This is a genomic window from Streptomyces agglomeratus (assembly GCF_001746415.1).
GTDB lineage: Bacteria > Actinomycetota > Actinomycetes > Streptomycetales > Streptomycetaceae > Streptomyces > Streptomyces agglomeratus.
This window is the reverse complement of sequence record NZ_MEHJ01000001.1, coordinates 2,659,123-2,773,629: the sequence shown is the minus strand read 5'-3', so window position 1 is coordinate 2,773,629 and position 114,507 is coordinate 2,659,123. Positions and strand designations below refer to the sequence as shown.

Genomic DNA, 114,507 nt, shown 5'->3' with positions numbered 1-114,507 from the left:
AGGGGTGTGGGGGGTGGGAGGAGTGAGCCGCGTGGGGGCGGGGGCGTACGCGCCCACGGTGGCCGGCGGCAGCGTGAGCGCGGCGGCGGGGTGCGACGAGGAAGGTGACGGCGCGGGGACGAGCGCCGCCGCGCCGCCTGCGCCCGGCGCCTGCCCGGCGGTGTCCCCGGGTGACGGCCCTTCCACGGGGAGTCCGGCCTCGCGTCGTGTCACGAGACGCCGGGTCGCGCCGCTGAGGTCCTCGGTGGATCCGTCCGCGCCGGGCCGGGGCACGCGGCCGAGTTCCTCCGCGGGCGCGTCCGCCCCGCGCCGGGGCACGAGACGCCGCGTCAGCCCACCGGAGACATCCGCCCCCGCGTCGCGGCCGGTCGCGAGGACCTCGCCGCTCCGCCGCACCGCCGACTCCGGCGCCCCGCCCCGCACGGCGCCGGCCGGCGCGACCGCCGGCCGCCCCACCGGTTCGAGGACCGCGGCGCCGCCCACGGTGGCGCCGGCCGGCGGCGGTCCCGGGGGCGTGGTCAGGGGTCCGGGGCGGGCCCACGACGCCTGGGACGCCTGGGTGGCGAGGGCGGTGGTGACCGGGTGCGGGAGCCAGCCGGGCCGCGCCACGGCCGCAGCGCCCTCCAGCGCGAGGTCCGCCGCCAGGGCACCCGAAGCCGGCCGGTCCGCCGGGGACTTGGCGAGGCACCTGGCGATCAGCGCACGCAACTCCTCCGGTACGGCGGCGAGTTCGGGCTCGGCGTGCGCGATGCGGTCGGCGGCGGCGTCCTGCGGGCCCGCCGCCCACGGGATCGCCCCGGTGGCGGCGTACGCCAGGAGCAGTCCGAGGACGAAGATGTCGGACGCGGGGCCCGGCTCCCGGCCCGCCAGCTGCTCCGGGGTCAGGTAGCCCAGGCGTACGGACAGCTGCCCGCCGGGGCCCGCCTCGGCGGCCGCCGCCGCACCCAGCGCGCCGAACGCCGCCAGGCGCGGCCCGTCGGAGGCCAGCAGCACGGTGTCGGCGGCGAGGCCGTGGAGTACGGCGCCGGTGGCGTGCACCCGGGACAGCGTCTCGGCGAGCGCGGCGCCCAGGACGCGTACCGTCCGCTCCGGCAGCGGCCCGGCCAGCGCGACCGCCTCGGCGAGGGTCAGCGCCGGAACGTAGGCGGTCGCCGTCCAGAGAGCCGGGCCGTCGGAGCCGTCCGGGTGTTGGCCGGGGCCGTCAGGGGCGTCCGGGCCGCCGGGTGCGTCCGTACGGGAGCCGAGCGGGGGCTGCACCCAGCCACCGGCCAGCCGTTCGGCCGTCTGCGCCTCCGCCTGGAAGCGGCGGCGGAAGGCGGGCAGGCCGGCCAGCTCCGGCCGGGCCACCGCGACCACGGCCGTGGCGCCGTCGGGGCCGTGCGCCAGGTACTGCACGGCGCTCGCGGTCTCGCGCAGGCGCAACAGCGGGGCGTACGGCCCGATTCGGCGTGGATCGTCCTGACGCAGCGCCTCCAAGGCGCACCCCCTGTGGTAACCGTGGTCACCGTGCCGTGGCCGCTCCTCCGGTCACAGCGGCCACGTCCGGCACAACCGCCGATCTTATGCGGTGCTGTCCGGCTTCGACCAGGGCCACCTGGGCCGTTGACGCTCCCGGCCGCCCGGCGCGTACTCGTACTTCCAGCCGCGCTGGAGCCCGAGCCGCTTGCTGTACCCGGCGGGAACCCGGACGTAGGCGTGCACGGTCGGCGGCCCGCCGTCGTCGTCCGGTACGGGCACCTCGTACCACTTCGGCGGATGTCCGGTCGGCCCGACGAGGACCGGCAGCACCCGCCCGTCCAGGGGGCCGCCCACGAAGGGCGTGTTCTCGCTTCTCACCGGCCCAGTCTCGCAGGGACGGCCGTCGCGGGACGTGCGGCGCCCGCGTGCCCGCCCGGATCACCCGCCGCACACGGGTCAGAGGAGGTGCGTCGCCTCGGCGATCACGGGGATCACCCGCCGCGCCAGCACCCCGGCGGGGCCGTCGGCCGTCTCCGTCGCCAGCGCCGCGCGGGTCACGGCCGCCGTCTGGGGGTCCGTCGCCGCCGTCGCCGTGAGCAGCGCGACGAAGTGGTCGACGAGCCAGTCCCGCAGCTCATCGGCCGGCGGCTGCTTGTCCTCGTCCAGCCAGATGAGCGAGGCCGCCTCGACGGCCGTGATCCAGGTGCGGACCATCATCCGCAGCCGGGGCCCGGCCGTTCCCGCGACGCCGAGATGGGTGAGGATCTGCTCGGCCGCTGCCCGCCGCACCCCGTCGACGGTCGCGGTCGTACGGGAGGTCTCGGCGACGCTGCCGCCCTGGAGCAGCGCGCTGAACCCCGCGTCGTGCTGGTCGACGAAGGCCAGGTAGCGGTCCAGGGCCCGGATGAGCCGCCGGGTGAGCGGCCCGGTCTGCGGTTCGGCGAAGCACAGTTTCAACTCGTCGGCGGCGGAGCCGAGCGCGGCCTCGTACAACTGCTGCTTGCCGCCCGGGAAGTAGCGGTACACAAGCGGCCGGGACACCCCGGCCGCCTCCGCCACGTCGTCCAGCGAGACGTCCTCGGGCGCGCGGTGCGCGAAGAGGGACAGCGCGGCGCCGAGGAGCTGACGGCGACGCTCCTCGACACTGAGTCGGCGGTACGCGGGGGTGGCTGGGGTGGTCGCTGCCGGGGTCATGTCGGCAGCGTAGCCCCCCATTTGACCGATTACGCGAGGAGTCCCGAGCTCTTCCACAGCCGGCGGCCGACGCCCTGGAGCACGCCGATGTCGTCCAGGAAGTCCGTGAGCCGCTTGGCGCCGCTCTGCATGACCTCCGTGCGGTGGCCGCTCGCCTTCACCTGGGCGACGGCCTCCCGGCGGTCGAGGCCGACGTTCTCGTACACCTTCGGGTTGACGAAGCACGTCGAGAAGACGCGGGCGGCCTCACCGCAGCTCACCCGGGTCAGTTCGCGCTCCCAGGCCGGGGCGGTCACCATCTGGCGGCGCAGTTCCTCGCGGGCGTACCGGACGTGGCGCGCCTCCTCGACCACGTGGATGCGGGTCACGCCGCGTACGAGGGTCTGGACGCGCTCGTCCGGGAACGTCAGCCGCTGCATCCAGTCGAGGATCTCCTCGCCGAGGAGCGTCGCCGCGAACGAACCCGGCGTCGTCGAGACGGTCTTCAGGACGCGCGCGAGGTTGTGGTAGAGGCGCGGCACCGGGTACGAGGGGGCGCCGCCCTTCTGGATCATCTTGGCGAACATCATCGAGTGCCGGCACTCGTCGGCGATCTCGGTGAGCGCGTAGCGCACGTGATTGCTGGTCACGGACTTGTCGTAGATGTGCCGGACCAGCAGCTGCATGAGGATGATCTCGAACCAGATGCCGAGCGATGCGAGCGACGCGGCCTCGTGCCTGGCCAGGTCCATGCGCTGCTCCTCGGACATCTTCCGCCACAGCGGGGTGTCGTAGAGCGACACGAGCTCGGGCGGCCAGAACCACTTGCCCTCCTCGACCGGGGCGGCCCAGTCGAGTTCCGTCTCGGGGTCGAAGGAGTGCTTGGCGGACGACTCCAGCAGGCGCTCGGCGACCTGCTCACGGTCCTTGAGGAGGCCGAGTGCGTCCCTGAGTACGTCGCGTTCGGTCACTGTCGTCATGGCGGGGGCACCTCACGAGTGGTGTTCGGGGGTCCGGGGGTCGTCCCCCGGGTGGCTGCTGCCCGGCGGATACGTCTTATGAGACTGCTTGTCAGCAAGGCAGTCAATCCCCCGTGCACGACTTGTTGACCCGTCGTCTACCAACGTGTGAGTCTGCCAATTGTCCGGTGTCTCAAGGGATATGAGTCAGGGAGGCGTCAGTGTCGACGCAGGAGCTCTACACGAATGCCCCGTCGGACCCGCTCTGGCAGGTACCGGCCTCCGGTGCCGCGCGCTTCAGCTGGGAGTACGACGAAGGCCGTGCCCGCCTCCTCGCGCTGTACCAGAAGGGCAAGGACAAACAGTGGGACGGCGCCACCCGCATCGACTGGGACATCGAGGTCGACCCGTACGACCCGCTCGGCACGCCCGACGAGGCACTGAGCCTCTACGGCACGCGGCACTGGGCGAAGATGACCGAGAAGGACAAGGGCGACCTGCGCCGGCACTACTCCTCCTGGCAGTTCAGCCAGTTCCTGCACGGTGAGCAGGGCGCGATGGTGTGCGCGGCCCGGATCGTCGAGTCGGTCCCCGATCTCGACGCGAAGCTGTACTCCGCGACGCAGACCATGGACGAGGCCAGGCACGCGGAGATATACAGCCGCTTCCTCCACGAGAAGGTCGGGATGCTCTACCCGGTCAACGACAGCCTCCAGGGCCTGCTGGGCGACACCCTCCGCGACTCCCGCTGGGACATGCCGTACCTCGGCATGCAGGTCCTCATCGAGGGCCTCGCACTCGCCGCGTTCGGCATGATCCGTGACACCACGGACAAGCCGCTGCCCAAGCAGATCCTCGCGTACGTCATGCAGGACGAGGCCCGGCACGTGGCCTTCGGCCGGATGGCGCTGCGCGACTACTACAAGGAGCTGTCCGACGCCGAACTGCGCGAGCGCGAGGAGTTCGTCATCGAGGGCTGCTACCTCATGCGCGACCGGCTGCGCGGCGTGGAGGTGCTGGAGAACTTCGGCATCCCCCGGCAGGAGGCGCAGGAGCTCTCCGAGCAGTCCGAGTTCCTGCACCTCTTCCGCAAGCTCCTCTTCAGCCGCATCGTGCCGTGCGTCAAGGACATCGGGCTGTGGGGCGAGCGGTTGCAGAGGGCGTACCTCGACATGGGGGTGTTCGAGATGGGCGACTCCAGTCTGGATCTCCTCATGACCCAGGACGAGGAGATCGCGGAAGCGCTGGACCGGCAGCGCTTCGAGGCCGAGGACGCGGCGCGGGTAGCGGAGATAGAGAAGGCGATGGCCGACGGCGCGGCCTGAACGGGCGCCCGTGGCCGGGGGATCGGGCGGCGCGGGCGTGCGCGCGTACGTGAAGTAGCGTTCCCAGCATGAGCATGCCGCCGCCCCAGCAGCCCCCCAGCCCGTACGGGCCCCCGCAGCAGCCGAATCCGTACGGTGGGCAGCCGTACCCGCAGCCGCAGCAGCCGCAGTTTCCGCAGCAGCAGTCGTACCCGGGCCAGCCCCATCCGCCGCAGCAGTACCCCGGCCAGGGCGGATGGGGGCAGCCCCCGATGGGGCAGCCCGCGATGGGGCAGCCCCCGATGATGCCGCCGCCGCGCAAGAGCGGGGCCGGCAAGGTGATCGCGATCGTCGCCGCCTGCCTGGTGGGCATCGGGCTCATCGGGTTCGTCGTGCCCCGCGTTCTCGAGGCCAACGCCGTGACCACCGGTGCCGGCTTCCCGGCGGCGAAGTACAGGCTCACCGTGCCCAAGACCATGCTGGACGGCGAGTTCAAGCTGGCGCAGGACCTGTCGCAGACCAAGGGCAAGGAGGCGCTGGCCGGGACGTACGACTCGAAGATCCGCAATCCCCGGCCGGTCGTCGGCCAGTACACGTCCGGTACGCCGGCCGAGCTCGGCGTGCTGGTCATCTCGGGGATGTACGGGCAGTTCAAGGACCCCGAGAGCGCCCGCGCGAAGATGATGGCGGGCGCCGAGGAAGGTGAGGGCGCCGCTGTGGCCGTTCCGGCCAAGGACGTCACCCCGGCAGGTTCCGGCATCACGCTGACCTGCCAGGTGCTCACCTCGACGCAGAGCGGGGCCACGGTGACCATGCCGATGTGCGCCTGGGCGGACGAGAACACGGGCGCCTCGGTTGCCGTCGTCACCCCCGAGACCTCGAAGCAGGACCCCGCGTCCGTGGACCTCGAAAAGATCGCCGAGACGACACTCAAGGTGCGCGAGGAATCACGGCAGCCGATCGGCTGATCACGCCGGAGCGCCGCCGGGGGGCGGGAACGGCGTACGCAGCGTGAAGGCATCGGGCGTCGGGCCCTGTTCGCGCAGGCGCACGAGCGCCTTCTCGGCGTCCGCCACCGTCGGACGGCGGCCCGCCTCCACCCACCACAGCGCCGTCATCGCCTCCTTGACGCGCTCGAACCACTCGTTGCGGCGGCCGAGCAGTTCCCGGTGCCGCCCCTGGTACATGAAGGCGGTCAGGGCGTCGGTGTCGCGCCACACCGACATGTTCACGATCAGCCAGTCGTCCCCGAAGATCCGCAGGTCCGTCGCGTCGCCCCCGTCGCTCTGCAACCGCCACACGAACCCGTTGGCGCTGTCGGCGGCCGCGTTCACCGGGTCGAGGGCGTCCACGAAGTCCTTCAGCTCGGGCGAGTCGAGCGGGAACTTGAGGCGGGATATGTTGACTTGGGCGAGTTCGTAGGCGGGGCCGGCTGCGGGTTCGGTAGTCATGGCCCGCACCATAAAGGCGTACGAGCGGCGCACTCCGGCCGTTTCGCCGACTGAGACGGCGGCGGTTCGGCGGCGGGTCAGTCGGCCAGCGCCGCCCGCATCACCGCCCGCGCGATCGGCGCCGCGCTGCCGCCGCCGCTGATGTCCGCCCGGTCCGCCGACGCGTCCTCCACGACGACCGCCACAGCGACCGCCGGCTGGCTGTCGCCGTCCTCGTGCGCCCAGGAGATGAACCAGGCGTACGGCGTACCCGTGTTGTCGGTCCCGTGCTGCGCCGTGCCCGTCTTGCCGCCCACCCGGACGCCCGGGATCGCCGCGTTCGTGCCCGTCCCGTTCTCCACCACGTCGACCATCATCTGCTGGAGCTGGGTGGCGGTGGACGGGTTCATCGCCTGGTGCAGGGACTTCGGGCTGTACTGCGAGGCGACGTCGCCGTCCGCGTCCGTCGTCCTGTCCACCAGGTACGGGGACTTGAGCTCGCCGCCGTTGGCCACCGCGGCGGCCACCATCGCCATCTGGAGCGGTGTCGCCCTCGTGTCGTACTGGCCGATGGAGGACAGGGCGAGCTGGTCGGCGGTCATGCTGGTGTCGAAACTGCTCGCGGACACCCGGGACGGGACCCTCAGGCCGTCGTCGTTGAAACCGAACTTCTGCACCGTGTCGAGCATTCCGGCCATGCCCACCCGCACGCCCAGCTCCGCCATCACCGTGTTGCACGAGACCCGGATCGCGTACTCCAGCGACGCGTCCCGGCAGCCGCTCGCCTCGTTGGGCAGGGTGGTGCTGGTGCCGGGCAGGACGTACGGCTCCGGGGTCTTCGTCGGGGCGCCGATGTCCGTCACCACCTCGGTGTCGAGCGCCGCCGCAGCCGTCACGATCTTGAAGGTGGACCCCGGCGGGTACGTCTGCCGGATCGCCCGGTTGAGCATCGGCTGACTCGGCGAGCCGTTCAGCCGCGCCCACGCGTCCGTGACCCGCCGCCCCGTCCCGGAGATCTGCTCGGGGTCGTACGACGGGCTGCTGACCAGGGCGAGGATCTTCCCCGTCGACGGCTCGACCGCGGCGACGGCGCCCTTCCTGCCGCCCAGCCCGCTGTACGCCGCCCGCTGCACCGCGCCCCTGATCGTCGTCACGGCGTTGCCGCCCGGCTGGCGCGAGCGCGTGATCTCGTTCCACAGGGGGAGCGGGGCGAGCAGCGGGTCGGTGCCGGAGAGGACGTCGTCCTCGGCGTTCTCGACGAAGGTCGTGCCGTACGTCTGGGAGGCGTAGCCGGTGACGGGCGCGTACAACGGTCCGTGCAGATACGTTCTTTCGTACCGGAGCTGCTCGCCGCTGTCCCTGGACCCGGTGACCGGCTTCCCGTCCACGACGATGTTGCCGCGCTTCTGCTCGTAACGGCCGATCGTCTTACGCCGGTTGGCGGGATTGTCGTCAAGCGATTCCGCCTGGAAGACCTGGACGCGGGCGGCGTTCAGCAACAGCGCGACGAGCAGCAGCAGACAGAACCCGGCCGCCCGTCTGATGTAGCGGATCACTGGTCGACCTCCACGATGGGCGCGATGACGCCGGTCTCGACGTGCTCGGGCTGTGGACGGCGGGCCGAGTCGCTGACCCGCATCAGCAGCGCCACGATGATCCAGTTGGTCACGACGGACGAGCCGCCCTGCGCGAGGAACGGCATCGCCATGCCGGTCAGCGGGATCAGCCCCATGACACCGCCCGCGATCACGAAGACCTGGAGCGCGAGGATGGAGGCGAGGCCGATCGAGAGCAGCCGCCCGAACGGGTCGCGCAGCGCGAGGCCCGCCCGGTAACCGCGGGCGACGAGCAGGGCGTACAGCAGGAAGATCGCTGTGAGTCCGGACAGGCCGAGCTCCTCGCCCGCCGTCGCCAGGATGAAATCGGACTTGGCGGCGAAGCCGATGAGGACGGACTGGCCCGCGCCGAGCCCCGCGCCGAGCATGCCGCCCGCGGCGAAGGCGAAGAGCGACTGGGCGAGCTGGCCGGGGCCCTGGCCGGCGTCGATGGAGGCGAAGGGGTGCAGCCAGTCCTGGACGCGGCTGTGGACGTGCGGTTCGAGCGAGCCGACGACGAACGCGCCGACCGCCGCGAGGAGCAGGCCGACGGCGATCCAGCCGGTGCGGCCGGTCGCGACGTACAGCAGGATCACGAAGAGGCCGAAGAAGAGAAGTGAGGTGCCGAGGTCGCGTTCCAGGACCAGTACGCCGACGCTGAGCAGCCAGATCGCGACGATCGGACCGAGCACGCGGCCGGTGGGGAGCTGGAGCTTCCAGATCTTGCGGCCGGTGTAGGCGAGGGCGTTGCGGTTCGCGGCGAGGTAGGCGGCGAAGAAGACGGCGAGCAGGATCTTCGCGAACTCGCCCGGCTGGAAGGAGAAGCCGCCGACGCGGATCCAGATCTTCGCGCCGTTGATGGCGGGGAAGAAGATCGGCACCGTCATCAGGACCAGGGCGGCGGCGACCGAGAGGTAGGCGTAGCGCTGGAGGACGCGGTGGTCGCGGAGCAGGACCACGACGCCGATGAAGAGCGCCACGCCGAGGGTGGACCAGATGAGCTGGGTGGGGGCCGCCTGGTCCTTCGGCGTTTCGAGGTCCAGGCGGTAGATCAGCACCAGGCCGAGGCCGTTGAGGAGGACCGCGATGGGCAGCAGCAGCGGGTCGGCGTACGGGGCGCGGAAGCGGACCGCGAGGTGGGCGAGGAGGGCGAGGACGCCGAGGCCCGCGCCGTAGCCCGCGGCGTCGGGGGGCACTGCGCCGTTCTTGGTGAGGCCCACGTCGATGTAGCCGAACACGGCGATGAGGACGGCGCCGACGAGGAGCGAGAATTCCACGCCGCGCCGCTTGGGCAGGCGTACCTCGGGCGGGGGAGCGTCCACCGTCGTTGCGGTCATGTCAGGCAACGTAGCAAGCGAGCGGGCCGTATGTACGTATATGTCGGCTCACGCCCGAGGAGTTCGCGTGGGTGCGGCGAACCCTCCGGGCGTGAGCGGTGCGCGGTGACGGCCGGTCAGCACCAGCGCGGGGCGGCGCCGATGTTCGCGATGTAGTGCGCCGAGCCCCAGGCCCAGGTGCCGTCGGTCAGCAGGTACCAGCGGTCGTTCCCGTGCACGCTGCCGCCGCGGGTCTTGCAGAAGATGTGGACGATCGCGCCGTACGGCTTGCTGCCGATGACCCGGCTGCTGCGGGTGGGCTTGTCGCGCAGCAGCAGCCCGGACCTGGCTATGACGCGCCCCTTGTACGTGTGGGACGTCTCGGTCGGGGGCTGCACGGGTTCCGCCGCCGCCAGCGCGGGGCTCGCCGCGGTGAGTGCGGCGAGGGCGCCGGCGGCTGCGTACAGGCCGAGCCTGGGGAGCGGAGACCGGGGGAGCAGGGGCATGTTGGCTCCTGACGGGGTGAGCGGCCTTCGCCGCGGCGAAGGGCGGCGGGGGACTCCGGTCCGTGACGAACCGGTCCTCGACTCGCCCGATTCACACTAATTTCGACACTGACTGATCGCAATCCGTCACTCTGCGTGTGCCGGGCCGTCCGGGTGCGCCGGGCTCGCGCCGTCTGCCGCGTCCTGCGGCACCTCCGGCAGCCTCAGCGTCGCGACGGCCCCGCCGTCCGGCGCGTTCGCGAAGGTGAGTTCCGCGCCGATGGCCTCCGCCTGCCCCACGGCGATCGTCAGGCCCAGACCGTGCCCCTTGCCGCCGCTGTGCGGCTCGGTCCTGAACCGCTGCGGGCCGTGCCGCACGAGGTACTCGGGGAAGCCGTCGCCGTGATCGCGTACGGTCACTACAGGCCCGTCCACGGTCAGGACGACCGGCTCGCGGCCGTGCTGGTGCGCGTTGCCGATCAGATTGCCCAGGACCCGTTCCAGTCGCCGCCGGTCGGTCTCCACGCAGGCGTCCCGTACGATCCGGACCTCCGTCGGTACCCCCGGCCCCCGTCCCGGACCCCGCGCCACCCGCTCGGCGAGCGGTGCGATCCGGTGCGCCTCCGGGCTGATCTGCTCGCTGCCCGCGTCGAGCCGCGAGATCTCCAGCAGGTCCTCGGTCAGCAGCCGCATCGCCCGCACCCGGTCCTGGACGAGCTGGGTGGGCCGGCCGGGCGGCAGCAGCTCCGCAGCGGCGTGCAGACCGGTCAGCGGGGTGCGCAGTTCGTGGGCCACGTCGGCGGTGAACCGCTGCTCGCTCTGGAGCTTTCCCTGGAGGGTCGCGGCCATCGCGTCCAGGGCGCCGGCGACCGTGGCCACCTCGTCCTCGGGGCGCGAAGGGTCCTTCGTACGCGGGTCGTTGACACGCGCGTCGAGGTCGCCCGCGCTGATCCGGCGGGCCACCCCGGCGGTCTGGTGCAGGCGGCGGGTCACCCGGGTGACGGCGAAGACGCCGACGAGCAGCGTCGCGGAGATGGCGAGGAGCGACGAGCCGACGATGGCCCGGTCCAGGCCCATGATCGTGGCGACGCCCTGGCTGTAGTCGATCTCGGCGGCCATGGCGCGCCGGCCGGCCGGCGCCGCCGCCCACATCGTGGGGCGGCCGTCGTGCTCGCTGACGAGCGTCCCGTGCCGGCCGGACAGGGCGAGCTCGCGCAGCGAGCCGGGCAGTCCCTCCGGGTCGATGCCGGTGTCCGGCGGCAGCGGATCACCGGCCTCGTACGCCCGCGTCGCCTCCTCCAGTCGGGTGAGCGCCTTCTCGCGGGCCTGGTTGAGCGTCTGGTGCGTCACGGAGACGTGCACGAGCGCGCCGAGGAGTGCCGCGAGCGCGCAGCACATCACGGTGATGAAGGCCGCGGCCTTCCAGGTGAGGCGCACGGTCCAGGCGGGCAGGCGGGGCTTCACGAGTGCCTCACGGTGTACCGCCCGGCCCGGTGGGGGTGGGCGCGGACGTGGCGGGGGCGGGGTTGGGGTCGGGGGCCGTGTGGGAGTGGGTGTGGGAGGGCAGCGGCTCGCCGCCCTCCTTGTGCACCCGCAGGATCTCGTCGCGCGTGGGCAGCATGGCGTGCTGGTGACCGTCCCAGGACCAGGCCGTCCTGAACTCGTACCCCGGGAGGTTCGAAGGGGCCCGGATGATGAGGTCGCGGCCCGCGAGCGAGACCCCGATGACGGCGTCGCTGGTGCCCATGATGCGGGTCAGCCGGCCCTTCTCGGCCAGGTAGCAGCGCACCACGAGCTGGCCCTTGGGCAGGGAGACGCCGAGGATCAGTTCCGCTTTTCCGTCGCCCGTCAGGTCGCGGTAGTACGCCTTGAGCACCGGGCAGGTCTTCGGCCGTGTGTCGCACGCTTCCAGCTGCCCGGCCGTCTCCTCGTACATCCCGTCGGGCCCGCTGAGAGCGTCCGGGTGGGCCGCCTGCTCCGCCTGGGCGACGGCCACCGGCCGCACCCTGCGCACGTCGTCGCCCGGCACCCTGATCCCGCGCACCGTCTCCGTCTCGCCCTCGCCGTAGTCCACCGGAGGGATGGTGGCGGCAGGGCGGTCGGGCCACAGGCGGGTGGGGCCGACGGCGGTGGGGGTGGGCCCGGCGCTCTCCAGCTCGCCCGCGTCGGCGCAGCCGGTCAGGGCGGGCACGGCCGCCAGCACCGCGGCAGCGGTCAGCAGCAGCAGGGCCGCACGGGCCGGGCGGTGCGCGCTCAAGGCTCCCCTCCCGGCGGGCCGAGGTCGTGCGGTCGTTCCGTAGACCTTGTGTCCGTAAACCTAATGTCCGTAGACCTTATGGCTGTAAACCTTATGTACGAGAAAGCGGCTTTTCTGCTTCGCGGGGCGGCCCGGATCAGCGCTGATACGGGTTCTGCCCGGGCTGAGGTGCCTGGAGGTGGTCCCGGCCGGCGCCGCCACCCTGCGTCTGCGCGGCCTCCAGCTGCTCCGCCTGTTCCCTGCTCACCTGCTGCTGGGTGCCGCAGAAGGTGCACTGGGTCGTGTACTTCGTCGAGAACGGGAACAGGGGGACGAAGAACAGCGTGAACTTGCTGACGCGCTTCTTGAGCGTGTGCGCGGCGGGGTTGCCGCAGTGCCCGCACACGAGGGTGAGTATGGCCAGTTGGTAGAGGTAGCTCTTGGTGCCGAAAATGATCATCGATGGTCCCTCCGTGCCGTGATCAGTGCGTGCCCTGCTGTCGAGTCTGCACCAAGCGGACCGGGAAGGAGCACCGCCCCCGCCCCGCGCGGGCCGCCCCGCTCAGCGGTCCGAGTACCGCAGACGCTGGACGGCGGACGTCGCGTGGCGCCCGACGTTCTGGCGGACCTCCGCCACCAGTCCCGCCCCCACCCGCCGGTACGGCACGTCCCCCAGCCCGATCGCCGCGATCCGCTCCTCCCCCTCGTCCGGCACCCCCGCCAGCGCCTCCCGCGCCTGCGCCCGCACCGGCGGTGTCAGCGGGGTCGACAGCAGCGGGTCCGCGTCACCCGGCAGTACGAGGACCAGCGCCCGGGGGTGCCGCGCGGTCCCGGTGTAACCGACGACGGCCGCGTCACGCGTGTCCGAATGCCGCACCTTCACCCAGGACTTGGTGTCCCGGGACCGGTAGCGCGAAGCCAGCCCCTTGCACACCAGCCCCTCCACCCCCTGGCCCACCAGGGCCTCGTACCAGAGCGCCGCCTGCTCGCGGTCGGTCGTCGCCAGCACCCTCTGCACCTGCGGGCCCGCCCCCTCCAGCGCGGCGCCGAGCAGCTCCCACCGCTGGACCAGCGGCAGTTCGCGCACATCGCGCCCCGGCACGGCCAGTACGTCGAAGGCGACGTACGCCACGACCACCCCGTCCGCCACCCGCGCCGCGTGCGGCCGCATCAGCTGTGCGAAGGCGAACGCCCCGTCCGCCCACGCGCACACCTCCCCGTCCAGCACCAGCCCGGCCGGCAGCGCGCCGATCGCGGCCGTGATGTCCGGGAAGTCCCGCGCCATGTTCCGCCCGGAGCGGGACTGGAGCACGGCCCCGGCCGCGCCGTCGCGCCCGCCGCGCGCGAACGCCACGCACCGGAAACCGTCCAGCTTGACGCTGTACTGCACTCCGCCCGGCAGCCCGTCCGCCGCCGGGATCTCCGGGATCGCCCGGGGCCGCATGACGTCCACGGGCGGTACGACCGTGACCACGGCGGTCACACCCCCGGCAGCGGATGGGCGTGGTCCGGGTCGACCAGCGGGGCGAGCAGGTCGCCGTACCGCTCCAGCCGTACGCCGATGTCCGCCGCCCGGAAGACGAGCCCCGCCGGGGCCGCCCGGCCCTCCTCGACCTCGTCCCAGGTCACCGGCGCCGACACGGTCGGCTCGACCCGCGCCCGGAGGGTGTACGGGGCGGCGGTCGTCTTCGCGGCGGCGTTCTGGCTGAAGTCGACGAAGACCTTCCCGGGGCGCAGCGCCCGCGTCATCCGGTGCACGACCAGCTCCCCGAGGGCCTCCTGCGCCTCCAGTGCGAGCGCCTTCGCGTACGCGGAGACGTCCTCGGACGGCGTCGGCTCCAGCGCCGCGAGCAGATGCAGCCCCTTGGAGCCGGAGGTCTTCGCGTACGACTCGATGCCGTCCGCCGCCAGCCGCTCCCGCAGCCACAGCGCGACCTCGCAGCACTCCGCGACGCTCGCCGGAGCCCCGGGGTCGAGGTCGAGGACCAGCCGGTCGGCGATGCCCGGCTCGGGGGCGAGCCACTGCGGCGTATGGAACTCCACCACGAGGTTCGCGGCCCACATCAGCGTCGGCAGGTCCTGGATGATCACCTGCCGCGCGAGCTGGCCCTCGGAGCGCCAGACCTCCATCGTCCGCACCCAGTCGGGTGTACCCTGCGGCGGGTTCTTGGTGAAGAACAGCTGCCCGTCGGGGCCGTCCGGATAGCGCAGGAACGAGATGGGCCGGTCGCGCAGATGGGGGAGGAACGCGGGCGCGGTCGTGGCGTAGTAGTGCAGCACCTCGCCCTTGGTGGTCCCGGTGGCCGGATAGAGGACCTTGTCCAGATTGCTGAGCGCCAGGCGCCGCCCCTCCACCTCCGTGATAGGCGACATACGATGAGAATCCCACGTAATCATCAATAAATGCGTCTCAAGGGGGCGAAACGTGCGATCCATCTGGAACGGCGCCATCTCCTTCGGCCTGGTCAGCATCCCGATCAAGCTGGTCAACGCCACCGAGCACCACTCGATCTCGTTCCGCCAGATCCACACCGCCGACGGTGGCCGGATCCGCTACCGCAAGGTCTGCGAGCTCGACGGCGAGGAGATCCCGGCCACCGAGATCGGCAAGGGGTACGAGGAGCCGGGCGGCGGAATCATGCCCATCACGGACGACGACCTGGCCGCACTCCCGCTGCCCACGGCCAAGACGATCGAGATCGTCGCCTTCGTACCGGCGTCCCGGATCGACCCCCTCCAGATGGACTCGGCGTACTACCTGTCCGCGAGCGGTGCGCCCGCCGCGAAGCCGTACGTCCTGCTGCGCGAGGCGCTCAAGCGCAGCGACAAGGTGGCCATCGCCAAGTTCGCGCTGCGCGGGCGGGAGCGGCTCGGCATGCTGCGCGTCGTGGACGACGTCATCGCCATGCACGGCCTGCTCTGGCCCGACGAGGTACGCGAACCGGAGGGGGTGGCCCCGGAGGCGAAGGTGACGGTCCGCGACGCCGAACTGGACCTGGCGGACGCCCTGATGGACACCCTCGGGGACGTCGAACTCGAATCGCTGCACGACGACTACCGCGAGGCGGTCGAGGAGATGATCGCCGCCAAGGCGTCCGGCGGCGAGCTCCCGGCCGAGTCGGCTCCGGCGGCCGGCGGCGGCCAGGTGATCGACCTGATGGCGGCGCTGGAGAAGAGCGTGCGGGCGGCGAAGGAGTCGCGCGGCGAGGAGGGCGAGGAGCCCGCGGCCGAAGGGGTCGCCGAGGTCACGCAGATGGCGGGCAAGGGGAGGGGCAGGGCGGCGGGAGGCTCGGCGGACACCGGGAGGAAGCCGGCGGCGAAGAAGACCGCGGCGGAGAAGAAGACCGCGCCGGAGAAGAAGACGACCGCGGCGAAGAAGACCGCTTCGGCTGCCCGGGAACAGCGGTCGTCCGGGCAGAAGCAGTCCGCGGGGCAGAAGCAGTCACAGGCCGCCGCGGCGAAGAAGACCACCGCCAAGAAGGCAGCCCCCAGGAAGCGCACATCGGCCTGACCGCCGGTCGAATGCGCTCCGGTCCGCGACCTTCGGTCTCCGAATTCCGTTGCCCCCGCAGCCGTGTTGGCGACGTATACCGCCACTTTTCACGGTGACGTCACCGCCTCTTCCTTTCCACCGGGTCCTCTTGGAACATTCTGAGCGCTTCTGTCTCCTCACACCCCAAGAGGCCCCACACCCATGCCAGAACTCAATAGGCGCCGCTTCCTCCAGATCGCCGGCGCGACCGCCGGTTTCGCCGCCCTGTCGAGCAGCATCGACCGGGCCGCCGCGATTCCCGCCAACAGCGTCTCCGGCACGATCCAGGACGTCGACCACATCGTCGTACTGATGCAGGAGAATCGTTCCTTCGATCACTACTTCGGCGCGATGAAGGGCGTACGGGGCTTCGGAGACCCGCGCCCGGTGACGCTGCCGAGCGGCAAGTCGGTCTGGCACCAGGCGGACGGCAGCAAGAAGGTGACGCTGCCGTTCCACCCGACGGCCGACGATCTCGGCATGCAGTTCCTCCAGGGCCTCAACCACGACTGGGCCGGCGGCCACAAGGCGATCAACAAGGGCAAGTACGACCAGTGGGTGCCCGCCAAGACGCCGACGACGATGGCCTACCTCACGCGTGAGGACATCCCCTTCCACTACGCGCTCGCCGACAGGTTCACGGTCTGCGACGCGTACCACTGCTCGTTCATCGGGGCGACCGACCCGAACCGCTACTACATGTGGACGGGCTACACGGGCAACGACGGCGCCGGCGGCGGCCCGGTGCTCGGCAACGAGGAGTCGGGGTACGGCTGGACGACGTACCCCGAGCGGCTGGAGAAGGCCGGTGTCTCCTGGAAGATCTACCAGGACACCGGCGACGGTCTGGACGCGGCGGGTCACTGGGGCTGGATCAACGACGCCTACCGGGGCAACTACGGCGACAACTCGCTCCTGTACTTCAACCAGTACCGCAACGCCAAGCCCGGCGACCCGCTCTACGACAAGGCCCGTACCGGCACCAGCGTCAAGAACGGCGACGGCTACCTCGACGACCTGAAGGCCGACGTCCGGGCGGGCGAGCTGCCGCAGATCTCCTGGATCGCCGCTCCCGAGGCATTCACCGAGCACTCCAACTTCCCCTCGAACTACGGCGCCTGGTACATCGCGCAGCTGCTCGACGCGCTGACCTCCAACCCCGAGGTGTGGAGCCGCACGGCCCTGTTCATCACGTACGACGAGAACGACGGCTTCTTCGACCACGTCGTGCCGCCGTACCCGCCCGCCTCCGCCGCGCAGGGCAAGTCGACCGTCGACACCACCACCGAGCAGTACGCGGGGGGCACGTCGTACGCGGCCGGCAACTACGGCCTCGGCCCGCGCGTCCCCATGCTCGTCGTCTCCCCCTGGAGCACCGGCGGTTACGTCTGCTCCGAGGTCTTCGACCACACCTCGATCATCCGCTTCATGGAACGCCGCTTCGGCGTCAACGAACCCAACATCTCGCCGTGGCGCCGCGCCGTCTGCGGCGACCTCACCTCGGCCTTCGACTTCGCCACTCCCGACGCGCGCCCCGCCGAGCTGCCCGACGCCGCCGGGTACGAGCCGCCGGACCGCGAGCGCCACCCCGACTACCGGCCGACCCCGCCCGCCGTCGGCACCCTGCCCCGGCAGGAGCCCGGCGCGCGCCCGGCCCGCGCGCTGCCCTACGCGCCGTACGTGGACGGCGCGGTCAACACGGCCGACGGCCGGATCGCCCTCACCTTCAGCCCGGGCGCGGCGGCCGGGGCGCAGTTCTACGTCACCTCGGCGAACCGCACCGACGCGCCGTGGACGTACACCGCCGAGGCCGGCAAGAAGATCTCCGACACGTGGAACTCGGCGTACTCCAAGGGCACGCACGACCTCACCGTCCACGGCCCCAACGGCTTCCTGCGCACCTTCCGCAGCCCCGCCAAGACCGCGTGCCCCGAGGCCACCGCCCGCCACAACGCGACCACCGGAAGCCTCGACCTGACGCTGACGAACCCGGGCGCCACCACCGCCAACCTCACGGTGAGCAACGCCTACGGCGGCCAGCCGCAGACGTTCGCGGTGCGCGCGGGCGCCACGGTGACGCACACCGTGGACCTGCGTGCCACCAAGCGCTGGTACGACGTGACCGTGGTCTCCGACACCCACGCCACCTTCCTGCGCCGCTTCGCCGGCCACGTGGAGACCGGCGCCCCGGGGGTGAGCGACCCGGCGACGCGCACGGTCTGACGTGCGTCAATGCCACACGGTTTGACGGGCGACCGGATGGAGGACGGGTAGGACGGGCAGGTAGGGACGTACAAGCGGGGGGTAGGCAAGCAGGGGCAGGCCATACCCCCACGACATGTGGGGGGCACTGACCCGGCCCGGCTGTCTGCTCCCGTCCCGTTCGGCCCCGTCCCGTCTCCTCCCGACTCTGGTGGTCTGCCTGCGTGCCTGCGCCTGCAACCTGCTGGGCTACAGGCGCGGTCGGCCGGGCGGCGCTGGTGGCGGTCTTCGCCGGGGCGACGGTGGGTGCCTGCGTGCGGTGGCCGGGACCGCCGCCCGGGGCCGGTGACGCCCGCGCTGCACCTCCGGCGCCGTCGCCGGACGGGGTGAACATCCGGCGGAACCCTCGACGGACGGCCATCCCCTTACGTACCCCTCCCCTCGCCCCGCGGTGAGGGCGCACTGGGGCTGGGTCCTCACCGATCCGCGACGGCCGTTTCATGTCCGCTGCCAGCCCGCTCGGACGCCGACCCGCCGCCTGCCATGCGCCCGGCCAGCTGGACAACACAGTCGCGTACGACTGACCCCAACTCCCCTTCAGCCACGTGGGATCCGACGATGAGGCGGGACAGCTGCGGTACGGCACTCGGCCAGGCGGCCAGGCCGATGAGCGAGAGCAGCGTCACGGCGGCCTCCGGCCCCGGCGCGAGGCCCAGCCGCTCCGCGAGTGCGTCGACTTTCAGCGAGTAGCCCGCCGCGCGGTCCTGCTCGCCGACGACGTCCGGTTCCGGGTGGTGCAGTGCCTCCCACAGGAGCAGCCGCAGCAGCTCCGGGCGCTCGCGGTGGAAGTCGTACACCGAGCCCACCCACTGCGCCACGTCGTCGCCCGGTGTGCCGACGGCTTCCGTGAGCTCGTCCATGGCCGCGCCGACGGTCGCCGCGAACAGGCCGTCCTTGCTGCCGAAGTGGCCGTAGACGCGCTCCTTGTTGACCCCGGCCAGCTCCGCGATGCGGTCGACGCGGGCCCCCGCCACGCCCAGGGCGGCGAACTCCTGGCGAGCCGCTCCCAGGAGCTTCTGCCTCGTCACTGCTGTGTCTCTTGCCATGACCCCACACTACCCAACCAATCAGTTGGAACACGTTGACATCCAACTGGTTGGTTGGTTGCATGGCGGCCATGATCACCGACTCCACCGACTCGACCGACTCCACCGAGGTCACCGACTCGACCGGCACACCCTCGGCGAAGCCGCTCCCCACGACCAAGCCGTCCACGCAGGCCGCCGCGCCCCGGCCCGATGTCCAGGTCGAGGCCGCGTCATTCCGCAGAACGGTGCCCGCCCTTTGCGCGGTGGGCGTCCTGATGGTCGGTCAGCTCTACACGGTGCTCCCGGTGCTCGGCCTGCTGGCGGAGTCGTGGTCGACGACGGCCACCGCCGCGGGCTGGACCACGACCGCCTTCGGCTTCGGTTACGCCGCCGGATTCCTCTTCTGGGGTCCGCTGTCGGACCGCTTCGGACGCCGGAAGCTGATTGTCCTCGGCCTGTTCCTCACCGCGCTCACGACGGCGGCAGTGGCCGCCGCGCCCAACTTGGCAGTGGGCTGCACCATCCGCGTCGTACAAGGACTGAGTGCGGCCACCTTCGCGCCACCCGCCTTCGCCTACATCGCCGAGCGCATCGAGCCGGCCCGGCGAGTGGCGGCCATGACCTGGCTCACCAGCTCGTTCCTCTCGGCGGGTGTGCTCGGCCAGGTGTACGCACAGTCGGTGTCCGACGGGGCCGGCTGGCGAACGGTGTTCCTGACCTGCGCGGCGGCGATGGTCGGCGGCGCGCTGCTGCTGCGCGGCGTACTGGACGAGGACACCGCTTCGGCCACCCCCTCCGCGCTCGACGCCTACCGCGCGATGGGAAGACTGCTCACCAAGCCGTCCCTCGTCCTACTGCTGCTGTCCACGGTCACGCTGCTGTGCGGCTTCGTAGCCGTCTACACGGGGCTCCAGGTGGCCGGCCCGGCCCGACTGACCGGCGACCCGGACGCGATGCTGCTGTTGCGCGCCGGTTCGCTGCCCGCGATGGTGCTGGTGCCGCTGGTCACCCCGTTCCTCGTGCGGCTGCCGGCCGTACGCCGCGTGGTCGGCGCCCTGCTGCTCGCCGCCACGGTGAGCGCGGCCTCCGCGACGCTCGCGCGCGGGGGCGACCTCGGCGTCGTACTGCTGGGCGCGCTGCTGTTCGTCTTCGTCTTCGCCATCGCGGTGACGGCGCCGGCGCTGGTCGAGGCGATCGGCGCGCAGGCGGGCCCGGCGCGCGGCGCGGCGGTCGCCCTCTACACCTTCGCCCTGTTCACCGGCGCGAGCGCCGGCCCGCAACTGGCGACGGCGGCCGGCGGCTACGCCACCGTCTTCGCGGCGATCGCCGGCGTGCTGGGCGTGGGCGCACTACTGGCAGCCGCAGGCCACCACACACACCGCTGACCCACACCGCCCCCACTGGGCACGGCGACGCACAAAGCGGCCCAGGGAAGCACGCACCAAGGGGGCCCCCACGATCCCGATCGGCCTGCCTACCGCTGAGGGAGTTGGACGTCGACCGCTCGCATCACTCGTTATGGCGCGCTCCTTATGCGCGGTGCGCACACAATGCCCAGAATTGACACACGATGTGTTGTGCCGAACCTTGGGAGTGAAAGACCATGCCGACGTACGTCACGTTGCTGAACTGGACCGATCAGGGGATCCGGGCCTACAGGGACACCCCGCAGCGCGCCGAGGCGTTCGCCGCAGCGGCGCAAAAGCTCGGGGCGAAGCTCCTGAACATCTACTGGACCGTCGGTTCGTACGACCTCGTGGCCGTCGTAGAGGCACCCGACGACGAGACCGCCACGGCGATGCTCCTGCAAGTGGGCGGGCTGGGCAACGTCCGTACCACGACGCTGCGGGCCTTCGACCGGGAGGAGATGGACCGCATCATCGCCAAAGCCACGGGCTGAGGACTTCCGGACCGACAACCTGTTACGCGAGTACCAGTGACGCGCTCACGCCGGCACACTCCGAGGCTCTCGCCATGACGCGCCCCGACCTGCGCGGACGCGCCAAGACTCGTCCACGAACAGTCCAAGGAGTCCGTCACCCCACCGCTCCGAGCGGCATGCGGCCGCACATACGCGAAGACCCCGTTCTCAGCGAAGCGCTGATGGCGGGGTCTTTGGGCACTTCCTGCGAAGTGCCCCCGGCAGGATTCGAACCTGCGCACACGGCTCCGGAGGCCGTTGCTCTATCCCCTGAGCTACGGGGGCGTACCGCCGTGGTTAAGCGGCGACGGGTTGAACACTACCAGCTCCGGCCGGGTGTTCATGAACAGGTTTTGGGAGCCGGCGGTGGGTCGGTGGTGGGTCGGTCGTAGGTTCCTGAGCAGGCCGGGGCCTCCGGGGTGGTGGGGCTCGGTGGGGCGAGGGCCTCGCCGTCCCTCCTCCGGGGTGGAAGTCGGCAAAAGCCGGACGCGGTGGTGGGGGGCGACCTACTCTCGAGTTGTGCCAGGCGTGTCCGGCCGCGTGCTTGTTGTGGACGACAACAAGGTCATCCGGCAGTTGATCAGGGTCAATCTCGAGCTGGAGGGCTTCGAGGTGGTGACCGCGGCCGATGGTGCCGAGGCGCTGGACATCGTTCATCGCGTCTGCCCCGATGTCGTCACCCTGGATGTGGTCATGCCACGGCTCGACGGGCTGCGTACGGCCGCGCGGCTGCGGGACGACCCCCGGACCAGCCATCTGCCCGTCGCGATCATCAGCGCGTGCACGCAGTACGAGGTGGAGAGCGGCCTCGCCGCCGGGGTCGACGTCTTCCTCTCCAAGCCCTTCGAACCCGCCGAGCTCGTCAGGCTCGTACGGCAGTTGATGCGCCAGGCCAACCCACCGTCCGCCGACGGGCGACACGAAGTGGGGCAGGCCGAGCAGGCCGAGCAAGCCGGACCGGCCGGGCGTTCGGTCGGCTGACCTCCCGGCGACCGGCCGGAGGCCGCTGCCCGACTCGGGGAGTACGCGCTGCCCGCGACCGTTGACGTACACGCTGCCCGCCGCCCTGGTGGGGGTGCGCCGTCGGCGATCGTCGTCGGTCCGGCCCGGTGAGGGGCGTCGGCTTAATCGACGGTGAGCTTGTGGCCGGGGTGATCAGCGGTCCCTGGGGTGCCCGCATGGCGAAACCGGTTCGCGTGAGGCCCCCCCTTCTCCCATACGCTTGTGCCGTGACCCCCGCAGAGCTCTCTCGTACCGTGCTGCGCGCCGTGCGTCGCGCCGCGGACGAGGACGGGCTGCGGGCGCCGGTGCCGGAGCTCGCAGCCGTCGAGCGGCCGCGGCCCGGTGGCCGTGGTGACTACGCCACCAACGTCGCCCTCAAGCTCGCCGGCCCCGCCCGCCGGCCCGCCCGCGAGGTCGCGGAGATCCTCCGCGCGCGGCTCGTGGGGGAGGAGGCCATCGTTGCCGTCGAGGTCACCGGGCCCGGATTCCTGAACTTCACCCTCGCGCGGGACGCGCACGATTCCGTCGTACGTACCGTCCTCGCCCAGGGCCCCGCCTACGGGCACGGCAGTGCCCTCGACACCCACGTCGTCCAAGTCGGCAGCGGGCCCCTCGCCGACGCGGTCGCCCGGCTGGCCCATGCGATGGGTGCGAGCGTCGTTCGCCCGGAGGGAGAGGCGCAGGTGTACGTCCACCCCGGCCCCCGGCCGGATGTCCACCCCTCCGCCCCGTTGGGCCATCCCGCCCCCCGGTTCGGCGGCCGTCCCGCCCCCCGGCGCGACGCCCACGCCCAGCCCGCTCACACCGACCCGCTCGTCGCCCGGCTCGGGCGTGACGCCGCCGTGTGGCACCTCATCTGGCCCACCGCCACCGCCACCCCCGACGACCTCCTCGTCCAGCGAGAGACCAACCCCCTCTTCCGGGTCCGGTACGCCCACGCCCGTACCCGCGCCCTGCTCCGAAGCGCCGCCCGGCTCGGGTTCACACCGGCCGAGCCCCTCGCACCGGGCGCCGAAGTCGCACCGGCCGAGCCTCTCGCACCCCGCGCCGAAGTCGCACCCCGCGCCGAAGTCGCACCGGGCGCCGAAGTCGCACCGGGCCGGGACGAAGGACGACCAGGCGGCGAAGGCGGAGTGAGCCGTGCGGGCGCGTCGGGCGCCGGGCACGGTGAGCTGCTGCGTGCCCTCGGCGACTACCCCGCCGTCCTCGAAGCCGCAGCCCGCCACCGCGCGCCCGACCGGCTCGCGCGGCACCTGGACACGACGGCGGAGGCGTTCTTCCGCTTCCACGACACCCACCCCGTCCTGCCTCTCGGCGACGAGAAACCCTCGGTCGCCCACCGTTCCCGGCTGGCCCTCGCCGAGGCCACCGGAACGGTGCTCGCCGGCGGCCTGTCCTTGCTCGGCATCACCGCACCCGAACATCTGTGAGAGAGACAGAAGGACCATGAGCCGTTCCGCACACCCCGCCGGGCCCCGTCACGCCGATGTGTACCCCGAGGGCCACTACACCGCCCCGGCCGCCGACCTGAACCTCCTCGACGAGAAGGTCTGGGCGCGGTCCGTACGGCGCGACGACGAGGGTGTCGTGTCCGTCGGCGGCCTCGCGGTGACCCGCCTCGCCGAGGAGTTCGGCACCCCCGCCTACTTCCTCGACGAGAGCGACTTCAGGGCCCGCTGCCGCGCCTGGGCCGACGCCTTCGGGCCGGACGCCGACGTCTTCTACGCGGGCAAGGCATTCCTCTCCCGCGCCGTCGTCCGCTGGCTCCGGGAGGAAGGGCTCAACCTCGACGTCTGCTCCGGCGGGGAGCTGACCACCGCCCTCGACGCCGGTATGCCCGCGGAGCGCATCGCCTACCACGGCAACAACAAGTCGGTCGAGGAGATCGAGCGGGCCGTACGCGTCGGGGTCGGCCGGATCGTCCTCGACTCCTTCCAGGAGATCGTCCGCGTCGCCCACATCGCGCAGAGCATGGGCAAGCGCCAGCGCGTGCAGATCCGCGTGACCGTCGGCGTCGAGGCCCACACGCACGAGTTCATCGCCACCGCCCACGAGGACCAGAAGTTCGGCATCGCGCTCGCCGACGGCCAGGCCGCCGAAGCGGTACGGCGCGCCCTGCGGCTCGACGGGCTGGAGCTCATCGGCATCCACTCGCACATCGGCTCGCAGATCTTCGACATGGCCGGCTTCGAGGTCTCCGCCCGGCGCGTGGTGCAGCTGCTCGCCGAAGTACGCGACGAACACGGCGTCGAACTGCCCGAGATCGACCTCGGCGGCGGCCTCGGCATCGCGTACACCTCCGAGGACGACCCCAGCGAGCCGCACCACATCGCCAAGGCGCTCAACGAGATCGTCAGCCGGGAGTGCGAGTCCGCCGGGCTCGCCACGCCCCGCATCTCCGTCGAGCCCGGACGCGCCATCGTGGGCCCCACCGCCTTCACGCTTTACGAAGTCGGCACGATCAAGCCGCTGGAGGGGCTGCGTACGTACGTCAGTGTCGACGGCGGCATGTCGGACAACATCCGCACCGCCCTGTACGACGCCGAGTACAGCGTGGCGCTCGTCTCGCGCACCTCGGACGCCGCGCCGATGCTCGTCCGCGTCGTCGGCAAGCACTGCGAGAGCGGTGACATCGTGGTGCGGGACGCCTTCCTGCCCGCCGACCTCGCGCCCGGTGATCTCATCGCCGTGCCCGCGACCGGCGCGTACTGCCGTTCCATGGCCAGCAACTACAACCACTCGCTGCGCCCGCCGGTCGTGGCCGTGAACGACGGTGAGGCGCGGGTGATTGTCCGGCGCGAGACGGAGGAAGATCTCCTGCGTCTCGATGTCGGCTGATGAAATAGACGTCTCGCAATCTGGACCGGGGACAGAAACTCCCGTCCGGTGAGTGAGACTGGTTCACACTCAAGCAAGAAACGCTGGGCCGAATGAAAGGCGTAGGTCGAATGATGCGTACGCGTCCGCTGAAGGTGGCGCTGCTGGGCTGTGGTGTGGTCGGCTCAGAGGTGGCGCGCATCATGACGACGCACGCCGACGACCTCGCCGCCCGCATCGGGGCCCCGGTCGAACTGGCCGGGGTCGCCGTGCGCCGCCCCTCCAAGGTGCGTGAGGGCATCGACCCCTCCCTGATCACCACCGACGCGACCGCCCTGGTCAAACGGGGCGACATCGACGTCGTCATCGAGGTCATCGGCGGCATCGAGCCGGCCCGCGCCCTCATCACCACCGCGTTCGAGCACGGCGCCTCCGTCGTCTCCGCGAACAAGGCGCTGCTCGCCGAGGACGGCGCGGCCCTGCACGCCGCCGCCGAGCAGCACGGGCGTGACCTGTACTACGAGGCCGCCGTCGCCGGCGCCATTCCGCTCGTACGCCCGCTGCGCGAGTCCCTCGCCGGGGACAAGGTCAACCGGGTGCTCGGCATCGTCAACGGCACGACCAACTTCATCCTCGACAAGATGGACACGAGCGGAGCCGGTTACTCCGAAGCGCTCGACGAGGCCACCGCCCTCGGGTACGCCGAGGCCGACCCGACCGCCGACGTCGAGGGCTTCGACGCCGCCGCCAAGGCCGCCATCCTGGCCGGGATCGCCTTCCACACCCGGGTGCGGATCGGCGACGTGCACCGCGAGGGTCTGACCGAGGTCACGGCCGCCGACATCGCCTCCGCCAAGCGCATGGGCTGCACCGTCAAGCTCCTCGCCATCTGCGAGCGCGCGGCCGACGGCAAGTCCGTCACCGCCCGCGTCCACCCGGCGATGATCCCGCTCACCCACCCGCTGGCCTCGGTCCGCGAGGCGTACAACGCGGTCTTCATCGAGGCCGAGGCGGCCGGGCAGCTGATGTTCTACGGCCCGGGCGCCGGCGGCGCTCCGACCGCCTCCGCCGTCCTCGGCGACCTCGTGGCCGTCTGCCGGAACCTGGTCGCGGAGACCACCGGGCCCGGCGAGTCCGCGTACACCCAACTTCCTGTCAGCTCCATGGGGGAGGTCGTCACGCGGTACCACATCAGCCTGGATGTGGCCGACAAGCCGGGTGTTCTCGCCCAGGTCGCGACGGTCTTCGCCGAGCACGGTGTCTCCATCGACACCGTGCGCCAGCAGAGCCGGCAGGACGGAGTCGGCGAGGCATCCCTCGTCGTCGTCACCCACCGCGCGCCCGACGCCGCCCTTTCGGGGACCGTCGAGGCGCTGCGCAAGCTCGACACCGTGCGCGGTGTCGCCAGCATCATGCGTGTTGAAGGGGAGTAAGGACCCATGACCAGCATCGGCACCCACCAGTGGCGCGGCATCATCGAGGAGTACCGGGACCGTCTTCCGGTGACGCAGACGACGCCCGTCGTCACGCTCGGCGAGGGTGGCACGCCGCTCGTACTGGCGCAGGTCCTCTCCGAGCGCACCGGCTGCGAGGTGTACCTCAAGGTCGAGGGCGCCAACCCGACCGGTTCCTTCAAGGACCGCGGCATGACCATGGCGATCACCCGGGCCAAGGAGGAGGGCGCGAAGGCGGTCATCTGCGCCTCCACCGGCAACACGTCGGCCTCGGCCGCCGCCTACGCCGTACGCGCCGGAATGGTCTGCGCCGTCCTCGTGCCGCAGGGCAAGATCGCGCTCGGCAAGATGGGCCAGGCGCTCGTGCACGGCGCCAAGATCCTCCAGGTCGACGGCAACTTCGACGACTGCCTCACGCTCGCCCGCAGCCTCTCCGACAACTACCCGGTGGCGCTGGTCAATTCGGTGAACCCGGTCCGCATCGAGGGCCAGAAGACCGCCGCCTTCGAGATCGTCGACCGGCTCGGTGACGCCCCGGACATTCACGTACTTCCCGTTGGCAACGCCGGAAACATCACGGCGTACTGGCGCGGCTACCGCGAGTACGCGGCGGACAAGATCTCCACGCACAACCCCCGGATGTGGGGCTTCCAGGCATCCGGTTCGGCGCCGATCGTGCGCGGCGAGGTCGTCAAGGACCCGCACACCGTCGCCACCGCGATTCGCATCGGCAACCCCGCCTCGTGGCAGTACGCCCTGGAGGCGCGGGACGAGTCGGGCGGCTTCATCGACGAGGTGACGGACCGTGAGATCCTGCGCGCCTACCGTCTGTTGGCCTCCCAGGAGGGCGTCTTCGTCGAGCCCGCCTCGGCGGCGAGCGTCGCCGGTCTGCTCAAGGCGGCCGACGAGGGCAAGGTCGACCCCGGCCAGAAGATCGTCTGCACGGTGACCGGAAACGGCCTCAAGGACCCCGACTGGGCGGTGGCCGGAGCGCCGCAGCCCGTCACGGTGCCCGTGGACGCCGCCACGGCCGCCGAGCGCCTCGGCCTGGCGTAGAGCGCCCGGCGGGGGCCGGACGGCGACGTAAAGCCCCGTAAGGCCCCGTAAGACCAGACATAGGCGCACAGGACGGCCCGCGACACGCATCGTGCGCCTCCTGTGCGCCCTATGTCGTCACAGAACCTTCCTTCGATAGGCTGTACTGAACCCGCCCCGCCGCATATGCCGCGGTGCTGCTGCCGTCATGGCCTTTGGGTGTTCGCAGGTCCTTCAGAATGTCGGCAGTCCGCAAAATCCCGCAGTTTCACAAGGAGAGTCGTCGAGCGATGGCCGGTCCCGCGTTCCGCGCCGCCGCCGTAAGGGTGCGCGTCCCCGCCACCAGCGCAAATCTTGGTCCCGGCTTCGATGCCCTGGGCCTGTCGCTGGGGCTGTACGACGATGTCGTCGTCCGGGTCGCCGACTCCGGGCTGCACGTCGACATCGCAGGTGAGGGCGCCGAGACGCTGCCCCGCGACGAGAGTCACCTGCTCGTACGGTCGCTCCGTACCGCCTTCGACCTGCTCGGCGGACAGCCGCGCGGCCTGGAGGTCGTCTGCGCCAACCGCATCCCGCACGGCCGCGGACTCGGCTCCTCCTCCGCCGCCATCTGCGCCGGCATCGTCGCCGCGCGCGCCGTGACCATAGGCGGCGACGCGCGTCTCGACGAGGCCGCGTTGCTGGAGCTGGCGACCGAGATCGAGGGGCACCCCGACAACGTCGCCGCCTGCCTCCTCGGCGGCTTCACGCTCGCCTGGACCGACGGGGGAGCGGCCAGGGCGATCAGGATGGACCCGGCGAGTTCCGTCGTTCCGGTGGTCTTCGTGCCCGGAAAGCCGGTGCTCACCGAGACCGCTCGCGGACTGCTGCCGCGCACCGTCCCCCATGTGGACGCCGCCGCCAACGCGGGCCGCGCCGCCCTTCTCGTGGAGGCCCTGACCAGGCGCCCCGAGCTGCTGCTCGCGGCGACCGAGGACCGACTCCACCAGGACTACCGCGCCCCGGCGATGCCGGAGAGCCTGGCCCTGGTCAACCGACTGCGCGCGGACGGCGTCCCCGCGGTCATCTCCGGCGCGGGCCCCACGGTGCTCGCGCTGGTCGAGGACAGTGCGGCCGACAAGGTCGCACAGCTGGCGGGCGAGGGGTGGGCGGCCAACCGGCTGGCTCTCGACGCCGCGGGAGCGAGTGTCCTGCCCCTCGGGGCGCAGTGACACGCGATTGCCGGTGAACGAGAGGGGGAATATTTGTTGGATCCGGTAGTGTTAATCTCAAGTCTGCACCCGGCGTCCTCGTGGCGCGGTGCATCGTGTCCCCCTTAGGGACCACATTCTTCCGGGAGCCTCCCCAACTGCCTGAGCAGCCTGCCTGAGCAGTTTCGAGCACGCTCCGGAACCGGCATTGCAAGAGCCGGACCCCCAGCACGTTAATTCTTCCGCCGTATCCGGCGGACCACCGCCCCGGCCCGGTTTACCAAGACCGCAGTCGGACAGCTCAACCGGTCGCCGAGCCAGACAGGCCGACGTCCGCTCCAGGGAAGGACCCTTCGTGAGCGACACCACCGATCTGATGGGCGTGACTGCCGACAAGAATGTCGACAACACCGCGTCCGCCGCAGGTGCTGCCACTGGTAGTGCCGCACGGCGCCGCCGCTCCGGCACCGGCCTCGACGGCATGGTCCTGGCCGAGCTGCAGCAGGTCGCGTCCGGCCTCGGCATCAGGGGCACCGCGCGTATGCGCAAGAGCCAGCTGATCGAGGTCATCAAGGAAGCGCAGGCCGGCGGCTCCGCCCCGGCGAAGAGCGCCGACACGGCCGGCGCCGCCGCCGAGACCAAGCCGAAGCGCCGCGCCACCTCCAAGGCCCGTACGGGCGACGACACCGCCGCGGCCCCGGCCGCCGCGCCCGCCGCCGAGAAGGCCGTCGCGCAGCAGCAGATCGACATCCCCGGTCAGCCGGCCAGCGACGACCAGCCGGCCGGCGAGCGCCGCCGCCGCCGCGCCACCGCCCAGGCGGGCAGCCCGGAGACGGCCGTCGCCACCGAGGTGAAGGCCGAGCCCAAGACCGACGTCAAGACCGAGGCCAGAGCCGACGCGCAGCCCGAGGCCAAGGCCGAGGCAGCCGTCGACACCGCCGAAGGCCGCCGGGGTGACCGCCAGGAGCGCGGTCAGCGCGGCGACCGTCGCGAGCGCGGCCAGCGTGACCGCGGCGAGCGCGGCGAGCGCGGTGACCGTGGCGACCGCGGTGACGGCGCGCGCGGCGACCGCCAGGACCGCGGCGACCGCCGTGACCGTGGCGGCAAGGGCGACGACCAGGGCGGCCAGCGCCAGCAGCGCCAGGGCGGCCAGGGTGGCCCCCAGGGCGCCGGGCCGCAGGACGACGACGACTTCGAGGGTGGCCGCCGTGGCCGCCGCGGCCGCTACCGCGACCGCCGTGGCCGTCGTGGCCGCGAGGAGTTCGGCAGCGACGCGCCGCCGGTCTCCGACGACGACGTCCTGATCCCCGTCGCGGGCATCCTGGACATCCTCGACAACTACGCGTTCATCCGGACCTCCGGCTACCTGCCGGGCCCGAACGACGTGTACGTGTCGCTGGCCCAGGTCCGCAAGAACGGCCTGCGCAAGGGTGACCACGTCACCGGCGCCGTCCGCCAGCCCAAGGACGGCGAGCGCCGCGAGAAGTTCAACGCGCTCGTACGCCTCGACTCCGCGAACGGCATGGCGGCCGAATCCGGCCGCGGGCGCCCGGAGTTCAACAAGCTGACGCCGCTGTACCCGCAGGACCGGCTGCGCCTCGAGACCGACCCGGGCGTCCTGACGACCCGGATCATCGACCTCGTCGCGCCGATCGGCAAGGGCCAGCGCGGCCTGATCGTGGCCCCGCCGAAGACCGGTAAGACCATGATCATGCAGGCGATCGCCAACGCGATCACCGTCAACAACCCCGAGTGCCACCTGATGGTCGTCCTGGTCGACGAGCGTCCGGAAGAGGTCACCGACATGCAGCGCTCGGTGAAGGGCGAGGTCATCTCCTCGACCTTCGACCGCCCGGCCGAGGACCACACCACCGTCGCCGAGCTGGCCATCGAGCGCGCCAAGCGCCTCGTGGAGCTGGGTCACGACGTGGTCGTCCTGCTGGACTCGATCACCCGTCTGGGCCGTGCGTACAACCTCGCGGCCCCCGCCTCCGGACGCATCCTGTCCGGTGGTGTCGACTCGACCGCGCTCTACCCGCCGAAGCGCTTCTTCGGTGCGGCGCGCAACATCGAGGACGGCGGCTCGCTGACCATCCTGGCCACCGCGCTCGTCGAGACCGGCTCGCGCATGGACGAGGTGATCTTCGAGGAGTTCAAGGGCACCGGCAACATGGAGCTCAAGCTCGACCGGAAGCTCGCCGACAAGCGCATCTTCCCGGCTGTCGACGTCGACCCGTCCGGCACCCGCAAGGAGGAAATCCTCCTCAACGCGGAAGAGCTCGCCATCGTCTGGAAGCTGCGCCGGGTGCTGCACGCGCTCGACTCGCAGCAGGCGATCGAGCTGCTGCTGGACAAGATGAAGCAGACGAAGTCGAACGCCGAGTTCCTGATGCAGATCGCGAAGACGACTCCCTCGGGCAACGGCAGCGACTGACGCCGAGGCGCCCAACAGCGTCCACAGCGTCAACTGAGCCGTCCCGCCACGAAAGTGGCGGGGCGGTTTCGTCATGTCCGCCTGTCCTAAACCCGGTTACTGCGCAGGTGTTGCCAAGTTGTGTTCACTGTTTGGTCACAAGTGACTGTGGAGATAGGGGAGTCGGTCGTACGATCGTTCGGCCGCAGGTGGGGGGATCCATTTGGGGCGCCTTCATTTATCTCTGAAACAGGAGTCCCGAGTGATCTCTGGCAAGCAGGGCGGCAAACACCGCCGCCGGATACGGACAGCCGTGCCGGCGGCAGCCGCGGCGATCGCCACCGCGGTGGCCGGCGTGATGCTGATGGCCCCGGCCAACGCCGCTTCGCCGGTGCCCTCGCCCACGAGCAAGCCGGCCGTCACCTCGCCCTCCCCGGCAGAGCTGGAAGCACGCCTCGCGGGCGCGGCCAAGTCGGCCGGGCAGCCGCAGCAGCCCGAGACGTCGAGGTTCTCGTCGGGCGGCACGATCGACCCGATGGTCATCGGCGGTACGGAAACGGCCATCAGCACGGCGCCGTGGATGGCCCAGCTCTTCTACAACGACGGCCCGGACTCCTTCTTCTGCGGCGGCGCCGTCATCGCGCCGACGAAGATCCTCACCGCCGCGCACTGCGTCAAGGGCTTTGACTGGAAGGGCAAGGGCGTCGTCGTCACCGGCACCGACAAGCTGGCGACCGGCGGCACCAATTCGGGCGTGTGGCGGCAGTGGAGCCACCCGAAGTACAACGACTACACGCTCGACAACGACATCGCGGTGCTGACCCTGGCCTCCCCGGTCAAGGCCAAGCCGATCAACATCACGAAGTCGCACGACACCACGTCGTACAAGCCCGGGACGCTCGCCACGGTCTACGGCTGGGGCCGCACCACGTCCCGGAACAACGAGATCTCGGAGACGCTGCGCAAGGCGGAGCTGCCCATCAACTCCGACGCCACGTGCGCCGACTGGGAGCTCGGGGACCAGTTCGTCAAGGGCCACATGGTCTGCGCGGGCAAGCCCGCCAGCGGTCAGGACAGCGGTACGAAGAGCGCCTGCAACGGCGACTCGGGCGGCCCCCTGGTGGTCGGCGGCAAGATCGTCGGCGTGGTCTCGTGGGGCATCCAGAACTGCGTGAAGAAGGGCGCGTACAGCGTCTACGCCAAGGTCAGCTCGTACGCCGGATCCGTCGTCCCGCGCGTCGACGACGGCAACCTGACCGGTGACCACCGGTCCGACGTCATCGCCCGCACCTCCGGCGGCACGCTCTACTCGTACGCCTCCAAGGGCACCTCGTTCGCCGCGCGCGTCAACCAGGGCAACTACAGCGGCACCAACGTGATCCTCCAGACCGACCTCAACCGGGACGGCTACGAGGACCTCGTCATCCGGACCACGTCCGGGGACGTCATGTGGTCGCACTACGTGCCGTCCACCCAGCAGTGGTCCAACACGAAGATCGCGTCCGGCTGGGGCTCCAGGAAGCAGATCGTCGTCCCCGGAGACGTCACCGGCGACGCCCTGCCGGACCTGCTGTCCGTCGACTCCGCGGGCGTTCTGTGGATCTACCCCGGCAAGGGCAACGGCACGTTCTCGACCCGCGTCAAGGTCGGTACCGGCTGGAGCCAGTACAACTCGGTACGCGGCAACGGTGACTTCACCGGCGACGGCAAGGCCGACCTGATCGCCCGCAAGGGCAGCACGTCGGAGATGTTCCTCTACAAGGGCACGGCCAAGGCCGGCACCGGCGCCTTCTCCGCGCGGGTGAAGGTCCGTACGTGGAGCGACTACAACGCCTTCGACGCGGCCGGTGACGTCACCGGTGACGGCAAGGCCGACTACCTGGCCCGTACGCCCGGCGGCACGCTCTACCTCTACCCGGGCACCGGCAAGGCGTCGTCGGAGATCTTCGCCACACGCGTCAAGATCGGCACCGGCTGGCAGCAGTACAACCTCTTCGGCTGAAAACCCTGGTGAGCGGGGACTTTGGTCCCTCTCGCCCGGACGTCCCGCCAACGCCCTGTGGCCCCTGCCCCCAGCAGGGGCCACAGGGCGTTGTGCAACCCTTCACGGTGATCCGGCGTCTGACATGTGTCGTAAGTGCCGACAAACCGTGCCTGATCATCACGGCAGGGGGTTCCGGAACCAACGAGCGCTGGGGAGAGCATGGCCGAGCAGCAGAGCAGGAGCAGCCGAATACGGGGCACCGGCAGACGCCGGAAAGCACCGGAGCCCACCAGCCGCCCCAGGGCGCTCACCGTCACCGCGTGGGCCGCGGCGGGCGTGGTGCTGCTGGGCGGCACCGGACTCGGTTACGTCTACTTCCAGCTCAACGGCAATCTCAAGGGCGTCGACATCAACACCCAGCTCGGCGGCGACCGCCCCGACGACGTCGACAACGGCTCCATGGACATCCTCGTCCTCGGCTCCGACTCCCGCTCGGGCGACAACGCGAAGTACGGCGAGGACGAGGGCGGCGCCCGCTCCGACACCGCGATGGTCATGCACGTGTACGAGGGCCGGAAGAAGGCCAGCGTCGTCTCCATACCGCGCGACACCCTGATCGAGCGCCCCGCGTGCGCGTCGGACAGCGGAGGCGCGGCCGTCCCCGGCGGCAAGCACCAGATGTTCAACACGGCGTACCAGGTGGGCGGACCGGCCTGCGCGGTCAAGACCGTCGAGAAGATGTCCGGCATCCGCATGGACCACTACGTCGAGGTCGACTTCACCGGATTCAAGAAGCTCATCGACGACCTGGGCGGCGTGGAGATCACCACCAACCGGGCCATCGACGACGGCAAGAGCCACCTCCACCTCAAGCCCGGCACCCACACGCTCGACGGCGAGCAGTCGCTCGGGCTCGTACGCACCCGCAAGAGCGTCGGCGACGGCAGCGACCTCGGCCGCATCCAGCTCCAGCAGGCCTTCATGAAGGCACTGATCGACCAGGTCAAGGACGTCGGTGTCTTCACGAACCCCAAGAAGCTGTACGACCTGGCCGACAGCGCCACCAAGTCCGTCACCACCGACTCCGACCTCGCGTCGGTCAAGGAGCTGACCGGCTTCGCGGGCGGCCTCAAGGGCATCGGCGCGGGCGACATGAAGATGGTGACCCTGCCCGTGCAGTACGACCCCGCCGACCCCAACCGCGTCCTCCCGCTCCAGCGCCAGTCCCGTCAGGTCTGGGAAGCGCTGCGCCGGGACAGGCCCGTACCGGCCTCCGCGACCAAGGACTCCGCGGGCGACAAGGGCAGCGCCGGCAAGGTCGTCGCGAGCCGGTAGCGGCCGGGGAATAGTTCCGGCCCGTCCCCGGTTTTGGGAGATGCGGCCAGTGCTGGCAGACTGGTACGTCGGCCCCGGTTCACGTACGCGCAATCCGCGCGGGCGACCCGGCGCCCTCCCGAAACTAGGAGACACCTTGAAGCGCGAAATCCACCCCGAGTACGTCGAGACCCAGGTCAGCTGCACCTGTGGCGCGACGTTCACCACCCGCAGCACGATCTCCAGCGGCACCGTCCGCGCCGAGGTCTGCTCCGAGTGCCACCCGTTCTACACGGGCAAGCAGAAGATCCTCGACACCGGTGGCCGCGTGGCCCGCTTCGAGGCCCGCTTCGGCAAGGCTGCCGCCGCGAAGTAGCGAGCCATTGCGCCGGTCCTCGGCCGCTCCGTACAGGGGTGGCAAGGACCGGCGCTTTGTCGTGACGCACAGTCCGCACTTCCCACTCGTTTTTCGCTACCCAGGAGCCCGAAGATGTTCGAGGCGGTCGAGGATCTGATCGGCGAGCACGCCGATCTCGAGAAGAAGCTGGCCGATCCCTCGGTCCACGCCGACCAGGCGAACGCGCGCAGGCTGAACAAGCGCTACGCCGAGCTGACCCCGATCATCGGGACGTACCGGGCCTGGAAGCTGACCGGCGAGGACATCGTCACCGCGCGCGAATACGCCCACGACGACCCCGACTTCGCCGCCGAGCTCAAGCTGCTGGAGAAGCAGCGCGACGAGCTGACGGAGAAGCTGCGGCTGCTCCTCGTCCCGCGCGACCCCAGCGACGACAAGGACGTCATCCTCGAGGTCAAGGCGGGCGCGGGCGGCGACGAGTCGGCCCTGTTCGCCGGCGACCTGCTGCGCATGTACCTGCGGTACGCGGAGCGCGTCGGCTGGAAGACCGAGATCATCGACGCCACCGAGTCCGAGCTGGGCGGCTACAAGGACGTCCAGGTCGCGGTGAAGACCAAGGGCGGCAACGGCGCGACCGAGCCCGGCCAGGGCGTCTGGGCGCGGCTGAAGTACGAGGGCGGCGTGCACCGCGTGCAGCGCGTGCCCTCCACCGAGTCGCAGGGCCGCATCCACACCTCGGCGGCCGGCGTGCTCGTCACCCCCGAGGCCGAAGAGGTCGACGTCGAGATCCACGCCAACGATCTCCGTATCGACGTCTACCGCTCGTCGGGCCCCGGCGGCCAGTCCGTCAACACCACCGACTCCGCGGTCCGCATCACGCACCTGCCGACCGGCGTCGTCGCCTCCTGCCAGAACGAGAAGAGCCAGCTCCAGAACAAGGAGCAGGCCATGCGCATCCTGCGCTCGCGGCTGCTCGCCGCGGCCCAGGAAGCGGCCGAGCAGGAAGCCTCCGACGTACGCCGCAGCCAGGTCCGTACGGTTGACCGCTCGGAGAAGATCCGTACGTACAACTTCCCGGAAAACCGGATCTCGGACCACCGCGTGGGCTTCAAGGCGTACAACTTGGACCAGGTACTCGACGGCGACCTGGACGCGGTGATCCAGGCGTGCGTCGACGCCGACTCCGCCGCGAAGCTCGCGGCGGCCCAGGAAAGCCAGTAAGCCAGCAAAGCCAGTACGCCCCCTGCAAGTCGGAGGACCGGGATGAATCTGCTGCTCGCCGAGGTGGCTCAGGCCACCCAGCGGCTGGCCGACGCCGGCGTGCCCTCACCGCGGTTCGACGCGGAGGAGCTCGCCGCGTTCGTGCACGGCGTCAAGCGGGGAGAGCTGCACAACGTCAAGGACGCCGACTTCGACGCGCGCTACTGGGAGACGATCGCGCGCCGCGAGGCCCGCGAACCGTTGCAGCACATCACCGGGCGCGCCTTCTTCCGCTTCCTGGAGCTCCAGGTGGGCCCCGGCGTCTTCGTGCCCCGCCCCGAGACCGAATCGGTCGTCGGCTGGGCCATAGACGCCGTACGCGCCATGGACGTCGTCGAACCGCTCATCGTCGACCTGTGCACCGGCTCCGGCGCCATCGCGCTCGCCATGGCGCAGGAGGTCCCGCGCTCGCGCGTGCACGGCGTCGAGCTGTCCGACGACGCGATCAAGTGGACGCGCAAGAACGCCGAGGGCTCGCGCGTCACCATCCACCAGGGCGACGCCCGGGACGCGCTCCCCGAGCTCGACGGCCAGGTCGACCTCGTCGTCTCCAACCCGCCGTACATCCCGCTCACCGAGTGGGAGTACGTCGCCCCCGAGGCCCGCGACCACGACCCGCAGATGGCCCTCTTCTCCGGCGAGGACGGTCTCGACCTGATCCGCCACATCGAGCGCACCGCACACCGCCTGCTGCGGCCCGGCGGCGTCGTCGTCATCGAGCACGCCGACACCCAGGGCGGCCAGGTGCCGTGGATCTTCACCGAGGAACGTGGCTGGGCCGACGCGGCCGACCACCCCGACCTCAACAACCGGCCCCGCTTCGCGACCGCCCGCAAGGCCATGCCGTGACCGCCGGCCGCAGAAACCAGTTCCCGCACGAGGAGGCCCCTTAAATGGCACGGCGATACGACTGCAACGACGCGACGGACCGCAAGACCGGTCTGCGCGAAGCCGCGGCCGCCGTCCGTCGTGGCGAGCTGGTCGTCCTGCCGACCGACACCGTCTACGGCATCGGGGCCGACGCCTTCAGCGCGGAGGCCGTCGGCGACCTCCTGGAGGCCAAGGGGCGCGGCCGCAACATGCCCACGCCCGTCCTCATCGGTTCCCCGAACACCCTGCACGGGCTGGTCACCGACTTCTCCGAGCAGGCGTGGGAGCTCGTCGACGCCTTCTGGCCCGGCGCGCTGACCCTGGTCGCCCGCCACCAGCCGTCCCTCCAGTGGGACCTCGGCGAGACGCACGGCACCGTCGCCGTCCGCATGCCGCTGCACCCGGTCGCGATCGAGCTGCTCACCGAGTTCGGCCCGATGGCGGTCTCCAGCGCCAACCTCACGGGACACCCCGCTCCCGAGGACTGCGACGCCGCCCAGGAGATGCTCGGCGACTCGGTCTCCGTGTACCTCGACGGCGGCCCGACCCCCGGCATCGTCCCGTCGTCGATCGTCGACGTCACGGGCAAGGTCCCTGTCCTGCTGCGGGCCGGCGCTCTCGACGCCGAGGAGCTGCGCAAGGTCGTACCCGACCTCGAGGTGGCCAGTTGACCGCCCTTGACGGGCGTGGCACAGCCGAAGGTATATCCGGGCACACCTTCCGTATCCTCCACGTCAGCACCGGCAACGTCTGCCGCTCGCCGATCACCGAGCGGCTGACCCGCCATGCCCTCAGCGACCGCCTGGGCGACCCGCTCACCCGCGGCCTCGTCGTGGAGAGCGCGGGCACGTGGGGGCACGAGGGCGCGCCCATGGAGGCCAACGCCGCCGCCGTGCTCGCCGACTTCGGGGCGGACGCGGCGGGGTTCACAGGGCGTGAACTGCTCGACGAGCACGTCATCCGCGCCGACCTGGTGCTGACCGCGACGCGCGACCACCGGGCGCAGGTCATCTCCATGGGGCACTCGGCGGGCCTGCGCACGTTCACCCTCAAGGAGTTCACACGGCTCGTACGGGCCATCGACCCGGCCACGCTGCCCGATCCACTCCAGGACGGCGTGGTGGAGCGCGCACGCGCCCTCGTACGGGCCGCGGCGGCCCTGCGCGGCTGGCTGCTCGCCCCCAGCGTGGAGGCCGACGAGGTGTACGACCCGTACGGCGCCCCCATCACCTTCTTCCGCTCCATCGGCGACGAGATCAACACGGCGCTGGACCCGGTCGTCACGGCGCTCACGGGGACCTCGGCCCGCACCTGACCCTCCGCGCCCGCGCCCCCTGCGGTCGGGGCGGGCCGGGGCGCGGAACCCGGTCGCCCGTACGACGGGCAGCGGCGCCCGGGGCGTCCTACATTGGAGGGGCCGCACCCCTTCGCCAGGCCCGGAGCCAGCCATGCCGGTCACCGCCTCACCCGTTCAGCAGGAGCACGCCGTCCTCGGGGCGGGCTTCGCAGCGCTGAGCCGCCAGGACCCCGAGATCGCCGACGTCGTCCTCGGCGAAATGGGCCGTGAGGCCGCCGGCCTCCAGCTGATCGCCGCCGAGAACTTCTGCTCGCCCGCCGTCCTCGCCGCCCTCGGCTCGCCGCTGGCCAACAAGTACGCCGAGGGGTACCCCGGCGCCCGCCACCACGGCGGCTGCGAGCTGGTCGACGTCGCGGAGCGCCTCGCCGTCGACCGCGCCACACGCCTGTTCGGCGCCGAGCACGCCAACGTCCAGCCGCACTCCGGCTCCGCCGCCGTCCTCGCCGCGTACGCCGCGCTGCTGCGACCGGGCGACAAGGTGCTGGCCATGGGACTCCCGTACGGGGGACACCTCACCCACGGCTCCCCGGCCAACTTCTCCGGCCGCTGGTTCGACTTCATCGGTTACGGCGTCGACCACGAGTCCGGCCTCATCGACTACGAGCAGGTGCGCCTCCTCGCCCGCAAGCACCGCCCCAGAGCCATCGTCGTCGGCTCCATCGCCTACCCCCGGCACCCCGACTACGCGGCCTTCCGCGAGATCGCGGACGAGACCGGCGCCTACCTCATCGCCGACGCCGCGCACCCCATCGGCCTGGTCGCCGGGGGAGCGGCACCCAGCCCGGTCCCGTACGCCGACGTCGTCTGCGCGACCACGCACAAGGTGCTGCGCGGCCCGCGCGGCGGCATGCTGCTGTGCGGCGCCGAGCTCGCCACGCGTATCGACCGGGCCGTCTTCCCCTTCACCCAGGGCGGCGCCCAGATGCACTCGGTGGCGGCGAAGGCGGTCGCCTTCGGTGAGGCGGCGACCCCCGCGTTCAGGACGTACGCCCATCAGGTCGTCACCAACGCGCGCGCACTCGCGGACGCCCTGGAAGGGCAGGGCTTCGCCGTCACCACGGGCGGCACGGACACCCACCTGATCACCGCGGACCCGTCCCCGCTCGGTGTCGAGGGCCGCACCGCACGCGGCCGGCTGGCGGCCGCCGGCCTCGTGGTGGACTGCTGCGCCCTGCCGTACGGCGACGAGCGCGGCATCCGCCTCGGCACGGCCGCCGTCACCACCCAGGGCATGCGCGAGAGTGAGATGCCGCGCATCGCGGAACTCTTCTCGTCGGCTCTGCGGGGAGAGGGCCCCAAGGTCGCGGCGGAAGTACGTGATCTGGCCGGCGATTTTCCGCCGTATCCCGCCTGATCCCGCGTCGTGCAACCATCAACCGGTACCCGAATGTCCTGGAGCATGTGGCCGCGAAGCTAGGGTGTGGGGCTGAGATGGCCGGCGATACCTGTGGGGCTGCCCGTGCGTGAATACCTGCTGACGCTCTGCGTTACGGCGGCGGTGACTTACCTCCTGACCGGACCGGTGCGGAAGTTCGCCATCGCCACCGGCGCGATGCCCGAGATCCGAGCCCGCGATGTGCACCGGGAGCCGACACCGCGGCTCGGCGGCATCGCGATGTTCGGCGGTCTGTGCGCCGGTCTGCTGGTCGCGGACCACCTGCGGAACCTCAGCAGCGTCTTCGAGCTGTCGAACGAGCCGCGCGCCCTGCTGTCGGGCGCCGCGGTGATCTGGCTCATCGGCGTACTGGACGACAAGTTCGAGATCGACGCGCTCATCAAGCTGGGCGGCCAGTTCATCGCCGCCGGCGTGATGGTCGCGCAGGGGCTGACGATCCTGTGGCTCCCCGTGCCCGGCGTCGGCCCGGTCTCGGTGACGGCCTGGCAGGGCAATCTCCTCACCGTCGCGCTCGTCGTGATCACCATCAACGCGGTGAACTTCGTGGACGGCCTCGACGGCCTGGCCGCCGGCATGGTCTGCATCGCCTCCGCGGCGTTCTTCATGTACGCGTACCGAATCTGGTACGGGTACGGCATCGAGGAAGCCGCGCCCGCCACCCTCTTCGCCGCGATCCTGATGGGCATGTGCATGGGGTTCCTCCCGCACAACATGCACCCGGCCAGGATCTTCATGGGCGACTCCGGGTCGATGCTGATCGGCCTCGTCCTGGCGGCCGGCGCGATCTCGGTCACCGGCCAGGTGGACCCGGACGCGATGAAGCTCTTCCCGGGCGCCAGCACCCGCGAGGTCACCCACGCGATGCTGCCGGTCTTCATCCCGCTGCTGCTGCCGCTGACGATCATCGCGATCCCGTTCGCGGACCTGCTGCTGGCGATCGTGCGGCGTACCTGGCAGGGCAAGTCGCCGTTCGCGGCGGACCGGGGGCACCTGCACCACCGGCTCCTGGAAATCGGCCACTCGCACAGCCGCGCGGTGCTGATCATGTACTTCTGGTCGGCCCTGATCGCCTTCGGCGCCGTCGCGTACTCCGTGCACTCGGCCAGCATGTGGATCGTGCTCGGCATCGTCGCGCTGAGCGCGGTCGGCCTGGTGCTGCTGCTCCTCCCGCGCTTCACTCCCCGCGCCCCGCGATGGGCGGAGTCCTTCATCCCGCCCCGCTACCGCAGGAGCACCAGGGCCTTCACCGACGGGGGCGGTACGGACGAGGCCGGTGCGACGGCGGAGGCCGGTGGGACGGCCGAGGACCCGCAGGAGCGCACGCCGCTGCCGGCGGGCGTCAACGGGGCGACCGCCATCGGGCCCCGTTCGCGCTTCCCCGAGCGGCGTAAGGCCGGAACGCCCCGCTGACGAATTGCCGCGACTGGCCCCAATAGCAGACAAAGTGCTGAGTTGTCGTGCACAGACGGGCGGAGTCACTCTCATGTGTGACAGTGGGCACACTCCTTGGTAAAGACCTCATCAAATAGTTTGTGATACCGTTCACGAGACCCGGCGACAGAGCCGAAGGGCCGCAGTGCGACGGCTTTTCGGACGTGAGGTGACACCTCGGTCCCGGCTTACGCTCGTCCATGACGACACCTACTGCCCCCACCAGCAAGCGGAGCTGCCGCCATGCCGTCCAACGACGTCCGGAGTCTCCTCCAGACCGCCGTACCCACCGCTGCCGCCGGCGCGATCGCCGCTGCCGTCAGCGCTGCGGTCGCGGGCGGCGAGGGAGCGCTCGGAGCCGTTGTCGCGACGCTCGTGGTGATCCTCTTCATGGGGGTCGGTCTCGTCGTACTCCAGCGGACCGCGAAGTCGCTGCCGCAGCTTTTCCAGGCGATGGGGCTGATGCTCTACACCGCCCAGCTGCTGCTGCTGTTCATCTTCGTGGCGCTGTTCAAGGACACCACTCTGTTCAATCCCAAGGCGTTTGCCATCACATTGGTCGCGACGACCCTTGTGTGGATCGCCGCTCAGGCGCGTGCGCACATGAAGGCCAAGATTCTTTACGTCGAACCGGAATCCTCCGAGGCGCAGAAGCCGAAGAACTCGGGGTCTTCGTCGTGAAGGGTAGGGCCGGTATAAAGGCGCGTTCGAGATCCTGCTATCGTCCGGTGCCAACTGCGGCACTGCGGGCGCGGGCATCCGAGCTGACGCCTGTTCCATCGCGAGGCTCAATGCCTGACAGCCGCCCCCACATCCGTTACACCAGTCCAGTGCCGAACCGCGGCCGCTTGCCGCGCCGACACAACGAGGTTGCCGTACCTATGCGCCACGCTGAAGGAGCCCGCGGTGAGTGCTGAAAAGACGACGCTCGCCTTCGATTGGAGCTGCCGCATCCTCGCCGACAACGGCTGTGGATTCCCGGCCCCGGGCCTGCACTCCTTTCTCTTCAAGCCGATGTTCACCGTCGGTGGCTACGAGTTCAACAAGCCGATGCTTCTGGCGCTGATTTCGACCGTCCTGGTCGTCGGCTTCTTCTGGGCGGCGTTCAGCAAGCCCAAGCTCGTGCCGGGCAAGCTTCAGATGATCGGCGAGGCGGGCTACGACTTCGTACGCCGCGGCATCGTCTACGAGACCCTCGGCAAGAGGGACGGTGAGAAGTACGTGCCACTGATGGTGTCGCTGTTCTTCTTCATCTGGATCATCAACATCTGGTCGGTCGTCCCGCTCATGCAGTTCCCGGTGAGCTCGATCATCGCCTTCCCGGCCGCGCTGGCGCTCATCGTCTATGTGCTCTGGATGTCGCTGACCTTCCGCAAGCACGGTTTCGTCGGCGGCCTGAAGAACGTCTCCGGCTACGACAAGTCGCTCGGCGCGGTCCTGCCGCTCGTCGTGGTCATCGAGTTCTTCTCGAATGTCCTCGTCCGGCCGTTCACGCACATGGTCCGACTGTTCGCGAACATGTTCGCCGGTCACCTCCTGCTGGTGATGTTCACCGTCTCCAGCTGGTACCTGCTGAACAGCTGGATGATCCCGGCCGCCGGTGTCTCGTTCGTCATGACGATGGTCATGATCGTCTTCGAGCTCTTCGTGCAGCTTGTGCAGGCGTACGTCTTCGTGCTCCTTGCCTGCACGTACATCCAGGGCGCGCTCGCCAAGCACCACTGAGCGCCTGTCCCACCCACCCCATAGATGTCCGGTGGCCAACCCCCACCGGTCCGTGAAAGAGAAGGAAGAACCGGCATGTCCGCTGCTCTCACGAACCTCGCCGAGGTGTCCGGCAACCTCAAGGCCCTCGGCTCCATCGGCTACGGTCTCGCCGCCATCGGCCCCGGCGTCGGCGTCGGCATCATCTTCGGTAACGGCACCCAGGCCCTGGCCCGCCAGCCCGAGGCTGCCGGCCTGATCCGCGCCAACCAGATCCTCGGCTTCGCCTTCTGTGAGGCGCTCGCCCTGATCGGCATCGTCATGCCGTTCGTCTACGGCAGCTGACGTATCGCTACGAACAGCTCTTTTCGACGAAAGGCATTGATGTGAACGCGCTGGTATTGGCGGCGACCGAGGAGCAGAATCCCCTCGTTCCGCCCGGTCCAGAGTTCGTCGTCGGGCTGATCGCCTTCGCCGTCGTCTTCTTCTTCCTCGCCAAGAAGCTCCTCCCGGCCATCAACAAGGTCCTGGACGAGCGTCGCGAGGCGATCGAGGGCGGCATCGAGAAGGCCGATGCAGCTCAGACCGAGGCCCAGAGCGTGCTTGAGCAGTACAAGGCTCAGCTCGCCGAGGCCCGCCACGAGGCCGCCCGCCTGCGCCAGGAGGCGCTGGAACAGGGCACTGTCCTGAAGGAAGAACTTCGGGCAGAGGGTCAGCGCCAGCGCGAGGAAATCATCGCCGCCGGCCACGCCCAGATCGAGGCGGACCGCAAGCAGGCCGCACAGTCGCTGCGTCAGGACGTGGGCAAGCTCGCCACCGACCTGGCCGGCAAGCTCGTCGGCGAGTCCCTCGAGGACCACGCCCGGCAGAGCCGCACCATCGACCGTTTCCTCAGCGAGCTCGAGGAGAAGGCCGAGGCCGCCCGATGAACGGAGCGAGCCGCGAGGCACTGGCCGCCGCACGTGGGCGTCTCGACGCGCTGACCGACAACACGTCGGTCGACGCGACGAAGCTCGCGGGCGACCTGGCCGCCGTCACCGCGCTGCTCGACCGCGAGGTGTCGCTGCGTCGGGTCCTGACCGACCCGGCGCAGGCCGGCGAGGCCAAGGCCCTGCTGGCCGCGCGACTGCTGAGCGGTCAGGTGGGTGGCGAAGCCGCCGACCTGGTCTCCGGCATGGTCCGCACCCGCTGGTCGCGGTCGCGTGACCTGGTCGACGCGCTCGAGGAACTGGCGGACACCGCCGACCTCACCGCGGCGCAGCAGGCCGGTGTGCTCGACGACGTGGAGGACGAGGTGTTCCGGTTCGGCCGGATCGTCGCGTCCGACACCGGGCTGCGGGCCGCGCTGACCGACCGGTCGGCGACGGTGTCCGCCAAGAGCGAGCTGCTGCGCAGCCTGCTCGGCGGCAAGGCCCAGCCGGTCACCGAGCGTCTTGTGGTGCGTCTCGTGGTTCAGCCGCGTGGACGTAGCCTGGAGGCGGGACTCGAGTCCCTGTCCAAGCTCGCCGCGGCGCGCCGCGACCGCATGGTCGCCGTTGTCACCACGGCGGTGCCGCTCACCGACCAGCAGAAGCAGCGCCTCGGCGCCGCACTGGCCAAGCTGTACGGACGCCAGATGCACCTGAACCTCGAAGTGGACCCCGAGGTCCTCGGCGGGATCCAGGTACAGGTCGGCGACGAGGTCATCAACGGCACCATCGCGGACCGCCTCGAAGAGGCGACCCGTCGCATGGCCGGCTGACCAGCCAGCAACTGAACACGTATCACTAGCGGCCCGGTTGGGCCGTGCAGAGATTGCAGAAGATTCCTGGGGGACGGCCCCCAGACCCCCAAGAACTTCGGGCCCAACAAGGAGAGCAGGGAACCCAGATGGCGGAGCTCACGATCCGGCCGGAGGAGATCCGGGACGCGCTGGAGAACTTTGTCCAGTCGTACCAGCCGGACGCGGCCTCGCGCGAGGAGGTCGGAACGGTAAGCGTTGCCGGCGACGGCATCGCGAAGGTCGAGGGTCTTCCCTCGGCCATGGCGAACGAGCTGCTGAAGTTCGAGGACGGCACCCTCGGTCTCGCCCTCAACCTTGAGGAGCGGGAGATCGGTGCGATCGTCCTCGGCGAGTTCAGCGGTATCGAGGAGGGCCAGCCGGTGCAGCGCACCGGTGAGGTGCTCTCCGTCGGCGTCGGCGAGGGTTACCTCGGCCGCGTCGTCGACCCGCTCGGCAACCCGATCGACGGTCTCGGCGAGATCGCGACCGAAAGCCGTCGCGCCCTCGAGCTGCAGGCCCCCGGCGTCATGGTCCGCAAGTCGGTCCACGAGCCGATGCAGACCGGCTACAAGGCCGTCGACGCGATGGTGCCGATCGGCCGTGGCCAGCGTCAGCTGATCATTGGTGACCGTCAGACCGGCAAGACCGCTCTGGCCGTCGACACGATCATCAACCAGCGCGACAACTGGCGCTCGGGCGACGTGAACAAGCAGGTTCGCTGCATCTACGTCGCCATCGGTCAGAAGGGCTCCACCATCGCGTCCGTACGCGGTGCGCTGGAGGAGGCGGGCGCGCTCGAGTACACGACGATCGTCGCCGCCCCGGCTTCCGACCCGGCCGGCTTCAAGTACCTCGCCCCGTACACCGGTTCGGCCATCGGCCAGCACTGGATGTACGCCGGCAAGCACGTCCTGATCATCTTCGACGACCTGTCGAAGCAGGCCGACGCCTACCGCTCCGTGTCGCTGCTGCTGCGCCGTCCGCCGGGCCGTGAGGCCTACCCGGGCGACGTCTTCTACCTGCACTCGCGTCTGCTCGAGCGCTGCGCGAAGCTCTCGGACGACATGGGTGCCGGTTCGATGACCGGTCTTCCGATCGTCGAGACCCGCGCGAACGACGTGTCGGCGTTCATTCCGACCAACGTCATCTCGATCACCGACGGCCAGTGCTTCCTGGAGTCCGACCTGTTCAACGCGGGCCAGCGCCCGGCGCTGAACGTCGGTATCTCGGTCTCGCGTGTCGGTGGCTCCGCCCAGCACAAGGCCATGAAGCAGGTTTCCGGCCGACTCCGCGTGGACCTGGCCCAGTACCGCGAGCTGGAGGCGTTCGCCGCCTTCGGTTCCGACCTGGACGCGGCCTCCAAGGCGTCGCTGGAGCGCGGTAAGCGCATGGTCGAGCTGCTGAAGCAGCCGCAGTACGCGCCGTTCCCGGTCGAGGAGCAGGTTGTCTCCGTCTGGGCCGGCACCACCGGCAAGATGGACGAGGTACCGGTCGAGGACATCCGTCGCTTCGAGGCCGAGCTGCTGGAGTACCTGCGCCGCGAGCGCAAGGACCTCCTCACCTCGATCCGCGAGGGCGGCAAGATGTCGGACGACACGCTCCAGTCCGTCGGCGACGCCATCGCGGCCTTCAAGCGGCAGTTCGAGACCTCGGACGGCCAGCTCCTGGGCGAGGACGCGCCGGCCGTCAACGTCTCCAAGTGACGACGGAAGGGACCTGACTCATGGGAGCGCAGCTCCGGGTCTACAAGCGTCGCATCCAAGCCGTCACCGCGACCAAGAAGATCACCAAGGCGATGGAGATGATCGCCGCCTCGCGCATTGTCAAGGCACAGCGCAGGGTGGCGGCATCGATGCCGTACGCGACCGAGCTCACCCGTGCGGTGACCGCGGTGGCGACCGGCTCCACCACCCAGCACCCCCTGACCACCGAGGTCGAGGCGCCGACCCGCGCCGCGGTTCTGCTCGTCACGAGCGACCGCGGTCTGGCCGGCGGCTACTCCTCCAACGCCATCAAGGCGGCGGAGCGGCTCCGTGAGCGGCTCAGCGGCGAGGGCAAGGAGGTCGACACGTACATCGTCGGCCGTAAGGGTGTGGCCTACTACGGCTTCCGCGAGCGCAAGGTCGCGGAAGCGTGGACCGGCTTCACCGACAGCCCGACCTACGCGGACGCCAAGATGGTTGCCGCACCGCTGATCGAGGCCATCCAGACGGAGACGGCCGAGGGCGGTGTGGACGAGCTGCACATCGTCTTCACGGAATTCGTGTCGATGATGACGCAGAACCCGGTGGACAACCGGATGCTGCCGCTCTCGCTCGACAAGGCTTCGGAGGAGGACGGTGCGAAGGGCGAGATCCTTCCGCTGTTCGACTTCGAGCCGTCGGCGGAGGACGTCCTCGACGCCCTGCTGCCGCGCTACGTCGAGAGCCGTATCTACAACGCACTGCTTCAGGCCGCCGCTTCCGAGCACGCCGCCCGTCGTCGTGCGATGAAGTCGGCGACCGACAACGCCGGGGATCTCATCAAGAGCCTCTCCCGGCTTGCCAACGCGGCCCGCCAGGCCGAAATCACCCAGGAAATCAGCGAGATCGTCGGTGGCGCCAGCGCTCTGGCCGACGCGACCGCGGGGAGTGACAAGTAATGACGACCACTGTTGAGACGGCCGCCGCCACGGGCCGCGTCGCCCGGGTCATCGGCCCGGTCGTCGACGTGGAGTTCCCCGTCGACGCGATGCCGGAGATCTACAACGCGCTGCACGTCTCCGTTGACGACCCGGCCGAGGAGGGCGCGCGCAAGCTGCTGACCCTCGAGGTAGCCCAGCACCTGGGTGAGGGCCTCGTCCGCGCGATCTCGATGCAGCCCACCGACGGTCTGGTCCGCCAGGCCCCGGTGACCAACACGGGCGAGGGCATCACCGTCCCCGTCGGTGACATCACCAAGGGCAAGGTGTTCAACACCCTTGGTCAGATCCTGAACGTGCCGGAGGCCGAGGCTCAGATCACCGAGCGCTGGCCGATCCACCGCAAGGCCCCGGCCTTCGACCAGCTCGAGTCCAAGACCGAGATGTTCGAGACCGGCCTGAAGGTCGTCGACCTTCTCACCCCGTACGTCAAGGGTGGAAAGATCGGTCTGTTCGGTGGTGCGGGCGTCGGCAAGACGGTCCTCATCCAGGAAATGATCATGCGTGTGGCGAAGCTGCACGAGGGTGTCTCGGTGTTCGCCGGTGTCGGTGAGCGCACCCGTGAGGGCAACGACCTCATCGACGAGATGACCGACTCGGGTGTTCTGGACAAGACCGCGCTGGTCTTCGGCCAGATGGACGAGCCGCCGGGCACGCGTCTGCGCGTCGCCCTGTCCGCCCTGACCATGGCGGAGTACTTCCGCGATGTGCAGAAGCAGGACGTGCTGCTCTTCATCGACAACATCTTCCGCTTCACCCAGGCCGGCTCCGAGGTCTCCACGCTGCTCGGCCGTATGCCGTCCGCGGTGGGTTACCAGCCGACCCTGGCTGACGAGATGGGTGTGCTCCAGGAGCGCATCACCTCGACGCGTGGTCACTCGATCACCTCGATGCAGGCGATCTACGTCCCCGCGGACGACCTGACCGACCCGGCGCCGGCGACCACCTTCGCCCACCTGGACGCGACGACCGTTCTGTCGCGTCCGATCTCGGAGAAGGGCATCTACCCGGCGGTCGACCCGCTGGACTCGACGTCCCGCATCCTGGACCCGCGCTACATCACGCAGGACCACTACGACGCGGCCAGCCGCGTCAAGGGAATCCTTCAGAAGTACAAGGACCTCCAGGACATCATCGCGATCCTCGGTATCGACGAGCTGGGCGAGGAGGACAAGCTCGTTGTCCACCGTGCCCGTCGCGTCGAGCGCTTCCTGTCGCAGAACACCCACGCCGCCAAGCAGTTCACCGGCCTGGACGGTTCGGACGTTCCGCTCGACGAGTCGATCGCCGCGTTCAACGCGATCTGCGACGGCGACTACGACCACTTCCCCGAGCAGGCGTTCTTCATGTGCGGTGGCATTGACGACCTCAAGGCCAAGGCCAAGGAGCTCGGCGTCTCCTGAACGCAGTGAGCCGCGCGAGTCGAAGTGACTCACGTGACTCGTGGGAGAGGGGCGGGTGCGTCCCGCCCCTCTCCGTACGCCCCCTAGAATTGACCCAACACCCGGCACAACCGCCGGGTGGTGACCCGAGGAGCCACCTTGGCTGCTGAGCTGCACGTCGAGCTGGTCGCGGCGGACCGTAACGTCTGGTCCGGCGAGGCCACCCTGGTCGTCGCGCGCACCACGTCCGGCGACATCGGCGTCATGCCCGGTCACCAGCCGCTGCTGGGTGTGCTGGAGTCGGGCCCGGTGACGATCCGTACGAGCGACGGCGGCACTGTCGTCGCCGCTGTGCACGGCGGGTTCATCTCGTTCGCCGACAACAAGCTGTCTCTGCTCGCGGAGATCGCCGAGCTGGCTGACGAGATCGACCCCGCGCGCGCCGAGCGGGCGCTGGAGCGGGCGAAGGCGGAGGCTGATGCCGCCGCCGAGCGCCGCGCCGCCGTACGACTGAGCGCGGTTGCGGGACACTGAGTCCCGCAGCGACGAGTTTGACCTCAGCCGCGGCCCGTACTGGACTCTCCAGGGCGGGTCGCGGCTGAAGCGATACATCGGGAACTTCGGTTCCGTAACTGGTACTGGCACTGGATGATGCGAGGAGGTCGGTGGAGATGTTCCTCGCTCTGCTCGTGAGCGGCTCGGTAGTCGCGCTGGTACTGGTGGGACTGTTCGTCTTCGGGCTGCGCCGGCGGCTGATCCAGCGCTCCGGCGGCACCTTCGACTGCAGTCTGCGCTGGAACATCCCCGAGGAGCCCGACCGCTCCGGCAAGGGGTGGGTGTACGGCGTCGCACGCTACAGCGGCGACCGCATCGACTGGTTCCGCGTCTTCTCCTACGCCCCCCGCCCGCGCCGCGTCCTCGAACGCTCGGCGATCGAGGTGCTCTCGCGCCGCGTCCCCGAGGGCGAGGAGGAGCTGGCGCTGCTGTCCGACGCCTGCATCCTCGGCTGCGCGCACCGCGGTACACGGCTGGAGCTGGCGATGAGCGAGGACGCCCTCACCGGTTTCCTCGCCTGGCTGGAGGCCGCGCCTCCGGGCCAGCGCGTCAACGTGGCGTAGACGGCGAAACGCAATCGGGGGACGGGCCGCGGCCCGTCCCCCCGACTATTTCAAGCCTTTATGCTGTAGATCTCTACTACTTCAGCCCGTTGTTGATCGCGGTCACCAGTTCGCCGTTGGCGGTGTCGCCGCTGAACTCCCAGAAGAACGCGCCTCCCAGGCCCTGGCCCTTCGCCCAGCTCATCTTGGAGCCGATGGTGGCGGGGGTGTCGTAGCTCCACCAGTCGGTGCCGCAGTGCGCGTAGGCGGTGCCGGCGACGGTGCCGTTCGCCGGGCACTTGGTCTTGAGGACCTTGTAGTCCTCGATGCCCGACTCGTACGTACCGGCGGCGGCGCCGGTCGCGGTGCCGCCCGGCTCCTTCTGCGTGACGCCGGTCCAGCCGCGCCCGTAGAAGCCGATGCCGAGCAGCAGCTTCTTCGCGGGGACGCCCTGGGCCTTGAGCTTGGCGATGGCCTCCGCCGAGTTGAAGCCGGCCTGCGGGATGCCGGCGTACGAGGTCAGCGGGGAGTGCGGGGCCGTCGGGCCCTTCGCCGCCCAGGCGCCGAAGAAGTCGTACGTCATCACGTTGTACCAGTCGGAGTACGCGGCCGCTCCGGCGTAGTCGGTGGCGTCGATCTTGCCGCCGGCCGAGGCGTCGGCCGTGATCGCGGCCGTGACCAGGTTGTTCGTACCGAACTTGCCGCGCATCGCCTGCATCATGTTCTTGAACGCGGCCGGGCCGCTGGTGTCGCAGGACAGACCGCAGGCGTTCGGGTACTCCCAGTCCAGGTCGATGCCGTCGAAGACGTCGGCCCAGCGCGGGTCCTCCACCAGCTTGTAACAGGAGTCGGCGAACGCGGCCGGGTTCTTGACCGCCTCGGTGAAGCCGCCGGACCAGGTCCAGCCGCCGAACGACCACAGCACCTTGATGTGCGGGTACTTCGCCTTGAGCTTGCGCAGCTGGTTGAAGTTGCCGCGCAGCGGCTGGTCCCAGGTGTCGGCCTTGCCGTCGACGCTCTGGTCGGCGGTGTACGCCTTGTCTATCGCCGCGAAGCTGTCGCCCATGGTGCACTTGCCACCTTGGACGTTGCCGAACGAGTAGTTGATGTGCGTGATCTTCGCGGCGGAGCCCGAGGTGTCCAGGTTCTTCACGTGGTAGTTGCGTCCGTAGATGCCCCACTCGGTGAAGTAGCCGAGCTTGACCTGGTCGCCGGGGCCGGGGCCCGGGTCGGTGCCGCCGCCGGTGGTCCTGACCGCGCGGGCGCCGCTGACCGGGCCCGTCTGGTCGGCGGTGTCACGGGCCTGGACCGAGTACGAGTAGTCGGTACCCGCGCTCAGGCCGGTGTCCGTGTACGACGGGGTGGTGACCGTCGCGACCTTGGCGCCGTCGCGCAGCACGTCGTAGTTCTTGACGCCCTTGTCGTCGGTGGCCGCTGTCCAGGACAGCTTCACCGACGTGTCGGTGATGGTGCTCGCGGAGGGGGTGCCGGGCGCGGTCGGCGGGGTGTCGCCGGGTACGGAACCGCCGTCGCAGGAGCCGCCGTTGAGCTTGCAGCCGCTGGGGGAGCCGGTGCCGGTGCCGTTGAAGCCGAAGGACACGCTGGCGCCGGGGGCGAGGTTGCCGCCCCAGGACTTGTTCTTGGCGGTCCAGTGGTTGCCCGAGTTGGTGACGTCGGCGTCCCAGGCGGAGGTGACGGCCGTACCGGCGGGGAAGTCCCACTCCACGGTCCAGGTGCTGAGGGTGGTGGTGCCGGTGTTCTTCACCGTCCACTTGCCCTCGAAGCCGGTGCCCCAGTCGGACGCCTTCGTGTAGGAGGCGGTCGCGGACGTGGCGGCCTGCGCGGGGGAGGCCAGGCCGACCATGGCGGCCAGCGGGACGACCAGCGCGGTGAGACCGGCTGCCGCCCTGGTTCTGAAGCGGGTGCGTAGGGGGGTGGTTGTACTCAAGGGTGCTCCCAAGAGAGAGGTCCGGCGGTGAACGGGGATGGGACCTGCGCCGCCTGGCGAGCACTTCTTGACATGACACGCTCACCACTGCGGTGCGGCGAGCGTAGGAAGGTCTGGACCAATCGTCAAGAGGTCTGGACCAGAGGAGTCCCTGTGGCGGACACCCGCCGGACATCGGGCCGTCAGATACCCAACTCCTGAGCCAGTACGGCCGCTTGCACCCGGCTCCGCAGCTCCAGCTTCCCCAGCAGACGGCTCACATGGGTCTTCACCGTGGCCTCGGCCATGGTCAGACGCCGGGCGATCTCCGCGTTCGACAGCCCCTCACCGAGGCACGACAGCACCTCGCGCTCCCGCCGGGTCAGCGAAGCCAGGGCCTCCGGGCCCGGCGCGTTCGCCGGCCGTACGGGAGCGGGCGAGGCGAACTCCGCGATCAGCCGGCGCGTCACGGCGGGCGCGATCATGCCCTCGCCGCGCGCCACGGTCCGTACCGCCTCGATCAGGTCCTTCGCGTCGGTGTTCTTCAGCAGGAAGCCCGCCGCCCCGGCGCGCAGCGCCCCGAAGACGTACTCGTCGAGATCGAACGTCGTCAGCATCAGGACGTCGGCGAGCTGCTCCGCCACCACCTGGCGGGTGGCCGACACACCGTCGAGGCGCGGCATCTGCACGTCCATCAGCACCAGGTCGGGACGCAGCTCGCGCGCCATCGCGACCGCCGCCTCGCCGTCCGGGGCCTCCCCGACGACCTCGATGTCCGGCGCGCTGTTGAGGATGAGCACCAGGCCCGCCCGTACGGCCGACTGGTCCTCCGCGACCAGCACACGAATCGTCATGCGTAGAGCTCCGTATCGTCCTCTGCGGGCAGCCGCGCCCGTACCTGCCAGATCTTCGTGCCGTCCGCGGCGGTGACCGGGCCCGCCTCCAGCGTTCCGTCGAGCAGCGTCACGCGCTCGCGCATCCCCACCAGGCCCGCTCCCGAGCCGGGCGCGCGCGGGCCGGGCCGGTCGCCGTACGCGCTGCTCACGCCCACGGTCAGCGTGTGGTCGCGGTGGGCCAGCGTGACGGTGACGGGGCCGGGCGAGGCGTGCTTGAGCGCGTTGGTGAGGGACTCCTGGACGATGCGGTACGCGGCCATCTCGACCGGCGCCGGCAGCCGGACGCCCGGTGCGCGGGTGTCGTCGAGGACGAAGACGAGCCCGCTGTCGGCGCCGACGGTACGGACCTGGGCGACGAGCGCGTCGAGCCCGTCGAGCGAGGGGGCCACCGCGGGTTCCTGGTCGCCGCTGGTGTCCCGGAGCAGTCCGATGAGCCGGCGCATCTCGGACAGGCCTTGGACGCTGTTCTCACGGATGACGGCCAGGGCTTCCGCCGACGCCCCGGGCTCGTCGATGGACAGTGCGGCCGTGGAGTGGATCGCGATGGCGGAGAGGTTGTTGGCGACCATGTCGTGCAGTTCGCGCGCCATCCGGGAGCGCTCGGCCGTGACGGCCTGGGCGCGGTCGATCTCGGCCAGCAGGGCGGTCTGCTCGGCGCGCAGCCGGGCCGCCTCCGCCGCCTGGCGGTGGTTGCGCAGGGTGGCGCCGGTGAGTGCGGGCCCGAAGGAGACCAGTCCGGTGACGACGCCGATGAGCAGCGCTTCCGGCCGGCGGAGCCAGGCCAGGGCCGCGATCGTCATGGCCACGGTGATCAGGCCGGTGATGACGGGGATGCGGCGGGCCGCGCCGGGGGTGCCGTACACCACGGCGGCGTACATCAGGTCCGTGTACATGAGGATCGTCGCCAGATTGCCGTCGGTGAACTCGTTCGCGATCACGGCGACCGTGCTGGCGAGCAGAGCCGTGCGGGGGCACGACCTGCGCAGCAGCTCCAGGAAGGACATCACCGCGAGCGGTACGAGGGTCACCCACGACGGCAGGAGGTCGCGGACGGCGGAGGTGTGCAGCCCGAGGCCCCACAGCAGGACTCCGCCGAGCAGGCCGATCACCGCGAGCAGGACGCCGACGCGGTGCGGGCGGGGGAAGCGGGTCACGTCACCATCCAACACAGCGCGCACCGGCTCGTCGTCCCCGCGCGGGGTGAGCCGGGGCTACATCGAAGGATGCAGTGCCGGTTCGTCACTGGCGACGACGCTTCGGGGGCCCGCGGACGGGAGGGTGGGAAGCACAACGGGAGGAGAGTGAACACCGTGATCGTCACGCTGATCATCATCTGCGAAGTCGGCTTCTGGGTACTGCTGGCCGGGGGCCTGGCCCTGCGCTACCTGGCGAAGATGCCGCGCGCCGGGGCGGCCGTACTGCTCATGGAGCCGCTGCTGGAGGTGGTGCTGCTGGTCGTCACGGCCGTCGACCTGAAGAACGGCGCGGAACCCGACTGGAAGCACGGGCTCGCCGCCGTCTACATCGGCTTCACGGTCGCGCTCGGCCACCGCACCATCAAGTGGGTCGACGCCCAGTTCGCCCACCGCTTCGCGGGCGGACCCGCTCCGGTGCGGCCGCCGAAGTACGGGACGGCGCGCGCGGTGCACGAGTGGAAGACCGCGGGGCTGTGGATGCTGGCGGCGGCGATCGCGACGGGGCTGCTCCAGGCGGCGATCTGGTACGTCGGCGGGGACGGGGAGACCGGGTCGCTGCGGGCGTGGCAGCAGAAGATGCTGTTCGTGATCGGCATCAACGCGGTCATCGCCGCGTCGTACACGCTCTTCCCGAAGCAGGAGCCGGCGGGGGACCGGGAGCGGGTGGGGTAGGCGGGCCGCGGGGGTTCCCGCGGCCCGCCGCCGGCGGCCGCCTCTACCGCTCGCCGCCCGGTACCCACAGCACGTCCCCGACCTCCTTGTTGGCCACCCTGGCCAGGATGAAAAGGAGGTCGGACAGGCGGTTCAGATACGTCGCCGTCAGCGGGTTCATCACCTCGCCGTGGACCTCGAACGCCGCCCACGTCGACCGCTCCGCCCGCCGCACCACCGTGCACGCCTGATGCAGCAGCGCCGCTCCCGGCGTACCCCCCGGCAGGATGAAGCTGCGCAGCTTCTCCAGTTCCTCCAGGAAGCGGTCGCAGTCCGCCTCCAGCTTGTCGATGTACGACTGCTCGACGCGAAGCGGCGGGTACTTGGGGTCCTCGACCACCGGAGTCGACAGATCCGCCCCCACGTCGAAGAGGTCGTTCTGGACCCGGACGAGGACCTTGACCACGGCCTCGTCGAGCTGGCCGAGGGCGATCGCCGTCCCGATGGCGGCATTGGCCTCATTGGCGTCGGCGTACGCCGAGATCCGCAGATCGGTCTTGGCGGTGCGGCTCATGTCGCCCAGGGCGGTGGTGCCCTTGTCGCCGGTACGGGTGTAGATGCGCGTCAGGTTGACCATGCGGCCAGCCTAGTTACGCTCCGGCCTTCCGGAAGACCCGTGTGCCCACCGTCACGGCGGCCACCACCAGCGCGGCGGACATCAGGACGCCGTAGAGCATCGCCGTACCGGTGTAGTCCCCCACGTACCCGGCCCGCATCGCGTCCACCAGATACCGGAACGGCATGAAGTGCGACAGCACGTCCAGCCATCCCGGCGCCAGCGCCATCGGCAGCATCAGGCCCGAGAGCAGCATCGAAGGCATGCTCACCCCGTTGATCAGCGGCCCGAAGTCCTGCGGCCGGGACACCTTGAGCGCGAGGGCGTACGACAGCGAGGCGAGCGCGATCGTCAGTACGCCCACGAACGCGAAGCCGGTCAGGATGCCGCCCAGCGGAGCGCGCAGCCCGAGCGCGGTCGCGGCCAGCACCACCAGCACCGCCTGGAACACGAAGAGCGCGGCGTCCCGCAGTACGCGCCCCAGGAGCAGCGCGAGCCGGCTGACGGGGGTGGCCCGCATCCGCTCCAGTACGCCGTGCTGCTGCTCGATGATGACCGAGAAACCGGCGAACAGGGCGCCGAACAAACCGAGTTGGAGGAGCAGGCCCGGAACGAGGACCTGCCACGAATCGCCCTGCGAGCCGAGTGGAAGATTGGTCAGCAAGGGCCCGAAGAAGACGAGGTAGAGCAGCGGCATCAGGGCGCCGAAGAGCATCTGGAACTTCGAGCGCAGCGTCTGGCGGGCGTAGCGCCCGAAGAGGAGCGCGGTGTCGGAAAGAAGAACGCTCATGGCCGGATCTCCTGAACGGCGAGGGGAGTGGGGTCCACGGGCGCGGGGACGCGTCCGGTGACGGCGAGGAAGGTGTCCTGGAGGGTGGCGTCGATGGAGCCGCCGTACCGGAGCTTGAGGGCGCTCGGCGTTCCCTCGGCCGCGACCAGGCCCTTGTCGACGACGACCAGTCGGTCGGAGAGCGCGTCGGCCTCGTCGAGGTAGTGGGTGGTGAGGAACACCGTGGTGCCGTACTCGTCGCGCAGCCGGCGCACCAGCTGCCAGAGCGCTGCCCGGCTGCCCGGGTCCAGCCCGGTGGTGGGCTCGTCGAGGAAGAGCACCTCGGGCCGGTGGGTGAGGCCCATGGCGATGTCGAGCCGCCGCCGCTGACCGCCCGACAGCGCCGCGCACTTGTGGTCCATCAGCTCGGTGAGACCGAGATCCCGCGCCAGTTCCCCGGCGCGGGCGGTCGCCTCGGCCCTGGAGAGCCGGTGGAGGCGGCCCTGGGTGACCAGTTCCTCCCGTACGGACACCTGTGGGTCCAGGCCGCCGGACTGGGCGACGTAACCGATCTTCCGCCGTACGCCCCCGGGGTCCAGGAGGAGGTCATGACCGGCGACGGTGGCCGCGCCGCCGGTCGGTGCGAGGAGCGTGGTGAGCATCCGCAGGGTGGTCGTCTTGCCTGCGCCGTTGGGGCCGAGGAAGCCGAGGATCTCGCCGGGTTCGACGGTCAGGTCGATGCCGCGGACGGCTTCGACGGGACCCGCCTTGGCCGAGAAGGTCCGGGTGAGTCCGGCCGTACTGATGATTGCCATGCCCCAAGAAAAGCAGAGGCGCTTAAAGTTTGCAATGACTCCAAGTTTGATTCGCTCCCAGCGAAGCTACGATGGGCGCATGGCCGAGGGACTGAGAGAGCGCAAGAAGCGGCAGACCAGGCAGCACATCTCCGATGTGGCCACGGGTCTCTTCCTGGAGCGGGGCTTCGACGCGGTGACGGTGGCCGAGATCGCCGAGGCGGCGGACGTCTCCGTCAATACCGTCTACAACTACTTCCCGGCGAAGGAAGATCTCTTCTTCGACCGCAGCAAGGGCATCGTCGACCGGCTGCCGCGCTATGTGCGCGGCCGTGACAAGGGCGAGTCGGCGGCCGCCGCCGTCCTGCGCGAACTGCACCGCGAGGTCGAAGAGGTCGCCCCGTCCATCGGCCTGATCGACGGTTACGCCGGCTTCATGCGCGTCGTACTGGAGGCGCAGGCCCTGCGCTCCCGGCTCTGGGCCATCCAGCAGGAGGTCGTCGAGAGCCTGGAGCGGACCCTGCGCGAGGAGACGGGCGCGGTCGACGGCGATCCGCTGCCGGCCCTGATGGCCGGGCAGCTCGCCTGGCTCCAGTCCACCCTCATGGGGTGGATCGGTGGCGAGATGGTCAAGGGCCGCAAGGCCGTGGAGGTCTCCCGTGAAGCTCTCGTCCTGCTCGACGGGATGGAGGAACTGCTGAGCGAGAAGGCGCTCAACTACGCGGTACGGGCCGCCGAATGAGGCGTACCGGTGTGATGTCCGTCATTTGAGACGTGACGCGCATCTCTTCGCCGACACACGACCCCTCACGGACGCTAATCTCCGCCGGAGAGCCTGAAGTAAACAGGTGTTAAGGCCGAAGGAATCAAGGGGTGTGTCGTGGCCAGGAAGCTCGCCGTCATCGGAGCCGGACTCATGGGGTCCGGAATCGCGCAGGTCTCGGCGCAGGCGGGCTGGGACGTCGTGCTGCGCGATGTCACCGACGCGGCGCTGACCCGCGGCCGTGACGGCATCAAGGGCTCGTACGACAAGTTCGTGTCCAAGGGCAAGCTGGACGCCGCGGACGCCGAGGCGGCGCTGGGCCGCATCACCACGACCACCGACCTCGACGCGGTCGCCGACGCCGACATCGTCGTCGAGGCCGTCTTCGAGAAGCTCGAGGTCAAGCACGAGATCTTCCGCGCGCTCGACAAGATCGTGCGCGAGGACGCGGTGCTCGCGTCCAACACCTCCGCCATCCCGATCACCAAGATCGCGGCCGTGACGGAGCGTCCGGAGCGGGTCGTGGGCGCGCACTTCTTCTCGCCCGTGCCGATGATGCAGCTCTGCGAGCTCGTACGGGGCTACAAGACCAGTGACGAAACGCTCGCGACGACGCGGGAGTTCGCCGAGTCCGTCGGCAAGACCTGCATCGTCGTCAACCGCGACGTGGCAGGCTTCGTCACCACGCGCCTCATCTCGGCCCTCGTGGTCGAGGCCGCGAAGCTGTACGAGTCGGGCGTGGCCTCGGCCGAGGACATCGACATCGCCTGCAAGCTGGGCTTCGGGCACGCCATGGGCCCGCTCGCGACGGCGGACCTGACCGGCGTCGACATCCTGCTGCACGCGACCAGCAACATCTACACGGAGTCGCAGGACGAGAAGTTCGCTCCGCCGGAGCTGATGCGCCGGATGGTTGATGCCGGTGACATCGGCCGCAAGAGCGGGCAGGGCTTCTACAAGCACTGATGCCGTGTCAGCCCCTGGGGGTCACTCCCAGGGGTGAATTCGGTATCGGTTCGCTTACGGACGGCAACTTCCTGGCCCGTCAGGCAGTCAGTTGGGTGCAGGGAATGAAACACGACACGGAGAACTGACGCACTCTCGGGGAGCGCATATGCACATCAGGGGCGACCACGTCGAGCTGGTCGTCGGGGGCCGCCTCGACGTCCGCAGCGCGGCGGACGCCCGTACGGTTCTGCACTCGGCCGTCGACGACGGTGTCGGCGATCTGGTGCTGGACCTGACCGAGCTGGATTCCTGGGACGCCACCGGGCTTGGCGTGATCATGGGCGCCCACCGGCGGGCCGGGCGGGCCGGCCGGCGGCTCGTGCTGCGCGGCGTACCGGCCCAGATGCAGCGCCTGCTGGTGGCGACCAGACTGCACCGCATTCTCGCCATCGAGGGCGGCCTCGCCGCCGAGTCGCTGCCGCGCGTCTGAGCCGCACGGCGCACTTGAGCCGCACGGCGCACTTGAGCGCACGGCGTTACGGCGCGAAGCGGCGCGATCCGTACGGCGGACGCACAATCCTCACGAGACTGTGACGTCCCGGGCTGGGTGGCACCCCTCTGGTTCCCGGATACTGTGCGAAGGTCTAGGGTTCGGTCGCCTGCCGATTGGCGAACCCGAGTACGGCGGGCACCGGACCAGAAGCGACAGCGAGCGTGTGAAAGGCCGGGAGGGGCATCCGCACGCGACGCATCTGGGGGGCTGACCATGGACCCGATGAACCGAGGACCGGAAGAGCACGGTCACGACAACGACCGGCCCGCCGAGAGCGGCACCGGTGACGGACCGCGCCGGCCACCGCGGGACGCCCTGCCGCCGGCCCTCGCACAGAGCGCTGAGAGCGGCCGGAACAGTCCCGGCCCCACGGGCCCCGCCGGTCCGGGCAGCCCCAGCGGTCCCGGCAAGAGCGGTGGGCAGAGCTCGTCCGCCCCCGCCCGCACCGTGCGGGTCGTCGCGGGCGACTTCCTGCTCACCGTCAACCCCGTCGACGGCAGCGAGATCGAGGTCTGCCCGCCCGCCGGGCGCCCCGAGCGGCCGGTCAGGCACAGCGCCGACGACCGCGCCGAGCTGATGCGCGCGGCGACGCCGCCCGTACCGCCCGGCCCCCCTGCCCCCGAGCTGCCGCTCCTGGAGCGTCAGGAGGAGCGCGAGAGGCTCGCACGGCTGCTCGCACGCGGCCGCTCGGTCCGGCTGACCGGGCCGTCGGGCTCCGGGCGTACGGCACTGCTCGACGCCGTCGCGGCGGACTGCGCGGACCTCGCGCCCGACGGAGTCGTACGGCTCTGCGGAGCCCACCGCACCCCCGACGAGCTGCTCCACGACCTCTTCGCCGCCGTCTACAGCGCGCCCCTGCACCGCCCGGACCGGGCCGGGCTGCTCGGCCTCGTCCACGAGATCGGCGCCGTCGTCGTCGTCGACGACCTGGAGTTCGGCGGGGCGGCCCTGGACGAGCTGCTGGAGGCCACGCCCGAGTGCGCCTTCCTGCTCGCCGCGACGCCCGGCGTGCCCGCCCCCTCGCCCGAGTCGCACGTCGAGGAGGTGTTCCTCGCCGGCCTCGGCCGCGGCGCGAGCCTGGAGCTCCTGGAACGGGCCGTGGACCGGCCGCTCACGGACGACGAGGCCAACTGGGCGGGCGACCTGTGGTTCGAGTCCGAAGGGCTCCCGCTGCGCTTCACCCAGGCCGGTGCGCTGCTGCGCCAGCGCGACCGGCTGCGCGCCGATCCGCACGCCTTCGAGGCGCACGGTTACTTCCACGAGCAGCCGATCGACGCGCCCTTCGACGCCGAGGACGGCCCGGACGTAGCTATGCCGTCGCTCGCCGAGGGCGCGATGCCGGCGCCGCTGCTCGCGTCCCGGCTGAGCGAGTCCGCCCGCGCCACCCTGCGCTTCGCCCTCGCCCTCGGCGGCGAGGTGCCGCACCAGGCGCACCTGCCGGCCCTCGTGGGGGACACCCACGCGGACGCCGCGCTCGGTGAGCTGATGAGCTGCGGGCTGCTCTCGCCGGTGGGGGCGCGCTTCCGGCTGGCGGCCGGTGTGGCCGTACAGCTGGAGGCGGCCGGGTTCGCGGACGACGCCCCGGAGCAGGCGCACACCGCCGCCCAGCACTACGCCTGGTGGGCCGGGCACCCCTCGGTCACCCCCGAGCGGGCAGCGGCGGAGGCCGACGCGATTCTCGCGGCGATGGGCGCCCTGGTGCCGGGTACCGAGGCGGGCCACGCGAGTGCGGCGGTCCTGCTGGCCCGTACGGCGGCGCCCGCGTTCGCCGCCGGGCTGTGCTGGGGCGCCTGGGAGCGGGCGCTGCGCACCGGTCTGGAAGCCGCGCGCATCGCCGGAGAGGTGGCCGAGGAGGCCTACTTCCACCACGAGTTGGGCGTACTGGCGCTCTGTACGGGCAATCTGGACCGCGCCAGGGCCGAGCTGGAGGCGTCCGTCGCGATGCGTGGCGCCGTGGCGGACAAGAGCGGCACCGTCGCCGGCCGCAGGGCGCTGGCGCTGGTAGCCGACCGTGCCGCCGCGGGAGCGGGTGCGGGGGCTCTGGTCCTCGGCGGACGTACGCCCGCGGGCGAGGAGGTACCGGCCGCGCGGTACGAGGAGTCGGCGTCGCCGCCCGGTGGCGTACCGGCGGCCGTCGTGCCCCTGTCGCTGCCCGGCCGCCCCGAACGGCCCGGCGACGACAGCACGTTGGTCACGCACCGCTCGCCGGAGGCCGGCGGCGGCCGTCTCGCCGTGCTCAGCGGCGCCCGGCGCAACATGGTCGCGGCGGGCGCGGGCGCGCTGCTCGTCGCGGTACTCGGCACGGTGGTGACGCTCGGCGCGACGTCGGACAACGAGGAACCGCGGAACAGGGTCACGTCCGAGCAGTCGGCCAACGAGGACGACACCGGGGACGGGCTCGTCGCCGACGAGCCGACGCAGGGCTCGACCAAGCGCCCGGTCGACCCGGACCGTCCGTCCGGTCCCGGCACCTCGGGACAGCCGCGGCCGGGCAGCGGCGGGGGCGGCGGGGCCGCCGGCGAAGAACCCTCGAAGAGCGGCAGGCCGACGGACGACGACGCGTCGTCGCCGGGCAGCAGGCCGCCCGCCTCGGACGACCCGACGACGGGGGGCCCGACCACGGGCGGTCCCACCACGAGCGGCGGCACGACCGGTGGTCCGACCACTGGCGGCCCGACGACCGGTGGTCCCACCACGGGTGGCCCGACGACCGGCGGTCCCACCACGAGCGGCGGCACGACCGACGGCGGCACGACGGACGGTGGCACGACCGACGGCGGAACCATGGACGGCGGCACCACCGACGGTGGGACGACGGACGGTGGGACGACGGACGGCGGCTCCACGGACGGCGGCGCGACCGGCGGTACGACGAGTGGCGCCGAGGGCGGGACCACCGAGGGCAGCACGGCGGACGGCGGCACCACCACGAGCGGCAGCGGCCCGAGCGACAGCGCCCCGGCCGCGTCCAGTGCCTCCGGAACCACCAGCTCGGCGTAGGTACGGCCGCGAGCCCGGTCGCAGGACGGCCTTGAGCCCGGCGTAGGTACGGCCGCGAGCCCGCTCGCAGGCGACGGCCTTGAGCCCGGTCGCGGGGCGGCCACCAGGCCGGCACAAGGACACCCTTGAGCCCACGGCCGTCCTGCGGCCCGTCCGCCGGCGCAGGGCGGCCGCCGAGCCCGAGCGGTCCCGCTCGGGCTCGGCGGAGTGCGGTCCGCCCGGCCCCCGGCCCCGCCGTCAGAACAGGCGGAGCTTGTCGTCCTCGATGCCGCGCATCGCGTTGTAGTCCAGGACGACACAGCCGATGCCGCGGTCGGTCGCCAGTACGCGCGCCTGCGGCTTGATCTCCTGCGCGGCGAAGATGCCCTTCACCGGCGCCAGGTGCGGGTCGCGGTTGAGCAGTTCGAGGTAGCGGGTGAGCTGCTCCACGCCGTCGATGTCACCGCGCCGCTTGAGCTCCACCGCGACCGTCGCGCCGTCCGCGTCGCGGCACAGGATGTCCACCGGGCCGATGGCCGTCGGGTACTCGCGGCGGATCAGCGAGTAGCCCTCGCCGAGCGTGTCGATGCGGTCGGCCAGCAGCTCCTGGAGGTGCGCTTCCACGCCGTCCTTGATGAGACCGGGGTCGACGCCCAGTTCGTGGGACGAGTCGTGGAGGACTTCCTCCATGGTGATGATCAATTTCTCGCCCGCCTTGTTGATCACCGTCCAGGTGCCGGCGTCGTCGCCCGTGCCCTCCTTGAGGGTGCATGGCGGGGACATCCAGTTGAGCGGTTTGTACGCCCGGTCGTCGGCGTGGATCGACACGCTGCCGTCCGCCTTCACCAGGATCAGACGGGGGGCGGAGGGCAAGTGGGCGGTGAGCCGGCCCGCGTAGTCCACGGAGCAGCGGGCAATGACGAGACGCATGGGGCGCAACGCTACTCGACGACGAGTGCTCTACGCGATTCGCCCAGTAAGACCCCCTTCGTTGTTGGCTGGTTGTGTTCCCAATCTCCTGGTGCGGCCCGGATCGCACGCTTAACTTGGATGCAGGAGGTCGTCGTACGTGCACTCTGCGTCGTCGTCCGTCTTCCCTGCCCGTAAGACCCCGGCCCCGGGGTCGCGAGAGGAGAACCCATGTCGCTCGACGTCTCACCGGCACTGTTGGAACAGGCCGAGCGAGGCGATGTCGACGAAGCCGCCTTCGTCGACTGCGTCCGGACCTCCCTGCCTTACGCATGGGAGATGATCAGCTCTCTGGTGGCACAGCTGAAGGTCGATGGTGGCGAGTTCGCCGACAACCAGACGCCTCCGCCGGACGAGCAGGCACGTGGTCAGCTCCTGCGTGCACTCGCGAGTGATGCGATTCGCGGTGCGCTGCAGCGGCACTTCGGCGTACGTCTTGCATTCCAGAACTGCCACCGCGTAGCGGTGTTCCCGATGGACTCGTCCTCCGACGAGCGGCTCGGCCGCTTCACCTCGATCAGGGGGCAGCTGCTCAACCAGTCGCCGGAACTTCGGGACTGCTGAGGCATTCGCCGCTCCGTATCGCGGACCTCGCACTGATGCGGAGCGGCGGCGTGCCCGCCGCGGAGCCGGCGTGATCATCAGGACAGCAGGGGCAGCACTTCGGACCCCAGCCGCCGTACGTTCTCCTCGGTGGCCGCAAGGTCGCCCGACCCCTCGACGAGCAGCGCGAAGCGCGTGATCCCGGTCCGTTCCGCGGTGGCCGCCAGCCGGTCGGCGGCCAGCCGCGGCGGGCCCACCGGATGCAGTTCGCACAGCATCTCCGTGTACGCGACCGGGTCCCGCATCGCGCGGTGCCGGCCGTCGACCGTGACGTGCGCGTCGAGCCCCTGCTTGAGCCAGCCGGGCATCGCCTTCGTCAGTGTCTCCGTGCCGTCGGCCGCGCTGTCCGCGATCTGAGCCACTCCGGCCGAAACATGACCCGCCCGCGCGACCGTTTCCGGCTCATGTCCGGCGGCGAGCGCGAGCCGGCGCCACAGCGCGACCATCTCCGCTTTGTCCTCGTCTCCGCAGTGCATGCCGAGCAGCATCGGCAGCCCGCGCTCGGCGGCCATCCGTACGCTCTTCGGTGAGGTGCACGCCACCACGACCTCGGGGCCGTCCCTGTCCTCGGGCCCCTCGCGCAGCAGTTCGTCCGGCCGTGGTACGACGGCGACTTCGCGGAAGTCGAACCGCTCGCCCCGCGCCTCGACGCGCGGTTCGCGCAGCCAGCGCAGCAGCAGATCCAGAGATTCCGGGAAGCCGTGCTCGTACGCCGCGAGGCCCTGCCCGAACACCTCCAGGTCCACCCACGGACCGCCCCGCCCCACGCCGAGCGTGAAGCGCCCGCCCGAGGTGAGGTGCAGCAGCGCGGCCTGCTCGCCCAGGGCGACCGGATGCGCCGTCGGCAGGACACTGACCGCCGTGCCCACCCGGATGCGCCGGGTGCGCCCGAGCAGCAGCGCGGCGAGCGTCACCGCGGAGGGGCACACGCCGTACGGTACGAAGTGGTGCTCCGCGAGCCACACCGAGTCCAGTCCGGCCTCCTCGGCGACCTCCGCCGACCGCACCGCCCGGTGCAGCGCCTCCCCCTGGCCCTGGCCCGGGAATTGGGCCGCCAGTACAAACGTTCCGACACGCATCGCCTTCTGCCTCCTTGCGGCCGACGCGGCATCCCCCTTACTGGCAACAACGCCTGACACGTGCCAAAGGCACGGGCACGCGTGAAGTTGTTGCGATTTTCCGGTAAGCCGGGCCCGGTGGGCCCCGCGCGCTGCGGTACGTGTACCCATGCCGGATGGCCCTAGGCTGGGGTGAACCAGTGCCGTCCGATCCGTGAGGTTCCAGGTGTCCCCGCGTCGCAACCGCCCCAAGGGCGGCGAGAAGCCCGCCGAGTCCCCAAGTGGCGCGGCGGGAGACAGGTTCGGGCTCCAGAGCACCGAGTCGTGGCAGGGCGAGGAATGGTCGGTGCGGCACGTCGCCGGCGCGAGCGCGGCGGGCAAGCGCTACCGCTGCCCGGGCTGCGACCAGGAGATCCCGTCCGGCGTTCCGCACCTCGTGGCCTGGCCGGAGTACGGCGGTGTCGACGACCGCAGACACTGGCACAAGGCGTGCTGGAACGCGCGGGACCGCCGCACCACGAAGGTGCAGCGGTCCCGTAACGCCCCGCGCTACTGACCCGCGCGGCCCGCGCCGTCACACGTCGCGCTTCTCCAGGGCGAGGAAGGCACCGCCCAGAGCGGCGGCCGTGACGCCCAGCAGGATCCACAGCGGCTCCCAGCCGGAGGGGCCGGAGGTGGTGACGGAGGCGTCGTAGAAGACGCTGAGCTGGTTGGGGATCGAGTACTCGAAGAGCGCCTGCTGAAGGTCGGCCAGCGTCTCGGAGAACATGAACATCGCCAGCACCAGCGGGAGCAGCACCAGGCCGATCATGATGGTGATCGCACCCGCCGAGTGCCGGATGAGTGAGCCGATGGCGAGCGACAGCAGGCCGAGCGTCGCGACGTAGAGGCTGACGCCGACCGTCGCGCGCAGCCAGGCCGTGCCGGTGGGCTCGGAGCCGTCCAGCATCGCGGTGTGCAGCGCGCCGACGGCGGCGGTGGTGACCAGCGTGATGGCGAAGGCCAGCAGGAAGAAGACGATCGCCTTGGCGGTCAGCACGCGGGAACGGCTGGGGCAGGCCGTGAGGGTCGTACGGATCATGCCCGTGCCGTACTCGGACGCGACGGTCATCACGCCGAGTGTGATCACCGGGATGGCGCCGAGCAGCACACCGAAGAAGCCGAGGCTCAGCACCGGGGTCTCGCCGAGGTCGGCGCCGGACGAGCCGACGGCGACCGCCCCGAGCAGGCCGACGCCGACGATGAGCACGATCATCACGCCGAGCGTCCACATCGTGGAGCGCACCGACCGGATCTTCGTCCACTCGGAGGCGAGGGCGTCCCCCAGGGTCGCCCTGCGCACCGGGATGGGGGAGACGTACGGCGCGACGCCCTGCGGTGCGTACGGCCGGGGGGCCTGCTGAGGGGCCTGCTGCTGGTACGGGGTCGTCATCGGGCGTCCTCGGGGCTGTCGCTGTCGCGCTTGGTCAGGTCGGGGGCGGGCGCGCTCACGCCGGGCGCGGGGGCGGCGGCGGGAGCCGGAGGCGCCGCCGGGGCGGCCGGCGTCGCGTACGGGTTGTGGCCCGGCGCGGGGGCCTGGCCGGAGGCCGCGTAACCGGGGCCGCCCGGTGCCTGGCCCGGGACCGCGTAGCCGGGGCCGCCCGGCAGCGGGGCGCCCGCGAAGGGCGGCTGCCCGCCCGCCTGGGGCGGCGGCGGGGCGTACCAGCCCTGCTGGGCTACGGGCTCGGCGTAACCACCGGGCTGCTGCGGCTGCTGGAAACCGGCCAGCTGGTCGGCGGTCGACCGGTAGTCCACCGCGCCCTGGGTCATCCGCATGTACGCCTCTTCCAGCGACGCCTGGTGCGGCGAGAGTTCCCACAGCCGTACGTCGGCGTCGTTCGCGAGGTCGCTGATCCGCGGCAGCGGCAGCCCGGTGACGCGCAGCGCCCCGTCCTGCTCGGTCATGACGTGCGCCCCGGCCTCGGTCAGTACCGAGGACAGCTTCTCGCGCTGCTGCGGCTCGGTCTGCGGCGTACGCACCCGGGCGAAGTCGGCGGAGTTGGCGGAGATGAAGTCCTTGACGCTCATGTCGGAGAGCAGCTGCCCGCGCCCGATCACGATCAGGTGGTCGGCGGTGACCGCCATCTCGCTCATGAGGTGGCTGGAGACGAAGACCGTACGGCCCTCGGCGGCCAGCGTCTTCATGAGATTGCGGACCCAGTGGATGCCCTCGGGGTCGAGACCGTTGACCGGCTCGTCGAAGAGCAGTACCTGCGGATCGCCGAGGAGCGCCGCCGCGATGCCCAGGCGCTGCCCCATGCCGAGCGAGAAGCCCTTGGAGCGCCGCCTGGCGACCTCCTGGAGGCCCACGACGCCGAGTACCTCGTCGACCCGCTGGGCGGGGATGCCGGAGAGCTGCGCCAGCGACAGGAGGTGGCTGCGGGCGCTGCGGCCGCCGTGCACGGCCTTGGCGTCGAGCAGGGCGCCGACCTGCCGGGGGGCGTTGGGGAGGCGGCGGAAGGGATGGCCGCCGATGGTGACATGACCCGAGGTGGGCTCGTCGAGCCCCAGGATCATGCGCATCGTCGTGGACTTGCCGGAACCGTTGGGGCCGAGGAAGCCCGTCACCGTGCCCGGGCGAACCTGGAAGGAAAGGTTGTACACGGCTGTCTTGGCGCCGTAGCGCTTCGTCAGGCCGACTGCCTCGATCATTGTGTGCAGCCCCATCGACAGTTCGGGTCGTCGGGGCTGTGACCTCATGGCCGAACGCGCCCCCGTAAGGGTTAGGAGGATAACCAGGAGCTGACGGTTCCTGCTAAGCGCCGGGGAGGCACCGGGCCTACGCGTCCCGCCTCTTCAGCAGGACGTAACCGCCCACGAGCGCAGCGGCCACCCACAGCGCCATGATCAGCAGTCCGCCCCAGGGGCCGTACGGTGCCTCGTCGTCGATCGGCGGGACCACCTGCATGATCTTGCTGCCCGCCTGGTCGGGGAGGTACTGGCCGACCTTCTTGGTCGCGGAGACGTTGCCCAGGATCGGCGCCAGCAGGAAGAAGAACGGCATCAGGACGCCGAGGGCGAGCACCTGGCTGCGCAGCATCGTGGCCACGCCCATCGAGAACAGTGCGATCAGGGTCATGTAGAGACCGCCGCCGATCACCGCGCGCAGTACACCGGGGTCGGAGATGTCCGCCCTCAGGTCGCCGAGCATCGCCTGGCCGAGGAAGAAGGCGGCGAAGCTCGTGACCATGCCGACCACCAGCGCGAGAGCCGTGGCGACGGTGAGCTTGCCGAAGAGGTAGGTGCCGCGCTGCGGGACGGCGGCGAGCGACATGCGGATCATTCCGGTGCTGTATTCGTTCGACACGACGAGAACACCGAAAACGATCATTGCAAGCTGCCCAAGACTCGTGCCCGCGAAACTCACGAACGTCGGATCGAAGGCGAGCTTGTCCTCCGCGCTCATCTTCTTGAATTCGTTCTTGGAAAGAATACTGATGAGTACGCCGAGGCCGATTGTGACGATCGCGGCAAGGCCGAGTGTCCAAACAGTGGACTGAACCGATTTGATCTTGGTCCATTCCGACTTGAGTACCTGGGTGGCAGCCATGACTCAAACCCCCTTCCCGTTCTTCTTCTCGTGCCGCTGCCGCACTCCGGCGCCCCAGCCCGCCCCGGGCGGCGCGCCCGCCGCGCCGCCCGAATGCGCGTGGTACTCGACGGACTCGGCGGTCAGCTGCATGAAGGCTTCCTCCAGCGATGCCTGCTGAGGGCTCAGCTCGTGGAGTACGAGCTGGTGCCGGGCGGCGAGCTCGCCGAGCTGCTCCGCGCTCACGCCGTCCACTTCCATCGATCCGTTGGCCGCGCCGACCGTCTTGATGCCCGCCTCGTGGATGACATCACGCAGCCGCTCCTGCTGCGGGGAGCGCAGGCGTACGTAACTGCGCGAGTTCTCCCGGATGAAGCCGGCCATCGACGTGTCGGCGAGCAGCCTGCCCTGGCCGATCACGACCAAGTGGTCGGCGGTGAGCGCCATTTCGCTCATCAGGTGGGAGGAGACGAAGACCGTACGCCCCTGGGACGCCAGCGACTTCATCAGATTCCGGATCCAGTGGATGCCCTCGGGATCGAGGCCGTTGACCGGCTCGTCGAACATGAGGATCTCGGGGTCGCCCAACAACGCTCCCGCGATGCCCAGACGCTGCCCCATGCCGAGCGAGAAGCCCTTGGCGCGCTTCCTGGCCACCGACGTCAGGCCCACCGTCTCCAGGACCTCGGAGACCCGGCTGCGGGGGATGCCGTTGCTCTGCGCCAGACAGAGGAGGTGGTTGTACGCGCTGCGACCGCCGTGCATCGCCTTGGCGTCCAGGAGCGCGCCGATGTACTTCAGCGGGTCCTTGAGGTCGGCGTAGTGCTTGCCGTCGATACGGACGTCGCCGGCCGTCGGGTTGTCCAGGCCCAGCAGCATCCGCATGGTCGTCGACTTGCCCGCCCCGTTCGGGCCCAGGAAGCCGGTCACGACGCCCGGCCGCACGGTGAAGGTCAGGTGGTCGACGGCCACCTTCTCGCCGTAACGCTTCGTCAGCCCCGACAGCTCGATCATGCGGCCACGCTAAGGGCGCGCAAAGCCCCCCGCCACCGGAATGACGGGGGGCTTTTGAGTCCCTCTGCGGCGTGACTGCTTCCGCTTCGGACTAGCGGGTCTGCTGCGCCGGGACGCCGCGGGTGATCGGCTCGTCGTCGGCCGGGGCGCCGGCGGCGGCGACAGCCGCACCGGTCAGCGTGGCCAGCATCTCGCGGACGTTGGTCAGCTGCGCGTTGATGGAGTCGCGGCGGTTCGTGAGCGCCGCCAGCTCGCGCTCCGATTCGCTGCGGATCCGGTCGGCCTTGGCGTTCGCGTCGGCCACGATGTCCTCGGCCTGGCGCTGAGCGGTCTCCACCGTCTGACGGGCACGGCGCTCCGCGTCCGTACGCAGCTTCTCGGCCTCGAGACGAAGCTGCTCGGCGCGGTGCTCGATCTCGGCCAGACGCTTCTCGGCCTTGGCCTGACGCGAAGCCAGGTCCCGCTCGGACTGCTCGCGGCGCTTGGCCAGGTTCGTCTCGAAGTCCGCGGCGGCCTGGGCGGCCTTGGCGCGGGTCTCCTCGAAGAGGGCGTCCGCCTCCTCACGCTTCTGCTGCGCGTCCTTCTGGGCCTCGCTGCGCAGCGTAGAGGCGTCACCCTTGGCCTTCTCGACGATACGAACGCCCTCGTCCTCGGCCTTCGCCTTGCGCTCGGCGGAGAACGACTCGGCGTCGTTGCGCACCTGCTGCGCGGCCGACTCGGCCAGCTCGCGGTGCTGCTCGGCGGCGCGACGGGCCTCCTCACGCAGGTCCTTCGCCTCCTCCTCGGCGAGGCGGAGGATCTTCTCGACGCGCGCACCGAGTCCGGCGTACGACGGCTCTGCGTCGCTCACCTGGGCCTGGGCGTTCTGCGTCTCGAGGTGGAGTTCCTCGATGCGCTTTTCCAGAGCAGTGATTCGGGCCAGAGCGCTGTCACGGTCGGCGACGAGTTTGGTAATGCGGTCGTCCACCTGACCGCGGTCGTAACCACGCCGCACGAGCTCGAAGCCGAAGGGGGAGGAAGTGTCGCTCATGGGGTTCCTGGGTTCCTGTCGAATGTGACCGGTGAGGTGTTAGGGGGAATCCTAGGGGCCGAAGCGGCGTGTCATCGAGTCAATGCCGGTTTGATCTGGAGAATGACACCCCTTTTGAGTGGCTAACCGTCGGATGACTTGCCACCCGAACGAGTGGAACCCGCTGCCGCGCCGGCTTTGACCGCGCCCCCGCCTGAGCCGCTGTTCGATGCCGCCTTGCCGCCCCCGGTCGGTGCCTCAAAGGACTCCAACGCCTCAAGTACGTCCTGGACACGGCTGATTTCGGCCTGAATGTCCTCCCGGCGGCGTACGAGCACATCGAGTTCCCGCCGGCCCTCCTCGACCATGCGGGCCGCCTCGGCCTCGGCCTCGGCGTGCACCCGCTCGGCCGCACGTACCAGTTCGGCCTTCTTCTGCTCGGCCTCCTTGAGCAGCGCCTCGGCCTTCTTCACCGCGGCGATACGGACCTTGCCCGCCTCCGAACTCGCTTCGGAAATCATCGCCTTCGCCTTCGCCTCGGCCTCGGCCTGCTGCTCCGTCGCGGCCTTCACCAGCTTGTCGACGCGCTCGCCGGCCGTCCGCATCTGCTCGGACGTCTCCCGGCGGGCCCGCTCGTGCAGCTCCTCGATCTCGGCCTCGGTACGGGTCCGCAGCTCCTCCGCGCGCTCCCTTATGGCGGTCGCGTCCCGGCGGGCACCGACCAGCAGCTCGTCGGCGTCCGTACGGGCCTTCTCCACCAGCGAGTTGCCCTCGACGGTCGACTCCGCGACCAGCCGCTCGGCCTCCTTGCGGGCCGCACCGACCATCGTGTCGGCCTGCTCCTCCGCCTTGGTCGCGGCGAGCAGCGCCTCCTCCTGGGCCTTCGCCATCAGCTGGTCGGCCTGCTCTGCCGCGTCCGCGCGGCGCTTGGACGCCGCCTGACGGGCCTCGTCGAGCAGCCGGTCCGCCTCGGTACGGGCGTCGGCGCGCATCCGCTCGGCCGCCTCCTCGGCGTCCGCCTTGACCTTCTGGGCCTCGGACCTGATGCGCTCCGCCGCCTGCTGGGCGCTTCCCACCATCTCGGCGGCCTCCGCGCGCAGCCGCTCGGCCTCGCCGCTCGCCTCGGCGACGAGCTGGTCGGCCTGCGCCGCCGCGTCGGCGCGCCGCTTGTCCGCCGCCTTGCGCGCCTCGTCCAGGATCCGGTCGGACTCCTCGCGTGCCTCGGCCCGCACCCGCTCGCCCTCCGCGCGCAGCCGCTCGGCCTCGGCGTTCGCGTCGGCGACGAGCCGCTCCGCCTCGCCGCTCGCCTCGGAGACCAGCTTGTCCGCCTGGGACGCCGCGTCGCCGCGCCGCTTGTCCGCCGCCTCGCGCGCCTCGTCGAGCACCCGCTCGCCCTCTTCGCGCGCCTCGGCCCGCAGCCGCTCGGCCCCGGCCTCGCCGTCCGCCTTGATCTGCTCCGCCTCGGCCCGCATCCGGGCCGCGTCCTGTCCGGCCGCCGTCAGCGACTGCACCGCCTCGGCCGCCATGCGCTCGGCCTCGCCGGTCGCCTCGCCGATCAGCCGGTCAGCCTGCGCCGCCGCCTCGTTGCGGATGCGGTTGGCGTCCTCGCGGGCCTCGGCCCGCGAACGGGCGGCGTCCTGCTCGGCCGAGGCCAGCGCGTCGGAAGCCTCCGTACGGAGCCTCTGCGCGTACTCCGAGGAGTCGGCGCGCAGCCGCTCCGCCTCCGTGATCGCGTCCCCGACCGTGCGCTCCGCGAGCGCCTTCGCCGCGTCGGTCTCCTCCTGCGCCTGCCGGCGCAGCCGGTTCGCGTCCTCGGTGGCCCGCTCCCGCTCCTCGTAGGCGTCGGCGCGGAGCCGGTCCGCCTCCTCCTGCGCCTCGGTCCGCGTGCGCTCCGCCACGTGCTCGGCGGCGCTGCGCAGTCCGGCGATCTCCTCCTCGGCCTGCTCGTGCAGCCCGGCCACCGCGTCCCGCACCTGCTGCGCGGTCTGCTCGGCGGCGGCGACCAGCTCCGTCGCCCGGTAGTCCGCCTCCTGGACCAGGCGCTGCGCCTCGGCCTGGGCCTCCTCGACGCGCTTGCGGGCGGACGCGAGGAGCTCCTCGCTCTGCTCACGGGCCTGCGTACGCTCCCGCTCGGCCTCCTCGCGGGCCGCGGCCAGCGTCTCCTCGGCCTCCCGGCGGCGGCGCGCGGCCTCCTCCTGGGCGGCGGCCAGTGCCTCGGCGGCCTCGGCCCCGACGCGCTCGGCCGCGGCTGCGGCCTCCGACCTGATCCGGTCCGCGCTCTCCTGCGCCTCCGTCTTGAGCCGCTCGGCCTCGTTCGACGCCTCGCTGCGCAGCCGTACGGCGACGGCCTCGCCCTCGGCGCGCGACTGCGAGGCATCGGCTGCCGCCTCGGTCCGCAGCCGCTCGGCCTCGGTCTCCGCCTGCGCCTGGAGCGTACGTACCCGCTCGGCCGCCTCGGTCCGCAGCCGCTCGATCTCCTCGCCGGCCTCCCGGCGCAGCCGCTCCGCTTCGGCCCTGGCTTCGCCCAGCGCCTGCTCGGCGGCGGCGACGCGCTGCTCGGCCTCGGTGCGCAGCCGGGTCAGGTCCTCGGCGGCCTCGGCCTGGCGGGCGGCGATGGCGCGCTCGGCCTCCTCGCGCAGGGCGCGGGCGGCCTCCTCGGCGTCGGTGGTGGTCCGCTGCGCCTGCTCCTCGGCCTCGGCGCGCAGCTGGTCGGCCTCGGCGCGGGTGCGCTCCAGGGTCTCCTCGGCCTGCTTGCGCAGGGTCGTGGCGCGCTCGATGGCCTCGGCGCGGACGCGCTCGCTCTCGGTCGTGGCCGACGTACGCAGCTCGTCGGCGTCGCCCCGCGCCTTGGTCAGCAGCTCCTCGGCGGTCCTGGCCGCCTCCTCGATCTGCTGCACGGCCTCGCGGCGGGCCTCGCCGCGGATCCGCTCGCCCTCGGCGACCGCCTCGGACCGCAGCTGCTCGGCCTCGCCGCGCAGCCTGCGTGCCTCCTCCTGGAGCTCGACCGTCTTGGCCCGGTACTCCTTGGTGTCGTCCTTCGCCGCGCCCTTGAGCTGATCGGCCTGGGCCGCCGCCTCGCTGCGCAGCCGCTCGATCTCCGCCTCGGCCTCGCGGCGGATCCGCTCGGCCTCCTCGGACGCCTTGCGGGTGGTCTCCTTGGCGTTCTCGGACGCCTTGGTGAGGACCTCTTCGGCGGTACGGGCCGCCTTGGCGAGCTGGGCGGCGGAATCCTCGGCGGCGGCGGTACGGGCCTTCTCGGCGGCCTCGGCGACCAGCCGCTCCGCCTCGGCGCGGGCGTCGGCGCGGGCCTGCTCGGCCTCCGCCTTGAGCGCCTCGGCGTCCTTCGTGGCCTCGGCGACCAGCCGGGCGATCTCGGACTTGGCCGTACGGGTCCGCTGTTCGTTGACGGACTCGGCCGTCGTCAGCTGCTTGGCCGCCGCTTCCCTGGCCTCGGTGAGCACCTTGTCGGCCTCGGCGCGCGCCTCGCGCAGCGCCGTCTCGGCCGCCTGCATCCGCTGCTCGGCGGTACGGCTCAGTTCTGCGGCCTGGCGGCGTGCCTGGTCGGACTCGGCGGTCGTCGACGTACGCAGCTGCTCGGCGTGGGTCGTCGCCTCCTGCGCCTGGTTGGAGGCGGCGTTCAGCAGGCGCTCGGCGTCCTTGCGGGCGCGCAGCAGGATCGCCTCGGCCTCGGCGCGGGCGTTCTCGGCCTCGGCGCCGAGGCGCTGGCGGGCCTCCTGGGCGACGCGCTCGGCCTCGGCGCGGGCGGCGGCCAGGGACTGCTCGGCCTCGGCGCGGGACTCCTCCAGGAGCCGGCGGGCCTGCGCCTCGGTACGGGCGCGGAGCTGCTCGGCCCAGGCCACGTTCTCGTTGACGTGGGCCTCGACGGTCTGGCGGCGCTCGGAGAGCTCCTGGTCGAGCCGCTGGCGACGGGTGACCGCCTCCGTGTGCAACTCGGCCTGGAGCCTTGCCTGGTGCTCGGCGTGCTCCTGGAGGATCCGCTGCGTCTGCGCCCGGGCGTCGCGAAGTTCGCGCTCGGCGTCGGTGCGCAGTTGCTCCGCCTGGATCTGGGCATTACGGAGCAACTGCTCGGCCTGGTAACCGATGTCCGCCGCGTCGTAGGCGGGGCGGGACGCGAGGTTGCGCCGCGCCTCGTGGAGCTTGGCGCGCAATACCTCGACCTGGTAGCCGAGGTCCTCGGCGTGCTGAACCGCCTTCTCCCGCTCGGTTTTCAGCCGCTCCATCTCGGCTTCGAACCGCGAGAGATGGTCGTCAGGCTCGTGCCGTTCGTAGCCCCGCACTGCGCGGTCCCATCCGTCCCCTGGTCGCAACTCTTCCGACTCTCCGAAACAAGCACCGCCCAGAGTTCGGGCGGCCCCCGGGGGAATGGTCTCAGATCAACAGTGAGGCATGAGTCACAGGCCCCGGTCCGGCCCCGGACCGGAACCGCCCACTCTACCGGCGTGGGATCAGGGGGACAGTGCTCCGGTCAGTGCTCGGAGGTGGAGGCGGGTGCCGAAGTGACCAGTTCCGTGAGTACTCCGTGGCAGTCCTTGGGGTGCAGGAACGTGATGCGGGAGCCCATGGAACCGATACGCGGCTCGTCGTAGAGGACCCGCACACCCTTGTCCCGGATGTCCGCCGCGTCGGCGTCCACGTCCGGGGTGCCGAAGGCGATGTGGTGGACCCCCTCACCGTTCTTGGCCAGCCACTTTCCCACCGCGGAGTCCTCGCGGGTGGGCTCCAGGAGCTGGAGGTAGGTGGCGCCGCCGTCGGACGTTTCGTTGATCTTGAGCATGGCCTCACGTACGCCCTGCTCCTCGTTGACCTCCGAGTGGTACACCTGGAAGCCATAGGTCGAGCGGTAGAACTCGATGGTCTTGTCGAGGTCGAAACAGGCGATCCCGATGTGGTCGATTCGCGTCAGCATGGGTCCAGTGCAGCGCGGTTGGAGGTGGTTACGCAACGTGCGCGCGATCACACTTGCTGCCCGGTGACCGGGCCGGTACCGCTCAGTACATTGAGGTAAACCCTCGTTCACTCCTCATCCCAAGGGGCCGTGCCTCATGTCCGGAACGAACCGCACAACGTCCGTCATCGTCGCTGGTGCCCGTACGCCCATGGGCCGGCTGCTCGGCTCGCTCAAGTCCTTCTCCGGCGCGGACCTCGGCGGCTTCGCCATCAAGGCCGCCCTGGAGCGGGCCGGGATCGGCGGTGACCAGGTCCAGTACGTGATCATGGGCCAGGTGCTCCAGGCCGGCGCGGGGCAGATCCCCGCCCGCCAGGCGGCCGTAAAGGCCGGGATTCCGATGAATGTGCCCGCTCTGACCATCAACAAGGTCTGCCTTTCGGGGCTCGACGCGATCGCGCTGGCCGATCAGCTGATCCGTGCCGGTGAGTTCGACATCGTGGTGGCCGGTGGCCAGGAGTCCATGACGAACGCGCCGCACGTGCTGCCGAAGTCCCGTGACGGCTTCAAGTACGGGGCGATCGAGATGCTCGACTCGATGGCCCACGACGGTCTGACCGACTCCTTCGAGGGCATCGCGATGGGGGAGTCGACCGAGAAGCACAACACCCGCCTCGGCATCGCCCGCGGTCCGCAGGACGAATTCGCCGCGCAGTCGCACCAGCGGGCCGCCGCCGCGCAGAAGAACGGCCTCTTCGAGGCGGAGATCACGCCCGTCGAGATCCCGCAGCGCAAGGGCGACCCGGTCCTCTTCTCGAAGGACGAGGGGATCCGGCCGGAGACGACGGCGGAGTCGCTGGGCAAGCTGCGGCCCGCTTTCGCCAAGGACGGGACGATCACCGCGGGCACCGCCTCGCAGATCTCGGACGGTGCGGCGGCCGTGGTGGTCATGAGCAAGGCCAAGGCCGAGGAGCTCGGCCTGGAGTGGATCGCCGAGATCGGCGCCCACGGGAACGTGGCCGGTCCGGACAACTCGCTCCAGTCCCAGCCCTCGAACGCGATCGCGCACGCGCTGGGGAAGGAAGGGATCGGCGTCGACGATCTTGACCTCATCGAGATCAACGAGGCTTTCGCGGCCGTCGCCGTGCAGTCAATGAAGGACCTCGGGGTGTCCCCGGAAAAGGTGAACGTCAACGGTGGCGCGATCGCCCTCGGGCACCCCATCGGGATGTCCGGTGCGCGCGTCGTGCTGCACCTGGCGCTCGAACTGAAGCGGCGCGGTGGAGGCGTGGGCGCTGCCGCGCTGTGTGGTGGCGGCGGTCAGGGCGATGCGCTGATCATCAGGGTCGCGGGCAAGTAGTCGCGGGCGCGTGGCTGCGGGCACGTGGCTGCGGGCACGTAGTCGCGAGCGCGTAGTCGCGGGCGTCGCGGTCTCGGGCGCGTAACCCTTCCGTAGTGCTTGATCGAGGAGCGGAGTTGTGATGCAGGACGTCCCCGAGCTGGTGGCTCAGGCGCGAGAGGGCCGGCCGCGTGCCGTCGCCCGGCTGATCTCGCTGGTCGAGGGGGCGTCCCCGCAACTGCGTGAGGTGATGGCGGCGCTGGCTCCGCTCGCCGGCAACGCGTACGTGGTGGGGCTCACGGGATCGCCGGGCGTCGGCAAGTCGACATCCACCTCGGCGCTGGTCTCGGCCTACCGGCGGGCCGGGAAGCGGGTCGGGGTGCTGGCGGTGGACCCGTCGTCGCCGTTCAGCGGTGGCGCGCTGCTCGGTGACCGGGTCCGGATGTCGGAGCACGCCTCGGACCCCGGGGTCTACATCAGGTCCATGGCCACGCGCGGACATCTGGGCGGACTGGCCTGGGCGGCGCCGCAGGCCATCCGGGTGCTCGACGCCGCCGGGTGCGACGTGGTGCTGGTGGAGACGGTGGGCGTCGGGCAGTCCGAGGTCGAGATCGCCTCGCAGGCCGACACGTCGGTGGTACTGCTGGCACCGGGCATGGGGGACGGGATCCAGGCCGCGAAGGCGGGGATCCTGGAGATCGGGGACCTGTATGTCGTCAACAAGGCCGACCGGGACGGGGCCGACGCCACCGCGCGGGAGCTCAATCACATGCTGGGGCTCGGGAGTCCCGGGGGCCCGGGGACTGGCGGCCCCCGATCGTGAAGACGGTGGCGGCGCGGGGCGAGGGCATCGACGAGGTCGTCGAGGCGTTGGAGAAGCACCGCGCGTGGATGGAGGAGCGGGGGGTTCTCGGGGAGCGGCGTGCCAAGCGGGCGGCGCACGAGGTCGAGACGATCGCCGTCACCGCGCTGCGGGAGCGCATCGGGGACCTGCGGGGGGACCGGCGGCTCGGGGCGCTGGCGGAGCGGATCGTCGCGGGCGAGCTGGATCCCTACGCGGCGGCGGACGAGCTGGTGGCGGGGATTACCGAGTCTTCGGCGTAGCGGGTCGGTTGTACGGGGTCGGTGTACCGGTCGGGGGTGCGGGCGGGGATGCGGGCGGGGCGGGCCGCTCCGGGGCGGCGTTCGGGACTGCGTGATTTAGGCGCGCCGCCACCGCCCCTGGGATGCGTAACCCGCGCCCTGCCCACAAATCACGCTTTACGTCCCGAACACCACCCCCTGCGCGTCCCGCCCCCTCACGCCGGTGGGTGGGTCTCCCCGCCCCGCCGGGAGGGTCGCTGTCCCGTCCTCTCTCGCCGGTGGGTGGTGGGAGCCGAGGTGGGGTGCCGTCCGGCCGGCGGCGTTCGGTCGTCAGTCGGTGTCGGTGGCGTCGTCCGCGTCGTCCGTGTCCCGGTCCGCTGTTGCCTTCGCTGTCCTGGCGTCCACGTTCAGCTCGTGGTGCTTGCCGTCCTTGGAACGGACTTCCGCCTCCCAGCCGCCGTCGTCGTCCAGGTCGATGGACGTCAGCGTGCCCGGCTGCGCCTTCAGGGCTGCCGCTGCGGCCTCCTTCAGGGTGACCTTCGGGCTGCGCGGGGCGCGGTCGTCCGCGTCGTCTTCGGAGTGGGTGTCCTGTACCTTCGCCGTCTTGGCGTCCACGTCGACGTCGTGCCACTTGGCGTCCTTGCCGTAGACGTCGACCTCCCACGTCGGCCGGTCGTCGTCGAGTTCGGCGCCGGTGACCGTGCCCGGCGCGGACCCGGTGGCCGCCTTCGTCGCCTCCTCCAGGGTGATCGTGCTGGTGGCCGGCTTGTCGTCGTCCGATGTGGCGAACGCTGTCGCTGTTCCGCCGCCGATGAGCAGGGCCGTGACGGCGGTGGCGATGACGAGCTTGCGCTTCATGAGGTTCCTCCCGAGCGGTTGGCTGCTTCGGGGATCAATCTGGCCGAGGGACGCTGAAGGTGACCTGAAGCCTGCTGAAGGCTTCTTCAGGTTCGGTTTGCGAACCTTGGCGCATGCGCTTGTTGATCGTGGAGGACGAGAGGCGGCTCGCGGTGGCCCTGGCCAAGGGCCTCACCGCCGAGGGCTTCGCCGTGGACGTGGTGCACGACGGGCTCGAAGGGCTGCACCGCGCCGGGGAGGGCTCGTACGATCTCGTGCTTCTCGACATCATGCTGCCCGGCATGAACGGCTACCGGGTCTGTGCGGCCCTGCGGGCGGCGGGCAATGACGTGCCGATCCTGATGCTGACCGCCAAGGACGGGGAGTACGACGAGGCCGAGGGGCTCGACACGGGGGCGGACGACTACCTGACCAAGCCGTTCTCGTACGTGGTGCTGGTCGCGCGGGTCAAGGCGCTGCTGCGGCGACGGGCCGGTGCCGGGGCCTCGCCCGTGCTGGCCGTCGGGGACCTGCGGATGGACACCGCCAGCCGGCGTGTGTACGCGGGTGAGGAAGAAGTCGTACTCACCGCCAAGGAGTTCGCCGTGCTGGAGCAGTTCGCGGTGCGGGCCGGTGAGGTGGTCAGCAAGGCGCGGATCCTGGAGCACGTGTGGGACTTCGCGTACGACGGTGACCCCAACATCGTCGAGGTGTACGTCAGCGCTCTGCGGCGCAAGCTCGGCGCCCGGCGGATCCAGACGGTGCGCGGCGCCGGGTACCGGCTGGTGGCGGGATGAGGCGGCTCTTCGGGTCCGTACGGGCCAGGGCGGCGCTCGGGGCCACCGCGGTCGTCGCCGTGGCGCTGGTGGCCGCCGGGCTGGCCGTGCTGCTGGTGCTGCGCGCGAATCTGATCGACCAGGCCGGCCTCCAGGCCGAGGTCGACGCGCGCAATGTCGCCTCGCAGGTGGCTGTGGGACGGGCGTACGGGGAGGTGGAGTGGCCTGACGACCGGCCCGTGCAGATCGTGGGCGAGGACGGCCGGGTGGTGGCCGTGAGCGAGGAGCTGGAGAGCATCGAGGGGACGGGGAGCCCCGAGGTGAGGGCCGGGCGCGGGGGGGCGGGCGAGGACGACGACGATCCCGGGCGGGGAGAGGTGTCGGACGACGAGCCGCGGATGTCGTCGGGCAGCGCGGCCGTGGACGGTGAGCGGGCCGACTACCGGTTCGCCGGCGTCGAGGCGACGACGCCCCGCGGGCAGACCGTCACGGTGTACGCCGGTGCGCCGCTGGCCACCGAGCAGGACGCCGTCGGCACCGTACGGGAGGCCATGCTCATCGGGCTGCCCGCGCTGCTCGTGGTGGTGGGCGGGGTGACGTGGCTCGTGACGCGGCGGGCGCTGCGGCCGGTGGAGGGCATCCGGCGCGAGATGGCGGCGATCACCGCGTCCGAGGATCTGTCGCGGCGGGTGCCGGAACCGGACGCGCACGACGAGGTGGCGCGGCTGGCCGTGACCACCAATGAGACGCTCGCGGCGCTGGAGGCGTCGGTGGAGCGGCAGCGGCGGTTCGTCGCCGACGCCTCGCACGAGCTGCGCAGTCCGATCGCTTCGCTGCGGACCCAGCTGGAGGTCGGGGCCGCGCATCCGGAGCTGCTTGACGTGGAGGGCGCGGTGCGGGACACCGTACGGCTCCAAGGGCTGGCCGCCGATCTGCTGCTGCTCGCGCGGCTGGACGCGGGGGAGCGCCCCGGACAGGGGCGTGTCGATCTCGGCGCGCTGGTGCGGGAAGAGGTCTCGCAGCGCGCGGACCGGCTGCCGGTCACGGTCGTGGGCTCGGGCGCGTTCGAGGTGGCCGGGTCGCGCGGGCAGCTGGCCCGGGTGCTCGGCAACCTGCTTGACAACGCGCAGCGGCACGCGCGGAGTTCGGTCGTAATCCGGTTGCGGGCCGAGGGCGGCGCTGTGATGGTGGAGGTCGCTGACGACGGTCCGGGGGTGCCTGTGGGGGAACGCGAGCGGATCTTCGAGCGGTTCGTACGGCTGGACGACGCCCGTGCCCGCGACGACGGTGGCGCGGGGCTGGGGCTGGCGATCGCCCGCGATGTCGCGACGCGGCACGGCGGTTCGCTGTCCGTGCGTGAAGGAGAGCGCGGCGGTGCTCTCTTCACGCTGCGTCTGCCGGCCGGCTAGATCCTTCCGCGCCGGCCGCGCAGCTGCTCGACCACCGGGGTGAGGGCGGCCTTCATGTCGGCGAGTGCCTCGGGGGAGAGCATGCCGATGAAGTGGCGGCGTACGGATTCCACGTGGTGCGGCGCGACCTGCTTCATGGTCTCGCTGCCCTGCTCGGTCAGCACGGCGTACAGGCCGCGGCGGTCGGACTCGCAGCTCGCCCGGCGGACCAGTCCCGCGTTCTCCATGCGGGTGATCTGGTGGGAGAGCCGGCTCTTGGACTGGAGGGTCGCTGCCGCGAGGTCGCTCATCCGCAGCCGGCGGTCGTCCGACTCGGACAGGTTGACGAGGATCTCGTAGTCGTTGATGGTCAGCCCGTACGGCTGAAGATCCTTTTCGAGCTGATAGGTCAGCAGCCTGTTGGCGTCCAGGTAGGTCCGCCAGGCGCACTGTTCGGCATCGGTCAGCCAGGGGGTGGCCGTCTCGGTCTCCATGTATGGATTCTACCTAAGAAGTTGAATTCTGGACGAAGTTGCGGAATGTGACGCCGGGCACGCGACAAGGGTGCACGCGTTCGATGTCACACTCCGCAGACTACCGCTCACAGCCCGAAGCGACGCTGGAGGTCCCCCAGCTGACCGGGAAGACGCGGTGCGCCGCCCTGATGACCTTGCCCCGAGCCGTGCCCGCCGGGCACTCCGGCCTGGGCCGGAACGGTGCCCGTGGCCTGCTCCGCCATGAGGACTTCGGTGGACTGGAGCAGTACGGTGCCGGCTCCCACGAACTCGAACTGGTGCTCCTCGCCCGACGTACCTCCGATGCCGGTGAGTGACCTGATCCCGCCCATGACGCCTGTCATGTACTGGTGGTCGTAGTGGTGGCACGGCGACGGGCAGTCCGCCCAGCCCACCAGCGCCTGCGGGTCCACCCGGATCGGCGGCTCCATGAAGACCACCGGGCCGTTGGAGGCCGCCACGAACTTGCCCGTACCGATCAGGGTGAGGAAGCCCGGGACGATCGACTGCTTGAGCGCGAGTGTCGGCTCGTACGCCAGGAGGTTGCCGGAGCGGATCGTGAGGTTGCCGTTGTCGAGGTCGAAGGAATTGACGTCGAACGCCCGGTCCGCGAGCAGCATCTTGCCCTGGCCCTCCGCCACCACCCAGTCGCTCGCGTGCAGCGGCGAGTGGAAGCTGCTGCGCAGCAGGCGGTCGAAGCGGCCGTGGCCGATGCCGTTGAAGTCGATGCGCCCGTAGTAGGCGATCATCTTGCCCTTCTGGAGGAACCACTGGCTCCCCTTGAGCTCCACGCAGAAGGTGTAGGGGTTCACGTTGTCGTCGGAGGGGAGCGTGTGCGGGTCGAAGACCACGGGACCGGTCACAGCTTTTCCTCCGAGGCCTGTACGTACACCGCGCCGCTGCCGGACAGCTCCAGCTGGAACGCCTCGCCCGACCCGCGACCCACCATGTCGCGCCAGCCGAGTGCGGTGGAGAGCTTGTTGCGTACCTCGCCGTGGTGCGCGACGTACGCCTGCGGGTCGACGTGGACCGGGCGCTGCGGGGTGATGGGCAGTTCGATCACGCCGCCGTGTGCCATCACGGCGACCGCGCCGTGGCCCTTGAGCGTGGTGGTGAACAGGCCCTGGCCGGTCACCTGGCCGCGCACCATGCCCATGACGCCGCCCTGCGAGCCCATGAACATCGTGCCCTGGGCGAGGGTGCCGTCGAAGGCCAGCAGGCGGTCCGCCTCGACGCACAGGGTGTCGCCGGCCAGGTTGATCACCTGGATGTGGTGGCCGCCGTGACCGAACATGACCGTCCCGGAGCCCTCGACCGTCATGAGCGGGGTCGACTCGTTCGCGACCCGCCGGCCGATCATGGACATCACGCCGCCCTGGCCGCCCTGGATGTTCGGCGTGAACGACACGTCGCCCTGGTACGCGAGCATCGCGCCCCGCTGGCTGAACATCTTCTGGCCGGGCACGACCCGCGCCTCGACCATCTTCGAATTGATCTCGCGGAACGGCATCAGACGTCGCCCCCGACGGTGTTGCGCTCGCTCGGCTGCACGTAGACGAGCCCCTCACCCTCGAAGCGGATCTGGAACGCCTCGCCCGAGCCCTCGCCGATGAGCGTGCGGAAGTTCACCCCGGACTGGAAGTGCTGCTGGAGGTTGCCCTGGTGGGCGATGTACGCCCCCGGGTCGACCTGGAGCGGGTACTGGGCCGAGACGCGCAGCACGACCGCCGGACCGTCCGACATGATCGCCGCCTGGCCGGTGCCCTCCACCGTGGTGGTGAACAGGCCGTTGCCGGTCGCGCCGCCGCGCAGTCCGGTGAAGGAGGTGCCGGTGCGCAGGCCCGCGTCCGTGCACAGGAGATTGCTGGACTCGACGTACAGCTTGTCGCCGTGCAGCGAGACGAGGTTGATCTCGCTCGCGCGGTCGGCGAAATAGCACGTGCCGTGGCCCTTCACCTCCATCACGGTCATCTGCTCACCGGTCAGGCGGCGGGTCACCATGCCGCGCACGCCCTCACCGCCGCCGGACATCTTCTTGAAGGCCATCTGGCCGTCGTACGCGACCATCGAGCCGTTTTTCGCTTTGACGGCGTCGCCGGTCATGTCGACGGCGAGCACCTTGCTGCCTTGGAGTCGGAACTGAGCCACGTGGGTGACGGTATCCCGTGACCCCGACCCTGATAAAGGGCGGCGGGGGAGGGCTGCCACAATGGGGTGCGAGCTTGTGCGTCCGTTCACAAGATCGACCGTTCCCTGCGACGACGAAGGTTGCCCCTCCGTGGACATCAAGACCGCTTCCGCACTCCGCCGCCTCCGCCTGGTGTCCGTCCCCGAGGCGGTCTCCTTCCTGTTGCTGCTCGTCTGCTCGGTGCTCAAGCGCACCACGGAGTTCAACGCCGTCCCGGTCATGGGCGCCGTCCACGGCCTCCTCTTCGTCCTGTACGTCCTCTTCTGGGCGGACGCCTGGAACCGGACGAAGTGGTCCCTCGGGACGGCGGCCTTCTACCTCGCCATGTCGGTCCTGCCGACCGGCGGCTTCTTCGCCGACAAGCGCCTCAAGCGCGCGGCCGAGGACGCGGTCATCGCGGGCCGCGCCCGCAAGCAGGGTGTGGTCGGCGCATGATCGTCGCCTTCTCCGTCAGCCCGCTGGGTGTGGGCGAGGACGTCGGGGAGTACGTCGCCGACGCGGTGCGCGTGGTCCGCGAGTCCGGGCTGCCCCACCGCACCGACGCGATGTTCACCTCGATCGAGGGGGAGTGGGACGAGGTGATGGACGTCGTGAAGCGCGCCGTCGCCGTCGTCGAGGCCCGCGCCCCGCGCGTGTCGCTGGTCCTCAAGGCCGACATCCGGCCCGGCGTCACCGACGGGCTGACCTCCAAGGTCGAGACCGTGGAGCGCCATCTGAGTGCCTGAACCGGCCGTACGACAGCCCCCGACCGCCCCGGCGCGGTCGGGGGCTTCGTCGTTCAAACCGCCGGACGCGGAAAACCGCCCGCTCGGACGACCCAGTTCGACACACCGCCAAATGTCCCTTTATGTGGGGGTATCGAACGCCCTCGACTGCGGGAGGCACAGTGCGGCCGGACGGCTACGACTACGAGACCCACAGCCGGCTCGCCGGGCCGCTGACGGAACCTGGCACCACCGCGTACCGGGTTCAGTACCGGAGTCTGATGGCGCAGGAACCGCACCGAATACGCGCCGTGCTGCTGATGACGCTGGCTCCGCTGCTCTCGGCGCTGCTGCTCGTCTACCTCGTCTGGCCCACCCACTGGACCGAACGCGAGGGCGGCGACCGCTGGCTGGTCCGGCTCGACCAGGTGATGCTGGCCTCGATCGGCCTGATCATGTTCTTCATGCTGGTCAACGTGGTGTCGATCGCACACGCCACGCTGGTCGCCAGGGACCCCGTACCGGTGACGCCCGAGCCCGGCACCCGGGTCGCGTTCCTCACGACGTACGTGCCGGGCAAGGAAGCCCTGTCCATGGTGCGCGCCACGCTCGAAGGGGCGGTCGGGCTGCGGCACGACGGACCGCTCGACATCTGGCTCCTCGACGAGGGCGACGACGAGCAGGCCCGCGCGCTCTGTGCCGAGCTGGGCGTACGGCACTTCACCCGCAGCGGCATACCGGAGTGGAACACCAGGAAGGGCCCGCACCGGGCGAGGACCAAGCACGGCAACTACAACGCCTGGCTCGCCATGCACGGCGACGACTACGACTTCTTCGCCTCCGTCGACACCGACCACGTGCCGCTGGCCAACTTCCTCGAACGGATGCTGGGTTACTTCCGCGACCCGGACGTCGCCTTCGTCGTCGGCCCGCAGGTCTACGGCAACTACGACCGGTGCGTCACCAAGGCAGCCGAGTCGCAGCAGTTCCTGTTCCACGCCCTGATCCAGCGCGCCGGCAACCGCTACGGCGCGCCCATGTTCGTCGGCACCAACAACGTCGTACGCGTCCGGGCCCTCAAGCAGGTCGGCGGCCTGTACGACTCGATCACCGAGGACATGGCCACCGGCTTCGAACTGCACCGCAGGAGGAACCCGGACACCGGGCGCTTCTGGCGGTCCGTCTACACCCCGGACGTGCTGGCCGTCGGCGAGGGCCCGGCCTCCTGGACCGACTTCTTCACGCAGCAGCTGAGGTGGTCGCGGGGCACGTACGAGACGCTGTTCAAGCAGTTCTGGAAAGCGCCGCTGCGCGTGCCGCCGGGCCGGCTGCTCACGTACTCGCTGATGCTCGTCTACTACCCGATGACGGCCGTGAACTGGCTGCTCGGCATTCTCAGCTGCGTCCTGTTCCTGTGGTTCGGGGCGTCCGGCACTCAGGTCTCCTCGTCGGTGTGGCTGATGCTCTACAGCGACGCGGCCGCCCTCCAGATCGGGCTCTACCTGTGGAACAGGCGCCACAACGTCTCGCCGCACGAACCCGAGGGCTCCGGTGGCCTGGCCGGCATGGCGATGTCGGCGCTCTGCGCACCGATCTACGCGAAGTCCCTCGGCTCGGCGGTGCTGCGCACCCGAGGCAGGTTCGTGGTCACGCCCAAGGGCGGCGAGGCGAGCCCCGACCGGCTGCTGACCTTCCGTATCCACCTGTCCTGGGCGGTGGTGCTGCTGGCCTCGCTGGTCGCGTCCGTCCACTTCGGTCACACCCATGCGGCGATGCGCACATGGGCCGTACTGGCCCTGGTCATCGCACTCGCGCCGGTCGCGGTGTGGTGCTGGACCTCCGCACGTGAGCGCGCCGCCACCAGGACCGTCAGCGCCAGGGCCGTCAAGGGCGCCGCAGGCAGCGCGGTGCCGGGTGAGGAGCCGGAGCCCGCGTTCGCGACGACGACCGGAGGGAACTGACCCATGGCCTACCGGCCGACGCAGAAGTTCAAGAAGACGCTGCTGGGCGGCGGAGCCGTCGTGGTGCTCGCGGGACTCAACGCCCCGGCGGCGCTGACCTTCGTGGAGGAGAAGTACCACGCGTACAAGATCGCGCAGCCCGGCTACAAGGCGCAGTACGGCTCCTGGTCGACCGTCGACATCCCCGAGAAGTACCGCACGAACGCCATCCACGCGGCCCTGCTCCACACCGGCAAGGTGCTGATCATCGCGGGCTCGGGCAACGAGCAGAAGAAGTTCGACGAGGGCACCTTCGAGACCGTCCTGTGGGACCCGCGGGACGACTCCTTCGAGCTGGTACCGACCCCCGAGGACTTCTTCTGCGCCGGGCACGCGCAACTGCCCGACGGGCGGCTGCTGGTGGCGGGCGGCACGGCACGCTACGAGGTGATGGGCGACAAGGTCATGCGGGCCGGCGGCGGGATGCGGGTCAAGAACGAGAACCCGGACAAGCCCATCACCTTCAAGAAGGGCACCCGGTTCCGCTCGCCCTCCGGGATCACGTACGTGTCGCGGTTCGACGTGACCGTCCCGAAGGCGAAGCGCCAGTTCAAGATCTCGTACGCCAAGAGCGGACGCATGCTGCCCTGGAAGACCAGCGTCAAGGCGGCCGAGGCCCGGGTATTCGTCGAGGCCGTCGAGGAAGGGCCGAAGGCGGTCACCAAGCAGTCCGCGCAGTACGAGATCCTCGGACTCAAGGGCGAGGACGCCGACAACGCGTACGGCCTCGCCGAGGCGATCACCATGGACAAGCAGGACTACCAGGGCATCAGGGCGGCGTACGAGTTCGACCCGAAGGCGGAGCGGTACATACCCGTCGACCCCATGAAGGAGGCCCGCTGGTACCCGACGCTGGTCACCCTCCAGAACGGCAAGGTGCTCGCGGTCTCCGGCCTCGACGACGTCGGCGCCATCCTGGCCGGCGACAACGAGTACTACGACCCGAAGACGAAGAAGTGGTCGAAGGCGCCCTTCCGGTACTTCCCGACGTACCCGGCGCTCTTCCTCACCAAGGGCGGCAAGCTCTTCTACTCCGGCGCGAACGCCGGTTACGGACCGGCCGACAAGGGCCGCGATCCCGGCATCTGGGACCTGGAGAAGAACACCTTCAAGAAGGTCGGCGGGCTCACCGATCTCGACCAGACCGAGACTGCGGCGTCACTGGTCCTGCCGCCCGCGCAGAACCAGCGGGTGATGATCCTCGGCGGAGGGGGCGTCGGGGAGTCCGAGAAGGCGACCGGGCGTACGGCGGTCATCGACCTGAACAAGGAGAGCCCGGCCTTCGAGCCCGGACCCCGGCTCCCGCAGGGCACGCGGTACCTGAACAGCGTCATCATGCCGGACGACACGGTCTTCACCAGCGGCGGCTCCGGGGACTACCGGGGGCGCGGCGCCAGCAACATCCTCAAGGCGCAGTTCTACGACCCGAAGACGAACGCCTTCAAGGCGGCGGCCGACCCGACCGTGGGACGCAACTATCACTCCGAGGCGCTGCTGCTGCCCGACGGCCGGGTGGTGACCTTCGGCTCCGATTCGCTCTTCGGCGACAAGGACAACACGAAGCTCGGCAAGTTCGAGCAGCGGATGGAGGTCTACACGCCGCCGTACCTCTTCCGGGACAAGGCACTGCGTCCGGTGCTGGGGGCCGGGCCGCGCGAGCTGGGGGCGTCGGGGAGGGCGACGTACCGGACCGCGCACCCCGAGCGGATCGCGCGGGCCCGGCTGATGCGGCCGAGCGCGGTGACGCACACGACGGATGTCGAGCAGCGCTCCATCGAACTCGGCCTGCGCAAGGGCCGCGGCCGGGTCACGGTGGAGGTGCCGGGCGACAAGTCCCTGGTGCCGCCCGGCTGGTACATGCTGTTCGTCACCGACGCCGAGGGGACGCCGTCGGAGGCGAAGTGGATCCACGTGAAGTAAGTGCGGCCGCTGCCCCGCATCCCCCGCTGCCCCGCCCCCTCACGCCTTCGCGCGGCGGGCCAGCCCCAGCGCGTAGTCCGGCCACCAGGTGCCGGCCGCCGGGCCTCCCCGGCACTCGCCGTCCGAGTCGCCGGGCCGCTTGATCCACAGGTACGCGTCGAGCAGCGGGTCTCCGGTGCGGTCGCTGGGCGGCGTACCGAGCGCGCGCCCGGTGGGGTTGCACCAGGCGTCGGTGCGGCTGCCGGGCAGGGGGCCATTGCCGTTGCGGCTGCTGTCGATCACGAAGTGGGCGCCGCCGAGGAGGCCGGACAGCCGGGCGCCGAACGATCTGACGGTGTCGTTCGCCTGGAAGTTGGAGACATTGAGCGAGATGCCGTCGGCCCGGTCGACGCCGGCCCGTTCAAGGGGTTCCACGAGCTTGCCGGGGTCGTCGATCCACGCCGGATTGCCCGCGTCCAGGTACACCTTGGTCTTCGGCTGCTGCTTGAGCCGGTCGACCGCACCGGAGAGGAGCTCGGTGCGTTCGTCGTGCTCCTCGGCCGGCGTGCACCCGTCCACGATGTGGGCCACGGCGTCCGGCTCCAGGATGACGATGGCCGGGGCGGAGCCGATGCTGTCGGCGAAGGAGCCGATCCAGCGGCGGTAGGTCTCGGCGTCGTCGGCGCCTCCCGCGGAGTGCTGGCCGCAGTCGCGGTGGGGGATGTTGTACGCGACGAGTACGACGGTCCGGCCGTCCCGGGCCGCGCCGCGCACGGCCTTCTCGATGTCGGGCGCGGGATCGTCCCCGGCCGGCCAGTCGGCCACCGGCCTTTCGGAGATCCGCCGCAGCACGTCCGCGTCGGCGCTGCGGCCCTGCGCCTCCCACTCCGCGACCTGGCGGGCGGCGTCGCTCCGAGGGTCGACCCAGTACGGGGACGAGTCCCGGCCCGGCGCCTGGTCCCGCGCGGTGGCGGCCGTGCCGGCCGCCTGCCCCGACCCGGGCCCGGAGCTGCCGGAGCCGGAGCAGCCGGCGGCGAGTGCGAGGCAGGCGAGCGCGGCAGCGGTGAGCGAGCGGGTCGGTCTGCGGCCGGACATCCAGCCCCCTTGAACGGTTCGACTGGGCGACGTCGGCTGGGCGACGCCAGGGACCGGGCAATCGTTGCATAGTGCGCATATCGGGTACGGCTGCGACACCGGTGGGGTGGTGGGGGGCGTGGTGGCCGTGCCCGTGGCGGCGGAGGGTTCGCGTACGCGTGGCCGGCTTCGAATTCGACCGAAGCGCGAGACGGGGATGTCCGCGATATGACCGGCCGGTAAGGTCGACGCCGTGCCGAAGCCGCTCAGCCTCCCGTTCGATCCCATCGCCAGAGCCGACGAACTCTGGCGGCAGCGCTGGGGACCCGTCCCCTCGATGTCCGCGATCACGTCGATCATGCGCGCGCACCAGATCCTCCTCGCGGAGGTCGACGCCGTCGTCAGACCGTACGGACTGACCTTCGCGCGGTACGAGGCGCTGGTGCTGCTCACCTTCTCCAAGCAGGGCGAACTGCCGATGTCCAAGATCGGTGAGCGGCTGATGGTCCACCCGACGTCCGTCACGAACACCGTCGACCGGCTGGTGAAGTCCGGTCTCGTCGACAAACGGCCCAATCCGAACGACGGTCGCGGCACGCTCGCCTCGATCACCGGGAAGGGCCGCGAGGTGGTGGAGGCGGCGACCCGCGACCTGATGGCGATGGACTTCGGGCTGGGTGTGTACGACGCCGAGGAGTGCGCGGAGATCTTCGCCATGCTGCGTCCGCTGCGGGTGGCGGCCCACGACTTCGAGGAGAAGTAGGCGCCGGTTCCGGGGGCGGCGCGGGAGGGCCGGGGCGAAACGGTCCAGAACCGGCAACCCGCGCGAAGATCGCCCGCCCGGCCCCGCTACGCTCGACGCCATGAAGTCGAATGTGCTGTCCCGATACCGGGTGATGGCGTACATCACCGCCGTGTGGCTGCTGGTCTTCACCGTGGCGATCGTCGCGAAGTACGTGTTCCACGTCGGCGACACCATGCTCATCTCGCAGATCCACGGTGTGCTGTTCATCATCTATGTCGTCTTCGCCTTCGATCTCGGCACCAAGGCGAAGTGGCCGTTCGGCAAGCTGCTGTGGGTGCTGGCGGCCGGCTGCATCCCCCTGGCCTCGTTCTTTGTCGAGCCGAAGATCACCCGCGAGGCCCGTGCGCTGATCACGGACGCGCGCCCGGTGACGGCGAAGGTCTGATCATCCACGCGTTCTGACCGCCACAAGCGTGGCTTGTGGCGGTCGGCCATCGACATTTACTAGGACGTCCTAGTAAATTCGAAGTATGGACGCTGAAGCGATCGAGGAAGGCCGCCGCCGCTGGCAGGCCCGTTACGACAAGGCCCGCAAGCGCGACGCGGACTTCACCACGCTCTCCGGAGACCCGGTCGACCCCGTGTACGGGCCGCGGCCCGGTGACACGTACGAGGGATTCGAGCGCATCGGGTGGCCGGGGGAGTACCCCTTCACCCGCGGCCTGCACCCGACCGGCTACCGGGGCCGGACTTGGACCATCCGCCAGTTCGCCGGCTTCGGCAATGCCGAGCAGACGAACGAGCGCTACAAGATGATCCTGGCGAACGGCGGCGGCGGCCTGTCCGTGGCCTTCGACATGCCGACGCTGATGGGCCGCGACTCGGACGAGCCGAAGGCGCTCGGCGAGGTCGGGCACTGCGGTGTGGCCATCGATTCCGCCGCCGACATGGAGGTCCTGTTCAAGGACATCCCGCTGGGCGACGTCACCACGTCCATGACGATCAGCGGGCCGGCCGTCCCCGTCTTCTGCATGTACCTGGTCGCGGCGGAGCGGCAGGGGGTGGACCCCGGGGTCCTCAACGGCACGCTCCAGACCGACATCTTCAAGGAGTACATCGCGCAGAAGGAGTGGCTCTTCCAGCCGGAGCCGCACCTGCGCCTGATCGGCGACCTGATGGAGCACTGCGCGCGCTCGATCCCGGCGTACAAGCCGCTGTCGGTCTCCGGCTACCACATCCGCGAGGCGGGAGCGACGGCCGCGCAGGAGCTCGCGTACACGCTGGCGGACGGCTTCGGATACGTCGAGCTGGGCCTCAGCCGGGGCATGGACGTGGACCACTTCGCGCCGGGCCTGTCGTTCTTCTTCGACGCGCACGTGGACTTCTTCGAGGAGATCGCGAAGTTCCGCGCGGCCAGGAGGATCTGGGCGCGGTGGATGCGGGACGTCTACGGCGCGCGGACGGACAAGGCGCAGTGGCTGCGGTTCCACACGCAGACGGCGGGTGTGTCACTGACCGCTCAGCAGCCGTACAACAACGTGGTGCGTACGGCGGTCGAGGCGCTGGCGGCGGTGCTGGGCGGAACGAACTCGCTGCACACCAACGCGCTGGACGAGACGCTCGCGCTGCCGAGCGAGCAGGCGGCGGAGATCGCGCTGCGTACGCAGCAGGTGCTGATGGAGGAGACGGGCGTCGCGAACGTGGCGGACCCGCTGGGCGGCTCCTGGTACATCGAGCAGCTGACCGACCGCATCGAGGCGGACGCGGAGAAGATCTTCGACCAGATCAAGGAGCGGGGGACACGGGCGCACTCGGACGGGCGCCATCCGATCGGTCCGATCACCTCCGGAATCCTGCGCGGGATCGAGGACGGCTGGTTCACCGGGGAGATCGCGGAATCCGCCTTCCAGTACCAGCGGTCGGTGGAGAAGGGCGACAAGCGGGTGGTGGGTGTGAACTGCCACCACGGCTCGGTGACGGGCGACCTGGAGATCCTGCGGGTGAGCCACGAGGTCGAGCGCGTGCAGGTGAGCACGCTGGCGGAGCGCAAGGCGGCGCGGGACGACGCCAAGGTACGAGCGTCGCTGGACGCGCTGCTCGCGGCCGCGCGCGACGGGTCGAACATGATAGAGCCGATGCTCACGGCGGTACGTGCCGAAGCGACCCTGGGCGAGATCTGCGGCGTCCTGAGGGACGAGTGGGGGGTCTACACGGAGCCGCCGGGGTTCTGAGGAGGCTTCCCACGCGGGTGTCCTCGTCCCCGGGCGTCGGTCGCCAGGGGGACGGGCGCGCGCCCGCCCGGCGGCCGGGGTCACAGCGTGCGGACGACGCGCGTCGGGCTTCCGGCGGCCGGCACGCCAGGGGGAAGCAGACCCTTGGTGACCACGGAGCCCGCGCCCACCATCGCGTTCGCGCGGCCGATGGTCACGCCGGGGCAGACGGTTGACGAACGTGCCCGTACCGGTGGCGATGTGATGGCCGTAGTCGCGGTGGAACGGGGCGCGGATGCGGTCCCCGCAGCTCCATGACCACGGGTTCCGGTTCGGGCAGCAGGAGTTGACGCGACATCACCGACCGGACGGATGTGCGGCGGGCGCCACCGTGCGGTGTGGTCCGTCGCCGCCGTCGTGGGCCCGGCCTATGACTCCGATTCCGAAGCGACTCCCGACGTCAGGCCGTTCACCAGCAGGAGCGAGAAGCTGTGGGCCCACTCCCGGTCCACCGGTTCCGCGCTCACCAGGGCCCGGTGGACGACGGCGCCCGCGATGATGTCGAAGATCAGGTCCGCGTTACGGGCCGCCTGGGCGGGGTCGTCCTCGTACGGCAGTTCGCCGCGGGCCTGGGCGCGCTCCCGGCCCAGCAGCACCAGGCACTTCTGGCGGTCGACGATCGCCGAGCGGATACGTTTCCGCAGCGCCTCGTCGCGCGTCGACTCCGCGACGACGGCCATCAGCGCGGTCTTGGCCTCCGGCCGGTCGAGCAGCGCGGCGAACTGGAGCACCACCCCTTCGACGTCGGCCATCAGGCTTCCCCGGTCCGGCAGCCGCAGTTCGTCGAAGAGGACGGCCACGGCGTCGACGACCAGCTCGCTCTTGTTCGCCCAGCGGCGGTACAGCGTGGTCTTGGCGACTCCCGCCCGGCTCGCCACGTCGCCCATCGTCAGCTTCGACCAGCCCAGGTCCACCAGCGCGGCCCTCGTCGCCCTGAGGATGGCGGCGTGGGCCTCGACGCTGCGCGGGCGGCCCGTGCGGCTGGGAGGGGGGAGCGGGGGGTGGCTGGACATGCCCGCGACCATACCGGCCGGTAGGTGTCAGGTGCCGGTGAGCCAGATCACGGTGGCCGCCTACCGGGCGGACCGGCTTTCCAGTTACGCTACGACCAGTAGCGAAAGAGCGACAACCAAAGCGACAAACCCTGGCGCGAGGGTGGGGACCCCGCGCCGAACCGGTCCTCCTCGGGACCTTGGGCCGTGTTCGTCCGTACGCCTCGCAAACCGGCGGGGGGCTGCGGGCGGGCGCGGTTCGTGTATCCGGTGTCCTCGCGGTGGCTGTCCGGCGACCGTACAGGCACCGGACCGGCACAAGTTTTTCTTTACCGCGCGCGAAAGGGGGAGGATGTACGCATGCAGCCTAGGAACATGTCCATGAGCGGCGTCGTCGACCTCGCCGCGGTGAAGGCGGCCGGCGAAGCCCGGCAGAAGGCGGAGCAGGCGCGTGCCGAGGCCGCCAGGAGCGGCGGCGGTGGCGGTGCCGTTGCCCCGTCCGGTCTGGTGATCGATGTCGACGAGGCCGGCTTCGAGCGCGATGTCCTCCAGCGCTCCGCCGAAGTCCCGGTCGTCATCGACTTCTGGGCCGAGTGGTGCGAGCCGTGCAAGCAGCTCGGCCCGCTCCTCGAACGCCTCGCCCTCCAGTACAACGGTCGCTTCGTCCTCGCCAAGGTGGACGTCGACTCCAATCAGATGCTGATGCAGCAGTTCGGGATCCAGGGGATCCCGGCGGTCTTCGCGGTGGTCGCCGGGCAGGCGCTGCCGCTCTTCCAGGGCGCGGCCCCCGAGGCGCAGATCCGCGAGACGCTGGATCAGCTCATCCAGGTCGCCGAGGAGCGCTTCGGGCTGACGGGTATCGCCGTCGACCCGGCGGCGGGCGCCGGTGAAGGTGCGGCGGAAGCGGCAGAGGCGCCCGCCGGTCCGTACGACGCACTGCTCGAAGCGGCGGCGCGGGCGCTGGACGCGAACGACTTCGGCGGCGCGGTCCAGGCGTACAAGAACGTACTGGTCGACGACCCGGGCAACACCGAGGCCAAGCTCGGTCTCGCGCAGGCGGAACTCCTCGCGCGCGTCCAGAACCTCGACCCGCAGAAGGTGCGCCAGGACGCCGCCGAGAATCCGGACGACGTGGCGGCGCAGATCGCCGCGGCCGATCTGGATCTGGTCGGCGGCCATGTGGAGGACGCCTTCGGGCGTCTGGTCGAGACGGTGCGCCGCACCGTCGGCGACGACCGCGACGCGGCGCGGGTGCGGCTGCTGGAGCTCTTCGAGGTGATCGGCGGCGACGACCCGCGCGTGGCGCCGGCACGGGCCGCGCTCGCGAGGGTGCTGTTCTGACCAGTCGTAGCCGGTTGTAGTCACTGGTGCCCGGAAGGGCCCCATAGGGCCCGGTAACACCGGTGGTGCTCCTGCGACCGGCAGGGTTGATTTGGCGACACAGTGACAAAAGGCGGCCGCGTTTTACCGAAACTTGGTAATCGCGGCCGCTGTTACTGGCAGTAAGTCGATCAAGGTGTTCTGCCCGTTTCTGGGCGACAATCACTGGGTATTTCCCGTCACTTGACGGCACCGTCCGTGGTTCCTCGATACCGGGCGGTCGCGCTTCGGTTATCCAGCCGTTACTAGCCAGTAACGAACCCCTTGTGTACCGGCCTTGAATGCACCACGATCGGCCACGCTCGGTCCAATACCGCACCAGCCCGACAGCCAATCGTGCCGCGGTCCCGTGGGTCCCCACCGAGCCGGCCGGCGGCAGAGCTGCCGACCGTGGACAGGGGGGTCTCTGCCGAACGGCGGGGCCTGTCCAACAGGTTGCGCGAATGCGTGGCCAGTGGTTGTCGCTCGGGGGTGATCGCCGGTGTTTCGGAAGTCGTTTGCGCCTCCGATACGGGCGCTCTCCTTCCCGAGGACGTAGCACTTCTCCCATCCCCCTGCGGGCTTCGCCCGTACCGGAGATGTACGTCCGAGAAGGAGGAAAGTCATGGAGTCTGCAGTTCGTGGCGGGACCAGATGGAAGCGGTTCGCCGTCGTCATGGTGCCGAGTGTGGCCGCGACGGCCGCGATAGGTGTCGCCCTCGCACAGGGCGCGCTCGCGGCGTCGTTCAGCGTTTCTGGCCAGAGCTTCAAGGTCAGCGCGGAGAAGCTCGAAGGTAAGGGCTTCTTCCAGTACGGAGGAATGGCCGAAGGCACCGACCTCGAGGGCAACAAGGCTGCCCACCCGGTCGCCGTGTCGGCGTTCAAGACCGCCGAGATCACCAAGATGTGTCAGTCGGTCGTGACGCCCAACGTCCCGATCTTCGGCAACATCTCCCTCCAGCTCACCGCCGGCGGGAACGGTACGCCGGTCAAGGCAGAGAACCTGTACCTGGACGTCGAGGAGCTCGGCGCGAACGCCGAGTTCAAGAACATCGACATCGGTGTGGCGGCGGGCAAGGCCACGAAGGGCCCGGGTATCCAGCCGGGCACCAGGGCCAACCCGTACGGCTTCTCGCAGCAGGCCGACTCGGCCGTGCTGACCGACGTGAAGCAGAAGGCCTGGGCCACCACGGCCGGCACCTTCAAGCTCAGTGGTCTGAGCATGAAGCTGCACAAGGGCGTCAAGGAGTGCTACTAAGCACCCCCTCTGCGGGCGGGACGCGTGACGCGTCGCGCGTCCCGCCCGCTGCCCCTCCCTCATCTCTGCACAGCAACACCGGTTCCAGGGAGCTGTTTTCCATGAGCGCCGAGTCCTCGGGTCCGAGCCGCGATTTCCACTACTGGCGGCTGCGCTTCCGTGCCTGGCGGGGCGGCAGGCCGTTCTGGGCGGGCCTGCTCACCCTTGTGGGCGGTGTGCCCATTGCCTGGCTTCCGTACGCCGAAATCAAGATCGGCCACCTCACGATGGCCATGGCCACCACGGCGGGAGCGGGCTCGCTGATCATCGGCGTACTGCTCGTCACGCTCGGCCTGACCATGTGGTACCACCACATCGTCCGGATCTTCGCGGGCGTCGCCTCGATTCTGCTGGCGCTCGTCTCGATCCCCGTGTCCAATCTGGGCGGCTTCGGGGTCGGCTTCCTGCTGGCGCTGACCGGCGGAGCCCTGTCCATCTCCTGGGCGCCGGCCAAGCCGGACGCGCCTGTCGAGTACGGGACGAAGACCGACGAGGCCCCGCCCGTGGGCGACCGGCCGGCCGGAGTCGCGGACGGCACGGACCACACGTACGCAACCGACACATCTGTTGACGCCAATGGCGGGAGGAACAGTGCGGGGTGACGAGGCGGAGCTGACCGCGGCCGGGGGCGACCGGACGCGGGAAAGAAGCGGGCCGCGTCACGCGGCCCCCAGGAAGTCGCTCCTGACGAAGCTGCAAATACCCGCGGGCAAGGCGATGGCCCTGGCCGCGATGCCCACGGCGGTGTTCGTGGGCATGGGACTCACCCCGAAGCTGGCGCTCGCCGACGACCAGGTGACCAACCCGTTCGCCCCCGGCCCGTGCGTCACCCGCTCGGACACGCCTGAGCCGGACGCCTCCGAGTCCAAGTCCCCCTCGGCCACGCCCACCCCGTCGGTCACCCCGAGTGCGGGCACCACGCCGGACAAGCCGGCCGAGACGCCCGGCACCGGAGAGACGCCGAAGCCCGGCGAGACCCCGGACGCCGACGCGAGCAGCACCGCGCCGGCCACCGAGCCCACCAAGGAGCCGGAGGCGGGCAAGCCCACGACGCCGACGCCGGATCCGACGGAGAGCGAGACCAAGAACCCGCTCGACCCGCTGGGCGTGGGCGAAGCGATCAAGGACGTGTTCGACGGGCCGGACAAGGAGACCGCCGCTCCGGAGCCCTCGGAGACGGAGGCCGCCGGCGACAGCGCGACCGGGGAGCCGGCCGCCGAGCAGCCGGACGACACGAAGCCGGCCGCGCAGCAGCCGGCCGCCGAGCAGCCGGACGCCACCAAGCCCGACGCGCAGCGGCCCGGCGCCGACGAGGCGAAGGACCCGGCCGCCGACAACCCGGTGGACGACGCGGCCGACAAGACCGCCGACGCCATCAGGGACGCGGCGGACAAGGCGGGCGCGAAGGTCGAAGAGCTCGGCGACGAGGCCAAGGGCACCAAGGACGACGCGGACGACGCGGCGGACGGCAAGGCGGACGACCCCGCCGCCGGGGCCGACGGCAAGGAGCCCTTCCCCTGCCCGACGGCGGACCCGGAGGCGCTCGCGAACGCCAAGCTCGAACAGGGCATCCCCGACCTGCCGGACGACCCGTGGATCCTGGAGAGCTCGATGCTCACCCTGCGCGGGCTCGACTACAAGGGCATCGTCGAGGTCAGGACCGGCAGCGGAAAGATCAAGAAGGTACTGAAGTTCACCGCCGAGCAGACCGACATCATGGACCTTCACCAGAAGGTCGTCGGCCCCAACGGCACCACGGCGCACGTGCAGGCGGCCGCGGGGTCCAAGTCGACCCTGCGCGACGGCACGGTCACCATGTACACGGAGGAGCTGAAGGGCAACCTCTTCGGCCTCATCCCGATCACGTTCAGCCCGGAGACCCCGCCCCCGCTGAATGTCCCGATCGCCATGTTCACGAAGGTCAAGGTGACCCAGGCCGGCCAGTTCGGCGGCACGCTCAAGGTCCCCGGCCTGCACAACTTCTACACCGGCTGATCCGCCCGGCGGTACGGCGAACGGCGGCGGCCCGCCCCCTCTCACCGGGGGGCGGGCCGCCGCCGTTTCGCGTGTCGCGCGGTGGGCGTCAGGCCGCGTCGTGCCCGCCGCCGCCCAGGTGGTGCACCCGGACCATGTTGGTCGTGCCGGGTACGCCGGGGGGCGAACCGGCGGTGATGACCATGGTGTCGCCGTTGTTGTAGCGCTGGAGCTTCAGCAGCTCGGCGTCGACCAGGTCGACCATCGCGTCGGTGTTGTCGACGTGCGGCACGACGAAGGACTCGACGCCCCAGCTCAGCGCGAGCTGGTTGCGGGTGCCGACGTCGGTGGTGAAGGCCAGGATCGGCTGGGCCGCGCGGTAGCGGGACAACCGGCGGGCCGTGTCGCCGGACTTGGTGAAGGCGACCAGGGCCTTGCCGTTCAGGAAGTCCGCGATCTCGGCGGCCGCGCGGGCGACCGAACCGCCCTGCGTACGGGGCTTCTTGCCCGGCACCAGCGGCTGGAGGCCCTTGGAGAGAAGCTCCTCCTCGGCCGCGACGACGATCTTCGACATCGTCTTGACCGTCTCGATCGGGTACGCCCCGACCGAGGACTCGGCGGACAGCATGACGGCGTCGGCGCCGTCCAGGATCGCGTTGGCGACGTCGGACGCCTCGGCGCGCGTCGGACGCGAGTTGGTGATCATCGACTCCATCATCTGGGTCGCGACGATCACCGGCTTGGCGTTGCGGCGGCACAGCTCGATGAGCCGCTTCTGCACCATCGGGACCTTTTCGAGCGGGTACTCGACGGCCAGGTCGCCGCGGGCGACCATCACACCGTCGAACGCCATGACGACGCCCTCCATGTGCTCGACGGCCTGCGGCTTCTCGACCTTCGCGATGACGGGGACCCGGCGGCCCTCCTCGTCCATCACCTTGTGGACGTCCTTGACGTCGTCGGCGTCCCGCACGAAGGACAGCGCGACCATGTCGCAGCCCATCCGCAGGGCGAAGCGCAGGTCGTCGACGTCCTTCTCGGACAGGGCGGGGACGTTGACCGCCGCGCCCGGCAGGTTGATGCCCTTGTGGTCGGAGACCACACCGCCCTCGATCACGATGGTGTGGACCTGCGGGCCCTCGACCGAGACGACCTTGAGCTCGACGTTGCCGTCGTTGATCAGGATCGGGTCGCCCTTGGAGACGTCGCCGGGCAGACCCTTGTAGGTCGTGCCGCAGATCGACTTGTCACCGGGGACGTCCTCGACGGTGATGACGAACTCGTCCCCGCGGACCAGTTCGACCGGCCCCTCGGCGAACTTCGCCAGCCGGATCTTCGGGCCCTGGAGGTCGGCGAGCACGCCCACCGCGCGGCCCGTCTCCTCGGCGGCCTTGCGGACCCGGTCGTACCGGCTCTGGTGCTCGGCGTGGGTGCCGTGGCTGAAGTTGAATCGGGCCACGCTCATGCCGGCTTCGATCAGAGCCACGAGCTGGTCATGGGAGTCGACGGCGGGACCCAGTGTGCAGACGATTTTGGAACGGCGCATGAGGCGGATCCTATCGGTTTGTTTCGCTGCGGAATATTCCGTCTGGTGGAATGTACAAATGGGCGGGATGCCGCTCAGGCGTTGACCAACGCATACGTCTGCCGGGCGATTTCCAGCTCTTCGTCGGTCGGCACCACGGCGACCGCGACCCGGGCGTACCCGGGCGAGATCAGCCGCGCCGCGTCCGACCGTACGGCGTTCAGATCCGCGTCCACCACCAGTCCGAGCTCCTCCAGGCCCTCGACCGCGGCCGCGCGCACGGGGGCCGCGTTCTCGCCGACTCCCGCGGTGAACACCACCGCGTCGACCCGGCCGAGAACGGCGTAGTAAGCGCCGATGTATTTCTTCAGCCGGTGGATGTAGATCTCGAAAGCCAGCAATGCGCGCTGATCACCCTCGTCGATACGACGGCGTATCTCCCGCATGTCGTTGTCACCGCAAAGGCCGACAAGCCCGCTTTTCTTGTTCAGCAATACGTCGATCTCGTCCGTGCTCATCCCGGCGACCCGCTCCAGGTGGAACGTCACCGCGGGATCGACGTCACCGGAGCGCGTACCCATGACCAGCCCTTCCAAGGGGGTCAGTCCCATGGACGTGTCCACGCACTTCCCGCCGCGCACCGCGGACGCCGAGGCCCCGTTGCCGAGGTGCAGCACGATGACGTTGACCTCGGAGGGGTCCTTGCCCAGCAGCTTGGCCGTCTCGCGCGAGACGAACGCGTGCGAAGTGCCGTGGAAGCCGTACCGGCGGATGCGGTGGGCGTCGGCGGTCTCGACGTCGATCGCGTAGCGGGCCGCCGACTCCGGCATGGTCGTGTGGAAGGCGGTGTCGAAGACGGCGACCTGCGGCAGGTCCGGGCGCATCGCCTGGGCGGTGCGGATGCCGGTGATGTTCGCCGGGTTGTGCAGCGGGGCGACCGGGACGAGCCGCTCGATCTCCGCCATCACCTCGTCGGTGATCACGGTCGGCGCGCTGAACCTCAGGCCGCCGTGCACGACGCGGTGGCCGATGGCGGCCAGCTCGGGGGAGTCCAGGCCGAGCCCGTCGTGCGCGAGCTCCTCGGCGACGGCTTTGAGCGCGGCCTCGTGGTCGGCGATCGGCCCGGTGCGCTCGCGCTTCCCGCCGCCGTCGGTGAGCGGGGTGTGCACCAGCCGGGAGGTCTCCTCGCCGATGCGCTCCACCAGGCCGACGGCGAGACGCGCGCTGTCGCGCATGTCGAGCAGCTGGTACTTCACCGACGAGGAGCCGGAGTTGAGGACGAGGACGCGGGTGGCGGAAGCGGTCACGGGTGCGGGGCCTTCGGGGCTCGGAGGGATGCTCGGGGTGCTCGCCGCACGCGGGGCGTTCGCGGGCGCGGGGTCGGCCGTCACAGGTTCACACCCTGTGCCTGGATCGCCGTGATGGCGACCGTCTGGACGATGTCCTGCACCAGCGCGCCGCGCGACAGGTCGTTGACCGGCTTGTTCAGGCCCTGGAGGACCGGGCCGACGGCGACGGCGCCGGCCGAGCGCTGGACGGCCTTGTAGGTGTTGTTGCCGGTGTTCAGGTCGGGGAAGATCAGCACCGTGGCCTGGCCGGCGACCTCCGAGCCCGGCAGTTTGGTGGCGGCGACCGACGGCTCCACGGCCGCGTCGTACTGGATCGGCCCCTCGACCAGCAGGTCCGGACGGCCGGCGCGCACCAGCTCGGTGGCGTCGCGGACCTTGTCGACGTCCGCACCGGTGCCGGAGCTGCCCGTGGAGTACGACAGCATCGCGATCCGGGGGTCCACACCGAACTTCTCGGCCGTGGCCGCCGACTGCACGGCGATGTCCGCGAGCTGCACGGCGTCCGGGTCGGGGTTGACCGCGCAGTCGCCGTACACGAGCACCCGGTCGGCGAGCAGCATGAAGAAGACCGAGGAGACGATCTTCGCGTCCGGCTTGGTCTTGATGATCTCGAAGGCGGGGCGGATGGTCGCGGCGGTGGAGTGCACCGAGCCGGAGACCATGCCGTCGGCCAGACCCTCGTGGACCATCAGCGTGCCGAAGTAGTTGACGTCGGCCACCACGTCGTACGCCAGCTCCACGCTGACGCCCTTGTGCGCGCGCAGCTTCGCGTACTTCTCCGCGAAACGGCTCCGCAGCTCGGAGGTCTGCGGGTCGATGAGCTGGGTCTTGCTGAGGTCGATGCCCAGGTCGGCGGCCTTCTTGCGCAGTACGTCGACGTCGCCGAGCAGCGTCAGGTCGCACACGTCGCGGCGCAGCAGTACGTCGGCGGCGCGCAGCACGCGCTCCTCTGTGCCCTCGGGCAGTACGACACGGCGGCGGTTGGCGCGGGCCCGCTCCAGCAGCTCGTGCTCGAACATCATCGGCGTGACACGGCCGCTGCGGGCAACCGCCATGCGCTCCAGCAGGTCGGCGGTGTCGACGTACCGCTCGAAGAGGCCGAGCGCGGTCTCCGCCTTGCGGGGGGTCGCGGCGTTGAGCTTGCCCTCCAGGGCGAACAGCTCACCGGCGGTGGGGAAGGAGCCGCCCGCCACCGAGACCACGGGGGTGCCCGGCGCGAGGCGCGATGCCAGGGTGAGGACCTCGTCGCCGGGCCGCTCGTCGAGGGTCAGGAGTACGCCCGCTATGGGCGGGGTCCCGGCGCTGTGCGCCGCGAGCGCCCCCACCACCAGGTCGGCGCGGTCGCCCGGGGTCACGACGAGGCAGCCGGGGGTCAGGGCGTTGAGGAAGTTGGGCAGCATCGCGCCGCCGAAGACGAAGTCCAGGGCGTCGCGCGCCAGGCCCGCGTGGTCCCCGAGCACCACCTTGCCGCCGAGGGCGTGCGTGATCTGGGCGACCGTCGGAGCGGCCAGCGCCGGCTCGTCCGGCAGCACGTAGCAGGGCACCGGGAGGCGGGCCTCCAGGCGCTCGGCGATCTCCGCGCGGTCCGCCGGGGCGACCCGGTTGGCGACCATGGCGAGGACCTGGCAGCCGAGTGCCTCGTACGCGCGGTACGCGTTGCGGGTCTCGGCGCGCACGGCGTCGGCGGGCTGCTTCCGGCCGCCGACCACCGGGATCACCGAGGCGCCGAACTCGTTGGCCAGGCGGGCGTTCAGGGCCAGCTCGTCGGGAAGCTGGGTGTCGGCGAAGTCCGTACCGAGGACGAGGACGACCTCGTAGTCCCGGGCCACCCGGTGGAAGCGGTCGACGACACGGGTGACCAGTTCGTCGGTGCCCCTCTCGGCCTGGAGCGCCGCCGCCTCCCGGTAGTACATCCCGTAGCCGGTCTCCGGATCCTGGGACAGCCGGTACCGGGCGCGCAGCAGGTCGAAGAGCCGGTCCGGCCCGTCGTGCACCAGGGGGCGGAAGACACCCACCCGGTCCACCTGGCGCGTCAGGAGCTCCATGACTCCCAGCTCGATGACCTGCCGGCCGTCTCCCCGGTCGATCCCGGTCACGTACACGCTGCGCGTCACGCGTGCTCTCCGTCCAGATAGGGTGGTCTTGCCCTCTTGACAATACCTGTGCGGGTGGATAGGGCGCCCGCCGGGCGGGGGCTGTGCGGCCCGGTACCGACGACCTCGCACGGCATGTCCGCAAGGTCTCCGCAGCGCCTCCGCGATGCCTCCGTACGGCCCGGATCAGGCCCTGATGGAGGAGTAGCCGGAAGCGCGGAGGCCATGCGGACCGTGGAACAATCGGATTCTGGCTCACATGTACCACTAGCGAGCAGGAGACACAGCACGATGCGTATCGGAGTTCTCACCGCAGGCGGAGACTGCCCCGGGCTGAACGCAGTGATCCGGTCGGTCGTGCACCGCGCCGTCGCAGGTCACGGCGACGAAGTCATCGGCTTCGAGGACGGATTCAAGGGCCTGCTCGACGGCCATTTCCGCCCTCTCGACCTGGACGCCGTCAGCGGCATCCTGGCCCGCGGCGGCACGATCCTCGGCTCGGCGCGCCTGGAGCGCGACCGGCTGCGCGAAGCCGCAGAGAACTGGCACGAGTTGGCGGAGCGCTCAGGCATCGACGCGCTCATCCCGATCGGCGGCGAGGGCACGCTCACCGCGTCCCGGATGCTGTCGGACGCGGGAATGCCGGTGGTCGGCGTACCGAAGACCATCGACAACGACATCAACGGTACGGACCGCACCTTCGGCTTCGACACGGCCGTCGGAGTCGCGACCGACGCCATAGACCGCCTCAAGACCACCGCCGAGTCGCACCAGCGCGTGATGGTCGTCGAGGTCATGGGCCGGCACGCGGGCTGGATCGCGCTGGAGTCCGGGATGGCGGGCGGCGCGCACGGCATCTGCCTGCCCGAGCGGCCCTTCGAGGTCGACGACCTGGTGAAGATGGTCGAGGAACGCTTCTCGCGCGGCAAGAAGTTCGCCGTCGTCTGCATCGCGGAGGGCGCGCGTCCGGCCGAAGGCTCGATGCCGTACGAGAAGGGCGCCATCGACCAGTTCGGGCACGAGCGGTTCACCGGCATCGGCAACCGGCTCGCCAGCGAGCTGGAGAAGCGCCTCGGCAAGGAGGCGCGGCCCGTCATCCTCGGCCACGTCCAGCGCGGCGGCACCCCGACGGCGTACGACCGCGTCCTCGCCACCCGCTTCGGCTGGCACGCGGTGGAGGCGGTGCACCGCGGCGACTTCGGCAACATGACGGCGCTGACCGGCACCGAGATCACGATGGTGCCGCTGGCGGCGGGTGTGGAGGAGCTGAAGACGGTGCCGGACGAGCGGATGTACGAGGCCGAATCGGTCTTCTGAGCCGCACCGCCCCCGCGTGCCCCGCACAGCGGCCGGCCTGACCTTCGAGCGGCCCTGATCGACTCCCCCGTGGACGATCAGGGCCGCTCGGCCGCGTCCGGTCCGTTCCGGCCGGAGTTGCCGGTTCCCACTCTTGAGTTGCCCGCCGCTTTCAACAAGGCTCTTCGTTGTCCCGGACATGTCCCAACTCTGTCCGGCGGGGCGGGAGAGGCGGGAGCACGCGCATGTCCGACGTGACCGGCGGGCCCGGGGCGGGGGAGTCCCCGGATCCGGGCGCGATACGCGACGCCGGCGAGTTCATCGCCGGCCTGCGGGCGCTCAGGGAATGGTCCGGGTTCACCTACCGGGAGCTGACGGCGCGGGCGGAGGCGGTCGGCGACGTACTGCCGCGCAGTACGGTCGCCAACATGCTGGCGCGCACGACACTGCCCCGCGAGGAACTGGTGGCGGCGTACGTACGGGCGTGCGGCAGCGGACCCGGCACGGTCGACAGCTGGCTGAAGGTCCGCAAGGAGCTGGCCGCCGCGGGTGTCCGGGGTGCCGAAGAGGCGCGCGACAGCGGTACGGAGGCGGCGGACGGCGCCGGCGGCGGTTCCGGTGGTGCGGGTGCGGGGAAGCGGCGGACCGTGCCGGCCGTACCGGTGGTCCTCGCGCTGGTCGCGGCGGTGGCGGCCTGGTTGTTCGCGTGGGGCGGCGGGGACGAGGACAAGCAGGGCGGCGGACCGGGCGGCGATCGGGGGAGCACGGCGGCGAGCGAGCCGGCGGGCAGGCGGGGCGGCGGGCCGGTAAGCCGGCCGGTCGCGGGGGAGCGGCTGGTGAAGGTGGGGGAGTCGGACCTCTGCCTGACCGAGCGCTCGGGCTCCAGCGGCCACCTCTACCAGGGGCCCTGCGCGGGCGCGATCCCCCGCTTCACGCTCGTCCCGCGCGCGGGCGGCACCTGGCGCATCGCCACACTGCACCCGACGTACGGCGAAGGCTGCATGGGCGTCCAGCGGTCGTCCCGGCAGACGCCCGCGCCGCTGGAGAACGACTACTGCGGCAGGCGCGGCAAGGCGGAGACCTTCCGGCTGGAGCCGGTCGCACGCCCCGTCGAGGGCTACCGGATCAGGCCCCTGCACACCGGCTTCTGCCTCGGAGTCGACGACGGCGGCCCGGACGCCGGCGCGGACACCGCGGACAGGCTCTGGGCCGAGGTCGTCCAGACGGAGTGCGCGGCGGACGCGGCGCGGCAGATCTTCCGGTTCGAACCGCCCGTCAGGGCATCAGCCGCCAGAAGTAGCTGACTATCCCGTCGAGGAATTCCCGGCCCTTCGCGCCGTCCCCCGAGCCGCCGCCGCTCCAGCTCAGCGTCGACACCATCCGTGACTGGTAGTCGGAGTGCAGGCGCTGGAGCGCCTCCTCCAGCTGGTGGCGCGGCACCGGAACGAGCTTGGCCGCCGGTCGTACGTACGCCTGCCAGCGCGTCGTCACCGCGCTGCTCAGGACCTCGGCCAGGTCCTCGTCGCGGCCCGTCGCCGTGACGAACTCCTGCGGGGTGAGGCCGAGGATCTCGGAGAGCGCGGCGGACTGCCGCTCGTTGCCGCGCCACCGTCCCGTGTCCTCCATCCGCTGGTACGCGTTCGGGTCCACGCCGACCATCCGCGCCAGGTCAGGCGCCGCCAGGCCCCGCGCCATCCGGTGCTCGCGCAGGGTGCCCGGGGCGGCGATCAGGTCGCCGACCGCGCACCACAGGACTCCGGCGAGGGCGCTGATCTCCTGCATGGAGGGTGCGCGCTGCCCGCGCTCCCACGCGACGACGAGGTCGGGACCGATGTTCAGGCCGTACTGCGCACGCAGCCCGTAGGCGACATGGCCCGGCGCCATGCCGAGGGCCTCGCGCAGTTGGCGAGAGGCGAGAGCGTTGAAAGGCGGAGAGGGGTGCACGGGCACACCGTATGGAGGCAAGCGCTTGCATGACTACGGTGCGTTCACCCAAGATCACAACTCGTAGGAACGTCCTACGTTCCTACGATCTCTCCTGCCATCCTCAGGTTACCCTCCGGTCACCCCCGGGACCGCCCCCGCCCGGCGCGAAAGGCCGCGCGGGTGGCGCGTGAGGGAGGGGCGGGACGGTCAACTCGCCCTCAGCGCACGGCGATCCAGCGGTAGTGCAGCTCCGGGCGGCCGACCTGGCCGTACTGCGGACTGCGTTCGGCGCGGCCGGCCGAGACCAGGTGCTCCAGATAGCGGCGGGCGGTGATCCGCGAGATCCCCAGCGCGGCGGCGGCCGCGGCGGCGGTGGTGCCGCTGGCCGACGCGCGCAGGGTACGGGTCACCGCGTCCAGCGTCGGGGCGCTCAGCCCTTTGGGGAGCGCGGCCGGCTGGGGAGTGCGCAGGGCGCCGAGCGCGCGGTCCACCTCGTCCTGGCCGCTGGCCTCGCCGGCGGTGGCGCGGAACTCGGCGTAGCGGACGAGGCGGTCGCGCAGGGTGGCGAAGGTGAAGGGTTTGAGGACGTACTGGACGACCCCCAGGGACACCCCCTCCCGTACGACGGCGAGATCGCGGGCCGAGGTGACGGCGATGACGTCGGCGCTGTGCCCGGCGCCGCGGATCGCGCGTACGAGATGCAGGCCGTGCCCGTCGGGGAGGTAGAGGTCCAGCAGCAGCAGGTCGACCGGGCCGCGGTCGAGCGCCCGGACCGCCTGCGCCCGCGAATGGGCGACCCCGGCGACGGTGAAGCCGGGGACACGGGCGACGTACAGGGCGTGGGCGTCGGCCGCGACGGGGTCGTCCTCGACGACGAGGACGCGGATCGGGGGCGGCCCGGCGGAGCTCATGCCGTGGCCGCTTCCGCGCGCAGCGGCAGTCGTACGGTGAATTCCGCGCCGCCGCCCTGCGCCGCGGTCAGCTCGACCGAGCCGCCGGCCCGGTGCACCGCCTGCCGGACCAGCGCCAGCCCCAGCCCGCGCCCCGGGCTCTTCGTCGACCAGCCGCGGGCGAAGACCGCGTCCGCCGAGGCGGGCGCGATCCCCGGACCGGTGTCCGCCACCCGCAGCAGCAGCCCGGAGCCCTGGTCCGTGCGGGCCGACACGGTGACCCGCGCGCCGTCGCTGCCCTGCGCCGCGTCCACCGCGTTGTCGATCAGGTTGCCGAGGATCGTCACCAGGTCCCGGGCCGGCACGGCGCGCGGCAGCAGGCCGTCGTCGATCCGGCTGTCCTCGTCCAGGACGAGCGCCACACCGCGCTCGTTGGCCTGCGCCGCCTTTCCGAGCAGCAGCGCCGCCAGCACCGGCTCACCGACCGCGCCGACGACCTGATCGGTCAGGGCCTGCGCCAGTTCGAGCTCCGCCGTGGCGAACTCCACGGCCTCGTCCACCCGGCCGAGTTCGATGAGCGAGACGACGGTGTGCAGGCGGTTCGCCGCCTCGTGCGCCTGCGAGCGCAGTGCCTGTGTGAAGCCCCGCTCCGAATCCAGCTCGCCGGACAGTGCCTGGAGCTCGGTGTGGTCGCGCAGGGTTACGACGGTGCCGCGCCGCTCGCCGCCCGTGACCGGCCGGCTGTTGACGACGATCACCCGGTCCGCCGTCAGATGCACCTCGTCGACACGCGGCTCCGGTGCGAGCAGCGCCGACGTCAGCGGGCCCGGCAGGTTGATTTCGGCCACCGGGCGGCCGACGGCGTCCGGCCCCAGCCCGAGCAACTCGCGGCCGCCGTCGTTGATCAGGGCGATGCGCCGCTGCCCGTCGAGCATCAGCAGCCCTTCGCGCACCGCGTGCAGCGCGGCCTCGTGGTAGTCGTGCATCCGGTTCAGCTCGCCGGCGTTCATGCCGTGGGTGTGCCGCCGCAGCCGGGCGTTGATGACGTACGTACCGAGACCGCCGAGGGCGAGCGCGCCCGACGCCACGCCGAGCAGCGCCGTCACCTGCTGCCGCACCTGCGCGCTGATCGCCTCGATGGTGATGCCCGCGCTGACGAGCCCGATGATCCGCTCGCCGCGCTCCTCGGTGTCCCGCACCGGCGCCACCACGCGCACCGACCGCCCCAGGACTCCCACGTACGTCTCGTCGAAGGTGCTGCCCGCCAGCGCCGGCCCGGTGTGTCCCAGATACGTCCGGCCGATCTGCTGCGCCTCCGGGTGGGTCCAGCGGGTGCCGTCCGGCGCCATGATCGTCACGAAGGTGACGCCGGCCTCCTTGCGCAGCGCCTCCGTGTACGGCTGGAGGAGCCCCGTCGGGTGGTCGGAGCGCGCCGCCTCGATCACCGCCGGGGACTTGGCGACGGCGGTGGCGGTCGCGTACGCCTGCCGCCGCGCCGTCTCCTCGGCCTGGGAGCGGTCCGAGACGTACGCGAAGAGGGCGCATCCCGTGACGATCGCCGTCACCAGGACGACCTGCATCGCGAAGAGCTGGCCGGCCAGGCTGCGGGGGCGGGGAAGGCGCATGCGGCAAGTGTGCCTGTCCGAAAACCCGTGAACGAAATGCACGCAACAGTGACGGCCGTCACAGGCGTGATGGATAGTCGCCGGGACCCAACGGGACGTGGGCATCGCAGGACAATCCGAGGAGGACCCCGTGGCAGGGACAGCAGCCGCAAGACGGGACCGCACGCATTATCTCTACATCGCCGTCATCGTCGCCGTGATTCTCGGCATCGTGGTGGGCTTCGCCGCCCCCGGTGTGGCCGTTGAGCTCAAGCCACTCGGCACCGGCTTCGTCAATCTGATCAAGATGATGATCTCGCCGATCATCTTCTGCACGATCGTGCTGGGCATCGGCTCGGTCCGCAAGGCCGCCAAGGTCGGCGCGGTCGGTGGCATCGCGCTCGGCTACTTCACGGTGATGTCACTGGTGGCGCTCTCCATCGGCCTGCTCGTCGGCAACGTGCTGCACCCCGGTGACAGCCTGGCGGTGACCGACGCGATCAAGGAGGCGGGCCAGGGCCAGGTCACGGCCGAGGCCAAGGACACGGTCGAGTTCGTGCTCGGCATCATCCCCACCTCGTTCGTCTCGGCCTTCACCACGGGCGAAGTCCTCCAGACACTCCTCGTGGCGCTGCTCGCCGGGTTCGCGCTACAGGCCATGGGTCCGGCCGGCCGGCCCGTCCTGCGCGGCGTGGAGCACATCCAGCGACTCGTCTTCCGCATCCTCGGCATGGTGATGTGGGCGGCGCCGATCGGTGCCTTCGGCGCGATCGCGGCCGTCACCGGCTCGGCCGGACTCGACGCCCTGAAGAGCCTCGCCGTGCTGATGCTGGGCTTCTACGTCACCTGCTTCCTCTTCGTCTTCATCGTGCTCGCCGCGATGCTGCGCGTCGTAGCGGGGCTCAACATCCTCACGCTCTTCAAGTACCTGGGCCGTGAGTTCCTGCTGATCCTGTCCACCTCCTCCTCGGAGTCCGCCCTTCCGCGGCTCATCGCGAAGATGGAGCACCTGGGCGTGAGCAAGCCGGTGGTCGGCATCACGGTTCCGACCGGGTACTCCTTCAACCTCGACGGCACCATGATCTACATGACCATGGCCTCGCTGTTCATCGCGGACGCCATGGGCACCCCGATGTCGATCGCGGAGCAGATCCCGCTCCTCCTCTTCCTCCTTGTCGCCTCCAAGGGTGCGGCGGGTGTCAGCGGGGCCGGACTGGCCACGCTGGCGGGCGGCCTCCAGTCGCACCGCCCGGAACTGGTCGACGGCGTCGGCCTGATCGTCGGCATCGACCGCTTCATGAGCGAGGCGCGCGCCCTCACGAACTTCGCGGGCAACGCGGTGGCCACCGTCCTGATCGGCACGTGGACGAAGGAGATCGACAAGGGCCGCGTCGACCAGGTGCTGGCCGGACAGGTCCCCTTCGACGAGAAGACGCTGGTCGACGACCACGACCCGGCCGACGGGGACGACGCGGACGAGGCGGCCGGCGAGCAGCCGAATGGCCTGCCGGAGTCGCGTGACGCCGACAAGGCGGCGGCGCGGGTCTGACCGCCGCCGGAGCGGCGACGTGTGTACGGAGGCGGGGGGCGCGGCCGGTGACGGCCGGGCCCCCCGCCTCCGTCGTCCCCGCCTGCCGCCTGCTGCCTTGCCTTGCCTTGACGCCGACGTCAACGATTACCGTCGGGCCATGCGAATCGGCGAGCTGGCGGAGCGGGCGGGGACGACCACCCGGGCGCTGCGCTACTACGAGTCCCGCGGGCTCCTCCCCGCCCGGCGCGCGGTGAACGGCTACCGCACGTACGACGAGGACGACCTGCGGCTCCTCCGGCAGATCCGGGTCCTCCAGGAGTTCGGGTTCGACCTGGAGGAGACCCGGCCCTTCGTGGACTGTCTGCGGGCCGGCCATCCGGCGGGGGACTCCTGCCCGGCCTCGCTGGACGTGTACCGGCGCAAGCTGGCCGAACTGGACGTGCTGATCGGCCAGTTGAACGACGTCCGCGTCCAGGTGGGGGCCCAGCTCGCCCGCGCCGAACTCGAAGCCGGGGCGGCGCTGCCGGGCGGTCCCGAGCCGCGCTGCGAACTGTCGACTGCCGAACTGACGGCTGCCGGACCGGCGGCTGACGACGACCGACGTAACGACGGACTGAGGAGAGCCTGATGGTGCGAGCAGTGGATGTGGACGAGGTCACGGACGCGACCTTCGGCGACGACGTACTGAAATCCGGGCTGCCGGTCCTGGTCGAGTTCACGGCCGACTGGTGCGGGCCCTGCCGTCAGCTCGCGCCCGTACTGAGCGAGGTGGCCCGGGAGGAAGCCGGCCGGCTCAAGGTCGTCCAGCTCGATGTGGACATGAACCCCGAGACGACCCTGCGGTACGGCGTGCTGTCCATGCCGACGCTCATCGTCTTCCGCGACGGCGAGCCCGTGAAGCAGATGGTCGGCGCCCGCCCCAAGCGCCGGCTCCTCGCGGAGCTCCAGCAGGAGCTTGAGCTGGAGCCGGCGGAGAGGTAGGCGACCGGCTGCGGACAGGGCAAAAGAAATACCCCGGGGAAATTGACACCCGGGGTATTTCTCTGTGTATATTGAGCGTTTCTGCGACCTTGTATTAAATTGGTCACAGAGGTGCCGCATGAACACAGCATAGCTTGTTGGGAGCTGAATTGTCAACCGAGGAATTTCAGAAGGAGCAGGAATTCATTACCGGTCTCTACGCGCGCCTCGACGACCTGCGCGAAGAGGCGGAGTCCACGGTGCGCGGCGCGTTGACGCAGGTGGGCACGGGCCACCACCAGGCGAAGCTGGAGCGCGACGTGCTGGTGGCCGAGCAGTCCGGACTGCTCGCCGCATTCAATGCGGGAGAGAGCGGGCTCTGCTTCGGGCGCCTGGACTTCCAGGACGGACGCCAGTACCACATGGGGCGCATCGGAATCCGGCAGAGCGACGCCGACCGTACTCCTCTTGTCATCGACTGGCGTGCCGACATCGCCCGCCCCTTCTATCTCGCGACCGGATATTCCCCGATGGGCCTGCGACGCCGCCGGCACATCAGCACCGAGGGCCGGACCGTCACCGCCCTGCACGACGAGATCCTCGATCTGACCGACACCACCCGTACCGGCCACGAGGGCTCCGCCGCCGACACCGTGCTGCTCGCCGCGCTGGACGCGGCCCGCTCCGGGCGGATGCACGACATCGTGCGGACCATCCAGGCCGAGCAGGACCGCATCATCCGGGGCCCGCACCAGGGCGTACTCGTCGTGGAGGGCGGACCCGGCACCGGCAAGACCGTCGTCGCGCTGCACCGGGCGGCGTACCTGCTGTACGCGTACCGCGACCTGCTCGCCCGCCGGGGCGTGCTGATCGTCGGGCCCAACCCCGCGTTCCTCGCGTACATCGGGGAAGTACTGCCCTCGCTCGGTGAGACCGGCGTGCTGCTGGCGACCGTGGGCGAGCTGTTCCCGGGCGTCACCGCCACCGGAACGGACACCTCGGCGGCCGCCGAGGTCAAGGGCCGGGCCACCATGGCGGACGCCCTCGCCCGTTTCGTACGGGACCGTCAGACCGCGCCCGACCCGGGCATCGAGATCGAGCACGACGACGGCAGGCTGGTACTGGACCGGGCGATGGCGGAGGACGCCCGGGCCGCCGCCCGTCAGACCGGGCTGCCGCACAATCTGGCCCGCCCCCACTTCGCCTTCCGGATCATCGACGCGCTCACCGAGCAGCTCGCCGATCGGATCGGCGCCGACCCGTACGGCGGCCCCAACTTCCTCGGCCCCGACGACATCGCGCAGCTCGGCAAGGCCATCGCGCTCAGTGGCGAGGTGCACGCGGCCATCGAAGAGCTGTGGCCGATGCTCACCCCGCAGCAGCTGGTCACCGAGTACCTCGCCGACCCCGTGTACCTGCCGGACATCGACGCCGAGCTGATCCGGCGCACCGGCGGCCCCTGGACGCCCGCCGACGTGCCGCTCCTCGACGAGGCCGCCGAACTGCTCGGCCATGACGACTCGGCCGCGCGGGCCGCCGAGGAGGCCGAGCGCCAGCAGCGCATCGCCTACGCCCAGGGCGTGCTGGACATGGCGTACGCCTCCCGTACCTACGAGTTCGAGGACAAGGAGGACGTCGACAAGGACGCGTCCGAGGTGCTGGGCGCCCACGACATCGTCGACGCCGAGCGGATGGCCGAGCGCCACGAGGAGGCCGACCACCGCAGCGCCGCCGAACGGGCCGCCGCCGACCGCACCTGGGCCTTCGGCCACATCATCGTCGACGAGGCGCAGGAACTGTCCGCCATGACCTGGCGGTTGCTGATGCGCCGCTGCCCGACCCGCTCCATGACGCTGGTCGGCGACCCGGCGCAGACCGGTGACGAGGCGGGCTGCGACTCCTGGCAGCAGATCCTCGGCCCGTACGTCGGGGACCGCTGGGAGCACACCCGCCTGCGCGTCAACTACCGTACGCCCGCCGAGATCATGGAGGTCGCGGCAGGTGTACGGCGTGCCGAGGACCCCTCCTTCGAACCGCCGGGCTCCGTCCGCTCCACCGGTGTACGGCCCCGGGCGCGCGGGGCGCGGCCGGAGGACCTCGCACGTACCGTCGCCGAGACGGTCGCCGACGAGGCGCCGCGGGAGGGCCGGCTGGCCGTCGTCGCCCCCGCCGCCCTGCACCCGGAGCTCGTCGCCGCGCTGCCCGGCGCGTCGTACGGCACCACACCCGACCTCACCCGGGACGTCGTGCTCCTCGACCCCCGGCAGACGAAGGGCCTGGAGTTCGACACGGTGGTCGTCGTCGAACCGGGACGGATCCTCGCCGGCTCCGCGCGCGGCGCGAACGATCTCTACGTCGCCCTGACCCGGGCCACGCAGCAGCTCGCCGTCGTCCACACGGGAGCCCTTCCCGAATGCCTCCGGGAAGGGCTCACGCAGGAGACGCAGGAGACGCAGCAGATCCAGGAAGCGGTCAGGCCGGCCTGAACCACACCGTCGCAAGCGGCGGCAGCGTCAGCTCCAGACTCGGCCGGCCCCCGTGCGCCCCGGCCGGCTCGGGCTTGAGCGGCTCGGTGTTGCGTACGTCGCTGCCCCCGTACTGGGCCGCGTCCGTGTTCAGGACCTCCGTCCAGGCCGGGATCAGGTCCGGCACGCAGAGCCGGTACCCGTGCCGGACGACCGGCGAGAAGTTGGAGACGGCCAGCAGGGGACCGCTCTTCGCGTCGAAGCGCAGGAACGCGAAGACGTTGTCCTCGGCGGCGTCGCCCGCCACCCACGTGAAGCCCTCGGGCGACGTGTCCAGCTCCCACAGGGCGGGCGTGGCGGTGTACACCTGGTTGAGGTCGCGCACCAGGTCACGTACACCGCGGTGGTCGGGCTCCGCCGAGTACGACGGGTCGAGCAGCCACCAGTCGGGGCCGTGCCCCTCCGACCACTCCGCTCCCTGGGCGAACTCCTGTCCCATGAACAGGAGCTGCTTGCCGGGGTGCGCCCACATGTAGGCGAGGTACGCGCGGTGGTTGGCGCGCTGCTGCCACCAGTCGCCCGGCATCTTGCTCACCAGGGCCTGCTTGCCGTGCACCACCTCGTCGTGCGAGATGGGCAGCACGTAGTTCTCGCTGTACGCGTACACCATCGAGAAGGTCATCTCGTTGTGGTGGTACTTGCGGTGCACCGGCTCCTTGCTGATGTACACCAGCGAGTCGTGCATCCACCCCATGTTCCACTTCAGGCCGAAGCCCAGGCCGCCGCTGTCGGTGGGGCGGGTCACGCCGTCCCAGGCCGTGGACTCCTCGGCGATCGTCACGACGCCGGGGTTGCGGCGGTAGACGGTCGCGTTCATCTCCTGGAGGAAGGCCACGGCGTCCGGATTGTCGCGGCCACCGAACTCGTTCGGCGCCCACTCGCCGTCCTCGCGCGAGTAGTCGAGGTAGAGCATCGAGGCGACCGCGTCGACGCGCAGGCCGTCGATGTGGAACTCCTCGCACCAGTACGTGGCGTTGGCGACCAGGAAGTTGCGCACCTCCGGGCGGCCGTAGTCGAATTCGAGCGTGCCCCAGTCGGGGTGCTCGGCGCGCCGCCAGTCCTCGTGCTCGTACAGGTTCGCGCCGTCGAACCGCGCCAGCGCCCAGTCGTCCTTGGGGAAGTGGGCCGGGACCCAGTCCATGATCACGCCGATGCCGGCCCGGTGCAGCGACTCCACCAGGAACCGGAAGTCGTCGGGCGTGCCCATGCGGGCCGTCGGGGCGTACAGGCCGGTGACCTGGTAGCCCCACGAGCCGCCGAAGGGGTGCTCGGCGACCGGCATCAGCTCGACATGGGTGAAGCCCAGATCGGCGACGTACGCGGGAAGCTGCTCGGCGAGCTCGCGGTACGACAGTCCGGGCCGCCACGAGGCCAGGTGCACCTCGTAGACCGAGAACGGAGCCTTGTGCACGGGCCGGTCGGCCCGGTGCTCCATCCACTCCTGGTCGCGCCACTCGTGGTGCGAGGCCGTCACGATGGACGCGTTGGCGGGCGGGCACTCGGTGCGCCGGGCCATCGGGTCGGCGCGCATCGTGTGACTGCCGTCCGGGCGCATGATCTCGAACTTGTAGAGCGTGCCCTCGCCGACGCCGGGCACGAACAGCTCCCAGACACCCGACGAGCCGAGGGAACGCATCGGGAACCCGGTGCCGTTCCAGTAGTTGAAGTCGCCCGCGACGCGCACGCCGCGCGCGTTCGGCGCCCAGACGGTGAAGCGGGTGCCGCTCACGCCCTGGTGGACCATCGGCTGCGCGCCGAGCGCCCGCCACAGCTCCTCGTGGCGGCCCTCGCCGATGAGGTACAGGTCGAGTTCACCGAGCGCGGGCAGGAAGCGGTACGGGTCCTGCACCTCCAGCTCGTTGTCGTCGTACGTGACGACCAGGCTGTACTCCGGCGGCACGGCGTCCAGCGGCAGCACGCCGGAGAACAGGCCGTCGCCGTCGT

At 70.7% G+C, this 114,507-nt stretch carries 102 protein-coding genes, 1 tRNA gene and 2 pseudogenes (2 of these 105 cut by a window edge); 60 read left to right on the top strand and 45 right to left on the bottom strand.

Features of this window, described 5'->3' with window-relative positions:
• The 4 genes from AS594_RS11620 to AS594_RS11605 form a co-directional block, all read right to left on the bottom strand.
• On the bottom strand, positions 1–1,476 hold the 5' portion of the coding sequence (locus AS594_RS11620; protein ID WP_069933004.1) for an outer membrane protein assembly factor BamB family protein. 1,398 nt of this gene lie to the left of the window's left edge; 1,476 of the gene's 2,874 nt are visible here — the first part of the coding sequence; its start codon is at positions 1,474–1,476; its stop codon lies off the left edge, out of view.
• Between the two features lie 84 nt (positions 1,477–1,560).
• Positions 1,561–1,836, bottom strand: a complete 276-nt coding sequence (locus AS594_RS11615; RefSeq protein ID WP_069926959.1) for a hypothetical protein — start codon at positions 1,834–1,836, stop codon at positions 1,561–1,563.
• Between the two features lie 78 nt (positions 1,837–1,914).
• The gene (locus AS594_RS11610) at positions 1,915–2,652 is read right to left on the bottom strand and encodes a TetR/AcrR family transcriptional regulator (protein ID WP_069930451.1); all 738 of its coding nucleotides are present in this window, start codon (positions 2,650–2,652) and stop codon (positions 1,915–1,917) included.
• A 29-nt stretch (positions 2,653–2,681) separates the two neighbouring features.
• Positions 2,682–3,611 (bottom strand): AurF N-oxygenase family protein, encoded by a 930-nt coding sequence (locus tag AS594_RS11605; RefSeq protein ID WP_069926958.1) that lies wholly within the window; start codon positions 3,609–3,611, stop codon positions 2,682–2,684.
• A 200-nt stretch (positions 3,612–3,811) separates the two neighbouring features.
• Between AS594_RS11605 and AS594_RS11600 the strand changes: the two genes are divergently transcribed.
• Together AS594_RS11600 and AS594_RS11595 are read left to right on the top strand one after the other, a co-directional pair.
• Positions 3,812–4,915, top strand: a complete 1,104-nt coding sequence (locus AS594_RS11600; protein WP_069926957.1) for a ferritin-like domain-containing protein — start codon at positions 3,812–3,814, stop codon at positions 4,913–4,915.
• A gap of 68 nt (positions 4,916–4,983) precedes the next feature.
• Positions 4,984–5,862, top strand: coding sequence for a hypothetical protein (locus AS594_RS11595; protein ID WP_069933005.1), 879 nt, complete (start codon positions 4,984–4,986; stop codon positions 5,860–5,862).
• Here the strand turns inward: AS594_RS11595 and AS594_RS11590 are convergent, their stop codons facing one another.
• From AS594_RS11590 to ligD, 9 genes are all read right to left on the bottom strand, one after another.
• Entirely contained in the window at positions 5,863–6,345 is a 483-nt protein-coding gene (locus AS594_RS11590) for a DUF3291 domain-containing protein (protein WP_069930450.1), read from the bottom strand. It abuts the gene before it with no gap.
• Positions 6,346–6,422: 77 nt separating this feature from the next.
• The gene (locus AS594_RS11585) at positions 6,423–7,880 is read right to left on the bottom strand and encodes a penicillin-binding transpeptidase domain-containing protein (RefSeq protein ID WP_069926955.1); all 1,458 of its coding nucleotides are present in this window, start codon (positions 7,878–7,880) and stop codon (positions 6,423–6,425) included.
• On the bottom strand, positions 7,877–9,256 hold the full coding sequence (locus AS594_RS11580; protein WP_069933006.1) for an FtsW/RodA/SpoVE family cell cycle protein: 1,380 nt from the start codon (positions 9,254–9,256) through the stop codon (positions 7,877–7,879). The genes AS594_RS11585 and AS594_RS11580 overlap by 4 nt, the downstream gene beginning before the upstream one ends.
• A 116-nt stretch (positions 9,257–9,372) precedes the next feature.
• Positions 9,373–9,741 (bottom strand): SH3 domain-containing protein, encoded by a 369-nt coding sequence (locus AS594_RS11575; RefSeq protein ID WP_069933007.1) that lies wholly within the window; start codon positions 9,739–9,741, stop codon positions 9,373–9,375.
• Positions 9,742–9,867: 126 nt separating this feature from the next.
• Positions 9,868–11,118 (bottom strand): sensor histidine kinase, encoded by a 1,251-nt coding sequence (locus tag AS594_RS11570; protein ID WP_107358110.1) that lies wholly within the window; start codon positions 11,116–11,118, stop codon positions 9,868–9,870.
• Between the two features lie 73 nt (positions 11,119–11,191).
• Positions 11,192–11,977, bottom strand: coding sequence for a hypothetical protein (locus AS594_RS11565; protein ID WP_069933008.1), 786 nt, complete (start codon positions 11,975–11,977; stop codon positions 11,192–11,194).
• A 136-nt stretch (positions 11,978–12,113) separates the two neighbouring features.
• A complete protein-coding gene (locus tag AS594_RS11560) occupies positions 12,114–12,416 on the bottom strand; it encodes a zinc-ribbon domain-containing protein (protein ID WP_069926950.1) in 303 nt (100 codons plus the stop codon).
• Positions 12,417–12,518: 102 nt separating this feature from the next.
• On the bottom strand, positions 12,519–13,439 hold the full coding sequence (locus AS594_RS11555) for an ATP-dependent DNA ligase (RefSeq protein WP_240508988.1): 921 nt from the start codon (positions 13,437–13,439) through the stop codon (positions 12,519–12,521).
• Entirely contained in the window at positions 13,436–14,329 is an 894-nt protein-coding gene (gene ligD, locus AS594_RS11550) for a non-homologous end-joining DNA ligase (RefSeq protein WP_069926949.1), read from the bottom strand. Before ligD ends, AS594_RS11555 begins: the two co-directional genes overlap by 4 nt.
• Before the next feature lie 52 nt (positions 14,330–14,381).
• Here ligD and ku point away from each other — a divergent pair, with 52 nt between their 5' ends.
• A complete protein-coding gene (gene ku, locus AS594_RS11545) occupies positions 14,382–15,467 on the top strand; it encodes a non-homologous end joining protein Ku (protein WP_069926948.1) in 1,086 nt (361 codons plus the stop codon).
• A 183-nt stretch (positions 15,468–15,650) separates the two neighbouring features.
• Positions 15,651–17,711, top strand: a complete 2,061-nt coding sequence (locus AS594_RS11540) for a phosphocholine-specific phospholipase C (RefSeq protein ID WP_069926947.1) — start codon at positions 15,651–15,653, stop codon at positions 17,709–17,711.
• A 455-nt stretch (positions 17,712–18,166) separates the two neighbouring features.
• On the opposite strand, the gene AS594_RS11535 is transcribed toward AS594_RS11540, so the two are convergent.
• A complete protein-coding gene (locus tag AS594_RS11535; protein ID WP_069926946.1) occupies positions 18,167–18,796 on the bottom strand; it encodes a TetR/AcrR family transcriptional regulator in 630 nt (209 codons plus the stop codon).
• A 71-nt stretch (positions 18,797–18,867) separates the two neighbouring features.
• Between AS594_RS11535 and AS594_RS11530 the strand changes: the two genes are divergently transcribed.
• Positions 18,868–20,163 (top strand): MFS transporter, encoded by a 1,296-nt coding sequence (locus AS594_RS11530; protein WP_206281713.1) that lies wholly within the window; start codon positions 18,868–18,870, stop codon positions 20,161–20,163.
• Between the two features lie 218 nt (positions 20,164–20,381).
• Complete coding sequence (locus AS594_RS11525; protein ID WP_069926945.1) at positions 20,382–20,678, top strand: GYD domain-containing protein; 297 nt, start codon at positions 20,382–20,384, stop codon at positions 20,676–20,678.
• A 234-nt stretch (positions 20,679–20,912) separates the two neighbouring features.
• Here the strand turns inward: AS594_RS11525 and AS594_RS11520 are convergent.
• Positions 20,913–20,984, bottom strand: a tRNA-Arg gene (locus AS594_RS11520).
• Between the two features lie 180 nt (positions 20,985–21,164).
• Here AS594_RS11520 and AS594_RS11515 point away from each other — a divergent pair.
• From AS594_RS11515 to AS594_RS11390, 26 genes are all read left to right on the top strand, one after another.
• Positions 21,165–21,680, top strand: coding sequence for a response regulator (locus AS594_RS11515; RefSeq protein ID WP_079144665.1), 516 nt, complete (start codon positions 21,165–21,167; stop codon positions 21,678–21,680).
• Between the two features lie 248 nt (positions 21,681–21,928).
• Positions 21,929–23,131, top strand: a complete 1,203-nt coding sequence (gene nrtL, locus AS594_RS11510; protein WP_069926927.1) for an ArgS-related anticodon-binding protein NrtL — start codon at positions 21,929–21,931, stop codon at positions 23,129–23,131.
• A 16-nt stretch (positions 23,132–23,147) separates the two neighbouring features.
• The gene (gene lysA / locus AS594_RS11505) at positions 23,148–24,539 is read left to right on the top strand and encodes a diaminopimelate decarboxylase (RefSeq protein WP_069926926.1); all 1,392 of its coding nucleotides are present in this window, start codon (positions 23,148–23,150) and stop codon (positions 24,537–24,539) included.
• A gap of 113 nt (positions 24,540–24,652) precedes the next feature.
• A complete protein-coding gene (locus tag AS594_RS11500; protein WP_069930446.1) occupies positions 24,653–25,951 on the top strand; it encodes a homoserine dehydrogenase in 1,299 nt (432 codons plus the stop codon).
• A gap of 6 nt (positions 25,952–25,957) precedes the next feature.
• Positions 25,958–27,028, top strand: coding sequence for a threonine synthase (gene thrC / locus AS594_RS11495; RefSeq protein ID WP_069926925.1), 1,071 nt, complete (start codon positions 25,958–25,960; stop codon positions 27,026–27,028).
• Positions 27,029–27,297: 269 nt separating this feature from the next.
• Entirely contained in the window at positions 27,298–28,218 is a 921-nt protein-coding gene (gene thrB / locus AS594_RS11490) for a homoserine kinase (RefSeq protein WP_069926924.1), read from the top strand.
• Positions 28,219–28,552: 334 nt separating this feature from the next.
• Positions 28,553–30,631, top strand: a complete 2,079-nt coding sequence (rho, locus tag AS594_RS11485; protein WP_069926923.1) for a transcription termination factor Rho — start codon at positions 28,553–28,555, stop codon at positions 30,629–30,631.
• Positions 30,632–30,968: 337 nt separating this feature from the next.
• Entirely contained in the window at positions 30,969–32,612 is a 1,644-nt protein-coding gene (locus AS594_RS11480) for a trypsin-like serine protease (protein ID WP_079144892.1), read from the top strand.
• A 201-nt stretch (positions 32,613–32,813) separates the two neighbouring features.
• The gene (locus AS594_RS11475) at positions 32,814–33,929 is read left to right on the top strand and encodes an LCP family protein (protein ID WP_069926922.1); all 1,116 of its coding nucleotides are present in this window, start codon (positions 32,814–32,816) and stop codon (positions 33,927–33,929) included.
• Positions 33,930–34,065: 136 nt separating this feature from the next.
• On the top strand, positions 34,066–34,284 hold the full coding sequence (gene rpmE / locus AS594_RS11470) for a 50S ribosomal protein L31 (RefSeq protein WP_069926921.1): 219 nt from the start codon (positions 34,066–34,068) through the stop codon (positions 34,282–34,284).
• 114 nt (positions 34,285–34,398) lie between these two features.
• On the top strand, positions 34,399–35,487 hold the full coding sequence (gene prfA, locus AS594_RS11465) for a peptide chain release factor 1 (protein WP_069926920.1): 1,089 nt from the start codon (positions 34,399–34,401) through the stop codon (positions 35,485–35,487).
• A 42-nt stretch (positions 35,488–35,529) separates the two neighbouring features.
• Positions 35,530–36,375, top strand: a complete 846-nt coding sequence (gene prmC, locus AS594_RS11460) for a peptide chain release factor N(5)-glutamine methyltransferase (protein ID WP_069926919.1) — start codon at positions 35,530–35,532, stop codon at positions 36,373–36,375.
• 44 nt (positions 36,376–36,419) lie between these two features.
• On the top strand, positions 36,420–37,067 hold the full coding sequence (locus AS594_RS11455) for an L-threonylcarbamoyladenylate synthase (protein ID WP_069926918.1): 648 nt from the start codon (positions 36,420–36,422) through the stop codon (positions 37,065–37,067).
• The gene (locus tag AS594_RS11450) at positions 37,064–37,711 is read left to right on the top strand and encodes an arsenate reductase/protein-tyrosine-phosphatase family protein (RefSeq protein ID WP_069926917.1); all 648 of its coding nucleotides are present in this window, start codon (positions 37,064–37,066) and stop codon (positions 37,709–37,711) included. Before AS594_RS11455 ends, AS594_RS11450 begins: the two co-directional genes overlap by 4 nt.
• A gap of 133 nt (positions 37,712–37,844) precedes the next feature.
• Positions 37,845–39,107, top strand: a complete 1,263-nt coding sequence (locus AS594_RS11445) for a serine hydroxymethyltransferase (protein ID WP_079144666.1) — start codon at positions 37,845–37,847, stop codon at positions 39,105–39,107.
• 105 nt (positions 39,108–39,212) lie between these two features.
• The gene (locus AS594_RS11440) at positions 39,213–40,559 is read left to right on the top strand and encodes an MraY family glycosyltransferase (RefSeq protein WP_069930443.1); all 1,347 of its coding nucleotides are present in this window, start codon (positions 39,213–39,215) and stop codon (positions 40,557–40,559) included.
• A 264-nt stretch (positions 40,560–40,823) separates the two neighbouring features.
• Positions 40,824–41,261 (top strand): Cg1360 family ATP-synthase-associated protein, encoded by a 438-nt coding sequence (locus AS594_RS11435; RefSeq protein WP_069926916.1) that lies wholly within the window; start codon positions 40,824–40,826, stop codon positions 41,259–41,261.
• Between the two features lie 225 nt (positions 41,262–41,486).
• Positions 41,487–42,305 (top strand): F0F1 ATP synthase subunit A, encoded by an 819-nt coding sequence (gene atpB / locus AS594_RS11430; protein ID WP_069926915.1) that lies wholly within the window; start codon positions 41,487–41,489, stop codon positions 42,303–42,305.
• A 75-nt stretch (positions 42,306–42,380) separates the two neighbouring features.
• Positions 42,381–42,629, top strand: a complete 249-nt coding sequence (locus tag AS594_RS11425) for an ATP synthase subunit c family protein (RefSeq protein WP_069926914.1) — start codon at positions 42,381–42,383, stop codon at positions 42,627–42,629.
• Positions 42,630–42,670: 41 nt separating this feature from the next.
• Entirely contained in the window at positions 42,671–43,213 is a 543-nt protein-coding gene (locus AS594_RS11420) for a F0F1 ATP synthase subunit B (RefSeq protein WP_069926913.1), read from the top strand.
• A complete protein-coding gene (locus AS594_RS11415) occupies positions 43,210–44,025 on the top strand; it encodes a F0F1 ATP synthase subunit delta (protein ID WP_069926912.1) in 816 nt (271 codons plus the stop codon). Before AS594_RS11420 ends, AS594_RS11415 begins: the two co-directional genes overlap by 4 nt.
• A gap of 128 nt (positions 44,026–44,153) precedes the next feature.
• Positions 44,154–45,749: a F0F1 ATP synthase subunit alpha gene (gene atpA, locus AS594_RS11410; protein ID WP_069926911.1), complete on the top strand. Its 1,596-nt coding sequence runs from the start codon at positions 44,154–44,156 to the stop codon at positions 45,747–45,749.
• A gap of 20 nt (positions 45,750–45,769) precedes the next feature.
• The gene (locus AS594_RS11405) at positions 45,770–46,687 is read left to right on the top strand and encodes a F0F1 ATP synthase subunit gamma (RefSeq protein WP_069926910.1); all 918 of its coding nucleotides are present in this window, start codon (positions 45,770–45,772) and stop codon (positions 46,685–46,687) included.
• Positions 46,687–48,129, top strand: coding sequence for a F0F1 ATP synthase subunit beta (gene atpD, locus AS594_RS11400; protein WP_069926909.1), 1,443 nt, complete (start codon positions 46,687–46,689; stop codon positions 48,127–48,129). The genes AS594_RS11405 and atpD overlap by 1 nt, the downstream gene beginning before the upstream one ends.
• 138 nt (positions 48,130–48,267) lie before the next feature.
• Complete coding sequence (locus AS594_RS11395; protein WP_069926908.1) at positions 48,268–48,642, top strand: F0F1 ATP synthase subunit epsilon; 375 nt, start codon at positions 48,268–48,270, stop codon at positions 48,640–48,642.
• Between the two features lie 137 nt (positions 48,643–48,779).
• Positions 48,780–49,226, top strand: a complete 447-nt coding sequence (locus AS594_RS11390; RefSeq protein WP_069930442.1) for a DUF2550 domain-containing protein — start codon at positions 48,780–48,782, stop codon at positions 49,224–49,226.
• A 76-nt stretch (positions 49,227–49,302) separates the two neighbouring features.
• Here AS594_RS11390 and AS594_RS11385 read toward each other — a convergent pair whose 3' ends face one another.
• From AS594_RS11385 to AS594_RS11375, 3 genes are all read right to left on the bottom strand, one after another.
• The gene (locus AS594_RS11385; protein WP_069933030.1) at positions 49,303–51,153 is read right to left on the bottom strand and encodes a glycoside hydrolase family 18 chitinase; all 1,851 of its coding nucleotides are present in this window, start codon (positions 51,151–51,153) and stop codon (positions 49,303–49,305) included.
• Positions 51,154–51,335: 182 nt separating this feature from the next.
• Positions 51,336–51,986 (bottom strand): response regulator, encoded by a 651-nt coding sequence (locus AS594_RS11380; protein WP_069926906.1) that lies wholly within the window; start codon positions 51,984–51,986, stop codon positions 51,336–51,338.
• Positions 51,983–53,182, bottom strand: a complete 1,200-nt coding sequence (locus tag AS594_RS11375; RefSeq protein WP_069933031.1) for a sensor histidine kinase — start codon at positions 53,180–53,182, stop codon at positions 51,983–51,985. Before AS594_RS11375 ends, AS594_RS11380 begins: the two co-directional genes overlap by 4 nt.
• 156 nt (positions 53,183–53,338) lie before the next feature.
• Here AS594_RS11375 and AS594_RS11370 point away from each other — a divergent pair, with 156 nt between their 5' ends.
• The gene (locus AS594_RS11370; RefSeq protein WP_069933937.1) at positions 53,339–53,896 is read left to right on the top strand and encodes a hypothetical protein; all 558 of its coding nucleotides are present in this window, start codon (positions 53,339–53,341) and stop codon (positions 53,894–53,896) included.
• 43 nt (positions 53,897–53,939) lie between these two features.
• Here the strand turns inward: AS594_RS11370 and AS594_RS11365 are convergent, their stop codons facing one another.
• From AS594_RS11365 to AS594_RS11355, 3 genes are read right to left on the bottom strand one after another with little or no spacing between them, the layout of a single operon-like run.
• On the bottom strand, positions 53,940–54,512 hold the full coding sequence (locus AS594_RS11365; protein ID WP_069926904.1) for a cob(I)yrinic acid a,c-diamide adenosyltransferase: 573 nt from the start codon (positions 54,510–54,512) through the stop codon (positions 53,940–53,942).
• Positions 54,513–54,525: 13 nt separating this feature from the next.
• A complete protein-coding gene (locus tag AS594_RS11360) occupies positions 54,526–55,281 on the bottom strand; it encodes an ABC transporter permease (RefSeq protein WP_069926903.1) in 756 nt (251 codons plus the stop codon).
• Positions 55,278–56,075 (bottom strand): ABC transporter ATP-binding protein, encoded by a 798-nt coding sequence (locus AS594_RS11355; protein WP_069926902.1) that lies wholly within the window; start codon positions 56,073–56,075, stop codon positions 55,278–55,280. Before AS594_RS11355 ends, AS594_RS11360 begins: the two co-directional genes overlap by 4 nt.
• Positions 56,076–56,154: 79 nt before the next feature.
• Here AS594_RS11355 and AS594_RS11350 point away from each other — a divergent pair, with 79 nt between their 5' ends.
• The 4 genes from AS594_RS11350 (at position 56,155) to AS594_RS11335 (ending at position 61,318) form a co-directional block, all read left to right on the top strand.
• Positions 56,155–56,796 (top strand): TetR/AcrR family transcriptional regulator, encoded by a 642-nt coding sequence (locus tag AS594_RS11350; protein ID WP_069926901.1) that lies wholly within the window; start codon positions 56,155–56,157, stop codon positions 56,794–56,796.
• 138 nt (positions 56,797–56,934) lie between these two features.
• Complete coding sequence (locus tag AS594_RS11345) at positions 56,935–57,783, top strand: 3-hydroxyacyl-CoA dehydrogenase family protein (protein WP_069926900.1); 849 nt, start codon at positions 56,935–56,937, stop codon at positions 57,781–57,783.
• Positions 57,784–57,931: 148 nt separating this feature from the next.
• Positions 57,932–58,255 carry an STAS domain-containing protein gene (locus AS594_RS11340; protein ID WP_069926899.1) on the top strand — a complete coding sequence of 108 codons (324 nt, stop codon included), beginning with the start codon at positions 57,932–57,934 and terminating at the stop codon, positions 58,253–58,255.
• Between the two features lie 276 nt (positions 58,256–58,531).
• Positions 58,532–61,318 carry an ATP-binding protein gene (locus AS594_RS11335; RefSeq protein WP_069933032.1) on the top strand — a complete coding sequence of 929 codons (2,787 nt, stop codon included), beginning with the start codon at positions 58,532–58,534 and terminating at the stop codon, positions 61,316–61,318.
• 237 nt (positions 61,319–61,555) lie between these two features.
• Here the strand turns inward: AS594_RS11335 and nucS are convergent, their stop codons facing one another.
• Positions 61,556–62,227 carry an endonuclease NucS gene (gene nucS, locus AS594_RS11330; protein WP_028813196.1) on the bottom strand — a complete coding sequence of 224 codons (672 nt, stop codon included), beginning with the start codon at positions 62,225–62,227 and terminating at the stop codon, positions 61,556–61,558.
• 210 nt (positions 62,228–62,437) lie between these two features.
• Between nucS and AS594_RS11325 the strand changes: the two genes are divergently transcribed.
• Positions 62,438–62,830, top strand: coding sequence for an SCO5389 family protein (locus AS594_RS11325; RefSeq protein ID WP_069926897.1), 393 nt, complete (start codon positions 62,438–62,440; stop codon positions 62,828–62,830).
• A gap of 77 nt (positions 62,831–62,907) precedes the next feature.
• Here AS594_RS11325 and AS594_RS11320 read toward each other — a convergent pair whose 3' ends face one another.
• Complete coding sequence (locus AS594_RS11320) at positions 62,908–63,948, bottom strand: LLM class flavin-dependent oxidoreductase (protein ID WP_069926896.1); 1,041 nt, start codon at positions 63,946–63,948, stop codon at positions 62,908–62,910.
• A gap of 205 nt (positions 63,949–64,153) precedes the next feature.
• On the opposite strand from AS594_RS11320, the gene AS594_RS11315 reads away from it, so the two are divergent.
• Entirely contained in the window at positions 64,154–64,483 is a 330-nt protein-coding gene (locus AS594_RS11315) for an ATP/GTP-binding protein (protein WP_069926895.1), read from the top strand.
• Between the two features lie 18 nt (positions 64,484–64,501).
• On the opposite strand, the gene AS594_RS11310 is transcribed toward AS594_RS11315, so the two are convergent.
• The 7 genes from AS594_RS11310 to mce form a co-directional block, all read right to left on the bottom strand.
• The gene (locus AS594_RS11310) at positions 64,502–65,359 is read right to left on the bottom strand and encodes an ABC transporter permease (RefSeq protein WP_069926894.1); all 858 of its coding nucleotides are present in this window, start codon (positions 65,357–65,359) and stop codon (positions 64,502–64,504) included.
• A complete protein-coding gene (locus tag AS594_RS11305) occupies positions 65,356–66,618 on the bottom strand; it encodes an ABC transporter ATP-binding protein (RefSeq protein WP_069930440.1) in 1,263 nt (420 codons plus the stop codon). Before AS594_RS11305 ends, AS594_RS11310 begins: the two co-directional genes overlap by 4 nt.
• 127 nt (positions 66,619–66,745) lie before the next feature.
• Entirely contained in the window at positions 66,746–67,516 is a 771-nt protein-coding gene (locus AS594_RS11300) for an ABC transporter permease (RefSeq protein ID WP_069926893.1), read from the bottom strand.
• A 3-nt stretch (positions 67,517–67,519) separates the two neighbouring features.
• A complete protein-coding gene (locus AS594_RS11295; protein WP_069926892.1) occupies positions 67,520–68,509 on the bottom strand; it encodes an ABC transporter ATP-binding protein in 990 nt (329 codons plus the stop codon).
• Between the two features lie 91 nt (positions 68,510–68,600).
• A complete protein-coding gene (locus tag AS594_RS11290) occupies positions 68,601–69,539 on the bottom strand; it encodes a coiled-coil domain-containing protein (RefSeq protein ID WP_069926891.1) in 939 nt (312 codons plus the stop codon).
• A gap of 122 nt (positions 69,540–69,661) precedes the next feature.
• Complete coding sequence (scy, locus tag AS594_RS11285) at positions 69,662–73,816, bottom strand: polarized growth protein Scy (RefSeq protein WP_069926890.1); 4,155 nt, start codon at positions 73,814–73,816, stop codon at positions 69,662–69,664.
• Between the two features lie 188 nt (positions 73,817–74,004).
• On the bottom strand, positions 74,005–74,445 hold the full coding sequence (gene mce, locus AS594_RS11280) for a methylmalonyl-CoA epimerase (RefSeq protein ID WP_069926889.1): 441 nt from the start codon (positions 74,443–74,445) through the stop codon (positions 74,005–74,007).
• A gap of 136 nt (positions 74,446–74,581) precedes the next feature.
• Here mce and AS594_RS11275 point away from each other — a divergent pair, with 136 nt between their 5' ends.
• Both AS594_RS11275 and meaB read left to right on the top strand, forming a co-directional pair.
• The gene (locus tag AS594_RS11275) at positions 74,582–75,784 is read left to right on the top strand and encodes an acetyl-CoA C-acetyltransferase (protein ID WP_069926888.1); all 1,203 of its coding nucleotides are present in this window, start codon (positions 74,582–74,584) and stop codon (positions 75,782–75,784) included.
• A 121-nt stretch (positions 75,785–75,905) separates the two neighbouring features.
• A pseudogene (meaB, locus tag AS594_RS11270) lies at positions 75,906–76,867 on the top strand (methylmalonyl Co-A mutase-associated GTPase MeaB).
• Between the two features lie 309 nt (positions 76,868–77,176).
• Here meaB and AS594_RS11265 read toward each other — a convergent pair.
• Entirely contained in the window at positions 77,177–77,704 is a 528-nt protein-coding gene (locus AS594_RS11265; protein ID WP_069926886.1) for a PepSY domain-containing protein, read from the bottom strand.
• Positions 77,705–77,817: 113 nt separating this feature from the next.
• Here AS594_RS11265 and AS594_RS11260 point away from each other — a divergent pair, with 113 nt between their 5' ends.
• Together AS594_RS11260 and AS594_RS11255 are read left to right on the top strand one after the other, a co-directional pair.
• Positions 77,818–78,480, top strand: a complete 663-nt coding sequence (locus AS594_RS11260) for a response regulator transcription factor (protein ID WP_069926885.1) — start codon at positions 77,818–77,820, stop codon at positions 78,478–78,480.
• On the top strand, positions 78,477–79,868 hold the full coding sequence (locus AS594_RS11255) for a sensor histidine kinase (RefSeq protein ID WP_069933035.1): 1,392 nt from the start codon (positions 78,477–78,479) through the stop codon (positions 79,866–79,868). The genes AS594_RS11260 and AS594_RS11255 overlap by 4 nt, the downstream gene beginning before the upstream one ends.
• Here AS594_RS11255 and AS594_RS11250 read toward each other — a convergent pair.
• The 4 genes from AS594_RS11250 to AS594_RS11235 all read right to left on the bottom strand — a co-directional run bounded on the left by AS594_RS11250 (position 79,865) and on the right by AS594_RS11235 (position 82,510).
• Positions 79,865–80,341 (bottom strand): MarR family winged helix-turn-helix transcriptional regulator, encoded by a 477-nt coding sequence (locus AS594_RS11250; RefSeq protein ID WP_069926883.1) that lies wholly within the window; start codon positions 80,339–80,341, stop codon positions 79,865–79,867. The genes AS594_RS11255 and AS594_RS11250 overlap by 4 nt on opposite strands.
• A gap of 107 nt (positions 80,342–80,448) precedes the next feature.
• Positions 80,449–81,225, bottom strand: a complete 777-nt coding sequence (locus tag AS594_RS11245; protein WP_069926882.1) for an AIM24 family protein — start codon at positions 81,223–81,225, stop codon at positions 80,449–80,451.
• Complete coding sequence (locus tag AS594_RS11240; protein ID WP_069933036.1) at positions 81,222–81,872, bottom strand: AIM24 family protein; 651 nt, start codon at positions 81,870–81,872, stop codon at positions 81,222–81,224. The genes AS594_RS11245 and AS594_RS11240 overlap by 4 nt, the downstream gene beginning before the upstream one ends.
• Positions 81,872–82,510 carry an AIM24 family protein gene (locus AS594_RS11235; protein ID WP_069926880.1) on the bottom strand — a complete coding sequence of 213 codons (639 nt, stop codon included), beginning with the start codon at positions 82,508–82,510 and terminating at the stop codon, positions 81,872–81,874. Before AS594_RS11235 ends, AS594_RS11240 begins: the two co-directional genes overlap by 1 nt.
• A 130-nt stretch (positions 82,511–82,640) precedes the next feature.
• Here AS594_RS11235 and AS594_RS11230 point away from each other — a divergent pair, with 130 nt between their 5' ends.
• The 4 genes from AS594_RS11230 (at position 82,641) to glxA (ending at position 87,174) form a co-directional block, all read left to right on the top strand.
• Complete coding sequence (locus tag AS594_RS11230) at positions 82,641–82,985, top strand: DUF3817 domain-containing protein (RefSeq protein ID WP_069926879.1); 345 nt, start codon at positions 82,641–82,643, stop codon at positions 82,983–82,985.
• Positions 82,982–83,275, top strand: coding sequence for an MTH1187 family thiamine-binding protein (locus AS594_RS11225; RefSeq protein ID WP_069926878.1), 294 nt, complete (start codon positions 82,982–82,984; stop codon positions 83,273–83,275). The genes AS594_RS11230 and AS594_RS11225 overlap by 4 nt, the downstream gene beginning before the upstream one ends.
• Before the next feature lie 161 nt (positions 83,276–83,436).
• Entirely contained in the window at positions 83,437–85,215 is a 1,779-nt protein-coding gene (locus AS594_RS11220; RefSeq protein ID WP_420877776.1) for a glycosyltransferase family 2 protein, read from the top strand.
• Between the two features lie 3 nt (positions 85,216–85,218).
• The gene (gene glxA, locus AS594_RS11215; RefSeq protein WP_069926876.1) at positions 85,219–87,174 is read left to right on the top strand and encodes a radical copper oxidase GlxA; all 1,956 of its coding nucleotides are present in this window, start codon (positions 85,219–85,221) and stop codon (positions 87,172–87,174) included.
• A 39-nt stretch (positions 87,175–87,213) separates the two neighbouring features.
• Here glxA and AS594_RS11210 read toward each other — a convergent pair whose 3' ends face one another.
• Positions 87,214–88,248 carry a glycoside hydrolase family 6 protein gene (locus tag AS594_RS11210; RefSeq protein ID WP_069926875.1) on the bottom strand — a complete coding sequence of 345 codons (1,035 nt, stop codon included), beginning with the start codon at positions 88,246–88,248 and terminating at the stop codon, positions 87,214–87,216.
• A gap of 232 nt (positions 88,249–88,480) precedes the next feature.
• Here AS594_RS11210 and AS594_RS11205 point away from each other — a divergent pair, with 232 nt between their 5' ends.
• The 3 genes from AS594_RS11205 to AS594_RS11195 all read left to right on the top strand — a co-directional run bounded on the left by AS594_RS11205 (position 88,481) and on the right by AS594_RS11195 (position 91,203).
• On the top strand, positions 88,481–88,990 hold the full coding sequence (locus tag AS594_RS11205) for a MarR family winged helix-turn-helix transcriptional regulator (protein WP_069926874.1): 510 nt from the start codon (positions 88,481–88,483) through the stop codon (positions 88,988–88,990).
• Between the two features lie 100 nt (positions 88,991–89,090).
• On the top strand, positions 89,091–89,417 hold the full coding sequence (locus AS594_RS11200; protein ID WP_069926873.1) for a DUF3817 domain-containing protein: 327 nt from the start codon (positions 89,091–89,093) through the stop codon (positions 89,415–89,417).
• Between the two features lie 85 nt (positions 89,418–89,502).
• Positions 89,503–91,203, top strand: a complete 1,701-nt coding sequence (locus tag AS594_RS11195; protein ID WP_069933038.1) for a coenzyme B12-dependent isobutyryl-CoA mutase large subunit — start codon at positions 89,503–89,505, stop codon at positions 91,201–91,203.
• Between the two features lie 80 nt (positions 91,204–91,283).
• Here AS594_RS11195 and AS594_RS40990 read toward each other — a convergent pair.
• Both AS594_RS40990 and AS594_RS11190 read right to left on the bottom strand, forming a co-directional pair.
• Positions 91,284–91,412: pseudogene (locus AS594_RS40990) on the bottom strand (sugar O-acetyltransferase); the annotation flags it as partial.
• A gap of 198 nt (positions 91,413–91,610) precedes the next feature.
• On the bottom strand, positions 91,611–92,267 hold the full coding sequence (locus tag AS594_RS11190) for a TetR/AcrR family transcriptional regulator (RefSeq protein ID WP_069926871.1): 657 nt from the start codon (positions 92,265–92,267) through the stop codon (positions 91,611–91,613).
• Positions 92,268–92,594: 327 nt separating this feature from the next.
• Between AS594_RS11190 and AS594_RS11185 the strand changes: the two genes are divergently transcribed.
• From AS594_RS11185 to AS594_RS11170, 4 genes are all read left to right on the top strand, one after another.
• Positions 92,595–93,575: a tetratricopeptide repeat protein gene (locus AS594_RS11185; RefSeq protein ID WP_079148226.1), complete on the top strand. Its 981-nt coding sequence runs from the start codon at positions 92,595–92,597 to the stop codon at positions 93,573–93,575.
• A gap of 643 nt (positions 93,576–94,218) precedes the next feature.
• The gene (locus AS594_RS11180; protein WP_069926869.1) at positions 94,219–94,851 is read left to right on the top strand and encodes a DUF6230 family protein; all 633 of its coding nucleotides are present in this window, start codon (positions 94,219–94,221) and stop codon (positions 94,849–94,851) included.
• 101 nt (positions 94,852–94,952) lie between these two features.
• The gene (locus AS594_RS11175; RefSeq protein WP_069933040.1) at positions 94,953–95,492 is read left to right on the top strand and encodes a DUF6114 domain-containing protein; all 540 of its coding nucleotides are present in this window, start codon (positions 94,953–94,955) and stop codon (positions 95,490–95,492) included.
• Complete coding sequence (locus tag AS594_RS11170) at positions 95,482–96,885, top strand: MSCRAMM family adhesin (protein WP_069935083.1); 1,404 nt, start codon at positions 95,482–95,484, stop codon at positions 96,883–96,885. The genes AS594_RS11175 and AS594_RS11170 overlap by 11 nt, the downstream gene beginning before the upstream one ends.
• Before the next feature lie 88 nt (positions 96,886–96,973).
• Here AS594_RS11170 and pyk read toward each other — a convergent pair whose 3' ends face one another.
• The 3 genes from pyk to pta form a co-directional block, all read right to left on the bottom strand.
• Complete coding sequence (gene pyk / locus AS594_RS11165; RefSeq protein ID WP_069926866.1) at positions 96,974–98,410, bottom strand: pyruvate kinase; 1,437 nt, start codon at positions 98,408–98,410, stop codon at positions 96,974–96,976.
• A 74-nt stretch (positions 98,411–98,484) separates the two neighbouring features.
• Positions 98,485–99,696: an acetate kinase gene (locus tag AS594_RS11160; protein ID WP_069926865.1), complete on the bottom strand. Its 1,212-nt coding sequence runs from the start codon at positions 99,694–99,696 to the stop codon at positions 98,485–98,487.
• A gap of 80 nt (positions 99,697–99,776) precedes the next feature.
• The gene (pta, locus tag AS594_RS11155) at positions 99,777–101,852 is read right to left on the bottom strand and encodes a phosphate acetyltransferase (protein ID WP_069933042.1); all 2,076 of its coding nucleotides are present in this window, start codon (positions 101,850–101,852) and stop codon (positions 99,777–99,779) included.
• A 270-nt stretch (positions 101,853–102,122) separates the two neighbouring features.
• Here pta and AS594_RS11150 point away from each other — a divergent pair, with 270 nt between their 5' ends.
• Together AS594_RS11150 and AS594_RS11145 are read left to right on the top strand one after the other, a co-directional pair.
• On the top strand, positions 102,123–103,148 hold the full coding sequence (locus AS594_RS11150) for an ATP-dependent 6-phosphofructokinase (RefSeq protein ID WP_069926863.1): 1,026 nt from the start codon (positions 102,123–102,125) through the stop codon (positions 103,146–103,148).
• A 224-nt stretch (positions 103,149–103,372) separates the two neighbouring features.
• Positions 103,373–104,431, top strand: coding sequence for a helix-turn-helix domain-containing protein (locus AS594_RS11145; RefSeq protein WP_069933043.1), 1,059 nt, complete (start codon positions 103,373–103,375; stop codon positions 104,429–104,431).
• Here AS594_RS11145 and AS594_RS11140 read toward each other — a convergent pair.
• From AS594_RS11140 to AS594_RS11130, 3 genes are all read right to left on the bottom strand, one after another.
• Positions 104,403–105,077: a helix-turn-helix domain-containing protein gene (locus tag AS594_RS11140; RefSeq protein WP_420877775.1), complete on the bottom strand. Its 675-nt coding sequence runs from the start codon at positions 105,075–105,077 to the stop codon at positions 104,403–104,405. The genes AS594_RS11145 and AS594_RS11140 overlap by 29 nt on opposite strands.
• A 194-nt stretch (positions 105,078–105,271) precedes the next feature.
• Positions 105,272–105,964, bottom strand: coding sequence for a response regulator (locus AS594_RS11135; RefSeq protein WP_069933044.1), 693 nt, complete (start codon positions 105,962–105,964; stop codon positions 105,272–105,274).
• The gene (locus AS594_RS11130; RefSeq protein ID WP_069933045.1) at positions 105,961–107,568 is read right to left on the bottom strand and encodes a sensor histidine kinase; all 1,608 of its coding nucleotides are present in this window, start codon (positions 107,566–107,568) and stop codon (positions 105,961–105,963) included. The genes AS594_RS11135 and AS594_RS11130 overlap by 4 nt, the downstream gene beginning before the upstream one ends.
• A gap of 130 nt (positions 107,569–107,698) precedes the next feature.
• On the opposite strand from AS594_RS11130, the gene AS594_RS11125 reads away from it, so the two are divergent.
• The 4 genes from AS594_RS11125 to AS594_RS11110 all read left to right on the top strand — a co-directional run bounded on the left by AS594_RS11125 (position 107,699) and on the right by AS594_RS11110 (position 112,524).
• Complete coding sequence (locus tag AS594_RS11125) at positions 107,699–109,096, top strand: cation:dicarboxylate symporter family transporter (protein ID WP_069933046.1); 1,398 nt, start codon at positions 107,699–107,701, stop codon at positions 109,094–109,096.
• Between the two features lie 139 nt (positions 109,097–109,235).
• Entirely contained in the window at positions 109,236–109,706 is a 471-nt protein-coding gene (locus tag AS594_RS11120; protein WP_069933047.1) for a MerR family transcriptional regulator, read from the top strand.
• On the top strand, positions 109,706–110,059 hold the full coding sequence (gene trxA / locus AS594_RS11115; protein ID WP_069933048.1) for a thioredoxin: 354 nt from the start codon (positions 109,706–109,708) through the stop codon (positions 110,057–110,059). The genes AS594_RS11120 and trxA overlap by 1 nt, the downstream gene beginning before the upstream one ends.
• A 149-nt stretch (positions 110,060–110,208) precedes the next feature.
• The gene (locus AS594_RS11110; RefSeq protein WP_069933049.1) at positions 110,209–112,524 is read left to right on the top strand and encodes a HelD family protein; all 2,316 of its coding nucleotides are present in this window, start codon (positions 110,209–110,211) and stop codon (positions 112,522–112,524) included.
• Here AS594_RS11110 and glgB read toward each other — a convergent pair.
• Positions 112,511–114,507: the 3' portion of a 1,4-alpha-glucan branching enzyme gene (gene glgB / locus AS594_RS11105; protein WP_420877774.1), read on the bottom strand. The gene runs 640 nt beyond the window's last position; 1,997 of the gene's 2,637 nt are visible here — the last part of the coding sequence; its start codon lies beyond the right edge, outside the window; its stop codon occupies positions 112,511–112,513. The two genes, AS594_RS11110 and glgB, sit on opposite strands and share 14 nt — an antisense overlap.

Bases quoted from the DNA above. Each gene is read 5' to 3' on its own strand.
- AS594_RS11480 (WP_079144892.1), top strand. From the start codon at position 30,969: ATGCTGATGGCCCCGGCCAACGCCGCTTCGCCGGTGCCCTCGCCCACG.
- AS594_RS11475 (WP_069926922.1), top strand. From the start codon at position 32,814: ATGGCCGAGCAGCAGAGCAGGAGCAGCCGAATACGGGGCACCGGCAGA.
- AS594_RS11305 (WP_069930440.1), bottom strand. From the start codon at position 66,618: ATGATCGAGGCAGTCGGCCTGACGAAGCGCTACGGCGCCAAGACAGCC.
- AS594_RS11120 (WP_069933047.1), top strand. From the start codon at position 109,236: ATGCGAATCGGCGAGCTGGCGGAGCGGGCGGGGACGACCACCCGGGCG.
- AS594_RS11425 (WP_069926914.1), top strand. From the start codon at position 42,381: ATGTCCGCTGCTCTCACGAACCTCGCCGAGGTGTCCGGCAACCTCAAG.
- AS594_RS11390 (WP_069930442.1), top strand. From the start codon at position 48,780: ATGTTCCTCGCTCTGCTCGTGAGCGGCTCGGTAGTCGCGCTGGTACTG.
- AS594_RS11605 (WP_069926958.1), bottom strand. From the start codon at position 3,611: ATGACGACAGTGACCGAACGCGACGTACTCAGGGACGCACTCGGCCTC.
- AS594_RS11195 (WP_069933038.1), top strand. From the start codon at position 89,503: ATGGACGCTGAAGCGATCGAGGAAGGCCGCCGCCGCTGGCAGGCCCGT.
- AS594_RS11540 (WP_069926947.1), top strand. From the start codon at position 15,651: ATGCCAGAACTCAATAGGCGCCGCTTCCTCCAGATCGCCGGCGCGACC.
- AS594_RS11335 (WP_069933032.1), top strand. From the start codon at position 58,532: ATGGACCCGATGAACCGAGGACCGGAAGAGCACGGTCACGACAACGAC.
- AS594_RS11275 (WP_069926888.1), top strand. From the start codon at position 74,582: ATGTCCGGAACGAACCGCACAACGTCCGTCATCGTCGCTGGTGCCCGT.
- AS594_RS11560 (WP_069926950.1), bottom strand. From the start codon at position 12,416: ATGATCATTTTCGGCACCAAGAGCTACCTCTACCAACTGGCCATACTC.
- AS594_RS11325 (WP_069926897.1), top strand. From the start codon at position 62,438: ATGTCGCTCGACGTCTCACCGGCACTGTTGGAACAGGCCGAGCGAGGC.
- AS594_RS11225 (WP_069926878.1), top strand. From the start codon at position 82,982: ATGATCGTCGCCTTCTCCGTCAGCCCGCTGGGTGTGGGCGAGGACGTC.
- AS594_RS11365 (WP_069926904.1), bottom strand. From the start codon at position 54,512: ATGGTCAACCTGACGCGCATCTACACCCGTACCGGCGACAAGGGCACC.
- prfA (WP_069926920.1), top strand. From the start codon at position 34,399: ATGTTCGAGGCGGTCGAGGATCTGATCGGCGAGCACGCCGATCTCGAG.
- thrC (WP_069926925.1), top strand. From the start codon at position 25,958: ATGACCAGCATCGGCACCCACCAGTGGCGCGGCATCATCGAGGAGTAC.
- AS594_RS11445 (WP_079144666.1), top strand. From the start codon at position 37,845: ATGCCGGTCACCGCCTCACCCGTTCAGCAGGAGCACGCCGTCCTCGGG.
- AS594_RS11320 (WP_069926896.1), bottom strand. From the start codon at position 63,948: ATGCGTGTCGGAACGTTTGTACTGGCGGCCCAATTCCCGGGCCAGGGC.
- AS594_RS11240 (WP_069933036.1), bottom strand. From the start codon at position 81,872: ATGCCGTTCCGCGAGATCAATTCGAAGATGGTCGAGGCGCGGGTCGTG.
- AS594_RS11610 (WP_069930451.1), bottom strand. From the start codon at position 2,652: ATGACCCCGGCAGCGACCACCCCAGCCACCCCCGCGTACCGCCGACTC.
- AS594_RS11570 (WP_107358110.1), bottom strand. From the start codon at position 11,118: ATGTGCTGCGCGCTCGCGGCACTCCTCGGCGCGCTCGTGCACGTCTCC.
- AS594_RS11525 (WP_069926945.1), top strand. From the start codon at position 20,382: ATGCCGACGTACGTCACGTTGCTGAACTGGACCGATCAGGGGATCCGG.
- AS594_RS11135 (WP_069933044.1), bottom strand. From the start codon at position 105,964: ATGAGCTCCGCCGGGCCGCCCCCGATCCGCGTCCTCGTCGTCGAGGAC.
- AS594_RS11415 (WP_069926912.1), top strand. From the start codon at position 43,210: ATGAACGGAGCGAGCCGCGAGGCACTGGCCGCCGCACGTGGGCGTCTC.
- AS594_RS11500 (WP_069930446.1), top strand. From the start codon at position 24,653: ATGCGTACGCGTCCGCTGAAGGTGGCGCTGCTGGGCTGTGGTGTGGTC.
- AS594_RS11380 (WP_069926906.1), bottom strand. From the start codon at position 51,986: ATGACGATTCGTGTGCTGGTCGCGGAGGACCAGTCGGCCGTACGGGCG.
- AS594_RS11535 (WP_069926946.1), bottom strand. From the start codon at position 18,796: ATGGCAAGAGACACAGCAGTGACGAGGCAGAAGCTCCTGGGAGCGGCT.
- AS594_RS11265 (WP_069926886.1), bottom strand. From the start codon at position 77,704: ATGAAGCGCAAGCTCGTCATCGCCACCGCCGTCACGGCCCTGCTCATC.
- mce (WP_069926889.1), bottom strand. From the start codon at position 74,445: ATGCTGACGCGAATCGACCACATCGGGATCGCCTGTTTCGACCTCGAC.
- AS594_RS11130 (WP_069933045.1), bottom strand. From the start codon at position 107,568: ATGCGCCTTCCCCGCCCCCGCAGCCTGGCCGGCCAGCTCTTCGCGATG.
- AS594_RS11575 (WP_069933007.1), bottom strand. From the start codon at position 9,741: ATGCCCCTGCTCCCCCGGTCTCCGCTCCCCAGGCTCGGCCTGTACGCA.
- nucS (WP_028813196.1), bottom strand. From the start codon at position 62,227: ATGCGTCTCGTCATTGCCCGCTGCTCCGTGGACTACGCGGGCCGGCTC.
- AS594_RS11150 (WP_069926863.1), top strand. From the start codon at position 102,123: ATGCGTATCGGAGTTCTCACCGCAGGCGGAGACTGCCCCGGGCTGAAC.
- AS594_RS11455 (WP_069926918.1), top strand. From the start codon at position 36,420: ATGGCACGGCGATACGACTGCAACGACGCGACGGACCGCAAGACCGGT.
- AS594_RS11250 (WP_069926883.1), bottom strand. From the start codon at position 80,341: ATGGAGACCGAGACGGCCACCCCCTGGCTGACCGATGCCGAACAGTGC.
- AS594_RS11595 (WP_069933005.1), top strand. From the start codon at position 4,984: ATGAGCATGCCGCCGCCCCAGCAGCCCCCCAGCCCGTACGGGCCCCCG.
- pyk (WP_069926866.1), bottom strand. From the start codon at position 98,410: ATGCGCCGTTCCAAAATCGTCTGCACACTGGGTCCCGCCGTCGACTCC.
- AS594_RS11185 (WP_079148226.1), top strand. From the start codon at position 92,595: ATGCAGCCTAGGAACATGTCCATGAGCGGCGTCGTCGACCTCGCCGCG.
- atpD (WP_069926909.1), top strand. From the start codon at position 46,687: ATGACGACCACTGTTGAGACGGCCGCCGCCACGGGCCGCGTCGCCCGG.
- thrB (WP_069926924.1), top strand. From the start codon at position 27,298: ATGGCCGGTCCCGCGTTCCGCGCCGCCGCCGTAAGGGTGCGCGTCCCC.
- AS594_RS11355 (WP_069926902.1), bottom strand. From the start codon at position 56,075: ATGGCAATCATCAGTACGGCCGGACTCACCCGGACCTTCTCGGCCAAG.
- lysA (WP_069926926.1), top strand. From the start codon at position 23,148: ATGAGCCGTTCCGCACACCCCGCCGGGCCCCGTCACGCCGATGTGTAC.
- AS594_RS11405 (WP_069926910.1), top strand. From the start codon at position 45,770: ATGGGAGCGCAGCTCCGGGTCTACAAGCGTCGCATCCAAGCCGTCACC.
- AS594_RS11580 (WP_069933006.1), bottom strand. From the start codon at position 9,256: ATGACCGCAACGACGGTGGACGCTCCCCCGCCCGAGGTACGCCTGCCC.
- AS594_RS11590 (WP_069930450.1), bottom strand. From the start codon at position 6,345: ATGACTACCGAACCCGCAGCCGGCCCCGCCTACGAACTCGCCCAAGTC.
- AS594_RS11175 (WP_069933040.1), top strand. From the start codon at position 94,953: ATGAGCGCCGAGTCCTCGGGTCCGAGCCGCGATTTCCACTACTGGCGG.
- atpA (WP_069926911.1), top strand. From the start codon at position 44,154: ATGGCGGAGCTCACGATCCGGCCGGAGGAGATCCGGGACGCGCTGGAG.
- AS594_RS11290 (WP_069926891.1), bottom strand. From the start codon at position 69,539: ATGAGCGACACTTCCTCCCCCTTCGGCTTCGAGCTCGTGCGGCGTGGT.
- AS594_RS11260 (WP_069926885.1), top strand. From the start codon at position 77,818: ATGCGCTTGTTGATCGTGGAGGACGAGAGGCGGCTCGCGGTGGCCCTG.
- AS594_RS11530 (WP_206281713.1), top strand. From the start codon at position 18,868: ATGATCACCGACTCCACCGACTCGACCGACTCCACCGAGGTCACCGAC.
- glxA (WP_069926876.1), top strand. From the start codon at position 85,219: ATGGCCTACCGGCCGACGCAGAAGTTCAAGAAGACGCTGCTGGGCGGC.
- AS594_RS11255 (WP_069933035.1), top strand. From the start codon at position 78,477: ATGAGGCGGCTCTTCGGGTCCGTACGGGCCAGGGCGGCGCTCGGGGCC.
- AS594_RS11300 (WP_069926893.1), bottom strand. From the start codon at position 67,516: ATGGCTGCCACCCAGGTACTCAAGTCGGAATGGACCAAGATCAAATCG.
- AS594_RS11210 (WP_069926875.1), bottom strand. From the start codon at position 88,248: ATGTCCGGCCGCAGACCGACCCGCTCGCTCACCGCTGCCGCGCTCGCC.
- AS594_RS11340 (WP_069926899.1), top strand. From the start codon at position 57,932: ATGCACATCAGGGGCGACCACGTCGAGCTGGTCGTCGGGGGCCGCCTC.
- AS594_RS11200 (WP_069926873.1), top strand. From the start codon at position 89,091: ATGAAGTCGAATGTGCTGTCCCGATACCGGGTGATGGCGTACATCACC.
- AS594_RS11180 (WP_069926869.1), top strand. From the start codon at position 94,219: ATGGAGTCTGCAGTTCGTGGCGGGACCAGATGGAAGCGGTTCGCCGTC.
- AS594_RS11350 (WP_069926901.1), top strand. From the start codon at position 56,155: ATGGCCGAGGGACTGAGAGAGCGCAAGAAGCGGCAGACCAGGCAGCAC.
- ligD (WP_069926949.1), bottom strand. From the start codon at position 14,329: ATGTCGCCTATCACGGAGGTGGAGGGGCGGCGCCTGGCGCTCAGCAAT.
- AS594_RS11360 (WP_069926903.1), bottom strand. From the start codon at position 55,281: ATGAGCGTTCTTCTTTCCGACACCGCGCTCCTCTTCGGGCGCTACGCC.
- AS594_RS11435 (WP_069926916.1), top strand. From the start codon at position 40,824: ATGCCGTCCAACGACGTCCGGAGTCTCCTCCAGACCGCCGTACCCACC.
- trxA (WP_069933048.1), top strand. From the start codon at position 109,706: ATGGTGCGAGCAGTGGATGTGGACGAGGTCACGGACGCGACCTTCGGC.
- AS594_RS11145 (WP_069933043.1), top strand. From the start codon at position 103,373: ATGTCCGACGTGACCGGCGGGCCCGGGGCGGGGGAGTCCCCGGATCCG.
- AS594_RS11295 (WP_069926892.1), bottom strand. From the start codon at position 68,509: ATGATCGAGCTGTCGGGGCTGACGAAGCGTTACGGCGAGAAGGTGGCC.
- AS594_RS11190 (WP_069926871.1), bottom strand. From the start codon at position 92,267: ATGGTCGCGGGCATGTCCAGCCACCCCCCGCTCCCCCCTCCCAGCCGC.
- prmC (WP_069926919.1), top strand. From the start codon at position 35,530: ATGAATCTGCTGCTCGCCGAGGTGGCTCAGGCCACCCAGCGGCTGGCC.
- AS594_RS11310 (WP_069926894.1), bottom strand. From the start codon at position 65,359: ATGACGACCCCGTACCAGCAGCAGGCCCCTCAGCAGGCCCCCCGGCCG.